The organism is Paenibacillus sp. GCM10027630 (genome assembly GCF_042676305.1).
In the GTDB taxonomy this organism is placed as follows: domain Bacteria; phylum Bacillota; class Bacilli; order Paenibacillales; family NBRC-103111; genus Paenibacillus_S.
Window position 1 is genome coordinate 1 of the sequence record NZ_JBHTGY010000002.1, and the last position, 115,343, is coordinate 115,343.

Here is a 115,343-nt window from a genome sequence, read left to right on the forward strand (position 1 = left end):
TGTCCCTACATAGAAACGAGTGACAAGAAAGAAATGTCCAATGACACAAATGTGCCTACGTAACGTATCGAAGAAAAGCTTGAGGAATCAAGCTTTTTATTTTTTTTGTGTCATTTGAAAACAGCAGCAGCGATTAATTAACGACTATATATAGAAAAAATTCAAGCATATCAAGGCCTTTCTTGTCGGGTGACAAGAACTTGATCTCAATTGTCAAATTTCAATGACAAGAACTTTATCCCATTCCCGAAATTGACAAGAACATTATCTCATTCCCGACAGCGGTTACATACCGTGGGTATTTATACGGGCCAAATTATTGCAATCAATCAAATCAGGAGTTACCATGTCCAAGGAGGCTAACGGGGAATTCCTCCATACTCCGACGACGATTTTCCCTTCCCAGAGGTTCGAAGAATAATCCTTCTAGCTCTTTTTTTCCCGAGTCTTGAGTAGTGAGCACGAGTCCGATATCTAATTTGTTCTGTCTGATCTGAGCAATTTCCTCGGAGTTGTTTTCATCCATAATAAAATGAATGCTTGGGTAATCCTTTTTTAAGCTGGAGACCGTTCGTACCAGAGTGGACATGGCACCAGGAATTGCTGCGATCCGCAAAGTGCCGCCTGATATTTCGGACTGTTGTTTTGCCTCATCTTTAATTTCTTGCAAAATTCGTTCGATCTGCAATACCTTCTTGATAATGATTCTACGGCTGCTAACAAGGACTTCGTCTTGGCTACCTCAACGATATAGTGCAGCTGATCCAAGTTCTGTCGGATGACAAGAACATAGTCAGAATAAAGTCCGCGTAAATCGCGGGCTTTTTAATTAATCGGATCAAGTTCTTGTCAATCGGCAATGTCAAGAACTTGATCCGATTGCCGATTTGTGACAAGAACATTATCCGATTGCCAACAAGAATAAAAGGGCGCGTTAACGGGCAGTTTACGACAATAACTAAGTGGTAACATGTTCATAAATCGGGTATTGAATGCATATCTCTTTGGATCTCATCCAATATTCATGTTATTTTAATCTCAAATTAATTAATAAATGGATAATTAAGGTATGTTCTTGGAGATGGATGTGGATATTAAGTGACTATCCGTTTAAGACTAACCTTACTTTATTCAGGTATTTTGGCATTCACATTATTGATATTCGGTGTAGCCTTATACTTTTTCTTACAATTTTATATGTTTAATGATTTAAAGAAATCACTTAGGGATCAAACCGATCAGATTCAAAAATATGTAGCATATCAACTGGAGCTTTCTCCTAAAGGGTGGAATTTGTTTAATCGACTTGATGATTTTGATACCGTTAGCTCAGGCATGTTTATACAAATTACAAACTTCACAAGTGGCTATAAGACAAAATCCGCAAATCTACGGAATGTAGATCTTCCTTTTTCATCTGAGGTTTTACAAGATAAAAGAGAGGGGGATTATTCCACTGTTAGTATTCATAACTCGCCTTTTTTAATTTACAGTGATCTACTAAGATTAAATGGAGAGTTAGTTGGTGTTTTACAAGTTGCCTATAATGTTGGCGTTATTGGAAGTTTTCTTTCGAGTTTGCGATGGATACTTTGTATCTTATCAGTAATTGTGGTATCTCTAGCGACGTATTTGGGGTGGCTCTTCTCCCGAAAAGCCCTAAAACCCATATATTCATTAATAAATGCAACAAAGAACATCAAAAATAGTGAGGATTTCGGAACTCGAATAAATCATAAAGGGCCGGTAGATGAAATTGGTCTTCTTAGTGAAACTATGAATAATATGCTTGAACGTATTCAATCAATCTACGGTGAGTTAGATCAATCTTCAACGACGCAGCGGAGATTTGTAGCTGATGCATCACATGAACTTAGAACTCCACTTACAACCATTAATGGGAATGCTGAATTTCTCAATAAAGTGTGGGGATCCTTAAGTCAAAAACTTAATCATCTACCTGAAAAAGAGGAGATTGAAATTTCTTTAGAAGCTCTAAATGACATTACAGATGAATCAAAGAGAATGGGGAGACTTGTAAACGATCTTCTGTCACTGGCTAGAGCTGATGCAGGTCTTCAAATCAAAAGAGAAGTTTATGAATTAAAACCTATCATTGAAACTGTGGTAAGAAAAGCTGAGTTAATTCCAAAATCAGTTGAGTGGAAAGCAGAAAAATTAGAGCTATTGCGGGATATTTGTATCTTAGGAGATAGGGATTACTTGCAACAGTTATTATTCATTTTTATTGATAATGCCTTTAAGTTCACTGCTGAAGGCTATGTAAAATTGATAGTTGAAAGATTAGGTAATAAAATTGGATTAATGATCAAAGATACCGGCATTGGAATGGACAATAATGAAATATTTCATATTTTCGATAGATTTTATCGAGCAGACTCTTCTAGAGGAAAAACCCCAGGCACCGGGTTAGGACTATCTATTGCAAAATGGATTTTAGAAGAGCATAAAGGAACCGTTGAGGTGACTAGTTGTAAAGGCAGGGGATCTGCATTTATGATTTGGCTGCCAATCTACATAAATCCAAATGTACAAAAACACCTGGATTTGTAAGTTATTGGACTAACGGAGAACGAGAGCTTAATAACAGCAGGCTGCCGATTAACCGACAGCCAGTTGAAGTAACTGGCAGTTATCTGCAATAGTGGCTTGTGGTAAAATAAGGAATGTATCTTTGCTAACGGAGGTTTATGAAACCACGGAGGGCTTTATGAAAAAGATAATGCTTATAGGTTCTGGCGGTTCAGGAAAGTCATCATTAGCTCGTCAGTTAGGCAATATTTTAGGAATTAAAGTTTACCACCTAGACGCAATATTTTGGAAACCAGGGTGGGTAGGCACGCCCAAAGAAGAACAACGAAAGGTTCAAGAGGAACTTATAAGTCGTGAGAGTTGGATTATCGATGGTAATTACGGAGGTACAATTGATATTAGATTGCAATCTGCGGATACGATAATTTTTATCGACCTTTCTAAATGGTTGTGTCTGTACCGTGTGTTGAAGAGAAGAATTCAGTACCATAAGAAAAATAGGATAGACATGGCAGAAGGTTGTGAAGAAAGACTCGATCTCCAATTTTTGAAGTGGGTGTGGGAATATCCTGAAAAACAGAAGCCTAAGATATTAGAAAAACTTCATAAACTTTCACAAGAAAAGGAAATTATCATTCTGGGCTCCCCCATGGCGGTTAGGCAGTTTTTAGAGAAAATGAAATCATTAATATTAACGCAGAACTAATAGTTCAATCACAACACGACGGCAGCCGACACACGATCGGCTGCCGTTGTCCGTTGAAGTAAAGGGCAGTTAGGCGTGGTCGCGGTCAGCTTTTGTTGAAATATACGATTGGTCTAATTGTTAAAAATAAAAAAAGGGAAAAGGATACTTCATCATCCCTCTCGAAATCATAAGGCATGCTCAAAATAAATATAATGTGCTTGGCGAATTAAGCTAACGGGACACGATAGTACAGGAGTTGCTTGTAGAGGCTTCTTTCTTATGTTCGTTGAAGTAATGAGTAGTTATCCTTGGTAAAATCGAGGTAATTTGATTTACATTTACAGGTGGGGGGAATTATGAAACATATATGCCCTGTTTGCGGATATGATGAGTTACAACAAGCACCATATGATGCAAATGGTAATGAATCGTTTGAAATTTGTGACTGTTGCGGTTTTGAATTTGGATTTGATGATATCCACGATGGTCACAGTTTTGAGAGTTACAGAAATAAATGGATGAGCGCTGGAGCGACGTGGCTTAATAAACAATCAAAACCTGAGGTTTGGGATTTAAATCAACAGCTGAAGAAAATCGAAAGAATACAGCCGATGTATTTCCCATTTTGGAAAAAGAGAAGTACCCCGAAGTGGATTGAAGCTGGAAAGATATTCGCATCAAATTCAACCGATAAAGTACCTTGTCCAGAGTGTAGTTATCATTTTCTTATGGTTCAGGATGTTCCCATTAAGTATGCAAACAAGATTGAAAGAATTATTTCATGCCCATCATGCTTCGCGAAGAACATTATTTTAATGCCATCCAACAGTTGACCGATCAACTAACGGGAAACGATAGTGGAGGAGCTTGCCTCGCGGCAGCTCCTCTTTTTGTTTAATAAAGTAACGGGCAGGATACTTTCATCATTTATCGAATACCTAAAATACGAATCTAATTGTTAAATTTGAACCCAAAAATTATTTCAAACCATTAAAAGGGATTGTGAGGTTATTCATACATGGGAGCATGGGGAATTGGAAATTTCGAAAATGATACAGTACAAGATTGGATAATTGAACTTGTAGAAGCTCAAGATATTAATTTACTTTCGGAATCTATTGAAATGGTTTTAGAAGACAATTACTTAGATGCAGATGTAGCATGTATTGCCTTAGGAGCAGTAGAAATACTGGCAGCGTTACAAAATAGACCAGGGAAAGAAATATATGAAGATGAACTTCAAGAATGGATAGTACAACATAAAGGGCAAGGGACAAACCTATTAGAGAAATCCCACAAAGCTTTAGAAAAGATACTTGCGGAATCTGAACTTAAAGAATTATGGGAGGAAACAGAAGAATACGGGAACTGGGTAACCACAATAAAGGAATTGCAAAGAAGAATAATTATTTAAGGGGAGTACTTAAGATGCAGTAAAAATCTCCTTTGTTTATTCCGCTAACGGAAGCGATAGTTAAATGGTGACACAAAGGCAGCCGACCAAATCGTTAGGCTGCCTTCTCCACGCAAACGGGCAGATATTAGGTATAGATAAAGACTTAATGATTCAGTTCGGACACAGGGGAACACGGTGTTTATTCTATTGGGTTTTGTGGATGAAATAAGGCAATATATCCAATGGGAAGATATTAAACCCTATTTTTTAATCGGAATCATGTTGAAAATGGTTTGGACTCATAAGCGGAATGGCAGGAGTTATTTCCTGAGTATGGATGATGATATCGAACAAGTCGGCGAGTGAACCCTTCATGAAAAAGGTGGAGTCTTTCTCCGGGTTGTAAGATGGTCCAATAACGCGCGTCTTGATTGGAGAATGGAGCCAGGCAAGAACAGGGCCTGATTGCTCTGCATGCAGATCGAGAAAGAAAAAATCAGGATTAGCCTGACCTAGTATGGATTCTGCAAATTCTGGTGATGGAGTTGGGACATGATCAGTCCCTAATCCGTGGTGAAACGTTAAGCCAATAGATGTGTAAGCCAATCCGAGATAATCTCTCAAGTAACTCCCAGCGCTATGCCCCGCTTTGAGCTGATTACCGCTAGCTGTGTGCGCGATTCCTCCCCAATAGACAATCGTATCTCCGGTATGTTCATGCCACCATGTGATATTCCTTGCACCTTGTTGGTCAAGGTTATCTTGGGAGTGATCTTCGTAGAATCCGGTGATGAATCGGGCATAATGTAGAGCGAGTGCGCAGCCATCATGGTCTGGAAGAACTGCTACAAGCTGGTATGCAAGGCGTGCATGATTAATGAAATCTTGTATGTCCCTAAGGTTATGAATTAAATGTGTATGGCCGGATCCGTGAAGTAATTCGCCTTGAGAAGGTTACGAATATCAAGATGGATTTGATTAACGATATTCCGGTGAAACCGATCTACTAATTCCATCATTCAAGTCAAACAACCTCTTAACGCCATGCAGCAGAAGGCTTTGGGAGGTTTTTTCTGTCCTAAGTTTTGCACAACAAACGAGCTGGATTCCTATTGGCGATATCCTTCGGAAATATCGTTCCGCCAATAGACAATGGTGTGGATGAGACGTTACAATGGACTAACAACCAAAGAAGGACCAACACGAAAGACTGCCATTGCGTATGGAGGCATCTATGCTTAATTTGGACATAAGTAAGCCGGATGAGCTGGCGAAAGTAGCTCACGCTTTGTCTTCCGAGGTTCGGATCAGCATCCTTCAATTGCTGAATACGAGAAACATGAACATTATTGAGATCGCGGAATCGATCCATATCCCGGTATCGACGGCCGCCTCTCATATTCGCATCTTGGAGAAGGCCGGTCTGATTTTGACCGAATTACAGCCCGGCATCCGGGGGGTTATGAAAGTATGCAGCAGAAGCTTTCATGACGTCCATATTAACTTGAATCCCGGCACTTTTTTGCTGAGCGGTAAGCATACCTACGAAATTGACATGCCGGTAGGGCAGTTTGTCGATTGCGAGGTGTACCCGACATGCGGTATGGCCAATGCCTTACAAATGATCATTCCTGAGGATAGCCCCTCCAGTTTTTTTCATCCTAACCGGGCAACGGCACAGCTGATCTGGTTCCGCAAAGGATATGTTCAGTACAAATTTCCGCTTGGAGTATCCAACAAGTCCGGGATAGAATCGCTGCAATTCAGCCTGGAGCTTTGCTCGGAAGCTCCAAGCTATGATAACGACTGGCCGTCGGATATTACGGTATGGGTCAATGACATGGAAATCGGAACGTGGACGTGTCCCGGGGATTTCGGAGACCGGAGAGGACAATTGAATCCGGCCTGGTGGTCTGAGCACAGCACGCAGTTCGGAATGCTAAAAACGTGGAAAATCGATAAATCCAAGTCATCTATCGACGATGTCTCTATTTCGACTATTAACGTCGCGGATTTGAAGCTGTCGCAGGGCGATTTTATTACGTTCAAGATAGGGGTAAAATCGAATGCAGTCCACAAGGGCGGCATTAACTTGTTTGGCAAACAGTTCGGAGACTTTGAGCAGGATATCAAAATGAAAGTTTCCTACATAGAGTGAATACGGATGTTTTCAAGAGATTACCGCGGGTAGTCTTTTTTTTGCGTGGCGATACAAGTTGTCCATTCATTACAAAAATGTGGTATCAAATGATCCAACGACAGATGAAAATAAGCGGAAAACATCCGCATGGCTTCCCCGATTTTCTACTGATCGAAATAAGAATAGATGGCATTCTCTGACCTATCGTTACATAAATATTGTAATGAAACAAAGATCTTGTTTCGGTAGCGAATGGAAAACTATGATAAAGGGGAGTGTAATCTTTGAAGAAAGGGCTTTCATTTTTATTGTCGCTGATTCTTGTCATTAGTTTGCTTGCAGCTTGTACATCCGGCACAAAAACCGCGGAAGGGGACAATAAGCCGCCTTCCGCGAACGAAAAGGTTGAGCTGGTGTTCTGGTCCTTATTCAGCGGGGGCGACGGAGATTTTATGCAGCAGATGATCGATTCCTTTAACAAAGATAATCCGAACATCCAGATCAAAAATGTGAAGCTGGAATGGGGAGAATATTACACCAAGTTGATTACCGGCGTATCGTCCGGCAACGGGCCGGATATCGGCGTTTCCCATACGTCCAAACTTCCGGAGCTGATTAAACAAGGCGTCGTTAGCGAACTGGATCCGGTAGCCAAGGTAACGAACCTGGATTGGAGTACGTTTAATCAGAACATTTTGAGCGCTACCATGCTGAACGGCAAGCATTATGCCATTCCTATCGATACGCACCCCTTCATCTTTTTTTATAACAAAACGATGCTGAAGCAAGCAGGCTTGCTGGATGACAAAGGCAAACCGATCATGACCCAATCTGCGCAAGGCTTTGTCGATTTCGCGGTGAAGCTGAAGTCCAGCTTGCAAAACAACCAGATGGCATTCGCCTTCCCAAGCAAAGGAGACGATCCATATCGCCTCTGGTGGGCGCTTTATCATCAGCTCGGCGGGAAGGACGTTGTGGCCGATGATTTGAAAACGCCCTCGATCGACATGGCAAAGGCGGTTCAAGCTGCCAATTATATTAAAGATTTGTACCACAAGCAGCAAGTCATCCCGCTGAATCTTGAAAATTTCACGAAATCGTTCCAGGCGGGTAATGCGGGATTTTTCATGTCGGGAGTATGGAACACCGGCACGATGGAGCAGACGAACGGACTGGAATTCGGCGTCATGCCGATCCCTAAATTTTTCGACAAGCAGGCTACGTGGGGAGATTCCCATACGCTGATCCTCCCGATTCAGAAGAAACCGGATCAAAATAGACAAACAGCGGCACTCGCCTTTATGAACTATATTGCCGATCACGGTCATGTATGGGCTAAGGCCGGACATATCCCGGCGAAAGCCAAAATCGTCGACGATGCGGAGTTCAAGAAGCTGCCTTATCGAAGCGATTATGTTTCCGTGGCCGATACCGTTACTTTCAACAAACCGTCGGCCTATAACTGGGCGTTGAAAACCGTTATCATCCGCAACCTGGATACGATCTGGAATAACAGCGTTCCGACTGAAGACGCCTTTAAGAAAATGTTGGAGGAAATGAAGGCGGTCATTAAGTAATCGACTGACGAAATCTTACGTCCGGAAGCTCGGAGGCTTCCTTCGGGCTTCTTTTGGATCTTGAGAGAGGTGCGCGATGAAGAGCAAGAAACTGATAGGGGATATAAAGGCTGTTCCGTTTCTTCTTCCTTTTTTTGTCGTCTATGCATTGTTTACGGTCTATCCCATGTTGAAAGGCTTGCAGATGAGCCTCTATCAATGGACGCTGATTAGACAGATGGATTATATAGGATTTGCCAACTATTCGGCTATGTTCAAAGACCGGCAGTTTTGGGAGGCATTATGGAACACCACCTTGTTCGTGTTGTTATCGACTCCAGGGATGGTTGTACTGGCTTTAGTTTTGGCGCTTTTCGCCAACATGAGAACGAGGTTCCGGACATTTCTCCGCAGCAGCTTCTTTTTGCCTAGCATTTTATCGGTCTCCGTTATTTCTTTCTTGGCCATCTTTATGCTGCAGCCTTACACGGGCTTTGTGAATTCTCTGCTTCATTTGATGGGGAGCAAGGCGGAGCCGTTTTGGCTGGCAGACAGAAATCTCGCGTGGGTATCCATTATAGGCGTAACGTTATGGTGGACGGTCGGGTTCAATATGATTTTGTACCTGGCTTCCTTGCAGGATATCCCGGATTATTTGTACGAGGCGGGAAAAATAGACGGAGCGACGGACGGTCAGTTGTTCTGGAATGTGACGCTGCCTCTCCTTGCGCCGATCACCCGGGTCATTTTACTTCTGCAAATCATTGCCTCCTACAAGGTGTTCTCACAAATTTGGCTCATTACCAAAGGGGGGCCCGGCACGAAAACAAGGCCTATCATCCAATACATATATGAAACCGGCTTTAAAAATAACGATTTGGGCTATGCAGCTACGATGTCTTACGCGTTGTTTGTCATATTGCTCGTGCTCTCCTTTATCCAACTCAAGCTAAAGCCAAAGGAGGAGGTTTAGGTGAAATCGGTCTCTTTGCTACAGTGGATCTTGCTAGTGGCTGCCTTAAGCCTTGCCGTATGCTTTCTAATCCCGGTTATTTGGATGCTGTTCGTCTCCGTTAAGACGGAGGGTACGCCGATCAAAACATTAATAGATTGGTTTCTTCCGCCTTATACCTTCGACAATTACGCCAACGTGCTTGCCAAAACGCCGATACTCCGGTGGATGGGCAACAGCTTGTTTATCGCGCTGATCAAAACGGTACTGACCGTTCTATTCACTTCTTTGGCCGCTTTCGCGATATCGAAATTGGATTTTCATTACAAACATACGATCTTTTTGTTTTTTATCGCCGGCTTGATGATCCCCGGAGAAGCGACGATCATTCCGTTATATGCCGTAGTGAAAGAGATGAACTTGCTGGACAGCTACCTTGGCATTATTTTACCGGGAATCGCTGCGCCGCTCGGGGTTATTATTCTAAAAAGCTTCTTCGACGGCGTCCCCAAAGAGTTGGTGGAAAGCGCAGAAATGGACGGGTGCGGATCCTTCAAAATTTACAGTCATATCGCCCTGCCTCTGGCCAAACCGGCGCTGTCTTCCATTGCCATCTTCACCTTCATCGGTTCGTGGAACAATTTCCTGTGGCCTTATTTGTCCATCACAAGCGAGGAGCTATATACACTGCCTGTCGGTATTCCTACGCTGCTATCGAATTATACAGTGGATTATGTAACCCCCATGACGGTTAACGCTATCACTTCCATCCCAGTCATCATTACGTTCATGCTGTTTGAGAAACAAATTGTCAAAGGGATCAGCTTCAGCGGAATTAAAGGATAAGTGGAGGCGTTGTTGACATGAGTAAAGAGAACAAGGCCGTACGGCAGGAATACCCGAGACCGCAGTTTGTCCGAGCGGATTGGATGAATTTGAACGGGGAGTGGGATTTCCGTTTTGACGACGGCAACCTGGGCGAGCAGCAGCAATGGTTTAACGGGGCTACGATGGATCGTACTATTATCGTTCCTTTCAGCTATGAGAGCAAAGCAAGCGGTATTGGGGAAGAGGCGCATCATAGCAACGTATGGTATCAGAAGAAAGTAACGCTTCCCGAGAGGTATAAGGACAAGAGAGCGGTCCTCCATTTTCAGGCGGCGGATTACCGGACTAAAGTATGGGTTAACGGCAGGTTTATCGGCCGGCACGAAGGCGGATATGCCGCCTTTTCGTTCGACGTTACGCAGGCGCTCGATGATTATGCAAACGAGCAGACGATCGTGGTAAAAATCGAAGATAGCCTGAGCTGCTTCCAGCCGAGGGGCAAGCAAAGATGGAAGGATGAAAACTACGGCTGCTGGTATACTCAAACGACCGGCATTTGGCAGACCGTATGGCTGGAATTCGTTAACGTCACGAGCATTGGGGATGTGAGAATAACGCCGGACATCGATACCCGCTCGGTCCACTTCCAATATAGAATTAACGGTTCAGCAGGGCCCCGTCTTCGCGTCGAAACCGCTATAACGTTCCAGGGGAAGCCCGTGAAGCATGTATCCGCCGTCGTCGACCGAGAAACGGTCAGCTTGAGCCTCGACATAACGAGCGACATTCACGAGTGGAGGGTGATGCTGTGGCAGCCGGGTCAGCCGAACCTGTATGACGTGGAGTTCGTTTTGTACGACGGCGACAAGCCGGTCGATCGGGTTACCTCGTATTTCGGCATGCGGAAAATATCGATCGAGAACGGGTTCATCTATTTAAACAACCGGCCGTTGTATCAGCGATTGCTGCTCGATCAAGGTTATTGGCCTGAAAGCCTTCTGACGCCTCCGTCCGAAGAAGCGATCATAGAAGACATCGACAAGACCCTCGAGATGGGCTTCAATGGCGTGAGGAAGCATCAGAAAATCGAAGACCCGAGTTTTCTGTATTGGTGCGATCGGAAGGGGCTGCTCGTCTGGTCCGAGATGGCGGCTACCTATGAGTACTCCGATGAAGCGGTGCGCAGCTTTACACAGGAATGGGCGGATATCGTCTGCCAGCATTACAATCATCCGTGCATCGTCACGTGGGTCCCGTTCAATGAGTCGTGGGGAATTCCCCAAGTATTTACGGACCGGAAACAGCAGGCATTTACGGAGGCGATTTATCATTTGACGAAGTCGCTCGATGCGACAAGGCCGGTCGTAGTGAACGACGGATGGGAGCACACGGTTTCGGACATTCTCACTCTGCACGATTACGAGGAGTTTGGAGAGAAGTTCGCTTCCCGTTATCGGTACAAGGAGCCGATCGTACGCAACGAGCGCTCCTTCAGCAAGCATAAGCTGGCTTTTGCTGGGGGGTATGAATACAAGGGACAGCCGATTATCATCAGCGAGTACGGAGGCATTGCCTTCAAGGACGGAAAAGGCTGGGGTTACGGCAGTATGGTGCAGTCGGAGGAAGATTTTTTGCGGCGGTATCAAGAAATTACGCAAGCGATCAAAGACGTGCCTTATGTTTGCGGTTACTGCTACACGCAGACAACCGATGTGCAGCAGGAAATTAACGGTTTGCTCACGGAAGACCGGCAGCCGAAGATAGATTTGAAAAAAATCAGGGATATCAATTTGGCGTAAAATTCGTGGGGAGAAAGACTTGGTGCATCGGGCAGTTTAGTTGAATAAGTCATAAATTGAATAGTTTAAAGTTATAGAGCATTCTTTTTAATGAGGAATGCTTTTTTATCTTTGTCTAAAATAAAAGGATAATTCTATAACAACAATATGCTATACAATGTAGGGAGATTTGTGTCATTAATGTAGGCACATTTGTGTCATTAGAAGACAACCGATGTCGGGTGACAAGAACATAGTAACATTAAATGCCGCATAAATTGCGGTTTTTTTGTTTTATGTTATCAAGTTCTTGTCAAAATGAATTGACAAGAACTTGATAACATTCCCGATGGTTGACTAGAACTTTGTAACATTTCCGACGTAGTCACATTACTCATTGAACAGCGTTTTAATTGAGGTAACAAAGAACGTTAGCGCAATAACCAGAGAGCAACTCGCCACAAGGCAGTTGCTCCCTGCATTCGTTAAAGTAACGGGCAGTTTAGTTATAATTGTTCTCTATAAGCAATGCCTTGTAGTATTTTGTTAATATTAAGGGAGTACGTCCAATACTTACAGGCTAATATCTGTAAAAGCGAGGAATGAAACTTAGTGACTCAGGAAGAAGTGTTAAAAGGCGGTAATGTAAATCAAATAATTCGAATGTCGAACACGGTTCGTCGACCTATAGGTATTTGGAGTCCGAATATTCATGAACTACTAGTTCATTTGGAAAAGGAAAGTTTTGAAGGAGCACCAAGATTTCTTGGAATCGATGACTCTGGTCGCGAAATATTGACATTTATTTCTGGAGAAGTACCAGGGAACAATTATCCGAAACTTGAACCCTATATGTGGTCAGACGAAACTCTTGTGGGTTTGGCATGTCTAATGCGCAGCTTCCATGATGCGACTAACGCGTTTACTCCCACTTTGGAGGCTAGATGGCAACTTAGCTATGCTGAAAAGGCTGAACACGAAGTGATCTGTCATAATGACGCAGCATTATATAATGTTGTCTTTCAAAATGGTGCTCCCGTGGCACTAATTGATTTTGATATGGCAGGTCCAGGACCGCGTATATGGGACATTGCCTACACCCTTTACACATCGGTTCCGCTCGCGAGTTTCGCACCTGACCAATTTTCTGAAACAACGGTACCATATCAAAATGAAATACACGCCGCAGAGCGTGGTCGGCGAATTCATTTGTTTTTTGAATCTTATGGAATTCCTGTCCCAAATAATTTGCAGCAATGGATTCTACAACGTTTAATAGTACTGTGTGATACGTTGAGAAATGGTGCCGCCGCAGGGAATCCAGCCTTTAAAAAAATGGTTGATGAGGGGCACTTGGCGCACTATGAAAAAGAGGTTCTTTTTGTACAAGATCATTTCGATGAATGGATGTAGAATCGAATTTCCCGCTAATAACAAATTGAAATATGGAATTAATTAGTAATTTGATTATCCTGTTAAGGGTCTTTCCGATTACGCCCTTATCCATTATAGGTGGTGGCCTCATGACCGATTCTTTACTAATTATAATGTGGAGTATCATTATCATCTTTGCTTCTGCAGTATTCTTTAGGATTGTATTGAAGAGACAAAAACTTACCATTGATTTGTTGCGCCTTATAACAAAAGAGATGGGTCTGGAAAATCCAACAGATAACGAGCTACGAAAATTGATAACTCAGGGAAAGAAAAAGAGAGCAGTCAAGATTACTCAGGAATTGTATGGTTTCACTTTAAAAGAAGCAGAGGACCACGTTAATTCACTTTAATGAGGGAAGGCAATTAGTTGAGGGATACCTGACAGTTTAAACTAAGCATTCCTGTATAGCCTTAGAAATGGGCTTTGTCAAAAAAGGAGCGCCTCGGTATGATGGGTTTGTCGACGGGTAAAAACCCAACACCATCAAGGAGGCGCTCTTAATATGAAGTTTAAACCATCGGATGGACAAAATCAACGGATTGAACGAATTATGCTAACAGGGGTAGCGCCATGGCGCTACCCCTATAATCAATTATATATAAGGTTCCTACGAGGTAGATGGTGTAGATCGCTGTGTTAGCTCCTCGCCGCGTAATCTTGTTTGCGTTACCCCATATTGGCCATGAATCCTTATGCCATATCGTAATTGATTCTTCATAAATTATTATTTAGAATTAACCATTGATTTGTTATTATTGAGATAATAAAGTTTTTAGAAATAGGTGAACAAATATTGATACCCCCTGTAGATATACATAAATGGAAAAACATATGTATGCATGAATTTAAAATGGACCCGAATGATATTCCAGTTCCTCAAAATCGATTGACAAATACCGAACTAGTAGCTAAACGATCACATGTAGACCGGTTTATAACGGGTAGTAACTTTACTGATAGCCTACTTTGGGAAGTTAAACACATACCTTTCTTTCTAGCCATAAGTGACAGTATGGGATATCTTCTAAAAGTATTCAGCAACACAAACACATTCAGGCAATTCGGAATTGCAGAGGGTGTTCAGTTCAATGAAAAAGAAGTAGGGATTAATTCAATTTCTATGTCTGCACGTTTTCAAAAACCAGTCAAAATTACTGGAAATGAACATTTCCATTATTGTCTTCAGGACAAATCTTGTTTTTCAACACCATTGCATGTTTCAGAAAAACTAAATGGAACTTTGTCAATCATGACATCGACTGAACATTTAGGCGAAGATCTTGTACAATTCTTAATCGCTCTCGTTAAAAAGACTGAACAAAACAGAATCGTTCATGAGTTTTACGAATTATACTATCAAGACGTGTACCGCTATCTCTATCATCTCTCAAATGATAAAGAAATTGCAAAAGATTTAAGCCAACAAACATTTCTATTTATATCTAAAGGAATAACGTCTTTCAAGAATGAAAGTTCCCCTAAATCCTGGATTTACAGGATAGCTCATAATACTTTTATCTCATGGTATCGAAAAGAAAAGAAATTCGTAACTCTTAATATCGATCAACAGACATTTCAATTTATACAAATTGTACAAAATCAATTTCTAGAACCACAACAATTTATAGAAAAGCGGTCGCAGCTATATGAACTTATGAATTGTGTTTCACAGCTAAAACCTGAACATCAAAAAGTAATTTATTTGCGAGAAATAAAGCTTTTAACGTATAAGGAGATATCAGACATTACTGGATGGTCTATTGCAAATATAAAATCAATGTTGTTTCGAGCTAGAAATAAACTAAAGATATTACTTGAAAAAAGCCAAGTAACTTAACGTTTCCGGGATCATATTGTGCCGTTAATTTTCTATTATTGTCGCCGTGAGTTGCAGTTGCTCGAGCCGGCCGCCGCTGGTTGACAGTGGAAACACTATCCGGAAACAGCCTTTTCTGCAGTGTCTATTCTCATTTAGCGTTCTTGTATGTGATCTGGGTTATGTTATACTTTCGATATGAGGTATACTTTTTATTTCTAGATGAAATGGACGGTGAAATAAACAATATGAATCGAACCCAAGATCTGAGTAAGTTAATTAGGTTAACCGGTGATCGAGCCAAATTGGATGCAAAAGCAAATGGCACATATATTGTATATTGTCGGGTGACAAGAACATAGTAACATTAAATGCCGCATAAATTGCGGTTTTTTTGTTTTATGTTATCAAGTTCTTGTCAAAACGAATTGACAAGAACTTGATAACATTCCCGATGGTTGACTAGAACTTTGTAACATTTCCGACGTATTCACATTACTCATTGAACAGCGTTTTAATTGAGGTAACAAAGAACGTTAGTGCAATAATCAGAGCAACTCGCCACAAGGCAGTTGCTCCCTGGATTCGTTAAAGTAACGGGCAGATTAGTTATAGATTAAGCGCGGAGAGGACCCTACCACAAGTAACGGCAAGTTTTTGCTCCATGCGATTTCTTATAAAGTTTGGATCTTTCGGGCGACACGTTCCCCAAGCTCGGAGGATGCCTGGTATAGGTAGCCGAGCACGATGTTTTGCGTTTCGGGGGATATGCCAGCAAGATCGACAGCCAGGTTATCTACCAAGTGTTCTTGTTGCAATGGGGCAAGAACACGATAATACTGACCGGCTTGCGCGAAGTCGTCTTGCTTGGGCAACTCGGACCGCACAAGGTGACCTTCCACGAATCTCCCGTTGCCGCTGGTCACAAGGGAATCAGGCGTCCAGTTCTGCTGATGATTAATCGGAATCTTGCGAAAATCCGGACCAAGCCGCCGTCGCTGCGAATCCCAATAAATGTTTGCGCGCCCCTGTAGGATCTTATCGTCCGACAACTCTACACCATCCAGCAGGTTGGAAGGGGAGAAAGCCAGCTTTTCTACTTGCTCCATGTAATTATCCGGATTGCGGTTTAGTATCATTCTCCCGACCGGTAGCAAGGGATATTGCCGCTCATTCCATACCTTGGTATTATCCAAAGGATCATAAGGGAGAAAGGACTCGTTTTGGGGGTTCATCAGCTGCACGTAAAGCCCATATTCAACCGTTTTGCCCGCCTTCAGTGTATCGTATAAGTCCTTGCCAGCATAATCCGGATTCTCGCATGCGAGCCGGGCTGCTTCTCGGCGGTCAATATACTGCACACCAGCAAGAGGCATCCAATGATATTTCACGTAAGTGCGGACACCTTGCGCGTTTTTCCAGACGTAAGTATTGACGCTGTGGCCCGGGATGTGGCGAAGACTCTTGACAGTACCCGCGTCGGAGAAGAGCTGGACAAGAAAGCTTGTGGATTCCGGTGCTCGGGCGACGAAGCTCCAAAATCGTTCCGGATCGATGAGGTTGTTGACGGGTGACGGCAGGAAGGCGTTGATAAACTCAGGAAAGCGGACGGCGTCTCGGATAGAGAACACAGGGATATGATTACAGACAAGATCGAACACACCATAATCCGTATAGAACTTGGTGGCGAGTCCCCACACGTTACGGGAAGTATCCGGCGTGCCTTTATTGCCGACGGCTAAGGAGAATCTTACCGTGACGGGGACCTGATGACCCGGATTATGCAAGAAACAAAGCTGTGTGTAAGCCGTCATGGCATGTACGGTCTGAAAGTAGCCGAATGCTCCATAACCTTTGGCATGCACGGGCCTTTCCAACGATTTCGAATGGATGAACGCCTCCAGCTTTTCATGCAGCACGTTGTCCTGTTCCAATACAGGGCCTCGTTTGCCCACCGTCTGCGAATGAAAAGCAGCCGGAGTATCTCGTGACCATTTGTTAGGGCGAGTTCCATTGTTTTCGTTCATCTCTCAACCTCCCATACCGGCATGCGAATTGTTTAGATATATCAAAAAGTATGGTGAACTACATGCGAATATGACATTGCGGCTTCCGACGACCTTACCGTAGTTGGCGTGGCTGGACACACTCGGCGTCAAAAATGAGGATATGAAATTCCCCATCCTCCTTTTTGACGAATGGGGCGGAAATAAAACATTGCTATTGAAAAAATAATATAAGTGACGGGACACGATAGTACAACATCAGGCTGCCAGCATGAACGGCAGCCTGTTCAGCTAACAGGTATTTTAGCACAATATCGAATCATAGCACTAAAGAATATCACTTAGAAAGAGGCGACATCGGGATCAGCAGTATGAAATTGTTTTGGAAATAGGAATTCTGTGGTATAAGGTGAATATTGTCCATGCAATCGAAAAGCTTTTTCAATTTCAACTGCAGCACGACGTGCATCTTCTACGGTTCGCTTGCCAGTAACGATGTCGCTCATCAAGTTTAACGCCATAAAATTCGCCGCTTCTTGGTCGCATCTAGCTGTAGCTTCACCAGCTGTACGGTCCAGGTATAAGCTGCCATCAAACTGTGCTAAGTCATCAAAGCATTGAACAGGGACTTTATAATCAATGGTTTGTTCTAAATAATCAAGATGGGGAGTCGGGGAGTTATGAGGTACTGTATGAAGATGAACAGTCGTCCGCTTCCAAGGAGCATTGTTATACCACGTAATTTTTGTCATGCATGCATCATTTGGTAAACCATATTTATTGATTAACAAATAAACAGTATTTTTTTGTTCCTCAGGCCACTTCGCCAAAATTTGATCTAAAAACGGATGAGTAGGGGAATGCCGACGATGATATCCGCTCAATCCATTATACATTTTAAATAACCTCCCTCTAGCAGATGTAATATTATATACTGGTCATCTGTCCATAGTTACAAGAGAATTCTTATCTTAATAGACCGTTATGAATTGAAAGGAAAAGTTCGAAAAACTCAAAAGGAGTCAATCCATACCGATATTTCTGATGTCAAAGCACGAATTGTTGATTCAGCTAACGAAAAAATAGTTCCATCACGAGATGACGGCAGTCGGCACAAGATCGGCTGTCGTTAACTTTTGAAGTAACGGGGGTTTAGTTACAAATAAAGGAAAACCGTGTTGAATATTTTTATACATGGTTGGCCGTTAAACCATAAACAGTTTGAGTATCAGTTTGATGTTCTTCCCGCAAAGGGATACCGCTGTATAGGAATTGACTGGAGAGGTTTCGGTAATTCGGATAAGTCAATAAGTGGCTACAATTATGACAGATTGGCGGATGATATCCGCACTGTAGTTGGTGTACTTCAATTAAACAACTTCATACTCGTTGGTCACTCCACGGGCGGATCGATCGCAATTAGGTATATGTCCCGATACAATGGTTATGGAGTTTCTAGACTTGTTCTTGTAGACGCTGCCGCTCCTATAGGCTTTACAACAGACACTGCCAATAAATTTCTTAATGAAACATTAAACGACCGCCCTAAGATGATGCGTGAAGTAACAGACACCTTTTTCTTTCAGTATATATCAGCCCCATTCTCAGATAGTTGCAAATAAAGGAAAAAAGAATGGATATAGAGAAATATTAGAAGGATAACCAGTGTTTTCAGGGAGGGCTTTCATTGAAATACTTTTATGGACTTTTAGTGGTTTTGGGAGTTGTATTGCCGTATTCGCAATTTCTTCCTTGGATCATACAGAATGGCCTTGATATGTCTCAATTAGTAGAAGAAATCACTCAAACGCGCATTGGATCATTTGCATGGATGGATGTTTTAGTATCAGCAATTGTACTTATCGGGTTCATTCTCTTCGAAGGCAAAAGAAATGGTATGAGGTCTTTATGGTTGCCGATTGCCGGTACACTTGTAGTAGGTGTTTCATTAGGACTTCCTTTATTTTTATTACTCCGTGAAATACAAATAGAGAAGAAATTAAAAGGCTGAATCTAGCGAATTTATTAAGCAAACGGGACACGTTTGTTCAATAAGAAACCAAGACGAGGCTGCCGGCATGAATCGGCTGCCTCGTTGAAGTAACGGGCAGTTTAGTTGAAGAATGGAAATGGCTCTTTTATGTTTGTGCCAAGCAAGAATAACCCCTCCGAACGGATTGGAGGGGGTTGTGCTATCTAAATTCATCCGTTATTCTGACCAAGCAACCACTTGGGGGGACAGTTCGGACAAGTTGTATAGGGAATTACCATTGGGGATACTGATTTATAAGTTTGAAATAGCCTCCTGTGTCGTCCAAGTAGCACTGGCAAATGCTTTATAATTGGTAACGGCAGCTTGAAAATCCTCTTCACTAATTGTTGCGGTGGCATCGTATATAACAGCTGTTTCAAAACCAGTTTCGATTAGATGCCTCATATGTGACTCTACACAAACGTTGGAAAGCACCCCTGCAATAATTATCTTCTCTTTTCTATGTTGTCGTAATTGATATTCCAAGTCATTTGTTTGTGGGCTAGCAACCTTGTGAGGAGTTGCAATGACGGTTCTTCTATCAAATATATAAGGTTTGAAAGAATGAACAAAATCAGCTCCAAATGACGGTGGTGTGTACGCATTTGCCACTTGATACATTCTAAGACCTAATAGCATATTTTGTTCATTTCCTGTAAATTGCCAGCCATAATCATGAGGGTATAAATAATGGGGCGATATGAAAAGTTGGTATCCCTTATTCATGGCAGTTCTCATTAATAGTTCAAGGTTTTGTATAGTATTGTTTCGTTCAATAGTTCCTTTAGTCAGATGATAGCCTCTTCCCCCAGGACTCATAAAGTCATTTTGTGGGTCTGTGATTACAATAGCAGTATTATTGGGATGTGGTTTAAACGGCAAATTACTTACCTCCCTCGCAGCATAAGCTTGCGGAAATGTTTGCAACCTGTTCAGGGAAGATAGAGAAGTTGTTTTCTAAAAAAGTTCAGCATTGACACGACAGCCGCACCGAACAAGTACATAGTCATTAAAAACTTTATAGGCATCTATATGTATTTGTAGTTTGTTTGGTTCCCTTTGTTATAGAAATTAGTGTGCAACTTTGACGAATTGTTTCCAGAAGGTATGCTAACGGGTAACATGTGCGCAGGAGCTGCTCTAACGCGGCTCTTTATTGCTCATTGAAGTAACGGGCAGATTAGTTTAATACCGAAAGCAGGAAAGATTACCTGCTAATCGAACTATTTAAGTGGTAACAGCATTCATACGAACCAAGGAGATTCTCAAATGAGTTCAAATAATTCTACTGTGAACCATATACCTGGTAATGAAAATGAACATATTGAAGTTAGCCTTTATATGGCGATTGCAAAGAAGGCGACTTGAAATGATTGTCTGGAACACTGAATGGGTTAATGATTACGAGTCGCCATGGTCAATTTTTGAAAAGTTATGTTATGCAAACCATATAACGCAAACAGATATATTAAGGACACTCGGCAGCACAGAGGTACAACAAATTAAAAACACAGTAATAGGGGACAATAGGAGGGAACTAGTAGAATTAAGTGGATTTGATCATCAAAAGTTACATAATTACATGGGTTATGATATGGCAGCCCAGAACAGTGAAGACGTAAAACTCATTATAAAGCCAAATGAGACATACCAAAGCACCCATATTTTGATTCCAAAGACGATACGATGGTTTATACACCATCGAGAGTTGTTATGAAAGTATTTGATAGTTCAACCCAAGAGAACATGTTACTACGTGACTACATTGATAAGTATGTTGCCAGGTTTACAATTTAAAGGTATACACAAGGTGGGCAAAAACATCATTCATTTTTGAATGATGTTTTTTTTATTTATAAATGCGCGGATCTGATTTATAGACATATGTACATATGTATAAAATACGGATTTTGTGAATATGTATGATCTAATTGGACCGGCTCACACTTTAAAGTATACATAATTATTATTATGTTAATTTCTGATCTGCTTGATCTGCTCGCTCGCCAACGGTTATTTCGTGAATCTCGATTTCGTGAATTTCGGGATTTATCTTTCGCTTGACGAATGTCTGAGTAAGCATTAACCAATAACACCGTATCTTCCACTAAACGCTCCAAACGGAAATGAATATCATCATTAATAATTTCTTTTCTGAGGAAATCTTTTTCTTCGATAAATACGTACGTGGGTACGATATGAGCTTTCATGTAGGCCAGAATTGGTTTTAATTGCTGTTCTGCCATCAGATAATGCTTGGCTGTTCCGGCTGTAACAAACATACTTACTACTTTATCCCGAAAAGCGTTGACCGGTAATAAATCAAATATATTTTTTAATGTCGCAGGTATAGACGCTTGGAATGTTGGTGTACCTATAATGATGGCATCAGCAGCCATAATTGTTTCTGTTACAACCTTTGTGTCGCCCTCATATTCCGAATAATTACGTCCATCACTAAAAACTATTTTGTATTCGGCAAGGTCAAGTAATGCAATATCTGCATCTGGATATTTTTCTCGTGCTATTTGGAGTGTTTTATCCATCGCTGTTCTTGTTTTAGACCCTACGATCGAACCTGAGATTCCTACAATTTTCATCATAACCACTCCTTATTTTATTGCTGTATATTTTTTTATCGCTGGCATAATCTCTGTTGCAATCAGCTCAATATTTTTCGCAATCTTATCGAATGGGACGCCACCAAAATCGATTTGTGCCATAAAACGCTGTTGACCAAATAATTCGTATTGGTAGATTAATTTTTCAATAATTTGTTGTGGACTGCCAACCATTAAGGCATCACGATAATCTGTAGATTGTGCAAATTGTTGTTTTGGATAACCACCGCCACGTAATGCCTGCATACCAGAATTAGCATGCGGGTAGTACTCACGAAGTGCATCCTGTGAAGTTTCAGCTGTATAAAATAAACTCGTTGTTGCAATTGGTAAAGCTTTCGGATCAAAGCCATTACGCTCCGCTGCATCACGGTACGCATCAACCGAATGCTTAAAGTTAATTGAAGGACCACCAAGTGTTGTAAGCATCATCGGTATGCCTGCAGTTCCAGCTTTAATCGCACTAGCAGGTGGGCCGCCTACAGCACGCCAAATGGGCATATGACCATTTTGAGGTTGTGGAAGTATGGATGCATTTTTCAGCGGTGCACGGAATTGACCTTCCCACGTTACTTTATCCTCGTTATTTAATTTCATCAGGAGATCCATTTTTTCTTCAAATAATTCTTCATAATCATGCACATCATAACCAAGTAAGCTATACGCCCCTATACGTGAACCACGCCCAGCTACAATTTCAGCGCGACCTTTTGAAATTAAATCAAGTGTAGCGAAATCCTCATACACACGAATAGGATCCGATGTACTTAGCACTGTTGCTGAGCTGGCGATTTTGATGTTTTTTGTTACTTGTGCAACTGCCCCTAAAATAACGGTATGGGCTTGCGTTGTAAAGTGAGTTTGATGGCTTTCACCAATAGCAAATACATCGAGAGCAGCCTCATCAGCCAGCTTGCTTGCCTCAATCAATTCTTGTATACGCTGTTCGGCACTGATCATTGTGCCCGTATGTGGATTAGGTAAATGATCACCAATCGAATATAAACCGAACTCAATTCCTTTTTCTGGATGAATACGATATTTTTCCATGGTGTACTCTCTCCTTTTTAATCAAGTGGTATTAGCTTCCCTTCAATTTCTGCGCGTCGTTCTTCTAAGAATGGTGGCAAATCTAATGCTTTACCCAGCGCGTCAATCGTTGAATCTGTTGTGAAGCCAGGACCATCTGTCGCAATTTCAAATAAAATACCGTTTGATTCACGGAAATATAAGCTTTTGAAGTAAAAACGGTCCACAACCCCTGTTGATTGGAAGCCACGTGCTTTAACTACCTCATCCCAATAGCGCAGCTCGTCTTCACTTTTAACACGGATTGCCAAATGATGAATACTCCCTTTTCCAGGCTTCTCACTTGGTCCTTCTTCCTGTTTGATGACAATCTCTCCAAATGACTGTCCAGCAACTGACTGATAAATGGCTTCCGTATCGGAGCGAGACGCTTCTGTATAACCAAACATATCCTTTAATGTGTTTGCCAAGCGATCTAAGTTGCGCACTGTGATTTCGACTGTGCCCATTCCAAGAATACGATGCTGTTGCTCAACCACGGAATCTGCCCATCCTGACCAATTTTCCGGAACCACTTCGCCGTTATTGTTTAATAAAATCATTCGTAATCCTTCTGAATCTTCAAAATGCAAAGCATCTCGGTCCGCATATCTTGTAATCTCACCATGCTTCACATCTAATGATTCAAAGCGTTTTTTCCAAAAAACCAAGCTTTCATATGACGGAACAAGTAAACCAATTTGTGTAATTGCATTTGTGCCTCGAACTGTACTTCCTACCTTGGGCATTTCAAAAAACGATAACTCTGTTCCCGGACTGCCTGTTAAATCTCCATAAAAAAGGTGATACATCGCAGGATTATCTTGATTAACGGTCTTTTTAACTCTGCGTAGTCCTAATACTTTTTGATAAAAATGATTATTTTTTTGAGCATCTTTTGTAAGCATTGAAATATGATGGTGTCCAGAAATGGTATACATCGTATTTCCCCCTCTCGCTAACTTGACTAGTCAATTGATAATGTAAAAAAAATTACTCCATAGGTAATTCTTTTTTTTGGCTATGTTTGTGCACCCGTGTTATCAGAGAATATAATGTTTGCTGTTCTTCCTTATTTAATACATCTTCAAAAAAAGAGGATTGAAAAGCAAGTTGTTCAGGCATTGCTTGTTCTAAAATAGATTCTGCTTTTTCTGTAAGGCTAATCGTTTTTGTTTTCCAGATTTGTTTACGTACAATATAGCCCTCTTTTTCAAGACGATCAAGCATACGTGAAATACCACCTTGAGTAACGGTCACTTTTTCAGCTAACTGCATTTGAGTAAGCGGTTGAAAAGTGCGAATTTGTATGAGGGCGTCAAATTGAGCAGTCGTTAAATCGAAACGTTTTAAAAAGCTATTCGACATCTGATTACTTTGGTTAGTAAATCGCATTAAACGTAACCAGATTAATGAGCCTATAGTATTATTACGCATTTCGTTTTCTCCCCCTCACAGCTTTCACTTTACCACTCAATTGATGAAATTGCAAGCAGATTAGCTAATTACTAAAATATAGTCTCTTTAAAATTAATTGATATCTTGAAATACGCTCTTATATACTTAGTGTCACTTTAATTAAAGATTTCGATGTGCTTATTTATAGAAAATTGAGTATACCCTACACCTATTCAAGGGCACCTTATTAACAGGTACTATTTTAGCTTCAGTAATAATCTTGGCGTAGTTGATTAAAATAAATTGTGGTTACTATTAAGGAGGAAATCAAGATGTCTAAATTAAATATCGGAATCATCTTAGGAAGCACTCGCCAAGGGCGTGTAAGTCCACAAGTCGGAGAATGGGTAAAAAAAATCGCTGACAAACGTGGAGATGCTAATTATGAAATTGTAGATATCGCAGATTTCAAGCTTCCACTCTTTGGAGAAAGTGATGCTACAGAGCAAGCAACAAATTGGAATACAAAGCTAGCTAGCTTGGACGGGTTCGTATTTATCGTTCAAGAATATAACCATAGCATATCAGCGGCATTAAAAAATGCACTCGATTATGCTCGCGAAGCATGGAACAATAAAGCAGCCGGTATCGTAAGTTACGGTTCCGTGGGCGGCGCTCGTGCAGCTGAACATCTGCGTGGAATTTTGGGTGAATTGTCCGTAGCGGACGTTCGTGTACACCCGGCATTGTCACTATTCACTGATTTTGAGAACGGAACTGTGTTCAAACCAGCAGATCTGCATCTTACAAATGTTAATGGTATGCTTGATCAAGTACTCGCTTGGAGTGGTGCATTAAAAACTTTACGCTAATAACTTCCTCTCCCTCTTGAGCACTTTTGGCTTTTGGCTAAGGTGGTTTATCTTAAACTAACTATTCTGCCTTTACTTACAGCTCGGCTGCCGGGTTTCCCCCAACAGCCGAGTCTTTTGGTCATGTCCACATCGGCAGCAAAGTTTCTCCGCGGTCCGTTGCAGGCGCCGGCGTTACGGAAAGTGAAGAGATCTCATCACGCCATTCTGGAGTCATGTCCACATCGAGAGCAGCAAGCGAATACTCCAGCTGGTCTATACTTCTTGCTCCAATAATGGGTGCGGTTATAGCCGGATTCGACATAACCCAGGCCACGGCAAGCGTTGCTGGATGAATGCCATGTTGGGCGGCATAGGAATGAAGCCGGTCTGCGACGACAAAATTCATTGCATTCGTATACCTATCGGTATAACGCTTTTCTTCAACTAAACGCCCTTGCTCCGGTCGTTTATTCACGCCATACTTTCCTGTAAGAAGACCGGCTCCTAACGGACTGTACGAGATAATGCCCATTTGTTGGGAAGCGGCGAGCGGCAAAATTTCGACCTCCGCTTGACACTTAACCAAGTTGTACATCGGTTGGATCAATTCGAAGCGAGCCAGCTGTTCTTTTGCGGAAATCCCTAACGCCATAGCAAATTGCCAAGCGGCCCAATTACTCACCGCCGGATAGAGGATTTTGCCTTGTGATTGAAGATCATCAAGTGCACGAAGGGTTTCTTCCATAGGTGTAAGCTCGTCGAACATATGAACAAAGTAAAAATCGATTCAATCCGTCTTCAAGCTGCGCAAGCTGTTATCAACTTCAAGCATGATATGACGGCGGGAGAGCCCTTTCGCATTGATATCCGCCTCCATCGGATAATACAGCTTAGTCGCAAGCACCATCTCATCTCTGCAGTCTGCCAAGCATGTCCCTAATATTTCTTCAGCACGCCCTCCGCTATAAACGTTTGCCGTATCGAAAAAGTTAATACCCGCTTCTCGGCAACGCTTGAACATAACTTTCGAGGTTTCTTCATCCGCATTTCCGCCGAAGGACATCGTCCCAAAACATAAATTTGAGACTTGAATGCCCGTTTTCCCTACTGTACGATATTTCATCTTAGTTCCCTCCTATGTGGGAATGGTTTCAATTTGCTCCATACCGTTTTCTCACCCATTAATTGAAGTGTTTTGCAGTTTTTCTGTTATCAACGATCGTTTTACAAAGAAAATGAACGCTAACATGGAGAACATGACCATCACTGCACTGACCGTGAATAAGAACGAGTAGCTCGTATACTGCGAGACCCAACCTAGCAGGATCGCACCAAGTCCGATGCCAAGGTCGGTTGCAGTTGCTAAAGAAGCATTGGCAACTCCTTTACGATCCGGGTGAGCAAGACGAATTGTTGCCGATTGGATTGCCGGATGCGCGGAACCGAAACCGATCCCGTACAAGATCGCCGAAATAAGTACGCCTAACAATCCGGTCGAGAAACTCAAGCAAATTAAAGCCACTATCGTAATGATAAGAGCCGGAACGATGACAAATGCCTCGCCATACCGGTCTGCAACTTTCCCCGAAAGAGGACGGCTCAGCGCAAGCGTTGCGGCATAGGCTAGAAAAAACACACCGGAATTGACCTTGATAGATTCAGCGAATAGTGGAACAAAGGTAGTAATACCGCCATATGCGACGAACATGAAAAAGATTGATGATGAGATGGGCAGTACCGATTTCTCAAACAACTCGATTCTCCTTGTGCCCTCTTGCGGCTGGAAAGGCATTTTGGCTCCAAACGTCAGGGGCAGCGCTACAGCAGAAAGAACGACAGCGATTAGAAACAGAGCGTGGTACGATAAGTCCTGGATCACCCAGATTCCGACCATCGGGCCGAATGCCATAGCCAAGGTCATCGATGTGCTGAACCACCCCATGCCTTCTCCCCTGCGGGCAGACGGGATCATATCTGTTACGGCTGTGCTAATGGAAGTCGTAGAAACGGCCCAACTGATGCCGTGAATGATTCGCAGTCCCATTAAAACAACAATTCCGCCAATCCAGTTATATAAATACATCGCCAAGATGAAGAGCAGCAGCCCCCAAACGATAAAGGGCCTTCTGCCGTAACGGTCCAGTAACCCGCCAACTATCGGGCGAACCAAGACAGAAGTTAACATAAACGCGCCCATCGACAGGCCGACTTGCGTTTCGTTACCGCCCATCTGTTTGATAAACAGCGGCAGCGTCGGGTACAGCATATAAAATGCGTTGAATAGGAAAAGCGTCCCTACGGTCATAAGGATAAACGACTTCGTCCACAAGCGTTCCACGTTCATACCTCCTCAATTAAAAAAGCTACATTGTTTAATGCCCTTAAATAACTCAATATCGATTGAATAATCAACTACTGTCTATTATTATAAAAGGATCATGACGCATGCAATGGTTAATTGAACGCGTTTTGTTGATTTGTGAACAAAACAAACAAAATCGTTGATTATTGAAGAAAGTTGGTGACCCTCAGAATGCCCAAAGTAGATAGAAGGATTCTTAAATCCCAAGAAGCGATCAAAAAAGGTATTATTGAACTCATGTCTGAAAAAAATTTTGATGATATTACCATACAAGATATTTCCGAACGGGCAAATGTAAACAGAGGAACCATCTATCTTCATTACCAGGATAAATATGATTTGCTGGATAAGCTCATTGAAGAACATATAGACGTTCTTAGAGAATCGTGCAGAGAAGCATCTGAATTGGAGTATACCGAATCGACTCTGATTTGGACCGAATACTTTGAACGTCATTATTTATTTTTTTCAATGATGTTAGCAAGTAAAGGCGCTCCTTATTTTCGTGGTCGGTTTCTTAACTTTCTTACCGAAGAATTTACGAATGAGACCGATGTAACTAAAGGAAAAAATGAGGGGTTAAATGAAGCTCTTCTCGTGAGGTTTGTTGCATCTTCTTTCGTAGGGGTCGTGGAATGGTGGTTTACTAATGAAAAGCCTGTCCCCCATCATGTCTTGGCCGAACAACTGGGGACATTGCTAGAGAGGATTGTATAATCTACATGTTAGCGAAAGCCTCCCCGCTTCTCCCCTTCCGCTAAAGTCCGCAACAATCGAGTTCTTCCTACAAGGAAAAAATCAATCCAAGATGACGGCCAAGATCGCTGTATCTGTAGCTGAGTCCCTTTGCCACGAAGCGTTCCCGTATGGCGTTTATCATATTGACCAATTGTTTGAATTCAAAAGCATGCACGACTGGTTGCGGCTGGAAGCTTCTATGGAAATACGTATAGATGGCATGCAGATTAATATGGAAGCATAAAAAAAACACCCCCTAGATTTTCATCGGATTAACCTAGAGGTTTTTCCAATGCTTATTCTAAGGGGTGCGGAACATCAATGCATCGAATTCATCGGCGCATGCTTAACGATGACGCGGCGGATGAAGAATGCCATGACTAAACCTATGAGTGTCACTATCATCGCAAACATGAACACGTTCTGGGAGCCGAACATCATAGCTTTAGCCATCTCTACCGGTTCACTCGGCACCGGGGAGCTGTGCAAGTACTTCTCCATGCCGCTTGTAAGGATGCTGATAGCTATTGCCGTGCCAATCGCACCTGCGACTTGCTGCAGCGTGTTCATAACAGCCGTACCGTGCGGATACAACTCCGGCGGCAGCTGGTTAAGCCCATTCGTCTGCGCCGGCATCCAAACCATGGAGATACCAACCATGAGACCGATATGCAAAGCCACGATAAAAGCTACAGATGATGCAACGGTTATACTGGAGAAAAACCATAACATCGCCGCTACGATGACTAGGCCAGGGATTACGAGCCACTTTGGCCCATATTTATCGAACAAGCGTCCCATACGAGGCGACAAGATACCGTTCAAAGCGCTGCCCGGCAGCATCATGAGTCCAGTTGTAAATGCGGATAGTTTCATCCCGTTCTGCAAATACATAGGCAAAATAATCATACTCGACAAAATGATCATCATACACGACAGCACAAGAAGCAGCCCGACAATAAACATAGGGTACTTGAAGACGCGCAGGTTCATCATCGGGTCGCGCATTAACATCTGGCGCAGGATGAACAACACAAGCGCGATAAGGCCGATGACGATCGATGAGAGCACAATCACACTAGTCCAGCCTCCCTCACCTTCGCCAGCCTTACTGAAACCGAAAACCACGCCGCCGAAGCCGATTGTTGACAATATAATGGACAATGGATCAATGCGCGGTCTCGTGACCTCGGTGACGTTTTCCAAGTATTTCAATCCTACAAACAGCCCTATGACCAAAAATGGCAGAGACAGCCAGAAAATGTAGTGCCATGATAAATATTCGATTAGAAGACCCGCCACAGTTGGGCCGGTCGCCGGAGCGAACATGATGACTAGACCAACGAAGCCCATAGCCGCCCCGCGTTGTTCCGGTGGATAAACTACGAGAATCGTATTAAACATTAGCGGAATCAATAGACCCATGCCGGCTGCCTGCAGAACGCGAGCGACCATCAGCATTTCGAAATTGAGTGCAAGAGCTGCGATCAATGTCCCAACGATTGAGCTTGCAAGCGATACAATGAAAAGCTGTCTCGTTGTAAACCATTGCAGCAGCAAACCTGTCATCGGCATCAGAATACCTAGAGTCAGCAGAAACCCTGTCGTTAACCACTGTGCAGTCGCGGCCGTAATGTGGAACACGTCCATTAAATTACTAATTGCTATGTTGAGTGCCGTCTCGCTGAACATCCCAACGAAGCCGCAGATAAGCAGCGATGCCATAATGGCTCGCGTATTGTATTGCTTCATATGATTCCACTTCCTTCTCCTGAAAAAACTATTTTGTATGGTTCTCTATCTATTGGTCCTGCTATATAATACAACAGTGAGTGCACTTATCCAAGTCCAAAAATAAATTACATAAATTTACTACCTTGCATTTCAACAATAAAAGCTTTATCGAGAGCGACCCAATTACGAATTACCATAAAAAATATTTTGCAAAAATAGGATCCGACAAAATAAAAAAACCGCCATTCAGGCGGATATTAATCCTTGTATTTAAGGGCAAAATTACAATGTGAGGGTGATGTCTTCTCTTATCAGCTAAAAAAAGAGTTCGGATACTGAAGTTCTCCTTGGCAATGCTTTAATTGACCTTCAATTAGCTCACATACCATGAAAACTTCATCGGATACTTTAAATTGGGTTAATTCAATTCCATAATTCCTTGCTGGCTTAAATCCGAACTTCGGATAATAGGCTGGATGACCTATTAGCAATATAATACTATAATTTAATTGTTTAGTTCTTTTCATACCTTCCATCATCAATTGCGTTCCAACACCTTGTTTTTGGTAATCGGGGCTCACAGCGATCGGGGCAAGAACAATTACGTCGTATTCCTTTAATTGATCATTTACTTGATCAACTACTTTAGCTCTACTTAACAAAATATGACCAATAATTTGTTTATCTGCTTCTGCTACTATAGATAATTCAGGAATAAATTGTTCGGATAACCTAATCTGCTCAATTAGCTTGGATTCATTATCTCTATTTCCGAAAGCCTTATCATTTAATTCATAAACTTGGCTGTAGTCATCTTTGGTTTCTGTTCTAATTATCATTACTGTATAAGCCCTCCAATAAAAGAGTCTCCATCATGATCCATCTTTCCATTATAACAGTCACAGACAATAAGAAAAGCTATGGATCGCGAGACAAAATAGGCGAACCTCCCAGAAAATCAAAGTCAGGGCCAAAGCCTGTGATATTTCCACTGCCCATTCCTCCGATGGTATTGAATTCGCATATGTTTCCGATGACTGTCCCCCTGCCAAAATTCAGCTTCCTGCACGTTAACAGCATAAAGCGCCCAATTGGAAGCAACAATTTCTGGAGCATGTCTGATCCGTTCTCTCTGTATGATAAGTGATTTCTCCAGATCCTCCTCTTTCTCCATCTCCCTGCTCTGATACCCGCTTAGAGCCACAATGCGAGCCTCTAACGATCGCTGCCGAAAATCTGCCGCTCCAATCTCTTTCCCCATATCAATGGTTGTACCACGTATACGGATCTGCCTCCCCAGCTGAGGCCAGTAAAATGTCAAAGCAACATGGGGGTTACCTTTTAGTTGTTGCCCCTTCCGGCTCTTGGAGCTGGTAGCAAAGTAGAACGCATCGTCTACAACATCCTTTAGAATCAGTACTCGCGCATCCGGATAACCGTCTGCATCCACTGTAGAGAGAGTCATCGCGTGAGGCTCCTTCACCTCGTTCTCAATCGCCAGGTTTAGCCATTGCAAGAAAAGTTCCCCCGGATTTTCCGGCAAGCGGCTCGTATCAAAGGCCGGGAAAGGCCCGGTCAATGATTTTAAACCTCGTAGACTTTCATTCGGATTTTTCATATAAAGTGCCCCCTATCCACAATTTATCAATTAAGTGAGTCAGCTATTCACAATACCTAGGACAAAGCCGTCGTAACCTTTACTGCCGACTGTCTGAATGGCGGTAGCCGTAATCCTGGATTCTTCAGCCAACAGGTCATAAAAAGCCCTTATCCCTTTTACACTGAAATCCTGACTATGTTCATCAAGAATATCCCCATTACGAATGACATTATCCCCAATAATAACCGTCCCAGAATGAGAATAATGAAGTGCCCATTTTAGATAACCTGGATTATTAACCTTGTCAGCATCAATAAAAATCAAATCAAAGGATGCCACGTCCTCGGTCTCCATCTGAGCCAATAACTCTAATGCATTCCCTACCCGAATTTCTACAACACCATCCAACTGAGCCAGGGATACGTTATTTTGAGCCACTTGAGCATGATGCGGGTCAATTTCCAAAGTGATTAATTTTCCATCAGACGGCAGTGCCCTTGCCAACCAGATCGTACTATACCCGCCCAATGTACCGATCTCCAGAATTCGTTTGGCACCTTTCATTTGAGCAAGCAGGTTCAATAACTTCCCTTGACTCGGTGATACATCATGAAACGGAAGCCCTGCTTGCTGGTTTACAGACAGCACTTTTTCCAGAACAGAATCATGTTGAATCAGACGCTCTGTAATATATTGATCAACCTTTTCCCAAGTATTCATTTCATTCATTTACATCACATCTCCTCATTATTATTTAACTTCTGATTTCATTGTAAAACAGCTATAATCATAAATATAATATATATTTCCATCTGACTTATATAATAAATATATGAGTGAGCCGAAGGAGGACCTGTAATGAATTTGCATGCTTTGCGCTTATTCCATGTAGTGGCATCGACCGGAAGTGTGACTCGTGCCTCGGAATTGTTAAATATTAGTCAGCCTGCGATTACCGCTCAGATTAAGAAATTTGAAAAAGAATTGCTCCTCACATTAATTAAGCCTCAAGGAAGGGGAATAGCTTTATCCGATGCAGGTGAAGAAATTGCTTTGCTCGCCAAAAGACTATTCGCGGTAGAACAACAAATCGAACGTTTCGCCCAGGATTACCGAGAAGGCTCATATGGATGCATTCGAATAGCCGCAACCTATTTACCCGCTCATTTTCTTATACCTACCTGGATAGCAAAATTTAAACAACAATATGAAAAGGTTGAAATGATGATTACCACAACGAACTCAAGTGATGCACTAAAGCATCTGTTAAATCTAGATGTGGATATAGCCATTTATGGGGGAATACCTGAGGAATATCCGGATACGATCCAGACAGAAGATTTATTTCAAGACGAGTTATGGTTTGTTGTTGCACCTAATCATCGATATGCCAATCAGCAGGTTACTCTGACAGAAATGATGAGGGAGCCTTTTGTCATGCGGGAGGAGGGCAGCTCAACACGTGAGCGATTATTTTCTTTATGTCGTACATATAATTCACCGGCGCCCACAATCTCTCTACAATTCAATGGGCTGCATGAAGCTATCACAGCTGTTATTGCCGGATATGGAGCGAACTTCGTCTCTTCATTAGTTGTACGCGAATATGTTAAACGAGGAGAGTTATGTCGAGTTTATGTTCAAGGGATCCATCTAAAAAATACAATTACTATCTGTACTCGCAAACATGAACCTTTATCCGCTTCCACGATGAACTTGATACAGATGATCCGGCAAAATCCTTATAAAAGTAGTTAAGCCTCACAACTGCAGAAGCTTATACTTCTCCACCATTTAATTCGTACAGACCGTTCTGAAGAAAAAGGGTTGCAGAATCTGTACCTTTAATCGAAACCTTAGTATCGAATATGTCCGGCGACCGTCCGTCCGGGAACCACGGACGCTGCTTGTCTACAACGATCAACACCCCATCTGCGTCACCGAGAGGAGCGAATTGCTGCCCGTCTCCGCCCCACAAGCTAAGTTGGAAAGCGTCGATGAGTTTGCGGGCAGCTTCCGGGACATTCTCTACGGGAAGGCCGATCTCACTGATACGAAGCAGATGCTTCGGACCAAATGCATCGGATGTAGCATTGTCGAGTGTATGGTGCGCGATGAACTCGATCAAATTACCGTCTGGATCGTAGAAGTAAATTGCCGTTGCATTCCAGCTATCGAATGGAAACTCATTCAGTCCATCCTTGGAGAACAATAAGATGCCTCGTCCATTAAGCCATTGTTTAGCTTCTTCTAGCTTATTAGTCGGAATCGTAAAAGCGATATGATAAAATGGCTTCTCCGTGGAGGAATTCTTCCGGAAGGCAAGGATCGATTCCCCAGCTCGGAACGACAGTTGAGTCGGTTGATCCTCCAGAACATCCAATCCTATCAGGGAAGCATAAAATGTTTTCATCGCTTCAAATTGATGTGTACATAAGATTACTTCCGAAATTTTCATTATTTCACCTTCCTTATGTAAGAATGTAACTCTCACAGTATACCCATAATTCGTCAATCCGACCCTATTTGTGGTATTGTTAGCGGTTAAAAAAAACAAAAAACCGCGCACAGCGCGGATTCATACATGCAACTTCCAATCACTGGATCATCACCGTTTTAACCTCAAATCACTCTGAAGCAAATTCGAATTGGGCTGTTCAGATCACGTTTCTGTCATGATACCACCGTTGACGTGAAGTACCTGTCCTGTGACGAAGGAGGAATCGTTGGACGCTAAGTAAATGTAGGTCGGTGCAAGTTCGAACGGCTGCCCTGCACGTTTCATAGGCGTTTCCAGACCGAATGTTTTTACATATTCGGCTGAATAGCTGGATACTATGAGCGGGGTCCAAATCGGCCCTGGTGCTACGGCGTTAACCCGTATTCCCTTGCTGACCAACTGCAGCGATAGGGAACGAGTAAACGATACGATGGCACCTTTAGTCGAGGAATAGTCGACAAGTAAGGGTGCACCTGCATAAGCGGTTACGGATGCCGTCGATACAATGGAGCTTCCCGGATTCAGATAAGGAAGTGCGGCCTTCGTCATGTAGAAATGAGGGAAAATGTTAGTGCGGTAAGTATCCTCGAGCTGTTCATTGGAAATATCCATTATACTCGCCTGAGGGAACTGAACACCTTGGTTCAAAATAAGTACGTCAAGCTTTCCATAGTATTCCAGCGTCCTTCCTACCACTTCCTCGGAAAAAGCAGGTCTGCGCAAATCACCCTCGATCAGCAGGCAGCGGCGCCCGTAACATTCCACCATTTGTTTGGTAGCTTCAGCATCCTCGCGCTCATACAAATATACGATGGCCACGTCCGCGCCTTCCTTGGCGAAGCCGATTGCGACGGCGCGTCCGATGCCGCTATCACCACCGGTAATAATCGCTATTTTCCCCTCCAATTTACCGCTTCCCTTGTATTCTGGATTATCAGATATCGGAAGCGGGTTCATTAAGTACTCCAAGCCAGGCTGCACATCCTGGTGCTGCGGCGGAAATGTGATAGGTACTTGCTGGCAGCGTGTCTCATAACTGTAATACGGATACATTGGAATCACTGTGAGACCTCCATTGCTTTTATAGTCAAAATCAGGATATTCGCCTAGTTCCCGCTTGGTACCTGTCACGGCGTAAAAATTGAATGAACTAAGAGTATTGAAGTATTCCTATGAATTAATTGACCTCCATCTAAAAAAGCAGCGTAGTCTGGAATTAATAAATTCCTTGACTACCGCTGCTTATACTTAACTATTGTCTTTTACTTATTTCCACTTCTGCGCCTCAGGACCTCTCAGCTTAATTCCGCTTTTCTTTTGATAAAGCTCATTAGCTTCCTTCAATGCCTCATTACCACCCTTGGACCTCCACTCTTCAATTACTTTTGGCCAATCGGAGATTGGTTCTTTGCCATATACCATTTTGACCATGTGACTGAGTAGAACTGGAGGAGCAGTGTCAGATAATGGCGTGATATCAGGATTTTTTTGCATAGCCTGGAGAGCAGGATCGAACTCGAGACCGCCGCGCCCTTCATTAGGTAGAATAGTCTCGAAAGTTTTGAGCAAATCCTTGCCTTCCGGTGTGGCGCTCAAAATTTGCTTACGATAAGCATCATCCTTAACCATATGCAGGAATCCACTCAAATAACGCTGCTCGGAAACCTCTGCATCTGTTTTCGGATTAATTGGCAAGGTCAGGTCAAACCACTTGTCAGCCTCTTCGGTGACTTGCCATTCGAAGAACTTAAGGATGCCCGGGATTTTATCCTTTGCCACCTTGGAGTTAATGAAGTAGGCCCGGCCTCCGGACGAGTACAAATATCCGCCGCCTTTACCATCGGTACCTACAGGAGAAGGAATGATCTTAATCTTTCCATCGGGAACAATTTGCTTCAATTGAGTTTCCCACTGCAATAGCTCCTGCGCATTCATTTCCCACATACCGGCTTTGCCTGACAAAATGATATTTTTGAAATTCGTCGGATTAATCGTTACGAATTCTTTGTTGATCAAGCCTTCATCAAACAACGTTTTGTACGTTTGCAGCGCCTTTTGCATGTTCTCGTTGTCAAAAAACTTCGGCTGTACAGTTCCATTGACTACTTCAAACTGACTGAGGTACGGGTATACGTCATAAGCACCGAAGAAAATATCAGCGTATTTAAAATCCTGCCGCCCCATGAAAGGATGTTCCACGCCGATTTTTTTGAAGGCTCGCAGCATCTCGAGGTATTCTTCGACCGTCTTAGGATCCTTCGTAATGCCAGCTTTTTTCATCAGGTCTTCGCGTACCCAGGTTGCTCTGCGAGAAGGCTGTGAAATAAATTCCGGAATTGCATATATTTTGCCGTTAAGTGTTACTTCGTCCCAAGCCGCTTGCGGGATTGCCTTCAGCAAATTCGGCGCATGCTGTTTGATCAAATCGTTAAGCTCCAGGAATACCCCTGCTTGTACGGATCCGGCTAGTTCTTTGCCGCTTGTGCCTGCACCGGCTTGCACTACATCGGCAATGTCGCCGGTTGCGAAAATTTGTACCATCTTTTTCTCAAACTCTGCATGGGGGACAAGTTGTATGTCGAGATCTGTGTTAGTTTTTTTCTCAAGCTCTTTAACCCATTTGTCGTCATTCAGATTTGCAGACTTTTCTACATAATCATAATTGAGAGTTCGTAATGAGATGCTGAATTTGGTAGGTCCTTGCGGTGCCTTCGTTGATTCATTTCCAGCTTTTGCGGACTCAGCGGGCTTGCCGCTTTCACCATTAGAGCAGCCTATCGCACCGACGGTCATTGCAACTGCCAGTGTACATGTCATCCACTTCGACTTTTTCATAGTACTTCTCATCCCCTCTTAATTGTAAAATGATCGAAAGCGTTATAATATTAAAGCTTTCGCTAAAATCCACGTACGGCAACTATTCATAGACATTTCCGTAAAATACTACAAACATAATGTAAGCGCTGTCATTTAAGTTAGCTTAATTTTACCGTATGCCAACAATTCCCTACTATAGGATTTCTTTAGATACTATCGTGTTTTTTTTGGATTTTTATCTGTAACAACAAATAAAACCCATCTATTTGCATTTACAAATAGCGGGTTTTATTCACCGGGTCATATTACTCCTCCTAATAATGTCGGGCCAATTGCACTCCCATTAAAAGGGCTTCAATTACCTTAAATATGAGCAAGAATGTTGATTAACTTACCGAATGGGTCGCGGACATAGAATCGCCTAACGCCCCAAGGCTCATCAGCCGGCCCATATTCTATCGGAATTCCTGCGTTCATCACACGTTCAAGCGCAGAATCGACATCATCGACTTCAATCGACAAATCAGGAGTAGATGTTCCAGAGCCCCCCTGTGAGGCAAAACTAATTTGAATGCTCATCTCCTCACTCGATCCATAGGTTCTAATCCAACCATGATCCATCAATAAATCAAGGCCAAGTACATCGTGGTAAAAGCGTTTAGCTGCTGTTATATCCTGCGTATCAATATTGGCAACAATTCGTTTGACCTTCATTTTTACTGATCCACCACCTTCCAAAATGTATCCATTCCATTATTTATTATTTTGGCCTTCTTCGGGACTTGGTATAAAATCAGAGTTACATTTAATAAATCAACAGACGATCCCAAAGCATTTAGAAATACTAGACAAACAATGCCTGGATTCAGCCATCCAATAGCTCCTAAGATTATCGGTAGTATAATAGAAATTACTAGAAATGGAGCTAAGGATATTATAATAAACCGAAGTCTAGATATGATTTCCTCTGAAAATACAAAACCCCCAAAAAGTTGAATCCCTAACCCTGTACTAGCGGATTTCACAAAGTTTGGAATCAGAATCAGATGGATCAACTCATGTATTAGCAGCAGTAAAAAAATAGAAACGAGATATAAAATATTGAAAGTGAAGGTTATAGTACCTCCTTGAAGACCATAGTCCTCTAAGCTAACTGTAGAAAATATTCTGGTAATCATAATCGTAACCGCACCACCCAGAATCATAAAAGGAACAGATAAAAGAATAGCTTTCGGGAGGGATTTGGGTTCCTTTAATTTTACCCATTGCTGGAGAAGTAGTTTAGCTTGTTTATCTGGATCTGCTTTAGGCATATGAAAAGTGATCTTCACTTTCACTTACCTCCTATGAGAATGAATTTTATATTTTTTACGGGAATTTCTTGAAATGCTATCGATTATTCGCGACCTATACCAGAAACGCAAGGTATATTTTACCATATAAGCAACACATTAAGGTAGGCTTATTTGAGTGCATTTGCTTTAATCATTTTTGAACCGGCAGCTGCAGTTGGGCATTGATGTGAAAAACAGTTCATATCATATAAGCATGAGTTAATCTGTTTGAAAATGGCAGGTGGTCAAGTTAATGAGTGTATGGAGCGAGGCGAATGAAGAAGTTCGGCGGCTGACAGAAACGCTCACGGGCATGCAGAAGGATGATGGGTCTTGGCGATTCTGTTTTGATAATGGCACTTTGACAGACGCTTATTTCATCATCATTCTTCGAACCTTGGAGCTTCCTGATGAAACATTGATTCGGCAATTGCATAACCGAATTGCTTCCCAACAGCAGGAGAATGGCGCATGGAAGGTTTATACCGATGAGGAAGAGGGCAACTTGTCGGCAAGTGTAGACGCTTATTATGCGTTGTTGTATTCGGGTTACAGCAAAAAAACAGACGACATGATGAGAAAAGCAGCTCAATACATAAGATCCAAGGGCGGACTCAATCAGGCGAATACGATGCTGACCCAAGTCTTTTTGGCGGCTACCGGACAGCGTCCATGGCCATCCTCCTTGAATATCCCCCTTGAGTTTCTTCTTCTGCCTCCCACCTTTCCCATCAGTTTTTTTGATTTCTCAGGGTTTGCGCGAGTGCATCTTGTCCCTATCATGCTTATGGCGAATCGTCGGGTTGCATTAAGAACAAACGCTACTCCGGACCTATCGGACTTAAATGGGAGCGACAGAGCTATTCAAGTAGTTACAGCAGCAGCTCATCGTTCAACCTCTGACAACTTCCAAAGGCTGCTGGATGAGATTCAGAGCGGCATCAAGCAGCTTGCAAGCCTCCCTGGGCAATTTCACGAGAGTGCTGTCGTACGGGCGGAGCAGTTCATGCTTGATCGAATCGAGCCTGACGGTACGTTGTACAGCTATGCGACTAGCACAATGCTAATGATTATGGCGTTATTGGCGCTCGGCTACGACAAACGTCACCTAGTAATAAAAGCTGCGGTTCGCGGGCTCATATCCATGCTATGGATTTCACCAGGAGAGGTACTTCTTCAAAATTCCCCCTCCACAATATGGGATACTGCCTTACTGTCCGGTGTTTTGCAAAAAGCAGGAGTTTCGCCTGAACATACATCCATTAGAAAATCCGTCGCTTATCTGCTTGCCAAGCAGCAACACAAGATGGGAGATTGGAGTATACGTAATCCTAATCCTATTCCAGGTGGTTGGGGCTTCTCTGAGTCCAATACGATCAACCCGGATGTCGATGATTCTACTGCGGTGTTAAGAGCGATTCGGCAAACTGTACTGCGTGAGCCCGTATATCGGGATGCCTGGAACCGGGGACTCAATTGGGTGTTGTCTATGCAAAATAAGGACGGAGGTTGGGCCGCTTTTGAGAAAGATAACGACAATGAGCTGCTCACGCTTCTTCCCATAGAAGGCTCACGTGAGGCAGCGATTGACCCTTCTACAGCCGACCTTACAGGTAGGACATTGGAGTTTCTGGGTAATACGGCCGGTTTTAATAAAAGCCTTGCTTTCATGCGGAAAGGAACCGATTGGTTAATCAAGAACCAGGATGCGGATGGCTCATGGTATGGTCGTTGGGGTATTTGTTACCTTTATGGCACATGGGCTGCCTTAACGGGCATGATTGCAGCTGGGAATGATCCTCAGCATCCTACCGTGAACAAAGCTGTGCGTTGGCTTCTGAGCATTCAGAACGCTGATGGAGGCTGGGGAGAATCCTGCACCAGTGATCGCAAAAATCGATATGTGCCGCTTGGTGCAAGCACTCCTTCCCATACTGCGTGGGCAATGGATGCCCTTATCGCCGTAAACGCCAAGCCTGTACCTGCCATGGAGAGAGGCATCCAACAGCTAATGGCTCAATTGCATCAGGAGGACTGGACGACTCGGTACCCTACGGGTGCTGGACTTCCTGTAAGCTTTTACATCCACTACCATAGCTACCGATATATATGGCCTCTTTTAACGCTTAGCAATTATATCAGGAAATACAAATAATCAATGAAGAAGGATACCCATCAAGCGGTATCCTTTTTTTCAGTGTAATTATTTTCTTGCGATTAACATGAACCTTTGTGGACTTCACCTTATCACTATATTTATCTGATTTCAAAGTGGCTTGGTTTCAATTTTGCTTTTGTTTTTGCTTTTGTTTTTGTTTCTTCTCCTTTTATTTTTGCTCTTAGGCTTCGTTTCCTCTTCTTCATGCGTTTCTTGTTCCCCTACTTCTTCCTCCGTGTATGTCTTATTATCTTCCACTTCAGAATCGGAATCGGAATCATGTTCTTCGTTGTACGAACCGGATTTCAAGAAACGGTTGCGCAGTACCCGAGCTCCTTGTGTATCTTTTTCATCTTTTTTGTTCGGGCCTTCAATCCGGATATGATATTCCCCGTCTTTATTCGCGTAGTTGATATATTTATTCCGGTCCTCAGAACCGATCGATTGATCCTTATTTAAATTCGAAACGATATCATCTGTACTGTCAATCTTAATCCCCTGTGCGTCGGGTTTACCTCGCAGCTGTGCACGCATCAGTTTATGTAATTTGATTCTGACGACCTCTTTGCCGTAATCAGTTCGGTTCGGTGAAGCGTCCGGATTTGATGTTGAGATGGCATTGCTTAAGGGTTTGTTCGGTGAATCGTTATTCATCTGCTCCGAAGTCCTTACTGGAGCACTCCCCGCGCTGCGCAAACCCGTTTTATTTAGGAACGACTTGCGGGTCCCGTCAGGAAATTGATTTTTCATCATAAAGTTGTCACTTCGTTCGAGATATTTGGGATGCTTATGAATTTCCTCCTCCTGCTGTTTTGTTGTTTTAGGGTAAGTGGCTTTCGGTTCAGCTTCCAGTGCTTGAGCTTGCTTTGCAGGCCCGAATTTCGGCGCTCCATTAGGCTTTTGACCGACCTCGACATACCCTTTTGGAATAGGCCCGTCAATCCACTTGCCATTTTCATCAAAATAGCGCTGTATAGGCTGCTGACCTGCAGGTGCAGTAGAAATGGATATCTCTTGTACCTGCGTTCCGCTATCTCTGGATGTTTGATTGCCAAGTAAGGAAGTAACCGCTCGATTACCGATCATTTTCTGCAATTGCAGCACCTGTGATGGCAAAACCGGAGCAGTCGAGCGTGAAATCTTACCGTTTGATTCTGCATACTGGCTGATCGGCATGTTGCTTGCCCTTCCGCTCATAACTGATGCTTTTAGCGCTTGCGCCTGTTCTTGTTTCCTATTGGGAACATGCCTCATCATCTTCCACCTTTCTATAATGAATTGTAAGTTCACTAGCTTGCTATTGGATAGCGGTGAAATCCATAAATCAGCTTCATCCCTTATTTTACCATAAAAATCAGTGAGACATTACTTTTGCCATCCCCAACAAAAAGAACCCCCAACTAGGATGAGTTAGGGGTTTTAGGAGCAGCGCTTGAAATTTCACAGTGTAAAGCCATTCATGACGCGGTTCCACGCATTGTCCGATCCTTTCCAATCATAGCCTTGAGGGACATTAACACAGCATACATTGTCCAGCCCCCACTCCTCCTCATGAAGCTGACGAATAGGATGATTGTTTATGATCAGCAATCTGAATTTCCCGTACATTAATGTATTCAGCGCTCTCTTTAATTGCTGTGCTTCCTTCTCGCTCGTGTCGGTTCGTACAAATAGAACGGGCTTGTTTTGAATCGTGTGCCGAAAGCGATTGACACGCCGGTCGACCTTCTCCTTAAAAGCTGGGTATGCATCCCACCAACGCCCTAAATATAAGGGAAAATCATGAAAAGAAACAACGTCGTATGCGTTATCTCTGACAACGAAACACTCCCTCGTCCTGTCAATAAGTTCGAGATTGTTGTATTCCATTAAACCTCTAAACTGATGGTTCAGCAGCTGAACTAAGCCGGGTACGGATTGAGAAGTAAACCAGTCGATCGGACCGGCGGATTGACGCAACCCAATTCTGTTCAACTGATAGGCCACTTGGCAGGTGGATCCCAAGCTCATATAAATCTTATAACGGCCTACACAGTCATTCCACTTCATAACGCTCACTCCCGGCAAACAAATAGTTGAGCCTGTACAGATATTCACATGGCCCAGTGTTACTTTATTCCGGTGTGGCATATTAGGTGCGCTTAGAACGTAAAAAACTCCTTGATTATGAAGTAGCTCAATGGGAACTGCTTATGCTATCCCAATCTATTCATATTTCTAATAAAATCAGGCATTCTTCTCATCATCTTCTCTTGATCCAACTCAAAATCGTATTGTTTATATAATCCATGAGCATCTTTGGTTCCGAGTATTCCCGTTAAATCCTTTAGCTCTTCCGATTTAATTATGCTCTCTATTAATTTCTTTCCTATGCTTTGTCCTCTGTACGCTTCATCAATAAAAACATCACAAAGGTAATACATGGTTGCACCATCTGTAACTACACGTGCAAACCCGATCTGTCTATTATTTAAGTAAACTCCGTAACAAATGGAATTCTCTATAGATTTTCTAATTCGTTCCTCCGAACGTTTGTTTGCCCAATAACTTCTGGAAAGAAATGCAAATACGGTGTCTAAGTGCAATAATGATTTATCATTGCTTATTACCAGATCTTCTTTTTCATTATCCATTTATATCCGCACCTTTAGTTTTTAAAGGACATAATATCAAGTCTAGTTGAGAATTTCAATACTTTTATTTGAATTTTCAGCCAACTTGACGCTTAACTGTGTTTGCGAACCCAGTCTTCGTTCACACGCACATACCGCAGCCCTTTGCGTAAATACGTATAAGCAATATGGAGCTTGCCGTCACGTGATTGGATGATGGAGGGATAAGAGTAGCCGATTTCATTCTCTTTGTATTCGTCATCGGCTTCCTGCAGGTTAACCGAATAGGGCCATGTCTCTCCCTCATCCTCTGAAATAGACAAGGTGAGTGGTGTGCGTACAGCCTTGCGCCTTTCTTGACCGTCTTTGACGACCATACGGTACTGGCCTCTTTCAAGGCTGGCGTCATTGTAAATCAGTGCAAGGTGTCCGTTCGCCAGCTTCACGACCTGGGTCGATGAGTTGTTGTTCGGCAGCTCGCTAGGCTGCGGTTCCGACCAAGTGCGGCCATCGTCCTTGGAGACACTCGTATAAATCCGGTCTGCCAATCGGCTGCGGAACATCGCAAACAAACTGCCATCGCTCCTCTCAATAATGTTCATCTGTACCCCTTTTTCACTGGATGGAACTGTATGGTCGCTCCAGCTGCTTCCTTCATCGGTCGATACCTTAACTGCGCTGTACTCCCCATCGTCCTTGCAGTAATAAATCGGAAGCACCCAAACCCCTGCGCTTGTTATCACGATAGGATGTCTTAGAAAAATCCCTTGTTCGTCAAACCAGATTTCAGGCTCACTCCATGTATTTCCTCTGTCTTCGGAAATGCGCCGCACGACCCGCGAGGTTTGCTGATTATGCGGTTCATTCGACGTATGCATCAGCCACACTTGACCGTTAGGTGCCTGGAACAGAACCGGATTCTGCTCCGAACGCTCCAGGTCGCTGGACAGCTCATCTGGCCTGCTCCACTCCGAACTGCCAAGTGGCAGCCTGGACAGCACAATATTGGTGTCCGGATTCCCTTCTCCGCTGCCGGAAAACCAGACACACAGCAGCTCGCCGTTATCGAGCTCAAGTAAATTGGCGGCGTGGCTCGTTTCATAGAGATTGGGGAGAAAAGCATCCTCCCTACCAGGAGCTATTGTCGTAATTTTGCCGTTAAACCTATCCATTGCGGTCGCCTCTTTCCTGAATGCTCCGATTATTTTTGCCCTGCTTTGGAGTACGCTGCTTTATATTCTTCCATCATTTTATCTCCACCGTTTTTCTTCCACTTGTCTACCTCTGCTTGCCATCCCGCTTCATCGATCTTGCCCATAATGAATTTGGTCTGAGCATCCATAATTTGCAGCTCCAGCTCTTTGCCGCGTTCATTGTAAGTAGATGACAGCAAGGTTAGCGCAGGGTTAGCCACCACATATTTTTCATTTTCCCTGGATACCTGCTGGTTTTTGACGCTTAACGGGGCATCCTTTGTCGGCTTCACATTATAACCTTCACGATAAGGCAGATTGTCTCGGTAAGGCTTGACCTCCTTCTGATTGGCCTCACGGTCTAAGGGCTCCGTATACTCACCTTTATCCACGAAATGCCGCCCTTCAATACCGCGCATCAACAGCGTCGCCATAGGCGGGTCCATCAGCTTGTCTACAAAGGAAAGCACCTGCTTCAGCTCGGCTTCCGATTTAATTGATGATTTCGAAAAAGCCAGGAATCCGTTATTACCGCTTTCTCCCGGCACACGAATGCCGTTTGGTCCCTGTACAGAGGCTGCATCGACCACAGCGTCAGGAACATTTTTCACAAGCAGATCCTGCCAGTTCTGAGCGTTCCCTCCGGAAAATTTAATGCCAGCGCGTCCTGCATTGTATATTTTCTCGGTTTCCGTAGGATCGAGCACGGTAAAGTCCTGATTAATCAGCTTATCGGCATACATCCTTTTCATCAGCTTCATAGCTTCCATAAATTGAGGAGTCATGAATTCTGGTGTAAAGCTGCTATTTTCAACCTTCCATTTGTTCGGTCCGCCGATACTGACAGAAAAGCGGGTCAGCGTGGATTCCGCTCCATCATTATATTTTTTATCGAAAATCATGCCGTAGGTATCGTTCTTGCCGTTTTTATTCGGATCATTCAGTGTAAAGGCTTGGGCCAATTTGTACCAGTCATCCATCGTTTTGGGAAGTTGGAGCCCTAGTGCATCCGTCCAGTCCTTGCGGTAATGAATGACAGCGCGCCCCAAGTCGCGGAACAGGGGAATCCCGTACACTTTTCCATCAACCGCTATATTATCATAGTGCTGTTTGTTTTGAGCCGACAAATTTTTATAATCCTTCAAATACGGGCCAATTTCCCAAAAAACGCCGGATTGGATCGTGCTGATGATTGTCGGAACATATTTAACCCTGACGAGCTTCGGAAGCTCTCCTGCCGCTATCATTACATTGATTTTGTCATCATAGGCGGAGCCTGGAATCCATTGAATCGTAATTTTGGAATTAGTGTACTTCTCCATGGCCGTTTCCACATCATTGCCCTTGGCCGGGACCTCCCCTACCTGGGAAAGAACAATGGAAATATCGGCAGGCTTGCTGGTGTCCACATTACTGTCTGAAGCGGCTGGCGGTTTGGAAGCCTCTCCCCCACACCCGGCCAATGCCCCGGTTAGCACCAACACCGCACTATAGGAAGCCCATGCCTTCTGTTTATTCATCTGTAAGATCCCCCTAATTATTATAGTAATTTAAATAGTATTTTTACTTGCTGTTATTTTGTTACTTTTTTTACTTTGTTACTTTCTCAAAGCTGTAAACCATTCTGGTCAGAGCATCGCTTTCCAAAGCCAGCTGTCCATCCACATAAATCCGGTAGCCTGCCACTAGATCTATATTCGGGTCGTCACCCCTGTTATAGGTAATTGTCAGCTCATATCCAGCCGCACGAATGCCTTCCAACCGGAAATGAGACAATCCGATATCAATCGGGTCCAACACAAAACGGCTTTCTTCAACATTCAGACCTGCAATATGCTTGATAACCAGGTCGATATAATAGGAATGGTTGTAGTCAACCTCATCGCTCAAAGGCTCTCCGCTTTGGCTGCTGTAATGCTCCACCAGATAGGGAGCAGACAAATCCCGATTGCGGTAATGAAGCAGGGAATATTCACGGAACAGATGGCCGAAATCACGGTCCCACTTATGTCCGTTCCGTTTGCTCTCCAAAGCCATTGCATCCAGCACGATACTGTTTGTATAAGGCCATGTCGGCCCATCCCAAACGCATCCGTTGCGTCCTTTGAAATAATTACCTTGCCAGCTGCCCTCCGGTTGGTAAACAGGACAATCCGCAGATACTGAAGGAAATGGGCTCGGTGTACCGAACTCCTCTTCATTAAGTGCGTGCAGCAGCCCATCGGCATGCTCAGCATCCGTCAGCTGCGCCCAGTAGGGATAAAATCCGACTACGTTCTTAACCCATGCCTTCTCATCCGTTAAATGATGCAAATCATAAAAAAACTGCGTTCCCCCATCCCACATTTTATGAAGGATATCTTGATGAATTGTATCGGCCTGCTTTTCGAACTCTTCCGCTTCTGTGTCATTTGCCGCCCGGCACAATCGTGCCACGCCCAGGCAGTTCAAATAATGATAGACGGATCGGTCCACTCTTTTCAGTGGAGTAAACGTCGCCGGGTCTTTACAATCCTTCGGGAAATCATGAAAGTACCAGTAGCTTGGCTGATATTCTTTCCCTGTTCGATTATGCGTGTATTCGATCAGCAAGCTGTCAGCTGCGCTGCCCAGCTTGGTTGATTCTCCCCGGATTTGCTCTTTGAGTGAGGGCAGCATCTCCTTGAGCAGTTCTGGATCACGGTGCACCAAATAATCCTGATAAGCCGCCCAGCCCATAAAATTAGCGTATGAATGAAGCGTGCTGTTGACAAACAAGCATTTGTAAAAGCCTTCCTCATCCTGGCTCGCCTTCATGCTGCGCATAGCGCCTTGCGAGTAAACGGGATCGTTGTACCAGCGGGCTTCGAGTAAATGCATAGGAACAGTGAGAGGAATCATTTTGCTAAACTCCCACCCCTTCGGATCAAGCGGTCGTTTGCTCATTTTATGTGAACGTCCCTCGTAAAATAAGGGATGCTGTAGATTACCGTATCGTGGATTAGCCAGAGTGTGGCGCATCACGAACCAGCGGTACAGCCAGGTCGTATCCAGCAGAGGTTCGCTGCTCGCAAAAAGCGGCGCATGCTCGAACCAGCGCTGGTAGGTCTGCTGCTGCCCGGCGAGCAGCGCTGCACCGCTCTGAGCCGGGTTTAGAACCGAGTCGAGCCGCTGCTCCAGCTCGGACTGAGTGTCCGTCTCGAGCAATCCGAGCGCCACCGCCGTAATCAGCTCCGCGGATTCGCCCGGCTGCAGCGTCAGGCCCGTGAACAGCTCAGGCCTGCTGGTGCGAAGCGCCGCCTGCAGCGTGAAGCCATAGTGCGGGACGCTCAGGCTTCCGTTCAAGCCGTTGCCCATCGGTTCGCACCTGAACAGCACCGGCTCCGCAATCAGCCGAAGCACTATAGCTTGACCGCTTGTGTTGGTCCAAGTTTGGCAGGAGACCGCGCAATCCTCCCATGTTATATATTTGTATTCTTTGAGTTCTACTCTACTTGTGGCATACTCCATCGATAAATAGCTTGGATACCAGTTTATATTGGACGGCTCATAGCTTGTGACTGCATCGCATTCAACCGGAAATAGGGAAGGAATGTTCAGCTTATGTATAAAATCGATGGCCCCGCTAAAGCCAGGCTGCGGCCATAGGAAGTCAGCCCACAGCCTGGCTCCCGTAGAACCTAGCAAGCAGGATTTGGGCAGCGTTCGCAGGCTGCGCTTCCCCCCTCCCAGAGCTTGATCGATATTGAACTGTGTGCTTGGGCCATTTTTGATTTGCTTCACCAGGTCAAGCCTCCCTTCTCAAGATCACAATGTTTCAGACAAGCCTTGCACTTATGCGCAGGTTAAACCTTCAAAATCGTCCCTGCAATATGTCGGACACCCCCGCCGTTCATTTGAATCGGATCATCCTTGCTGTTGAAGTAGTAGGTGGCCAGAATCTCACCCTTAACCACTTCTGTGGCGCGAGGGTAACCGAGATCCCGGTTGCCGCCATCATCACGCAGCATAAGCTCAGGCCCCCAGGTACGGCCGCCGTCCTCACTAATTTTCGCACGGATACCATAGGCCGGAATCCGGTAGCCGTAGACAGCGAATATGCGCCCATCCTCCAGCAGCGTCAGATGCACCGTGTCTCCATGCTCGTTGATGCGCGAGCGCAGCTGCCACGTCAAGCCGCCGTCCTCGGAAGCATACACTTCACCCCAAGCTGCTTCCATCGAAGACTTGCATCGTACACCGACGATGATAGTTCCATCCTTCAGCATAATCGGCGAAGGGCAAATGACGCGATATTCGTTACTATCGGGCATATAGGAGAGTAATGTCCAACGGACACCACCGTCGAATGATCCGTATACAACCGGACGGTCATAATTATTATGCTGCGGCTTAGCGGTAAGAAACAGCAGGATTACGCCGTCAGGACGGACCAAATAAGAGGATCTTCCCTGGAATCTTGGAATATTGCAAAAAGGCAGCAGCACAGCAGGCCCCCAGGTTTGCCCAGCATCCTTCGACAGCTTCACCCAAGCCTTCGCGTCAGGGGCACCGGAGTTCGGCGTCGTCCAGCAGCAGAGCAGCGTATTCGGATCGCTGAAATCGTGGGGCTCGATAGTTGGCTCTTTACCGAACTGAAGCTGTTCGTTTACTTCCAAATTGTCGGCTACGGTCTCTGCCACTCCCCAAGTTCGGCCTCCATCTGTCGATCGTACTGCAGCAATTCGTCCGAAAAATTCCACACGGCGGTGCATCAAGTGCTTGGTATTCGTATAATCGCACGGCATATTCATAAAACCGACAAGGATATTGTTCTCTGAAATTTTCCACATTCCCGCATTAAAAGGCCATGAGCTGAATTCGTTATCGTTTCTATACAACACTACATGTTCCATATCCTTAGGCGTTATCCAATTTTGTCTATTCATTCGTCTCTCTCCTCATTTTTCATAATGTTTTCCCGTTGTTTTTGAATACTTCCCTTAGAATCTTACCCCTTCAATGAGCCTAAAAGCATCCCTTTGGTAAAATATTTTTGGGCAAACGGATACACGAACAATATAGGGAAAATAGCTAAAAAAATCGTGGCCGCCTCAATATTATCAGGCAAAATTTGATGTCCGTTAACCGTTAAATTTTCAAATGAGGTGCCTCCATCAGGCTTGATAATCAATCTGTACAATATCAACTGAATCGGATGCAGCGTACGGTCCTGCAAATAAATCAACGGTATCATAAATGCGTTCCATATATGTACGGCATAAAATACTCCGATAGTCGCTAGAACCGGCGTGGAGAGCGGAAAAAATATCCGTGTCAGCATCTGAAGCTCATTAGCTCCATCAATAAAGGCGGATTCCTCCAATTCACCGGGAATAGCGTCCAGGAACGAGCGGGTAATAATTAATAAAAAGGTGCTGATAGCCCCGGGCAAAATCATAATCCATCTGGAGTTGACCAAACCTAGCGTGTTATTTACAAGATAGCTCGGAATTAAGCCTGCTTCGAAAATCCAGGTAAACAGAAAAAGCAGCATAATGAAGTATCGGCCCTTCAGCCTTTTACGAGATAAAGCATAAGCGGTGACGAACGTCAGCAGCACAGCCACCAACGTTCCTGATACCGTATAAAAAATCGAATTGAACAAACCGAGGGAAATGCCTAATCTGGAGTTACCGAGCACATACTTGTAAGTCTCTACATTGAACCCAATTGGCCAAAAATAAACTTTGCCCGTTATAACCGCCAGTCCATCGCTTACCGATACCGCCAATATGTTCAAGAAGGGATACACGCAAATGATCGCCAGCAAAATCAGCAAACTATTATTGGTTGCTTCAAACATATCTATTTTTCGTTTCCGCAAAGATGTACCCTCCTAAAACAATCTCGATTCGGAATATTTTTTGGAAATTTTATTCGCGCTTACGACGAGCAGCATCGCCACAATGGACTGGAATAGGCCCACCGCCGCTCCGAAGCTGTAATTCGGAAAGCCCTGTGATGCGAAGGCTTGACGGTAAACGAAGCTTTGAATCACATCGGCCGTTTCATAGACACTCGGATTGTACATCAGCAGCACCTTATCCAGATCAACCGACAGGAAGGAACCAATATTAAGGATAAACATGGTTACGATAATATTCGACAACGATGGAAGTGTAATAAAAAACATCTTTTGCCACCGCGTTGCCCCATCGATCTCCGCTGCCTCGTATTGATGGGGATCAATGCCCGCAATGGCCGCCAAATAAATAATTGAGCCGTAGCCGAATGAATGCCAAACGTTCAAGCTGACATATAAGCTCCGAAACCAACCCGCTTCCGCCATAAAAAACACTGGCTCTATCCCTATCCCATCCAACAGCCGATTTACGAGACCTGTCTGTGGAGACAAAAACGTATACACAATACTGACAGTAACGGCCGAGGAAATGAAATAAGGGAAAAAGCTGAGCGACTGCGTGAACCGTTTGACCATCGCGCTGCGTACCTCATTTAAAAACAATGCAAAAATAATTGGAACAGGGAATCCGAAAAGAAGGTTGTATATGGCTAATAACAGTGTGTTTTTTAGCAGCACCAAAAAGTAAGGATCCTGGATAAACACCTTGAAATTTTCCAGTCCAACCCATGAGCTTCCTTTAATCCCCTGAAACGTGTTGTAGTCCTGGAACGCAATAACCAGCCCAAACAGCGGTGCCAGCTTAAAAATAAGAAGGTGCAGCAAGCCAGGCAGCAGCAGCAGATAAAGTAGCTTGGTATTCCACAGCTGCCTGATCCTGCGCTGACGAGCTGTATTAACAACAGTTTGGGTTCGTTTAATTTCCATAGGAATTACCTCTGATTATTATAATTTTCCAAAAAGATAAGAGCGTTTTCATCTTCAGATGACCATATTATTTCTTTATCATAGTGTCATAAGCTTTTTGGTCGATTTCTACAATTTTTGAATAACCGAGAGTATCCATTTCTTTCAAGAACGCATCCCATTCCGCGACAGGTCGTTTTCCGGTTACAAATTTAACCAGATTCGCTTTTAACGCTTCATTCACTTTGGCCACCAAATTGCTTCTCTCTTTCAATTCATCGGTAGAGTATTTGATGATCGGGAAGGTTTCGGCATATTTATTGAAATAGTCGTTAGCATAGGATTTGGTCAAGCTGTGATTAAATTCGTAGAAGGCTTCATTATTGACCGGAATCGGGAACGTCAGTCGATCCTGGAAGAAGGTCCACGCCGGAGTACCAAGCGGTTTAGTCGATTCTTCCTCGAATTTGATCGTAAATTCATTTTTCCCGTTCGGGTTTTTCTTGAACGTCGTACCTTCAACACCCCATCCAACCAGTGTTTGTCCCTTGTCAGAATATAGGTAATCAAGAAATTTAATAATGCTCGGAGCCTTATCGGCAGATTTTGCATTTATGACGAAGGCTCGGTCTACGCGGTACTCCGGAACGGTAGGGAATTTGGACTGCCCACCAGCATCGTTAAGGAACGGCGGCATCACTTTCATCGAGAAGTTGGGATCGGTTTTGGCTCCGCCATTTATCAAAAACCAAGACGGTCGAGTGTAAAAGTCGTGTCCGATTGCGACATTACCGTTGAGCACTTTAGTCTGCCATGCTTCCTCCGTGGACAAACCGCTGACCCATTCCGGATCAATCAATTTATCTTTGTAAATTTCGATGTACCAATCTATCATTTTCTTGAAGCCAGCCGCTTTAAGATCGTAACCTTGCCCTCCGTTGTAAACACCATGGACCTTGCCTTGACCGTCAATTAAATCATTAGCACTGAAAGCAGACTGAAATTTCACGAAATCTTCGCGGCCACCGAACGGATAAAAATTTTTATTGTCCTTGTACGTATCTTTCAATTTGCGAAGTACTTCAGTAAACTCCTGAATTGTTTTCGGATCCGTAGTAATTCCCGCTTTTTTGAACATATCGTCACGATAAAAGGTAGTGTTAGAGATTTTGGGATATTGGGGAATAATTGCATACATTTTGCCATTGCTGCTTGTAACGAGCTTCGCATAATCAGGATGTGCATCCAAGAATTTTTTGATGTTAGGGCCATATTGATCGATCAGCGGGCGCAGATCCACAAATGCTCCTTTAGAACCGTAAACTTCGGCTTGGCTGAGCTGCATAATTCCGGCATCGGAAAAGTCTCCCGACCCCACTTTAAGATCAATGTTTTTATAATAGGGGTCACCATCTCCGCCATTAATAAATTCAATATTGGCACCCGTTTCCTTTAACAATACTGGAATATGGTTCATATCCTTCATCCAATTCACGAATTTTCCAGGAAGCGTGTATGTAAATTTAGCCTGTGCCACTTGATCCACTGCTGGTTTGCTTGAATCCTTCGTTTCTCCCGGCTTATTTAAGTCCGAGCTGCAGCCCGTAACGCTTATCAAAGCCCCAGTTATCGCAACATACATGATCTTATGAGAACCGCTTTTCCAATTGTTATTCAAACGCATTTGTGTATTCCCCCTCCAATATTTTCAAATTAACTAACATTATTGTGTCATGCCGCATGAACAGGAAACGCTTTCATTTCCGAAAAAAATACGTTATTTATCCGTTCCTTTAACCCATGCTTCCGTAAAAACCACATGCTTTATACCCTCACGTCCACCATAAGCGAAAGCAGCGTGTAGTAACCCATCGTTGGTTTGTAAAATCCATGGATACTCATATTTGCGATTCAATGATTCATTGTTTTCTCCGCTGAACCCATCACCCGTTTCTATAATTCGTCGGTAAGGCCATGTTAGTCCTTCATCTTCAGAGAGTGCGACCGTGACAGGATATCTGACTTTGGGCCAAACCGTGAGATGCGGATCATCATTTGCGCTTGAATGGTTGTAAATAACGGCTAATCGATTGCTCTGTAGACGAATAGCTCGAATGGAAGCATTATTATTCGGTAACACGGTGCGCTCGGGCTCGGTCCATGTGCAGCCGAAATCGGAGGATTTGCTAATGTAAATCCGATCGGCTGCCCGGCTTCGGAACAATGCCAGCATGTTGGCACCCTCCCCGGATAGCAGCGAAGCGTGAACACGCCCCCGGCTGTTAGGCACCGGAATTTCCTTCCAAGTCTTTCCTTGGTCCATGGAGCGTTGAATGACACTGTAATCACTGCCATATTCAGTTTCACCATCTGCACGGCTGTACCACATGGGGAATAGCCAGCTTCCATCTTTGGCAACATGAATGGGAGCCCTGCAAAACGAGCCTTCGGATTCAAACATTGTCTTAGCCGCTCCCCAAGTCCAGCCCCCGTCCAATGATTCGCGGCAGCGGATAACTGCTGTTTCCTGGCGTGTAAAAGTCCGATTCGGATATAGCTTCTTGAACTCTTCACGACTCATCGAAGCTGCTTCTTGTGCCGTATACATGAGCAGCAGCTTGCCATCGGGCGCCAAGAACAGCACCGGATTTTGCTCCGATTTGGTATCATCATCGGATACTTTAACCGGTTCACTCCATTGAGTTTCTCCTGCTTTCAGCCTGGACATGACGATTTCTATGTCGCTTCGTCCTTCCTCCGTATGCCCGGCGAACCATACCGCAAGCAGATCCCCATTACCGAGTTCCGCCATGCTGGGCGCATGATTGACACGGTAGGCTGTAGGAATGTAAGCCTCAGCCCCGCCGTTATAACGGGATCGGAGTGTACCGTCTTTGTCCACCCCTTGATTCACAAGCATCATTCTCATTGTCACGAGTGCTCCTCCTCATTTGTATTTAAGTTACTTTCTTTAATGGAATGGTGGCAGCATCAGAAATCAGTAGTCCTTGCTTTTGGTAGCTATCCATTAAATGAGTAAGCTCAACTTGTTTCTCCGCGGTTAACGGACTAACCGGTAAGCGGCAAGGACCCGCAGGAAGTCCCGCCCAATTCATTGCCTCCTTTAAAACCGAAGGCAGTGTACCCCATTGAAATGCACTGCGGATTTCTCTCAATCCCCGCTGCATAGCTTCCGCTTCCTCAATCTTCCCTTGCTTCCAAAGATCATATATCGCAACGACCAATTCCGGAAAAAGATTGGCTGTAGCTGCAATTGCGCCTTTTCCGCCCGACATAAGTGTAGATAGAATTAACGAATCCGTGCCGGCCAATACGGAGAAACCTTCATCGCTCTCCATCAAATAGTTCAAAATAGTATCAAAGCTGCCGCTGCTATCCTTAATACCTACAATGTTAGGGATTCGTGCCAACTCACCAACCGTCTTTGGATGCAGCGCATTGCCCGTTCGTCCAGGAATGTTATATAAAAGAATCGGAAGAGAAGTCTCATTTGCCAATGCCCGATAATAATCAGCCAGTTCCTTCTGACTGAAAGCAAGGAAATAAGGCGTAATAACAGACAATGCATCTACACCGATACTTTCCATCTCGCGGGCAAGGCGAATCGTCTCCGCTGTGCTGATACAGCCTGCACCTACATAAACGGGAATTTGCCCCCTTGTCTCTTCCACGATGATGGTCGCGATTCTCTTCTTTTCTTCAAAGCTTAACGAGAAGAACTCGCCGTTTGTACCTAAACAAAATAATCCGTGAACACCCGCTTTGATGAAGCGCTTAACAAGCATGCGCAAAGCTTCTTCGTTGATTTCCTGTTGTTCATTAAACGGCGTAATCATCGCCGGTATAATGCCTTCGGCTTTAAACATCCAGCTGTTCACCTCCATTTTATATCGAATCGTTCATTGTTCCATGTTGTATGTTGTATACATCATTTAGTAAAAAAAAACTATTTCTGTGGCTAAAATAGCTTTCCTTCCTGTCCGTTTCGGACTTTAAACCGTACTACTATGACCTCACAAACCCACAATCTGGTATTAAATCGTTCCACCATTTTCGCGTATCCCTCTTAAGAGTCTCTCTTTAGAGTCTTCCAGATGCAATTGAATAACCTGCTTCATATCGCTGGTTTGTCCGCCTTTTAGCACGTCTACAATCTGTTGGTGCTGATCTTGTGCTACTTTGACCATTTCATCGGTAACAATAGATGATTTCATTGTAATATACCGATAATTCATCGTTCTTAAGTAAATATCAATATTGTTTTTATTTTGTCCAAGCTCCATAAATTCCAAATGAAACTCCAGATTAAAATCAGCCTTCAAATAATCGTCTATACGATTGGATTCAACCTTTTCGGCGGATAATCTTAAAATTTCCTCCATTCTAGATAGCCTATACTTGAGAGTATCCTTATTAACATCATTAAGTTTCTCGACTACCCAAAATTCCAGCATAAGCCGCGTATCCATAATATTCAGTACATCCTGCTCATTTATTGCAACAACGAATGTACCGACCTTGGAAATCGTTTTAACTAAACCTTCCATTTCAAGGCGATTTAGTGCATCCCTCACCGGAGTTCGGCTCACACCTAACTGGTCAGATAACTCTGGAATAGAAAGCTTATGGTTTGGATCAAATTTTCGGCGTATAATGCGTTCTTTTAAAAGTGTATAGGTTTTATCCCACAAATTGGATGTATCGATTTTCGGTAAACTCATTGGCATGCCACCTTTATTTCTCTTTGTTGTATACAACATATAACATATATTAGACGGTTAATATTTATAAGTCAATAACTTTATGGAAAAAATAACTACAAAATATTTTGGCCACAAACTAAAGCGCTCATTCACCCCAGTTTCTTTGCATTTTATAGCATGAATTAGGGGCACAGTGGACAAAAGATACTATATGCTGGCATGGCCTTCTTTCATATACCTATCCGCTTATTTCGTATCTATCGTTAAATAATCCTATGATTTCTCTTTGTTTTGGATCTAATCTTATCATCACTTCAGAAACGATATCCTTAGGTATTTCCTTATAATAGGCTTGTGCAATCCCACCGGTTATACAAGCTATCGTGTCACTATCGCCACCAATTGAAATAGCCTTCCTAATTGCATCCTCAAAATCAGTCGATTCCAGGAAAGCAATTATTGCCTGTGGAACTGATCCCTGACAAGTTGGGTCAAAGCTGTAGTCTGGTTTTATTTCATCTAATCGTTGATTTAAATTGTACTTGAACCTTCTTTGAATAAAATCTTTTATTTGTTGTTTTGACTTGTTATTCTTTGCTAAAAATACCGCACAAGCAACGGCTTGAGCCCCTATTACTCCATGTCTGTGATTATGAGTTACTATTGCCGATCTCTTAGACTCAATCAGCACTTCTTCTAAAGTATTGCATGCAAATCCTATTGGACTTACTCTCATTGCTGATCCATTCCCATAGCTCTTATATGGTTTGGCTTCCCTGTTATGGGCCCATTCTTCGAACTTCTGACCATACTGTCGTAAAAGATTCGCATACAGCTTCTTGCTCACATAATAATCAACCCATATGTTGCTATGTTGTTTCCTTTTTAGAACAGCATCCGCAATGGCTACCGTTAATACAGTATCATCTGTAAATCTTGTGAATCTGCTGAATAATTCGAATTCAGTAGATTTGTTGTTATGCCATTCAAATACAGAACCGATTACATCTCCGATGATGGCTCCTAGCATACTTCACTCCTCCGAATTTTTATTAAGATTAACGTTCTTGTATATGTAAACAACCTAGGATAAAAGTCGTGTAGTGATCGGGTGACTGTGTTACCAGCATTGCTGCTACCTTGATTTACTAAGAAGCACCTGTTATTTACCACCTATTATTTACTTAAAATAAGAAAATATCTTTAAAATCCATACAAAGGCCTTTATCACATCACGAGAGTGATCATAGAACCATGCTATAAATAATATTGAAAGAATTCCCACGATAATAGAAATTAATAGGTTCAATCTTTTACTTGCCAGGATATTTATTGAAATTATTACCAAAAATATAAGTACATTAATAAAAGTTTCTATCCAATAATTCATCGTTTCACTCTCTTCTCAACACCTAGATGTAGCCGCCTCCATTTATTACAATCAATTAATCTGATTCATAATATTCGATGCTTTTCTTTAGTATCCAATTGTTTTTTAATTCATTTTCATTACATAGACGCTGCGATTGCAGAATCTCCAAAATCCTCAGTATCAGCTGAAATGTATAGTAATAATGAAATAAAATCATTACTCTCAAGATTGATATTCCCTAGAAAATAATTTCGGCTTCTTTGAAATTTATTCGACTCGAAGCCATTGCCTGCTCCCAAAAACCTGCATTTATACAGCCTTTGGCCATTATATCCGAAGTCTTATTGAATTCATGCAAATGTGCATTTATTTTTTCATTCTTAGCTGAATCGGAGCGTTTTCCATGAAAATTGCTGTACTTTTGCAGGTTTGTTCTCTCTACTGCAATTCCGGCAGGAAAAAAACTGCGTTTTTGCAGGTTTTTGTGGTAGGGGAGGGTCCTGTACTGATTTTGAGGTTGAGGCTAATTATTACTTGATAATTATAAAATGAAGTTATTTGAAGTCTCCACATCTTTTAAAATCTTAATTAGGTTCCTTTAAAAACTCTCGTAACTCAACAAAACTATCAGTTTTCAAGATTACTTTATAATTCTTTGCATTCGGGTTGTATCTATCTAATTTTTTTCTATTTTCAGTTAAAACGTATTTCTTTTGATGTTCTTGATATTCAACCGACTACGTTCCTGGGTATGAAATAATCTTTACTCTATTTGTATTCAAAGTTTTTATTAACTTTTGTTCATTTTCCATCTCATTGCTAAAAACAATTAAATTATACATTTTAAATAATGCTGATATTGCTTAATTCCTGCAAAAAAAAGCACGGTAGCTATTAATGCAATGGCTGATACTAAATAAATAGTGTTTATGTTTTTGTTAGCTTTCATGGTTCACTTCCACTACAAGTTTCTATTTATTATTTTCGTCGATTTCATCTAATGCTGCAGCATTCGAATTATATTCAAAACTAACCCTTCCATAATCTTTTTATTCCCATAAATACTTCCTCATTGAATTCCATCCTGTATACATCGGGTTTTGAAGTCTGTAATAAAAATTCCAGATCGTACTGACTGTCAAAGTATCCCATCATTAGTGTCATAACAATCCCATGAGTTCCTATTACAACTTTCTGTCCTTTATACTTCTCTAGAATCTTTTTCAATGTAGTTATAGACCGATTCTGACAATTTGTAATAGATTCCCCTCCTGGCAAGGAAAAGTCTGAGTCAGAAAACATCTTCTTTACCGATGGATACAATTCTTTATCAGATAATATCTTATCATCACTTAAAAAAACCAATTCTCTCAGGTCTTCGAAAACTAATATTTCTTTCTTAAAGGACTCGGCTAAGTCCTCTATTGTTAATGTTGCCCTTCTATATGGACTTGAAACAAACATGTTTATTTCTTCATTTTTCAATAATTCAGTTATTTTACGGGCATCCGAACTACCCTTTTCAGTTAACCCACGTGTCCTCTCATTCCCTTCTGTTTTGGGTGATTCTCCGTGCCTGACCATATAAATAAAAGTTTTCATAATAACCCTTTCGCAATTCTAATGATTTATAGCTCTCAAACCTCATTGGCTTAAGCCGAGTTGTGGCTGGTCATTTGGATCGAGATCTTTTGTATAAGCACTTATCCATTCAAGGTTACAATGCTTATTTTAACAATACTGTTAATTAATTCTCGTTTTCTTCCCGTATATTACCTTGGAAATCTCATTTTCAAGTCCTTTTAAATTTTCATGAACCCATAGTTTTTCCAGTGCTAATCCACCACCCATTCCACCTGAAACAATATCACCTGGATTAAATATCTCAAAATACATTCCAGTCGAATCTGCTTCATCCCATTGGGCATTATCAATATCAATTAATAATCTACTTAAAGTACCTAGATCTGCCCTTATAATATGAACGGGGCACACTATATAAATTTGGCCGCCGTGGTCTCCTTCCATAACTAAATATGAGTTTTTGATTTCTTTAGCTTCTTCAAATGTCTTAATAAACTTGTGGTTTAAACTATGAGCTTCATTCATTATATGTCTAAGTGGACTATGAAATTGAGGGATTAGTTTCATGTCTTTTTCATCATTTTTATTTGTCATTAACGACTCCTCATGTGAAGTTATTTAAACAATTATCACGGAATTTCATAAAACGTTCTTGTATCTACGAACCCTCACCGACTTAATCCCAAAGGGCGCCGCGACACTGATAGATCGTGCAGAGTAAAAATCATCGTCAGACCAAGGGGTACGTTCCGCAGCGTGAATACGGTATTATCTGAAGTTCCCTTTTCATCAAAATCGCTTTCAATCATCTTTAATTTGGTCTGTCTGTCTTTGGATATTCTTTTTGAAATAGATATTCCCATTCGTTCATAAACCCCTCATCAAATTCCTTATTATAGTAATTGATATGCGCATTCCAAAACTCTTTTGATTTACAATAGTAAGTACCTAGAACAAAAAAGGGATAGTTATGTACCGAGCTTGCCATTATTCGTATCTTATCAAATTCATTGAGTTCAATCTTCTTTTTTAGTTCCTCAAGTATATATATTAATGGTTCTATGCTAATGTTGACTCGATCCATACTATAATTCCCCGTTCTAACATAAAACCTTCTTAACTCTGAAATAACTGTGTTTCTATAAGAATTTTCCGTAATCCCATATAGTTTATTAATAAGAAGATGGATTGTTCGATAATCAAATTTAATATCTTTATAAAGATAGTTTAAAAAAACTTCTATTATATCTCTATGAATTGGATTTTTCGGTTCCGATCTAATAAATATAAACATATAAAACAAAGCCACCATGAACTTTTTTACATATCTTCTCCGAAAAATCACCCTCACCTACTTTCTTTTAATGTTAACGTTTTAGTTCGCGTTTCTGACATCCATGAAGTTCCTATAAATAAAGATCTTCAAAAATCGTTCTTAAAATACTCCCTTAAACCATTCCATACGTCTTCTGTTACAAAATAAGTTTCCACTGCTTCCAACTCTTCTCCAGATTTATCTTTATATCTGATTATAGAATAAAAATTGTCACCAATTTGTTTATTTGTCCAGTCTAGAAAATAGACAAATTCACCAACTTTAAGTTCCTTTAAATGAGGTTTATCAAAGTTACTGTTTTCATCTATAGATGTTTTAGCTATAAATCCATCAATTACATAAATTAGATCTCCTTTTCGACATTCAGTTGAAACACTCACAAGTTACCTCCTTGTTTTAATAAAACGCCATTAATAATCTTACATCAAAAATTACACCTAACGTTCTTGTTCTTACGAAGCCGAGAGCGTTAAGGGACGAATGCCCGGCAGCGGCTGGGGTTTGCTTCGTAAAGTTTGTCTGATCCACTACCACGAATTGCCTCAGGCAGACCCAGGATGGCCCCTGCAAGATATTATAAGATGTCCCTACCTTCGAAGCTAAAACAAAAAAAGTGTTTATGAATGTAAGTAATTAATTGCCTTTAAATATAACTGTTCTTTCCGCTTTCTATCATGCTCTCCAGGTACGGGTTTCTTGAAAAAGTCTACACTTAGCTTACTAATTAATCGCTTATCAAGTGCATGCTCTAGTAAATCATATCCTCTAAGGCTTACCAGTGTTTCGATCTCCGTAGCATTTAAATCTTGGTGTGTTCTTAATTTATTTCGCATTGACCAAAAATATATTTGCCGTTCAACCTCTTTGTTATAGAATTCATTAAAAATCAAATTAACTTGTTCTTTCGTAACTTGGTCATTTTTTATAGCTCTTATGACTAGACTCTCGAGCGCACTAAAATTATCTTGTCTAAATTCCTGTATCAGTTTTAATAACATATCATCTGACCAGTCTAATTGCTGATAATACGACCATAAAATATGCTCTTTGACTGAATAAGATATGGTCAACTGTCCCATTTTTCTAGTAATATACTCTAGTGAACTAAATTCAAGTGTCCCATGAATTGACAATTGTTCACTGATGCTTAATGAATTTATTAATTTATCTATTAATTCAGTTTGATCTTCTAAAACAAGCTCTTGTATATGTTTAGATACCAACTGCATATGTGAGTTAATAATTAAACTTCCTTTCTTTTAATATGTTTTTATATTCTACGGGGATTTCTTATAACGTATTCACGAACCAGAGAGCCTCAAGGCATTGTAGCACTGGATCCGTAGTCGACTTCCTCGATTACGCTAGTCTTGTAATTACCTCGTCTTTAATCGATTTAGTTATTCCTGTCTGAAAATCCGTTTCTATTAAATATTCTTTTAAATCTCCCATTTCTTCTTCATCATCTATTATTATAAAATGATTTATTTCTTGTTGAGTGCCTTTACTGATTTTAATATATTCTTGTATTTCCCTACCTCGAATTGCGCCATCAAAAATTGGAGTCATTCCAATGACCTTATTAAGTCCATTAATTTCAAATATTGATTGCAACTGTTTTAAGGTCCTCCCTTCACGCCACGATGAACTTACAACAATATAAGCTTCTGTTCTATCCAATATTTCACGTAAATTTATAATGCACTCTGGATCGAATTCGTAGCCAAAGTATTTACTACTCTGTATCAAGTGCCTTGACGTAACCATTACACCATCGATATCTAAAAAGATGACTTTCATTTAGATCATCTCCCTCAACTATTAATGTTTTTAAAAGTTTACATCATTAAATATTTGTCAAAATACTTTATAATCTTGTACCCTGGATATTCATTCTTATAATAACAGTCCCAATATCTCATCACTCTTTGCCTATAAGTTATTTAATCTCATTAATTAGTTTTATTGGAAATGCTTCAATGCTACGTGAATACGTTGTTAGATAATGTTACCGAACACTTCGAAATACAATAAAGGTATTTTAATTAGCTTTCGTCATTACATAGAATACATCCGTGACATGATAAGTAAATACTATGTTTCTGACATTTGGGAAAACCGTAAGGTATTGTAGGATTATCATCACCCTCTTCGATTTCAGACCATCTTAAGTAATTGTTTATATTAATATTAGTTTCATCAAAAGCATCAATCATTAGCTTAAATTGTTCCAGGCGTTCAATAATCCAATCTTTACGTGGTTCGAAACTTAATCGTTCCCAACCTAACCCTTCGATTGCATTCGATATGGTTCTGATCATGAACTCTTTCTCTTTTTTAAAATTTTCATTTGTCCATGGTATATCTTCAATATTAAAACTAACTGTACCAATGCCTACTACAGATTGATCTTGTTGAGCTAACCATATTATTATTTCTTTTTCTCGATCTATTTCAGCTAGGATAGACCCACTAATCACCAACACTTCAAAAAATACAGAAGTCAAACCATTTGACATTTTTATCGAATCAACTATGTGTCTAAGGTTATTAGGCATTGATATTAAATTTCCCACAGATTTCTTGCCTCTTCTCTGGTTTTAATATTCGGTAATTTCATCCAACGTTTGTGTATTCACGAACTCGAGAGGCTCTAAGGAGCGTTAGTGACTGGGTCGAAGACTTAGCCTCGTAGTGGTTGTCTGACTGGCTCCTCTTCCCCGAAATGCCTCGAGCAGACCAAGAAGCGATAGCAATGCGGCCTAGATGCGGTGTTAGACGAAGTAATATTCATTTCTCCGATTCATCTAAACTGATCTTTTGTATTTCAAAATTATCTTTATGTCTAATGTATATAATCGCAATCGGAAAATTACTTGGCTCGCCCCTTCCACCTTCTAATATCCGCACTTCTCGCGCTCCAAAAACAAAGTAATCATACTCCATTAACTCATTAATTTGTTTAGTTAATTCAAAACCTTGTTTTATTCTTTCAACCGATTCAAACTCACTGAGTAAATCACCTATGATTCTCATTCGTTGATTCATCATGATCAAATTGATAACCCAGTGCCCCATCAATAATTGAAATAATATCCTTACCACTAATAAGTCTTGAAAGTACATCTGGGATATTCTCCTGTATCCTTCTAATTCTCATTGGTTCAAACTTAGTTGTTTGTTCATCAAGCCTTTTTGCGACCCATTTTTCATGATTATCTTTCATTTGCTTCAATATGTGCTCTGTATATGTCTCTTGCTGATCATCAATCATTTTATGATGTACTCTACATAACAGAATTAGATTGTCGTAAGAATCAATAATCTCTTTATCGAACTCAGAATTGTATCGTGGACCATTTGCTTGACCTGAAATAACATGACATTCTTCGCCAATGACAGATGGATCATTTTTAATAGTTGCTTCTACAACTAATTCAATTTTGCAAATCGTGCATCTATTCCCAGATCTTCCCCATAATATCTTTCGTGTCTTATCAGAGATTGACATGATCTACTCACTCCATAATAAATGAATATTATTTCGTCTAAGGTTGTTGTGTTCCCGATGTCTCACATCTTTACTTGAATTTGTAATTAAGCAATCAGGAAATTGATCTAAGACTGATTTTTTTTGACCCACTTCCTCGAAATGCCCCGAGCAGACCAAGGATTGAAAGGTCCTTAGCGTGAATACGGTGTTATACGCTGTTCGACTCTTCCTTGATTAAACTCGATACATGCTTGTAGATCTTTCCAAAAAGTCTTTCTCATAATCTAAATTATAAAAAATAAAAATATCTTCCGAGTTATATGGGAATCTTGCAACTACTCCACCTTGGTTAGTCATATACTCATAAGTTTTGAATGAAGACGTATAACCTACTTCCAAAGGAATTGAGATCGGATCGATGTTGACATATTGAATTCGGTTATTTAGATTATTAACATCTTCTTTTTGTAATGTAAGTTTTTCAATCCACTCAAAGTACCCATCATCTCCTGACTTTGATGGCAAAAACTCTGCTTTAAATGGGTGAATTAATTTAGAAAGTATTTCGTTATTGCTTATAATATCTACATCTTTATTTGGTTTGTTTCCTACCCAAATTTTTGCTCTGGCTATCTTCCCTGAAAAGAGCCCTGACCAAACGTGAAGAAAACAATATGCATCATAAACATCGATATCAAATTGCTTAGGTTTTTGAAAAATAGCATTAACCAGGTCCTGTGGATACTTACCGCTTCGTAAGTCCTTTAAAAAACTAAATAACACTGGTCCATTTTGGGGTTTACGAATTATCAGTTCATCTACAATTTCTATAATAATTTGTTCAATAATTGTTCTCGACATCTTTGATACCCCCAAAAATAAAAATAGGTCATTGTCGAATTGCGTATAACGTTGTTGTATCCACGAACCCTCACCACCTTAAGGGACGAAGTCCCGGCCGCGATGCGGTTAGGTGGTGCAGGGTTGTCTGCCTGTTTACACTTCCTTGAAATGCCTCGGGCAGACCGAGGGAGCGTTAGCGACCGCAGCGTGGATACGATGTTATGGGATATTACTGCCTTCTATGAACGACCAACAAAAATTATTTCTTGATTTACCCATTCTGAGTCTTTATATGCCTTTTCTATTCCATGTTCTTTAATTAGTTTTTTTGACAGATTTTTCTGTAATAAGTTCGTACTAAACCCCTTATCAAATGGGTTTGGAGTTATCTTAATTTCCTTGTTATTCATCCACTCGGCTACTAATCGACCATTACTTTGATTATTGAATAATTCTGAATCCTCAAATCCTGTTCTATATCTAGGATGCTCTTGTTCTTTACTAACTCCGGGACAGTTTAAACAAACATATAGAGAAATTACATCGCACAGTTGAAGCAATTTAAACTGCTTGAAAATGTCATTATGATTTGTTAAGTCTAGCTCAGTTATTATTCTTTGCTGTCTTTGTAATTCATTATTTGAAAAATCACTGCATTCCTCTATAGTGCTATTCTGAAAAATCCCAAAGGATGAATAATGTAAGCTACATAGTAATCCAGCGTACTTATTCATTCGCTCTATTTGATCCAATCCATATGTATAGTGTGTTAGTTTGGGCAATAGTGGATAATCAATAAATGAAAAAGGCACAGAATTACGATCATTCCATATCGGAGTCGCGTCAAGTCTAATCCATCCTAAGTCATGCTGATAAACAGCAAATATCAAATCATCAAAGAAAGGATCATTAATAAAATAGTTCTTAAAATTTCTCGCAACATCCCCTGATAATTGGGCATGATCATGTTGCCTAACCATTGTAATCTCATGTTCGGTTTCACGAATAATCATTTTCCTTCGGTTCCTTTACTTAAATATCTTTGCAGCAATTTCCCATAACGTCTTATTTGCGAACTTAGTAAAATAATCTTATTTTAGTTGTATTTATGAACTTCAGGAATATCACGATTAGCAATGATTTTGTGAAGGAATTGGGAAAATCAATTCAAAAGGATTTCCATAAGACTGAGATCTTTTATCCATGCATCTGAATAGCGTTTGGAGGTAGTTCGGCTTAGCAATGCCTCCTTGTCCTTGAGTGGAAATCGATCTTTGATAAAATCATCCCATCAAAACCCGCCCTCCCATTATACCAGTCAATGTAAATATTGGAAATTCAAAAAAGGGGCTGACAAAGTCTTATAAGACTCTGCAACCCCCGATACTTACAGCACTATTTAAGTTCAGAAATACAATTATCATGTCGTTGGTACGGACCACTCACTCTCTTTTGATCATAGAAAATAATGTTCTAACTCATAAGATAATTTGCTCCAAACGCCAACGAATTTCATCAGCCCTTTCTTCTCCGGCGACTTCTGTCACAATGCGAAATCCTTCCGATAGATTAGGCTTTCTGCGCACATTATGGGCATCTGTAGCAATAACATGCATATAATCATTCTCTATGAGCCAATGGCTGAAGCTCCTTGCTTCTTCGGAGTTTTTCCCCAGCAAGCTGTCAACCGACACCTGAGTAAGGCAGCCTTGATCGATAAGGTTGACGAGAAGCTGTGGATGATCACGGAAGAAAAAGTGCCTCTCGGGATGGGGAATAATCGGCCTGATTCCTCGTTTCAAGAACGATTCGACGATTTCCGGAGTTTCCTTGCAGTACCCCTCCCACACTTGTTCGAGCAGGATGAATTTACAAGCGGCTCCCAGATAGAAATAATTTTCGCTTAGCGTATGTTCTTTGATAAAATCAGCATTTTCCAGTCTCACCTCATGCCCAGCGTAAATCGTGACGTCGATGTTGTGAAGATGCAGCTGATTCTGAAGTTCGTCCACCTTATCCCGAACCCGTTGGCGATGTGTATAATGGTCCGCAGAAAAATGGGGTGTAGCAATGATATGGCGAATTCCATCATCATAAGCGATTTGAGCCATTTCAATTGATTCCATAATGTCTGGGGGACCATCGTCGATCCCAGGAAGAATATGGCAATGAATATCGATCATATGCTATTCATCATCCTTTCACAGATCCGAGCATGGCGCCTTGGACGAAATATTTTTGCACGAACGGGTACAAGAAGAGCACGGGGAGAATGGCGACGTACACCGTGGCATATTTGATATTCAGGCTCATTACAGCCAGTTCTTCCGCTCCCGTACTCGCAGTTTGCGAGGCCATATCCCCTGCGATAACTATGTTGCGGAGAATAATCTGCAGCGGATACAAGTTCTTCTCGTTCAAATAGATAAGCGCCGGGAAAAAGCTGTTCCAGTGGGCTACTGCATAGAATAGAAACATCGTGGCCATCACCGGCATGGAAAGTGGCAGCACCACCTGAAGGAGAATCCGGAATTCACCGGCTCCGTCTACCGTCGCTGATTCGTGCAGCGAATCCGGAATATTTTCGAAGAATGTTCGCATCAAGATCATATTAAATACATTAATAGCTGTCGGAATTAGAATAGCCCATACCGTATTCACCATACCGAGCGAATGAATCACCATATAACGGGGAATCAAACCGCTGTCGAAAAACATGGTGAAGATGACAAATAGCGATAACACCGCTCGTCCAAATAAATATCCCCTGGACAACGGGTAGGCGCACAATGCGGTCATGATCAGATTGATAACAACTCCGGCAGTCGTATAAAACAATGTATTGGCATAAGCGCGTAAAATAGATGCATCAGCCATAATGACATCATAAGCTTGCAAATTCAAGCCTTTGGGAAGAAAATAAACTTCCCCACGGTTAACGGCATCGCCGGCACTGATCGATACGATACCCATATAATACAGAGGGTACAAAGTAACTACGATCAGAAACAGCATGAACAGTACATTGCAGATATCGAATATGCGACCGCTATTGATTATGCGTCCGTGCATGATGTTCCCCCCTTTTTAGAACAGCCTTGTTCCGCTAATTTTCTTCGATATCATATTGGCAGAGATGACCATGCCGAAAGCAATTATGGATTGGAAAATTCCGACTGCAGCAGCGAAGCTGAAGTCGCTGTCAATCAAGCCTCGGCGATAAATGAACGTCTGAATGACGTCTGCCGTATCATAAGTGGGGCCGCTGTACAGCAATATAATTTTCTCAAAGCCGACCGACATCATTTTTCCGAGCATAAGGAGAAGCATAATCGTGACCACGGTAGAAATACCGGGCAATGTAATATGAATCATCTTATTCCAGCGATTAGCTCCATCCATCGTAGCGGCTTCATATAACTGAGGATCGATGGAGGTGAGCGCGGCTAAAAAGATGATGGAATTCCAACCCATATTTTGCCATATTTCTGAACCCACGAAGATGGTACGGAACCATTGGGGCAAGGCCATGAACGTCCTTGGCTCACTGCCTAGCCACTTGATCAAATTATTGATCAGACCGTCCGTCGACAAAAAATTGACCAGCATTCCAGCTACTACAACTGTGGACAAGAAATGCGGGATGTACGTCACTGTCTGAATGAAACGTTTGAACACCTGAAGGCGAAGCTCATTCAACAATAGAGCAAAAATAATTGAAGATGGGAAAAAGAATAATAACGAATAAAAATTAATGAGCAGCGTATTACTGACCACCTGCCAAAAATAGGAATCCGTCAAAAATTGCTTGAAATATTTAAATCCTACCCAGGGGCTGTCAAAAAATCCTCTTACAATAGAGTAATCCTGAAAGGCCATTAAATTCCCGATCATTGGAGCATAATGGAAAACTAAAAAATAAATAAGAGGAAGCGCAAAAATCACATACAGCGGTATACTTCTAACGAATTTTTTTCTGACACCTGCAGCCGATATCATATCAAGACCTTCCTTTCTTAAAAAAAGGGGAACTTAGAACACGGCCGGTTCCCCTCTTTCAGCTGTTTACTTGACTACACGCGCTAAAGCATCGTTATAAATTTTTTCAAGCTGGTCGGATCCGAGCTTCTTCAGCTCAGCCACGAAACCATCCCAATCCTTGTTGAGTGCGCCATCCACCATAATAAATTTATCCATGTTGCGAGTGAGGTAGGAATCAAGCTGAGACCGCAGCTGCTTCAACTTCTCGCGCTCGTCCTTAGTAAACGGAGGATCGCTTACAAAACGGATACTTTCCCCGTCTTTTTCCATTTTAACCGTTCTATCATCCCATTCTCTGGATTGTGGAGTTTGGAAAGGCTGGCCCAAGCGTGTATCTTCCAATACGGCAAAGCCGAGATAGCCTAAACCAAATAAAGAGGAAATCGTATAGCCTGGTGTTTTGTCATCCTTATACTTATTGAATAAAGCATCGGCCATTTTGTACTCGCCATTCGCTAGTGAATAATGCTCGCCCTGGAGACCGAAGCTGGTCAGATTCGAGCCCTCATCGGAGTAGAGCCAATCCATGAAAGCAACCACTTTTTCCGGATTTTTCACCTTGGGATTAATTACGTACGATTCGGACAGATGGCCTTTTGCGTAGATCAGATTCCGCTTTGTGCCGTTAGGCGAGGTCAGCGTTGGAAGCATGTCGAATTTCGATTTCGGATCTACTTTTTGCAGTGCAATATTGAATTGGTTCGCGAAACCGTTATTATCCTGGAAATAGAATGATTTCACGGAGCTTAGCTTCTCCTGCCAGATTTGAGAAGTGGCTGTTGCATAATCAGGATCAAGCAGCTTCTCCTTGTGCAGTTTGAACAACCATCCGATGGCATCCTTGAATTCAGGAGAATTCGGGCCAAATTTATATTTTTTCTCTTTGGGTTCGTAATACACTTTGGAGCCGTTGAACGTTGTGTAACCGCTTCCAAAGGCAAATGCAATAGGATTTATCAAGTTTTCAGTTCCGGTTAGCCCATTAGCCGCACGAGCCGTAAATGGATAGGAATCCGGGTATGCCGCTTTCATCTTTTTGAAAACCTCATACAGCTCGTCATAGCTAGTAGGTGCTTTGGCTCCGATCTTATCAAGGATATCTAAGCGAATCATAGATAACTGTCCGCCGGCGCCGGCGTAACTGGCAGCTAGAGGGAAACCATATAACTTATTGTCAATCCGATTCTTGTTAATATCCGGTTGTTGTTCAATAACTTTCTTTAAATTCGGCATCTTGTCAAGGTATGGGGTCAGATCGAGGAAAATTCCGGTATCCGCATAGTTCTGGATATCGTCCTGCTTCACCAGCATAATATCCGGTGTTGTGTTGGTAGCAATTAGCGTCTTCTTCTTATCGTCATAATTGCTTTGCGGGACGCTTTGCAAATTTAGCTTGACGTTTTGCCTCTTCTGGAATTCCTTGACAGCGAGCGAATCGTTAAGAATCGCCTGTGAAGGATGCTCGTATCTCATCCAAGATATTTCCAGCGGTGCGGCAGGTGCAGGGGCCGGTGTTGTCGCTCCTCCTGAAGCTGCCGGCGGCGTTGCTGTCGGCTTGGAGTTGGCATTATTCGCAGGCTGCGCTCCTCCGCTGCAGCCTGCTATCAATCCGGCAGGCAACAATATAGCGCACCCAGTCATGATGACCCTCGTCTTTAAACTTGTTTTTTTGTACATATAGAACCTCCCCAAATCATAAATTATCCCGCACCATTCACTCTAACGACTTCCATTTTATACGTATATAACCAATAGGGAGCATTATGCTCCGAAATTCCGTATTGATGCCGATGATTCACATTTCCACCATGAACTAAAAAGTCTACTTGGCTTCATCCTGCTTTCGACAGATGGCGTTACGGTAATCTACTGGAGTAATCCCTTCGTGCTTCTTGAATATTCGCAAAAATGTAGTGCGACTCAAAATGCCGATTTGTTCAGACACTTCACTGATTTTCAAATCCGTCTGAGCGAGCAGCTCCTTGGCTTTGGCCATCCGCACCAAGCTTATATAATCCGTAATGCTAGTCCCTGTCGTTTCTTTGAACAGTCGGGACACATATTTGGGGGACAAGCCGATTTCGTCTGCTATATTTTCCAAATAAATGTTATTACGGTAATTGTTTTCTATGTAGCTCGTAATGAGCGTAATAACCGTTCCTGCTTTCGGCTCACCCTTGACAGTTGTTTCGGCGATAATGCGCCTGTAGAAATCCAATAGCCGTTCAATACGTTCATCGAACTCATTTGGCGACATGTTCCTGCCCGCCAGAATGGCGTACTCATCTTCCGTAAGCAGCAAGTGAAGATTAAGCTGTCGCTCATGAATATATCGGATGCCGGTATTCAACAGTTCAGCAAGCAGCGTGCCAAGATAAGCATAAGAAACGCCGCGATTCATGTTGGACTGGACCAGACCTTCTACTTCCGTACGCAAGGTTTCGATATTTCCTGATTTGAAACCGTTCGCAATTTTACTTTCGTCCAGAAAAGAATAAAAATGTGTTTGTTCAATGGTGAAATTAGCGGCATCAGCGATCGTGACTTCAGAATGCCCTTTTCCATGAACGATTGCCGTGATAGCATCGCTGTAGGATTTGGCAATATCTCCTACTTTGGAGTAGATTTTTCCCAATCCGATTGTCAGCTCGCAATAGATCATATCGTATTCGAAGGTGCTCTTCATATTTTCCAATGCCAGATCAAGCAAAAGCCGGTCTTCTTCTCGCTTCAAATTCATGATGCATACATACAGGTTTGGATCTAATTCCAGCACATAGCAATTAACATGACGCTGCATGAGTCCCCATAATAGATTTTTCATCTTTTCCTGAATTAGCAGCCGGTCGGTTTCCAGAAGCTCGTGATAAAATCGCCCCTTGTAATCAAACATAAAACAGCAGCATGAGTAATAGGAACCTTCAAAACCAAGCTTATTTAAAATCCGGGTCGGAATTTCCTGCTGCACCCACGCTTGCCCCTTGATCAAATTGGTAAAAAATTGATCGTGCAGCTCGCTCGAATATTGATTCAGTGTGAGAGCCGCGTTTCGATTCTGTTCGACCAATTGATGAATCCGGCTTCGGATCATTTTTAATTCGTCACTGCTTCGGAATTCATTGTGAACCTCGATTTCCTTCTCCTCGCGGATCAGAATTTCCTTAATATTTTTGATCGGATTATAAAGATTGACACTGAACACAAATGAAAAAAGGATGCCAATGATTACGAGACTAACGCAAATCCAGAATACGACGTTCAAAATGCCGGATGATTCGCTGCCAAATGATGATACTGGGGTTATGGAGTAATAGTTCCAGCCGAAAGAGCCAGAAGGAGAATGTGCAATCAAGACTTCGGAACCGTTCAACTTCGTAAAGAGGAAGTCCTTATTCTCAGGGAACTGCGCATCAATATGCCGAACCGTATCCCCATCCCAATTACCGCTGTTTAGAATCACCTGTCCGCCGCTGTTCAGAATCAGATAAGTCGTTGAGGAGTAGAGCGAATTGTTGTTAAGTGAAGAAGCGATAGCAGGAACAGACAGGCTGGTCACTAATGTCGCCAGTTTGCCATTCACATATTGTGTGGAGACGCTCGGTATAACCTCCTGAGTATGCGGACCGTTGGATGGCCCCACTCGGGTCGGGGGAAGCAGCTCGAATAAGCTGCTTGTCTCGAGCTTTTTTTTCCAAAACTCCTGATCGTAGTCGTCCAAATGATAAAATTGTTCAAAAAACGTTTCAAAGCTGAAGAGCCCTTCGGTGGAGTACACACGTTTTGTATCGATGTATAGGAAAATTTTATCTATGAACGAACTGATTGTATTACGATTTTGAACAATGGCTTTGATAATCATCGGCAAGTTGACTTTCTCCTGATCGGTCAGTTGAGGGTAAGGCTTTAAATACTGTTCAATGATATCGCTAAGAAATAAATTATTGTTCGTGGATTGAGCCATCTCCAAATAAATGTCAACAGTTCGGGAGGAGGACTTCAAATTGGTGCCAAGCTTTTGGGACACATCTTTCTTGACGATCTGTTCCTCATTCAGATAAGAGGTCAGACCGATGATTATTATGGGAATTAACAAAGAGAGGAAGTACATGAGAATTTTCCGGAACAATTTATTTTTTATCACTGGCATACTTCCGAACCCCCTCTTCTTGTATAGACGGATGCGCACGTAATAGCATAGAATTACGATCGGAAAACGTTTACATTTTCACCTGCAAATTATTTTAAAATTGATACAATTCCAAACAATTGTGAAGACTTGACAAGGACTTACAACTCGAATGATTAACCTACCGTGACTATAACATACTCGAATTTGATGCGGAGTTAAAGGATTACATTGAAAAACTTTTAAAAATATCCTTTCCGTATAGTTGCACAATTTCATGTAAACGATTACACTTTTCTCGCAATAATTACCAAGAATACCTTTGATAGAACAAGGCCGTTAGGCCATAGTCCGCATATGCTGCTAGCTGATGTCATGCGGCTTTCTTGGCTGCCCATCTACTCTTTTTCCAGTTGCTTTAAATAATAAAGGATCCCCGCTCGATCCACGTTTGAAAATTGTAAAGGATTGCTGCGAATTAATTCTGATAGTTCTTTTATGGTAACCCATTTAATATCCGTTGTTTCGTCTCCGGACTTCAGAATCTCACCTTCAGCTCTGCATCTAAAATAATACCCTACTGAATCAATAGGTCCCTTTAATGTTTGATATGCACCAAATGGTTTAATGCATTCAACTTCAAATTCTGGATTTATTCCGGTTGTGTCAATTCTTGTGTCTTCTCCTTCAATTTCAGTTACTTCCAATCCGGTCTCTTCCTTTACTTCTCTTCTCAATGCTTGTATTAACGATTCAAATGGCTCGATTCTTCCTCCAGGCAATTCAATCTTTAATGGTTCATTGGGTTTATTTCTTGTTTGAATTACGATTTGTCTTTCATTATTAAAATCTCTTTCAATTATCGCTCTAGAGTTAACAAAAAACATAGGATCAATCCCCTCTTTACACATCATTTCAGTTTTCTTGCCGACCCAGGATCGCTTGTGAAAATGCAGTTCTTTCTTTCTTTCTATTATAACAACCATTGTAAATATTGGAAATTAAAAAGGATAAAAACGACACACTTGCCTTCCGCCTTTTAAGAGTAGCCTCATTTTAATCAGCTCATTGAATATGCACTATAATAAATATATAGTTAGATACAGGGTCCGCCGCTTTCACGGACAAGTACGTCGTCAGTGTGGCGGCGATCGCCGTTCGAACATGCTGAATAAGGAGTGATTGGAAACTATGATTGAACACATTCGCATGAACAATGTCCAGCGTTTTGCCGGATTCGGGGCGCTTTACGATGAAAATCGGCCTACTGCCCCACAAGAGGTGGTCAAGCTACTAACGACATACTTGAATCGCAAGCCACAAACGGTAGTTGATGTGGGCTGCGGCACCGGCCTTTCTTCCTTTCTATGGTTGGATGAAGCGGAGAGCATCATAGGCGTTGAGCCGAGCGACGATATGCGTTCGGTTGCCTTAGCCAAATGGGAGGCGATGAATAAGCCGAACAAACTGCAATTTGTCAAAGGCCTTTCCCATCAATTAGAAGTACCGTCAGCAACTGTGGACATCGTCACTTGCTCTCAATCGTTTCATTGGATGGAGCCTCAAAGTACGCTTCGCGAGTTTGCCCGTGTCCTTCGTCCAGGCGGTGTATTCGCAGCTTACGATTGTGACTGGCCGCCAGCGCTCGATTGGACAATTGAAGAGAATTACCGGAGAATCAATGAATTGGGTGATGCACGTGCGACGGAGCTAGCACAAGATGAGCAGCGAGCATTCAAATGGAACAAGGATGAGCATCTCCAGAACATTCGCAGCTCTGGCTTATTCCGATATACCAGGGAAATCGTCTTTCATCAATGGGAAATGTGCAATGCAGCGCGTTATGTGAATATCGCATTAAGCCAAGGTGGACTGCAAACTGCATTGAAGCTTGGAGCAGACGAACTGCATGCGGAAGTCGCAGCATTTCGTGAACTGGTGGCTCAAGTATTTGCAGGAGAAGAAAGGCCCATTTTATTTGGCTACAGAATGCGTCTAGGCATTGTGTAACTTACGTAACAGTGCAGCCACCGAGAGCGGATTTAGAAAAGCACCAATCCACAGACCGTGAAGGAGAATTCTGGAAGGAAGCCTCCCACAAATACCCGCTTCAAGGTATATAAATTAGTATGCTATCTTATCAGTTATATCTTCCCAAATGATAAACCAACGGCAGTCTTGAACATTAATTTATGTTCTAGGCTGCCGTTGTTGTTATTAGACTATTGGCTTTACTTATTCTGCCTTCACAAAATGGTCGCATTTTCAACGCTATTCATAGCTCACTATGTGATTAAAATCACATAATCTCTTAGCTTAATCTGCCAAGATAAGAGCATGAGAACGAAGCTCGTTGTCCCCCAATCATTTGAAGAAAGTGAGGATCTATCATTATGGATTTAATCATGCTTGCACGCACGCAATTCGCTTCAACGACCATTTTTCATTTTTTCTTTGTCCCAGTTTCAATTGGCCTCGCCCTCCTGATTGCTATTATGGAAACGATCTATGTAGTAAAAGGACGGGAAGAATACAAGCAAATGGCACAATTCTGGGGAAAGCTTTTTCTGATCAACTTTGCCATCGGGATTGTCACTGGCATTTTGCAAGAATTCCAATTCGGTATGAACTGGTCCAATTATTCCCGCTTTGTGGGTGATGTATTTGGAGCTCCACTCGCAATTGAAGCGCTGCTTGCCTTCTTTATGGAGTCTACCTTCATAGGACTATGGATTTTTGGCTGGGAGCGCCTCTCGCCTAAGCTTCATTTACTTTGTATCTGGTTGGTTACGCTCGGCACTTCCATGTCAGCATTCTGGATTCTGGCTGCCAATTCGTTTATGCAGCGCCCGGTCGGCTTTACGATAGCCAATGGACGTGCCGAGATGAATGACATTTTTGCACTATTAGGGAACGGACAGCTGTGGGTCGAGTTTCCTCACACCTTGCTTGGAGCTTTTGCAACAGGCGCCTTCCTTGTCACAGGAATCAGCGCGTGGAAGCTGCTAAAAGGCCAAGAGATGTCCTTCTTCCGCAAATCTTTTCAGATCGCTGCACTTGTGGGCTTGATCGCTTCCGTAGGTGTTGCCTTGTTCGGTCACCAGCAAGCTCAATATTTAGTCAAAACCCAACCGATGAAAATGGCCGCTAGCGAAGGCTTATGGGGAAAAAGCGGTGATCCCGCTCCTTGGACCGTAATTGCAAGCATTGATCCAATCAAGCAGAAAAACAGCGGTGAAATCAAAATCCCTTATTTGCTAAGCTATTTGTCGCATAGTCAATTTTCCGGTGAGGTAAAAGGAATGCTTGAACTGCAGGCTCAATACACCGAGCAATATGGGCCAGGTAACTATATTCCACCTGTCCGCACAACATTTTGGAGCTTCCGAATTATGGTGGCTGCAGGGTCGATTATGATACTAGTGGGGATGTATGCCATCTATTTGTGGGTACGCCACAAAATGACGAAGCCTACTAACTGGTTCATGCGAATAATGGTCGCTAGCATTTCACTGCCGTTCATTGCCAACACCGCTGGGTGGATTATGACCGAGATCGGACGTCAACCATGGACGGTCTTCGGACTCATGCGGACGGAAGACGGGATTTCGCCAAGCGTATCTGCTGGTCAGGTGCTCTTTTCCCTGCTATCGTTTACAGCCATATACTCAGTGATTGCCGTTATTATGGTGATGTTATTTATTCGTATCATTAAAAAGGGACCTTATGAGTCGACCAAGTCAACTCATGAATCAAGCGATCCATACGATAAGGAGGAGTATCATGCTATCTCTTAACGAACTTTGGTTTGTACTGGTTGCCGTATTATTCATAGGCTTCTTTTTCCTGGAAGGGTTTGACTTCGGAGTCGGCATGTCCACCTCCTTGCTTGCCCGCACAGACGGTGAACGCCGAGTGCTTATTAACTCTATCGGGCCTTTTTGGGACGGCAATGAGGTATGGCTGATTACTGCAGGTGGGGCGATGTTCGCCGCTTTTCCTCACTGGTATGCCACGATGTTCAGTGGCTATTATACACCTCTGGTTCTGGTGCTTCTCGCCTTAATTGGACGTGGAGTTGCATTCGAATTCAGAAGCAAGCTGGAGAATACCCGGTGGAGGAAAACTTGGGATGTCGTCATTTTTCTCGGCAGCCTTCTGCCTCCCCTGCTCCTTGGCGTTGCCTTTTCCGGCATGATAAAGGGGCTGCCCATCGGCAGTGATATGGAAATGAATGCAGGTTTTTTTGATATTGTGAATGGCTACACGCTACTTGGAGGGATTTGTGTCGTTGCTCTTTGTTTATTGCACGGGCTTATGTTCATTACCCTGCGCACTACGGATGAGCTGCAAATACGGTCACGTATTCTGGCAAAAAAACTGCTGCTCCCAACCGCCTTCTTGCTCATTATGTTTGCTTTTATGACTTACTGGATGACCGATCTCTTTGAGCAGCATAGTACATTGTTAACTTTAACTGCTGCGCTAGCCTCAGTAGCCTATCTACTTGCCAGCTTTTTTATAAACCGCAAGAAGGATGGATGGGCATTCGGCATGACTGGTGCTGTAATAGGCTTATCAGTCGCATCCGTTTTTATCGGTCTTTTCCCGCGAGTCATGATTAGCTCCATCGACAGTATGTTCAGCTTAACGATATATAATGCCGCATCTGGAGCTTATTCACTCAAAATTATGGCCATTGTTTCCTTGTCCCTTCTGCCCTTTGTACTAGGCTATCAAATATGGAGTTACTTCGTGTTTCATAAGCGCGTCCATGAAAAGGATCATCTGGAATACTGATGGATCGTACACTCCTGATGTTCAAGGGAATAAGGGCTGTCTTGAGCATCGTAACGGTATTCACACTGATTCAATGCTGCAGCATGATAGTAGCTGCCCAAGCTTTGGCCGACATTATCTCTGAATGCTTCGCTGGGGCTGCTATAGAAACCCAGACAAGCAAGCTGCTCTTATTCACCTTGGCGTTTGTAGTCCGCCATATGATGACGCTGCTTCAGCAGCGGACTTCGCATCGATTTGCAGCGATAACAAGCGAAACTATGAGACGCCGTCTGATGGATAAGCTGTTTCAGCTCGGACCAAGATTCACTAGTGCTCAAGGTACAGGAAGCCTCACAACACTTGTGCTTGAAGGCGTGACCCAATTTCGCAGCTATGTGGAGCTAGTCATTCCACGAATGATCGGAACAGCGGTTGTTCCTGCCGTGCTTCTTATTTATATTTTTTTGCAAGACACTCTTGTTGGCTTGATTCTTACTATAACAATGCCTATCTTGATCGTATTTATGATCTTGATCGGGCTTGCAGCGAAAAGTCAGGTGGAAAAGCAGCATGACTCCTACCGGCAGCTGTCTAACCATTTCGTAGATTCCCTTCGGGGAATCGAGACATTGAAGTTTCTCGGACAAAGCCGCAAACATGCCGCAACTATTGAGAAAGTAAGTGACCGGTTTAAATCGGCAACAATGCGGACGCTCAAAACGGCTTTCTTGTCTTCCTTCGCCCTTGACTTCATTGCGATGCTCTCTGTGGCATCGGTAGCGGTAAGCCTTGGGTTGCGACTCGTGAATGGTACTATATGGCTAGCCCCTGCCCTAACGGTGCTGATACTTGCACCCGAATACTTTCTTCCGATTCGCATGCTGGGCTCAGACTATCATGCTACACTGGATGGCAAAGAAAAAGGAGCAGCCATGATGGCGATCCTTCAACTGCCATCTCAGCCTTTGCCTTCCATCGATGGAAAAAAGGAGACCTCCTATGGCATATGGAATGAAGCCAGCCATCTGACACTATCGTCAGTTGGAGTGAAGCATGATGAGGCAGCGCCCTATTCTCTCGATGCGGTTTCCCTTAAATTAAGCGGCTATGGAAAAATTGCCATAATCGGTGAGACCGGTGCGGGTAAATCAACCTTGCTTGAAGTAATTGGCGGTTTATTGGAGCCTTCATCAGGACAATTAACTTGGGATGGCTGCAAGTTAACCGATAAGTTCAGGAATGAGGCTTGGCGAAAGGAAACCGTCTATATGCCGCAGCATCCTTATTTGTTCAGCGGTACCCTATTGGACAATATTAAATTTTACCGACCCGAAGCAACGTTGGAAGAGGTAAAGCAGGCTGTAATCAAAACAGGCTTGACTGGATGTATCGATAGCCTCCCAAATGGCTTGGAAGAGCTGATTGGTGGAGGGGGTAGGCCGCTAAGCGGCGGGCAAGCGCATCGTATCGCGCTCGCCAGAGCTATTCTAAGTCAAAGACCCGTCCTATTATTGGACGAACCGACTGCACATCTGGACATAGAAACGGAGTATGAGCTTAAAGAAGCGATGCTCCCTATTTTTGAAAACAAGCTCGTGCTGCTCGCTACCCATAGGCTGCACTGGATGCCCGATATGGATCAAATCTACGTCCTGGAACATGGAAAGCTTGCAGAAGCTGGTACTCACGAACAATTGCTTGCCCGTCAGGGCTTGTACTATCGAATGATGCTCTCGCAGCTTGAGGAGGTACTATGAAAGAACGATGGCTTCTCCCCTACTTACGCTCCTATTTGGGCTCATTTCTAATCATTATAGGATTAGGCGTAGTAACGCTGGCAGCGTCGGCTGCTCTAACCTTTACTTCAGGTTATCTTATATCGAAAGCGGCTCTCCGTCCTGAAAATATATTAATGGTTTATGTCCCAATTGTTGCTGTCCGCACCTTCGGCATCAGTAAAGCTGTGCTACACTATGTCGAGCGATTGGCAGGCCATTTTGCCGTATTGCGCATCTTATCATTGATGCGGGTAAGGCTGTTTCGGATACTTGAGCCGCATGCATTGAATTTCTTCTCCAAATTCCGCACCGGGGATCTTCTCGGAATATTAGCCGATGATATAGAGCAGCTTCAGCATCTGTACCTGCGCACTTTGTTCCCAAGTGCGGCAGCGCTCATTCTATATGGGGCAATCATTGCTGCACTTGGTACGATGGATGTAAGCTTTGCCTTGCTAATAGCTATCTATTTAGGGCTTATTGTATTTATACTGCCCGGAGTATCGCTGCTGATCATGAGACAACGACAGAACAAAATCCAGCATTTCCGAGGATTGCTGTACCAGAAATTAACGGATGCCATTCTTGGAATGGCCGATTGGACAGGAAGCGGCAGACAATTGGATTTTGTTAAAAGCTATGAAGCGGATCAACAAATCATTGAAGAAAATGAACAAGCCATTAAGCGGTGGGAGCGATGGAGAGCTTTTATAGGTCAATGTATCGCTGGGCTCACCCTGCTATCCGTCCTCTTTTGGGCATACAGCCAGGTTAAAGGCCAACTAGTTCCCGTCACATGGCTGGCTGCTTTGGTACTGGTTGTATTTCCTGTTACGGATATTTTCCTGTCTGTACTTTCAGCAGCAGATAAGTTACCTCAATATAAAAGATCACTTTCCCGTCTTCAAGCTATCGATGGATTGAAGACTCCCTCTTCTGAGGAAGATCATGACGCTTTGCCGCTAGATGATCCATCTCAGGTTCATTTGGAGAGCATTCATATTCAATTGAACAACGTGTTTTTCAAATATGATCAGACCGATTCATGGGTTGTGAAGAATCTGAGCCTTGACATTCCACAAGGTAAAAAAATAGCGGTTATCGGACGCAGCGGAGCAGGCAAATCGACCTTGTTCAAGCTCCTCTGCGGGGCATTACTGCCAAGTAAAGGAAGCTTAACCATCAACGGACAAGAAATAAACAGCTTCCACCAGCTGCTCGGGCGACATATCGCCGTTCTCAATCAAAATCCCTATTTATTCGATACAACCGTTGCCAATAATATTCGACTCAGTAACAAATCCGCTGATGAGCACGAGCTGCAAGAAGCAATTGCACAGGCCAGACTTACCCGCCTTCTACAAGAACTGCCTCTCGGCGAACAGACAATGATGCATGAAGCAGGCAGCCGCTTTTCCGGAGGCGAGCGTCAACGTGTAGCACTGGCACGCATATTATTGCAACAATGTCCTGTAGTATTGCTGGATGAGCCGACCCTCGGACTTGATCCCGTAACTGAAAAGAAACTGCTGTCCACCGTATTTCAAACGTTAGAGGGCAAGTCACTTATTTGGGTAACCCATCATCTGGTAGGGATTGAACGTATGGACGAAATTATTTTTATAGATGATGGGGAAGTTGTGATGCGCGGCACCCATCAGCAGCTTTATGAGCAAAGCTCCAGATACAGGAAGCTCTATGCTCTCGATAAACCATTTCTTGAAAATCTGAACCTGAGTCGGAGCTCGTCACAAGCTAAGGCTGAGCCCGCATTCATTGACCCGCATAATCAAATTCATGCACATAAATAAGAGGGCAAGTCGAATGCATTCATTCGATCCGCCCTCTTTCTCATTCATTCAGGAATACAAATATTTTCCTTTCAAAAACTCTTTTATCTCATTTTCGGTAAATTTGGGTATCCTTACTACAAAGGTTGTGCCCATTCCCGGTGTACTTTCGCATTCGAAGCTGAAGGAATCCCCGAAAAACAATTGGAATCTGCGGACTACATTGGTCAATCCATAACCATACTTCTCGTCCGTGTCATGCTTTAAATTCCGTATGTAATCCATCATATGCTCCGGCAAGCCGGCCCCGTCATCCGAAACATACAGTTCGATTCCATCCTCCACTTCCCTGCCTCCAATGACTATCGTGCCCTTCTTGGTAGGCATAATGCCGTGGAACAGGGCATTTTCTACGAGCGGCTGAAGCAGCATTTTAATCGAGTAATATCCCATGATGTCTTCTTCAGCTTCGAACAAAACATCGATATCGAGAGAGTAGACGAATTTACTCAGCTCCAGATAGTGACGGATAATTTCAAATTCCGCTGCGAGGCTTATAATAAGCTTACCTCTGTTTAGCATGTTCTTATAGAAGTCAATTAAATGATTAGTTACCTCGTATATTTCTGTTTGGTTCGATTTTCTGGCCAATGACGCAATCATCGCCAAAGTATTATAGTGCAGATGCGGATTAATCTGCTCCTGCAGCAGCTCAAATTTCGTATGGTTCAACACTATTTTCGATTTATATTCAACCTCGATCAGATTATGAATTTGTTCGATCATACTGTTGAAATTTTTATCAAGCTGACCGATTTCGTCATTTCCACGGATCACATCTTCAACGATAAGATGGCCCTGCTTAGCCCTGTTCGTTTTCTTGACCAGCACATCTATCCGTTTGGTCATATAGGCCGAGATGAACAAAGCAATAGAAATACAAAGGATTATAGAAATCAGGATTGATAAAATAATCGAATAGCTAATCCGATTTACCTTATCGGTGATATTATCCTTATGAGTGAAATAAGTAAGCTTCCAGCCCGTCATTTCCGATTTCATCGCTCCGGTAAGGTATCGACTGCCATCAATAACAGCTTCGGATACTCCCGAGTCTAACGGAATTTGCTTGACCCTTTCTCTCAAGCCGGTTGATTGAACCATCATAGATCCGTAACTGGTAATAACTCGATCCTCTTGGTCGGTATAGATCAGCTGGTAATCGGAATTTTCAATACTTTTGCCGATAATGTTCTGGATCCGTTCCACAGGAATGAGGAGCCTCATGACACCTAAGTCCTTAGAGGTTCCAAAATCGATTAATCTCCGATTCAGAGCAACATAATATTGATCGCTGAATTTAACCCGGCTTTGCCATATAAAATAAGTATCCGTCTCCAGCATCGTTTTATTCCAGCTTTCATCCTTAATATCATCATAGTTAAAAATCGTCTGTCCATCGGAGAAAAGGCTGTTGTTTTTAGTATAAAGCAGCAGCTGAATATTGCCGCCAAAATAATAAGAATTTTTCAAATAAGGACGTTTAACATCATTAATTATCTGTTTGACAATATCATTGATGTCTTTGTGCGCGTATACCAAATCATCGATATCCTCCTGATGTGTAGATAATTGCTTCTGCAGCTGCAGGTTAAAAAACACCATCTCGCTTTTGTTGAAGTAAATTTCCAGAAAGCTATCGATCGCATTTTGAAGCTGAACCATGCTTTGGGCCGCTGCATTCTTCTCCGAATTGGTCATGAAATCTCGTGAATGATAATAAGCCGTGAAACCAACCGAGAGTATACTCAAGGTAAATACCAATGAATAGGCCAACATCAGCTTATATTTAAGCTTCGTGTTGCCATGAATCTTCATGACGGCAGCAGCCAGTGTACGCCATAATTGAATCATGGCTCCAATTGCCTTCTGAAATCTTTGGGCGTTACGCCCATATATTTCTTGAACAGGCTGCTGAAGTAAGCGGTATGATTGTAGCCAAGCTTTTCCGCTATTTCATACAGCTTGAATTGATTGACAGCCAGCATGTCCTTGGCTCTCTCCATTTTGTATCGTGTGACATAATCGAAAATCGTTCCGCCAGTCTCCTGCTTAAAAATTTGATTGATATAATTCGGGCTGTAATAAAGCTCCTCTGATAACATTTCGAGTGTAATATTCATCTGATAATTCCGCTCTATATAACGTTTGATCTTCTCAACCATGACCTTGTTTTTATGAAACTCCCGTTCCCTGATACATTTATTTGCGGTAAGCAAGCATTCGCGGATCCATGTTATCGCATCGGAGACAGTCTCCAGCGTAAGCAAGGTTTCCCACGCCGCCGGCGAAGTAAGAATCGACTGACCGACAAAGCCATCGGGATTGGAGTGAACGATATTTTGCAAGCAGATCATCATAAAATAAAAAAAGCTTTTCAGCTCCTCGGGGGAACTGTTGTCAGGCAAGCTGAGATACAGCTTATGAATATAATCCGTTATTTCATCCGCAGTCCCCGTGTTCAGCAGAAAGCGCAGCTCTTTTTCGATCCCATTATAATCAAACAACGGTTTCTCCTTGCTGGAAGGAATGTCACTGCTGTACATGACCTTGCCTTTGCCAAGCAAATATTTGTAGCGCAATATATACAGGCATTGCTCATAAAGAAATTTGAGGCATAAAATATCTTTGGAATAACTGCTGACCATAATCGACAAGCTGATATCTGACTTCGAAAACTCCAGCAAAATGCTGTTTAATAGCGTATGTATTTGATTTAAGCGATCCTGAACAGAATCAACTGCGGGATAATAAAATATGATAGCGATATGCGCCTGCTGAAGAGAAACCGAAAGCTGATTGCGGCATGAGCCGAGAACATCCCGAATACGGTTTAAAACCATCATCTGAAAGAGATGCTTCTCTTCGATATTCATGGCCCGAGTTAGCTGCGTGAAACCATCGATCTCGATGAGTGAGGCAACGTACCAGCAGTCCTTCATATCCAATTCCAGCAGCTCCAGCCGCTCCGACACATTGGTGTCATCGCCGGACGTTCCATACATTAAGCTTATCAGCAAGCTATCGATTAAATACGGCTTGTTCTCGTAAAGCTGCCGTGCAAGGCTATCATAATCCTTTCGAAATTTCAAATCACTCGCTATCTTATCGGTAACCGCATTGACGCATTGCAGCAGCTCCTTAGCATCAACAGGCTTCAACAGGTAACCGTAGCCCCCTAAATACATAGCATCTTTCGCATATTCGAATTCATTGTACAAGCTTGAGAAAATAATTTTGATCTCCGGATATAGCTGCCTTACCGTACGCACCAGTTCGAATCCATCCATGACTGGCATTTCAATATCGCTAATAATGATATCCGGTTGAAGCGTTTTCATAAATTCCAAAGCTTCTTTACCGTTTCCGCATGCACCAATAACAGTAACCTGGCGAAATGCCGGATCGGTTTGTAGCATCAGCGTAAGATTCTCACGATCAACCTGAAAATCGTCTACGATCAGCACTTTGATCATTTGGCGGCCTCCCGTTACACGTTTTCTTCCATAAAGCGAATGTAACGGGATATCTTGAAGGAGATATCCCGTTAAGCTTGGATGGCGGAGTCTTATTTTTTTGGAGCGTTGGCTTTAAACCATTGTACCATATTTTTGGCAGCTTGTTCGTAGTTTGTCTCCTTCATATACTTTGTAATAATCATGTCCCAGTTCTTGTCGAACTCCTCTTTGTTCTTGGGAGTAAGCAGCTTGGCAACATCCAGCGTTGTAAATGTCCAATAAGTATTGGAGGCCAATTCAGCTTCTTTACTTCCGTCCCCGTATGAAGATGTTCCGGTAACATTGTATGCCCCTTTGCCTACCATTCCGCTATTCATCACATAGATATCATATTTGGGCGGATAGCTTCTCAGAGGACTTTTTGGATTGTAGTCTCTTGCCATATACCAACCAAGCCCGAAATAAGAAGCCTTACTGTAAAACTGCTTGGAGAACAGACCATAATAATCAGCTCCTTTGCCTCCCAGCTTGCCAGTGAGCATATCGTTTTCCACCTGCGGATCTACGAAAACCTTCTTGCCATCCTGCATTTTCCAAATGCCTGCGCTCTCAGGTCCCCAAGACATGAGATCCAATGCTTCATCACTAAGGGTCCAATCCAAATATTGCGTCAGCCGTTTAATATCCGGGAAATCCTTACGTACAAGCAGCCGCCAGAACGATCCCTCATAAATATCATAAAAACCTTTATCCGGATTTATCTTAGGCCACGGAATGACACGAAGCTCCATCGCGGGATCGATAGTCAATAGGGATTGTCTCACAGCGTCCAGATTCAATACCGCTACTATGACGCCAAGCTGTCCGGTTGCTGCTTTGGTCTGCAATTGATCGTCCTTCTGGATGATGAAGTCTTTATCCAGCAGCCCTTCCTGATAAATCCGGTTCAAATATTCATGATATTTTTTCGCATCCTTGGAGCCAAGAAAGCCATCTACAGTCCCATCTTTATCGAGTGTCCAATGACCGAAATCGAACATCGAGCCAAAATGGAATTGCGCCCAAATCGGGAACGAAAGCGGTATAAGCGGCTTTCCATTTGCTGTAATGTTCAGCTCTTTAATTTTTTTCAGCAGCTGGTAGAAATCTTCGGGTGTTCGAATAGGCGGTTCGATTGCAAAGTCCTCAAGTGTTGGCTTTTTCCCCTTATCAATTGTGTCTTTCTTGATCTCACTGATCGGCTTGAATTTATATCCGGCCTTGGCAAGCAAATCTTCTCGCACCTGCAGCGACGTTAATCTTTTACCGGAATTATAAGGATCATCAGCAAATTTCGGATCACTCGAGTTAGTATTTAAGACCGGAGCAGGAATCTGATAATTTTTCCCGTCATTCGTAAAGCGGCTCCAGTATTGCTGAGGAAACCACTTTTGCAGGTTAGGCATGTCTTTGATGTAATCCGTCAGATCGGCGAATTGTCCGGTACTGATAGCGTAATTGGCATTAGCTTTATCCATCATCATAATATCCGGCAAATTTTTAGTAGCAATCCATTGGTTCAATCTTTCTTTGAGCGGCTGGTCATTATTAACATACATTTCCGTAAATTCCATATTGAATTTGTTTTCGATAAAAGGTGTAACAGCATCATGCGATGCTACATCTATACGGGTTTGATAGCCTTGGCTGTAGAAACGGATCGGCAGCTTTCCTTGCTTCACATTCCCTTCTGCTGATTTCTCACCGCCAGGCTTACTCACATTCCCTCCGTTATCGCCACCCGAACATCCAGCAGCACTGAGCAAGCCTAATGAGGAAATAAGCAATAATTGAACTGCCTTCTTAAACATAGATACATCCCCCTTTTCCTAAAATGATAATATTAACCTTTGACAGCGCCGATCATAAATCCTTTTACAAAATATTTTTGCAGAAACGGATAAATCACAACGATGGGTACGGTCGATACGATTAGAGTGGCCATTTTCAATGATTCAGGAGATGTTTGGTTCGACTCCAAATCGATGGCGCCGACCAGTCCCTGTGATGCCAGCAGCTGCGCGGCAAGCGTTTCCTTAAGAATACGTTGGAGAATGAACGAAAGCGGCTGCAAGTTTTCATTACTGACATAGAGCATAGCGTCAAACCAGGAATTCCACTGAAACACTCCGTTGAACATCGCTATCGTCGCAGTAACCGGCATCGACAATGGGATGATGATTTTCCAAAACACCTTGAAATCACCCGCTCCGTCAATTGTAGCCGATTCCACCAGGCTGGCAGGCAGAGAGTCGAAAAATGTCCGCATAATGAGCATATTAAACGCCCAGAAGCCATGCGGCAAAATGTAAACAAGGAAATGATTGAACAACCCCAGCTTGTATATCAAAATATAGCTCGGAAGCAATCCTCCGCTGAAATACATAGGGATCAGCAGGAAAATAGCGATAAAACGGTTACCGGGAAGTGCCTGCTTGGAGATCGCATAGGCAGCGAGTGCAACGATTGTACCGGAGTATAACACCCCCCCTAAGGTCCGGCCTGCCGTTACTAGGAATGAGGTGAAAATTCGATGATTTTCAAACACCGTCGCATAATTTTCAAATGTAAATTGTATGGGAACCAGCGTAACCGGATGGCTCATCGACGCGTTGCTGCTGCTAAACGAATAGATGATGGCATACCAGAAAGGATACAGTGTTATGAAACAGATGATCAGCATCATCAAAGTAATGATAGTATCGGCAACCGTGAGTTTGGCCAGACGCGTCATGTTTAATCCACCCCTTTCTATGTGCCTTAGAAGGCGCCGTATCCGCTTATTTTTTTGCTAATGCGGTTGGACAACAGCAGAATGCCAAACGATAATATCGATAACACAAGGCCGACGGCGGTACCGTAAGATACCTCCGCATGGCGAATCCCGGCCAAATAAACATGATAGTCCAGGGTCAAGGACGCTTCGGCTACAAGAGCGTTGCCCATATTATAGACAGCATCGAAGCTGGCCCCTCCCCCGCCTCCACCGAAGATAGTCGCTACCTTGAAGATGAACATGAGACCAATGACGTTAGCAATCCCCGGGAGTGTGATATATAACAGCTTTTGGAACCGGCTTGCTCCATCTATGGTTGCAGCTTCGTATTGCTCCTGATCAATTCCAGTTAATGCAGCTAGAAAAATAATCGAGTTCCAGCCAAGCTCCTTCCATATGACGGTGGTCACGAAAACTCCCCAGAAATAATCGACTTCCCGCATAAAGGAAATCTTCTCAAAGCCCATCATTTGAAGCAGCAAATTCACGCTTCCGAAATCTTCTTCAAGCAGCTTATAGACGAGACCGGAAACGACAACCCAAGAGATAAAATGCGGTAAATAAGAGATCGTTTGCGTAACCCGCTTAAACTTCATATTTTTGATTTCATTGATCAGAAGTGCGAAAACGATGGGTAACGGAAACCCGATTACTATCAGCAAACCGTTAAGGGCTACTGTGTTTTTTAAACCAAGCATAAACTCTGGATTGGAAAACATGCTCTGAAAATGCTTCAAGCCTACAAACGGGCTGCTCAAGAAGCCTTGAACAGCGGTATAATCTTGAAATGCCATAATCAAACCTATCATTGGAATATAAGCGAAAATGACCGTTACAACGATGGCAGGCAGCAAGAATACATACATAAGCTTGTATTTTTTCATCCGGGTCAACAGCACCGGTCGATTAGATAATGATTTGACGGATGTGGATGCAGTCGTTGGCAGCCCCATTATGCCGCGCCTCCTTTCATAGCCGATACTAAGATTATAAAAGATTAGGAAACGCTTTCAAATGCAATGATATTACGAAAAATGCATCAATCTATCACAAATGTCATTCAGTTCATGGTTCTTTCACCTATTCAAATGCGATTTCCCCTACCATCACGCAAAAAGCCTTTGATTGGCTCAATGGAACTGACATTACCGGTGGTGATTCTCGGAGGAGAAATGGACGGGGCCGCCCAGCGAACAGCATTCGCAATCACTCTTAACACATCCTTGTTATAATAAGTCGGATATTCCTCATGTCCCGGCCTAAAGTAGAATACCTTCCCCTTTCCTCTCGTGTACACATTGCCGCTGCGCATAACCTCTCCACCTTCAAACCAGCTCATGAATATCAATTCGTCCGGCTCCGGAATATTCGAAGGGTCACCGTACATCTCCTCGTTCGGCAGTTCGATATATTCTCCAATGCCGTCTACAATGGGATGTCCCGGCTTAAGAACCCATAGCCTCTCTCGCTCGTGCGCTTCCCTCCATTTAGCCCCCCCGCTTGTGCCCATCAACCGTTTGAACAGCTTGGAGCCGGAAGCGGAATGCAGGAAAATAACTCCCATCCCGTTTATCACACGCCGATAAAGCTTATCTGTCAAATCATCCGGCACTTCTTCGTGTTTCATATGCGCCCACCAGATCAGGACGTCCGTCTGCTCAATCACAGTGTCCGGCAAACCATGATCCGGATCATACAAGGTCGCTGTAGTAATATCCAGCTCTGGCGCAAGCTCTAAATAATTAGCCAGAGCCCGGTGAATCCCTTCAGGGTATACCTCTTTCACGATGTCCAGATGCTGCTCATGGTAAAACTCATTCCATACAGTCACGCGGATTTTTGCTGGCATATTGGCTGTAGCTCCTCTCATTGAGGGGACGGTCTGCTCTGATTAAGGGCAGACCACCTTCCCTTTGCTTTATTTAATTTCATTAGTTAGTTCACGAATAGCTTAGACTCAATCCCCCTGTCTCTTGCTTGCTTCATGGGTTAATATGCTTGGTAGTACCCAGTATCCAACCTTACTAAACGTCCGGTTTTGGATGACTCCACAGCAGCTCCAACCATTGAAAAGCTGATCAGGTTGTCAGCAATATGAGTAGCAGGCTTCTTCCCTTCCCTAACCGCATGAACAAATTCATTGACGGTATAGGCGACTCCATTATATTCCAGCTCATGCAGTTCGAGCTCCTGGCGTTCTCCAGCTTCAGTCACACGGTATGCCTTGCCCTCTATAAACTCCAATGCCCCGTCGCTGCCCACCAACCGGAAGTTCCCCGTCCAAGTCGTATCCTTTCCTTTGTTAGCACTGCTCGCAAAATAGTTAACATGAACGCCGCCTTTAAATTTAATGATGGCTGAAGCCGATGAATTTCCCCCTCGCTCGTTCCAAGACGGACTGAAGCTGCTCGCAAATATCGATTCCGGTTGGGCATTCAGCAAATACCGCATTAAATCAAAATGATGAATGCTTAGTTCCGTAATTAACGGCTCTTCACGATTTTTTCTCCACTCCGCCTGAGGTCCCCTATGTCTGGAGCCATCCCGGTCGAATTGCCATTCCACAACCCCGAGCTTCCCGATAACGCCGGATTCCAGTGCATTTCGGATCGCCTTCATCTCAGGTGTCCACCTATAGTTCTGATTAACCGATACCACCTTGTCATATTCCCCAGCTATTCTAAACAGCTCAAGTCCTTCTTTATAGTTAGAAGCCATTGGCTTCTCCACGATAACATGCATGCCTGCCTCAAGCGCAGCTCTTGTTAAGCGGTGGCGTGTAGGAGGTGGCGTAATCAACAGCGCCAGATCAGCCTCCACTTCATCGAATGCATCTTCATATGATGTGTAAGTCGGCATATTCGCGTCGCCAAGTACTTTAATCGCTTCAATCAGATTTTCCTGTACCACATCGACTATAGCTACTATTTGAATAGATTTCACAGCTTTAATTCCTTCGAGCCATTCCTTGCCAAATCCACCCACCCCAACTTGAATCACTCTTGTACGTTCCATTTCAACTTCTCCTCCAATGCTCAATAATAGGCTTAATTTCTGTGAACCGACTTCCAGGGCGATTACGTTTCAGCAGTCGTTTCCTCCTTGCCTTCTCTTCGCTCCAATCTGCCGCGGATCGTTCGATCAGACGGGAGCAGCAAGCCAATCACACCAAACAACGGCATAAACGAGCAAGCGATAATAATAGTCGATAAGCTGGTAAGATCGATTAATCCTCCCACCACTACGGTTCCAATTGCCCCCATACCAAAAGCCAGTCCGGTAATGAGTCCTGAGACCATACCTACCTTGCCTGGCATCAGTTCCTGAACATAGACTACAGTAACTGAAAAACTGCTGTGATTAATAAGCCCCAGTATAATGAGTAGTGGATATGTCCATAGCTCCCCGGCATGCGGCAGCAAAATAGCAAACGGTGAAGCACCGAGCACCGACAGCAGAATGACATTTTTTCGACCTATTCGGTCCGACAGAGGTCCGCCAAAAAACGTGCCTAATATCCCTGCGCCCATATAAAGGAAGATATAGATCTGTGCATCCGGGATCGAAAGCTTGAAGCTCTCCATCAGGTAAAATACGAAGTAGGTTCCGATACTGGAGCCAAATAACGATCTGGCAAATGCGATCAGAATAATAACTACTATTGCTCCTATAACCTTTTTCTGGTATTTCATATCTTCCTGGCCTGCAGCTTTGTTCTTAGCCACGCGCGGGGATTGTATGAGATGCACCTTATACCAGCGTGCCACCCATGTCTGAAGCAGGGCTCCCAAAGCGGCAATCAATGTAAACCATATGGCGCCAAACTGCCCGAATGGATAAAAGATAAGAGCAGTCATGAGCGGAGCCATCGCACTTCCAGCATTCCCTCCAACCTGAAAGATCGACTGCGCCAGCCCTCTTCTGGAGCCCGCGGTCAGATAAGCGATCCGTGCCCCTTCAGGATGGAACACCGCGGAGGCGATCCCTACGAGAACAACGGCACCAAGAACGGTAATATAGCCTGGAGCGAAGGCTAGCCCCAGCATCCCGAGAAATGACAGCAGCATTCCAGCCGGAAGTATATACGGCGTTGGACGTGCATCTGCGTAAGCTCCAACGAATGGCTGCATGACTGAGGAGGAAAAGTAAAGGATAAACGTTATAATGCCAAGCTGTGTATAAGATAGATGCAAGGAGTCCCGCAATATGGGATAGGAAGCGGGAATTACAGCTTGTAAGGAATCATTGATCAGATGGGCGATGCTTATGGCAAACAGGACAGGAAAAACAGTTGATTTGGCTTTCCCTTCGCGTTCGGTCGACATGATTTCTGTTCTCCTTCCGAATTAAACGGCCAAGGGACTGTTGCAGTTTGATGCCCTTTAGTCGAGCCTATTCCCGCGACCGTCCCGCAAGTGACCGGCGATCGGTTCGATTGATTTGACATTGCCGCTAGTAATGGCAGGAGGTGCAGCCAGAGGTGCCGTCCATCTTACCCCGTTCTCAATGATCCTCATTACATTAGTGTTATAATAGGTTGGATATTCTTCATGACCCGGCCTGAAATAAAACAACCGGCCTTTCCCCCGCGTATAGGTGATCCCGCTGCGAGCAATCTCTCCACCTTCGAACCAGCTGGCAATCACCAATTCATCAGGCTCCGGAATATCCCAGAATTCACCGTACATTTCCTCTTCCGGCAGCTCGAAATATTCACCAACTCCGTCGACTATCGGATGTCCCGGCTTTAGAACCCACAGTCTTTCCTTCTCATGCGCCTCTCTCCACTTATGGCCCCCCACCGCTCCAAGCAGACGTTTGAACAATTTCGAACCTGAGGAAGAATGCAAGAATAAGGTTCCCATACCGGCAATAGCTCGTTTGTACAATTTGTCTACCAGCTCATCGGGAACCTCGTCATGCTTCATATGCGACCACCAGATCAATACGTCCGTCTGCTCGATGATCTCATCCGATAGACCGCATTCCGTATCGTAAAGTGTTGCGGTCCTCACTTCCATGTCCGTCTGCTTTTCCAAATGACCTCCTATCACACGATGAATACCATCGGGATATACCTCTTTAATGTTATCCTGGTACTGTTCATGCCAAAATTCATTCCACACCGTTACTTGAATTTTTTTCGCCATTAGGTTGTTGCTCCTTTCCGCTTACTCGCTTCTTGGTTTTTGTGTACACTAGTAATTGTAAAAAAATGTACAAAGCTTTAACATACAACGATCGAACAAAAAATGAACCGATATCACACTTCTGTATGCGGTTTATCTGTGTACTCACGCAAAAAAGCCCACCTTCTCAGGTGGACTAAAGTTTATCTCTTCCTTTTAGATTCCAAATAATCAACGAAATTGGGGTACATAAGGGACAACTCGACTCATAGCCTCTTGTTTCTGTTTATCACCGACATGGGTGTAGATTTGAGTTGTTTGTATACTTGAATGCCCCAGCAATTCTTGCAGCGTTCTTATATCTGTCCCCGCGATCACTTGTAGAGTTGCAAAAGTATGCCTCAGCTTATGACTGCTAAGTGATTTGCCTTGAACTTCTCTATATTTCTTTTTAAACTCTGAAAAGTTCGTTTCAGCAATCTTCTGTATCATCCGAATTGTAATGCGTCGACCAAACTGAGAAATGAAAAAGGCTTGCTCGGTATCTTTTTTCGGTTGAATACGTTCCTCCAATGCCAAATTTAGTATATAAACCAATTGCTCCGGAAGTGGGATTGTTCTCCATTTCCTCCCTTTGCCATTGACCTTTAAATCGTGAGTTGATTGATTGAAATCGGATAGGTTCAATTTGCTCAGCTCACTGACGCGCAGCCCGGCATAGCTCATAAGAAGAAACATTGCTACGTTTCGTATCTGGTATTTTCCAACAATCGATTCAATGAAATTAGATAACTGCGTTTCCTCTAAATAGGATGGGATCTGTTGTTTTTCAACCTTTGATTTTTTTATATGTAAAGAGGGATTGATTGAAACATACTTGTGCTCAACCAACGCATTAAAAAAGGTGCGAACAGATGATAAATAGCGATTTCTTGTAGAGTCTCCTGCTCCCCTTTGTCTTACTTGGGTAAGAAAGCGCATAATGTCGATAGACTCTATCTCTGTTATCGATTTGGGAGCAATTGCTTCTAAAAACTGCCGCGTATCCCCCAGATAGGCTTTTTGTGTTTGAGACGTAAATCCCTGATCCTTCATCCATATATCGAAAAATTGCATCAGTTCATCATCCAAGTAGTCTTGATTCATAATTTTGGGTCACCTTTTCTTTGCAATTAAGTAAACTTAGTGGTCATTTATTTTTAGAAAAATAGATTTAAAACGAAATTACGTGAAACAATGGTTTAGCGTAATTTTTATTCGAAAAAAAATGATTAATTTCTTGCTTTAAACCCTTATGTTTCTCGTTATTTAACTCCCGCTTCTAAAAATGGTTGATACATCATTAGAGCATGATTTTCGGTAATATATTGATCCTCAACCAATTCCTTATTTTCATTAAACACTCGTCGATAAATAAGATTATGTCTCATATAACCGCCCCAATATTCTTGCGTAATTTTATGATCTCTTTCGTAGATTTCATAACTATTCCGCGGCTGAGCAATCGTCTTCCATTCACCCACTAATTGATCCTCTGTTAAATAAATTTGTAATTGATAGGGCTGTTGGGTAGGATTATATATTCTTAAATCCAAATAATTATAGGCACAGGTTGCCCCGCTGCCGAATGGCTGACTTCTATTGGAATCGGGGAAAGCATCATAACTATGACGATGTCTTTCTGAAATTTCCAAGGGCGTATGCAAAGCCATCCAATAGATCAGATTAGATAATTGACATAATCCCCCTCCCACCCCATGCTTAAACCCACCGTAAAATAGAACCATTCCGTTCACATATCCCTTTTTACTCGTTGGACGACCAATTAGTTTCCAATAGGAGAAAGTTTCACCTGGATTAATAACTATTCCATTGATTTTTTGTGCGGCTATTTTGAGGTTTATGATCTTATTATGCTGTAGCCACATATCTACTTCTTTCAACTGTCTGAGTAATGGGGCCTGATGCTTCATTATCGTGAAGGGTAACGGATTTGCCTGTAACTCTTTTGCGAAATGAGTTTTCCCAAAATACCATTCGAGATATCTCTTACAGCTATAATAGATTGTGCCTAAGGTTAGTCTTAGCTTTGATCTTTTTATAGGCTTCAAAGGATCTCCCCCCTAAATTAACATCCTTCCAAGCTCTTCGTGCTGCTAGAAAGTCACAGTTTCTTTTACGGCAGCCCATTGTATTTGCGGATCTAGATCACTATCAACAGTCACAGTTCCAACAAAAATATCTTCTGTTTGCGGATTCTCTAAATAATGTTCGATAGTAAATTTAATAATCTTGGACGTATATAAGCTTAATAGTTCATTCTTATCTATCCAGAATAATTCTCCTTCATCAGAAGCAATATAGTTCTTATGCTTGGTATCTCCAAAATATACATACTGCTGTCTAATTTCTCCACTGTTACTCTCAATCAGTATATATTTAAGTCTAAAATTCTCAATATCACTCCGTTTAAATCCTGTTTCTTCTTCAATTTCTCTAAAGCTGGCCTTCATCGGAAAATTCAGCTCTTCATAGTCAAGATGTCCCCCAATACCGCCCCAAAATTCAAAATGAAACAGCTTGCTTCTAGCTTTTTTCATCATCAATACTTTGCTTTGATTACTTAAAAACGCGGTAGCCATCTGTCTTACTTCCATAACTATCTTCCTCTGCTTCACTTAGTTATTTGCTGTACCCTTCTTAAGTAGATTACGAAATTAGGTCCTTAAAAGTGTTGTAATATTCTTTTTTAAATCTTCAAACACAGGTCTTTGTACAATGCTTATATGGTCAATTTCAATTTCTTCTATGTTCATAAATTGTAATTTTAGCGATTCTTTATTAACATCATTAAATATTAGCGTAATACCGTCTTCGGCCACTCTACCTTCTAAATCAGCCTTGACATTAAAAATAAACATAACAAAAACAACTTCATTGCCATCCGGATAGCGATATTTCATTCTCGATCCACTATAAACCGTATAAAGTTCATGTTCACTTACCACTAAACCAGTTTCTTCGAGCACCTCACGTCTCATATTCTCTTCAACTGATTCACCAGCCTCCATTGCCCCTCCAGGAAGTCCCCAGTTGCCATAGTCCGATCTTTTTTGAAGTAAAATTCTGCCCTGCTTATCCCGGATGATGGCTCCACCTGTAACTAAAGTTCGCATTTTGAATAGTCCTCTCAGCTATTAAGAACCATAATATTCCTTTATTAATTCATTAAATACATCTATGGGTTTCAAATAGTCTATCGGTTTATATATGATTCTATTGTTTTCCTTGTTTAGTTCATGAAAGTCAGGGATAGCCCCTCGCGAGTATATGCTGTCCATTAACTTAACCGCCTCGACCATAGTCCCGAGTACACTTCGATTATTCGTATTAGATATTTTTATATCCGATATCTCTCCAATATACGAATCAATCCATTTTTCCTTAAAGCCTTCAACGAGCAAATAGTCCTTAAGTGCACTTGAAAATATATGTTTTATATCTTTGCTCTGATTACCTCTAATTTTCGATATGGTAACACTTAACCGAGACTTATCGTTCACGAATATAATGAATTTTTTTCTATTCATAATAAAATTATTGGCATGCCAGCTGTACATTTCATCCTGTTCAATATTTGGCAAGGCATCTACATTAGTGTCCATTTCTTTCATCAATGCTTTGGTAGGTCTTATAATCATTTAACTTGTTACCTCATTTCAATTCTTCGTAATGACTAGCTATCAAATCAGCCCATCACTCATTGTACCATACTGGTATTATGAAGCACGAGCTCATTTGTCAGGACTTACTGGGACAATATATGCCTTAAAATAAATAAAAAACCTGCCCCTAAGGGCAGGTTTCGGTTTAATTACAATTTTACAACGTTCTCAGCTTGCGGTCCGCGTTGGCCTTGAACTACGTTGAATTCTACACGTTGACCTTCGTCAAGTGATTTGAAGCCGTCGCCTTGAATTGCGGAGAAATGTACGAATACGTCATTTCCACCTTCTACTTCGATAAAGCCAAATCCTTTTTCTGCATTAAACCATTTCACTGTTCCTGTTTCCATTTTAAATGACCTCCAAAATTTTATTTAACATGTATTTTTCTAAACAAACAAAAATCACACATTGGAAAAAGTACCATTAGACAAATGATAACCTTTTTCAATATGTGAATTTAAGGTTTAACTTTGTTTGTATGGACATCATATCATAAGGACAAACCCAATGCAACCTTATTTCGATAAATTTTTCTGCTCTGGCTGAAAACCCACGAAGATACAGAATTTGAGCTATATATTTTATGAATATTACTTTATTGGAGCCATCTCGGCGCCCACCAATTCCATCTGCCCATTAATCTCATTAAAGATGGAACTAAAACCATTCGTATCACTGTAGCATCAATCAAGATCGCTGCTGCGATGCCAACCCCCAGCTGTTGCACTCCAATAACTTCCCCGAAAGCAAAAGGTCCAGTAACGGCAACCATAATTGCAGCTGCTGAGGTTATGATTCTGCTGGTTGAAACCAGTCCTACAAGCACCGCACGGTCATTATCTCCTGTATGCCTGTATACCTCGTAGATTCTTGACACAAGAAACACACCATAATCCATACTGACGCCAAACGCTAATCCGAAAATAAATACGGGAATCATTATTGCGATGCTAACCGGCTCCATTCCCAAGTTGCCTTCGACAAAAACCCACACCAGAAAACCGAACGATGCACCTAGGCTAAGAAGATTCATAAAAATAGTTTTAAACGCAATAAGAATTGATCTAAAAGCTGCAAACAATACGATAAAATTGGAAACTAATATAAAGAGGCACACATACTTAAGGTTGATAAATATTTCATCAAATACTTCCTGTTGGTACTTTGCTTCTCCACCCAACAGGAATTTAATGTCTGAAGATTCCCCTTCCCGTTCCCACTGCCGGACCCAGTCCATCGTATCCTTGGATGTAGACGTACCCTGCAGCGTCACATGTACGAGCATCCGGTTTCCTTTTATAAATGGTTGCAGTGCGGGTTCATATTTCTTTTTCATAATTGGATTTTGGAAAAGTGCATATCCCTGCTCAGGCAACATCTTCATGCTGGAAAAAACCGAATCTATCCGCTGAACACTCGAATCGTTTTCCAATTTTCTTATGATCGCGTAGGCTTTTAACCAGTCATCTTTAGTGAAGCTGATCGCCTTCCCTTGGATTACCATATAAACCTGTGAAGTTGAAATAGTTACAAAATGGGTTTGATAGCTTTCAGCAGCCATTCGGGAATCATAGCCAAGTGGCAAGGATGAAGCATCCGGAATAGCTAATTTCATCTTGCTTAACGGCAGCAAGCAGCTAATCAACAATAATGAAGCCAAGAGGCACATTCGAACAGGTCTTTTCATTACAAACAGTGCTATAGAGTACCAAATATTTGTTTTACGAAAATTCGGCACAGACTTACTTTCCGCTAGAATAGCTGGCCACAATATAAATAATAGCGCTGGGAGTAAAGTAAGGGTTAACAATACAGATACGAATAATACCGTCATAGCCCCCATAGCAACTGTAGTAAACATAGGAAGTGGAATAAGCAGGAGACCAAGCAAGCCTAGAAAAAGAGTAACCGCTGAAACTAAGACAGCCCTGCCAGCGGTCTTCATGGTTATGATTAATGCTTGATCAGCAGCATTTTTCTCTAATTCCTCACGAAACCGACTGACTATCATTAACGCAAAGTCGATGCTAAGAGCCAGCCCTACCATAGGAATAACATTTAACACAAAGTTAGACAGGTCGACTACGTCCCCCATCCAATACATCATTCCCATGGTGCCAATAACACCGGTCACTCCAATAATAATGGGAAGCATAGCGGAAACAATGCCTCCAAATGCAAACCAGAGAATGATGAAGGCCGCCGGTAATCCTATCATTTCGGCTTTTTTCAAATCATTCTGGCTAGCCTGGTTAACATCCGTCTGGATCACAGGTTTTCCGGTCATTTTCACCACAATATTTTTATTGTCCGGCAATCGCCTGCGAACTTCTTCTAGCACTGGCTTCATTTCATAGGGCTTATGTTCAAATGCAAGAACGGCATAGGCCAAGTCCCCGCTGAACATCCCCTTATTTTCCATCGGAGAAGTCACTCTGCTTAACCCTTCCATCCCTTGCAGCTGAAGCAAGCTTTGCTGAATGAACTGATGGAATGGCTCGGAAGACAGATGTCCTTTGTTTTCAAACATTAAAATAATAGGGTTTTCTGGAATATGAAAGTCTGAAGACAACATATGTTGAACCTTGATAAAGGCCCCATCCGGTGTTAAACCATGATCCTTTAGGACATCAGGCAGCTTAGAGGAATAAGCTCCGAAAAAAGTGAAGAACAAAACCCAAATGAGGATGATTGATTTCGGATATCGAAGGGAGAGGCTTGCAAGCTTATGATATCCCATGATTAAGCTCCTCTAATTTCAGATTTGCCGTCAATCTAATAATCAATTTCTTTCAGCCTAGTCGCTTGAACCATGCCTGAGGCCAGGTCCGGAGCGAGATTGGCTAATCCCGGAAGAAATCGGGGCATAATGGGTAAACCTAGCAGCCATTGAAGAAAACGTCCCCACCGTAAGGGACTTTTGAACTCCCGTTGAATAGACAAAGCGTATCGATGCTGCCACATGGCAAGTGACAGCTCCCCACGCAAATAGCTATCCGCTAGAGGTAGGCTTAAGCGGGCGGATCGCAGCGCCATCGACATTCCATCTCCGCAGAGCGGCGGTATCATAAGTGCTGCATCCCCTATTAGGGGAATCATATCCCATGGATTAGGCTTGCGGCTTAGCCCGACAGGAGCAACGGCTGCCTGAGTGCCCTCGACCGGAGTGGCTTGCCCCAGCTTTTGATAAAGCTTGGAGTTCCTTCGAGCGGCAGCGTCAATCAGCCCCAGGATCGTTTTTTCACTGTCCCGAAAAGCATTCTGTGTCAGTAGAGCGGCAACATTGACGAGTCCGCCTTCTATCGGGGAAATGCCCATATAACCTCCGGAAAAAAAATAGAGCTCTACAACCGGCTCCATTTCAATACCCATATAATGGGATTTAACTCCCATATATGTATTTTTCGCCGCACCAACAGGCCTATACCCTGGAAGTCCTGAACGATGATTGGAGCCCCATGCTGCAATAACAGCCCTTACTTTAACTTTATTTAGGGTCCCCTCTTGTTTGGTCTCAATCATGTAGCCATTGTCTTTGGGATACACGGCGGTGACCGTTGTTGACGTCTGTATATGCACGCCTGAGCTTAGCGCTGCTTTGTGAAGAGCTGGGTCAAGTGAGTACCGGCTCACGCCCAAAGCAAATCCGGTTAAAGGAATTTCTACAACATCTCCGTGGCTGAAAATTAATCGTATCCGATTGATATAACTTGGATTCAGCGCTTCAACAGATTCCAGCAAACCAAGAGTATTCAACGTTTTTTGGGATTCAGGGGAAAGAAATTCTCCACAAACCTTGTGACGGGGGAATCGCTGACGATCGATTAATACAGCATCCCATCCCCTGTCTGCTAAAGCTTTGGCCAAGCTGCTGCCGGCGATACCTGCACCAAGAACCGCTACATCCGGGATGCGACTCATTCTTTTCAACTCCATGTTTTGAATTATTCCTTATTGTTTTTTCCGAATGATGACTACATATCGAAATAACGGTCTCCAGGCATAACACATTCGCGTCAGGCCCAATGCTTTCCCGAGCCGCTTCCAGTCTGCCGATCGAAATCCTTTGGCCACAGACAGAGGTCCATCGTGTAAAATATACCGGTTATTTGAAATCAAGCGTGCAGTAATCCACACCGCTGCCCAAGCAATCCAATGGCGATGAATGTCATTGATTACAACACCGAGTTGAGACGTCTTTAACATCTTATCAACTACTGCAGGGAGTTCCTCGGTTGCAAAATGATGAACAAACTGCGTTCCCGTTATCACATCCGCATAAGCATCCGGCAGAGCAAACAAATTATGCTGCATCACGTGAATCCGAGGTTCGTTAAGAAAGAACTGCTTGGCCTCTTCGCAGGCCTCCTCAGTTATGTCGACTAATGTAATCTTTAAATCAATCCGATTCGCATCGGCCCACTGCAAGAGATAATGATTTACATCCCCGGACCCTGATCCGATATCCAGGATGGATAATCGTGACGGCTTGCCAGCCTCCGCCCATAATTGCCGGACACCATACGATGTTGGCCTGGCAGCACCGAAGATTCGATTAAGCCGTCGAAGATGCTGCAACGCTTCCCGAAGCTCCGGCCCTCCTATTGAAAAGTCATCCATCAATTCCAATTCAATCGCCCGGTGGCGCAGCCATCTAAACAATTGCGCCACTTAGAAGTTCCTTGTGAATGATGACGGAAGGAAGATAATTAATCTTGATCATCTCTGCCGTAAGCCCAGGTCCGAATGCCAGAGCTATTCCACTCGTCGGTCCGGATCCGACACGTGTCAGCTCTTGTCTCATCTCATGAAGCACGAACAAGATGGTGGCAGAGGATACATTTCCGTAATTGCGAAGAACGTTAAGGCTCGGTCGGACTTGCTCATCCGTGAGCTCGAACCTTTCCTGCAATATATCCACAATCCCTCTGCCTCCAGGATGAATAGCCCATAGGTCTGGGTTTCCCTCTCCACCGAACATTCGTTCTACTTCAACAGGAATCATCTTGCCTATCAATTTAGGAATGCTCGGGGACAAATAAAGATCAAAGCCGTAATCACCTAATTCCCATACCATTTCATTGGCAGAATCCGGCAGAAGAACGGTATGCTCTCTACCTAACTGAAAAATGGCTTTATGATTAGGTCCTGGAGTACCTACAATACAAGCTGAAGCTCCATCACCAAAGAACGAAGTGGCGAACAAGGATTCCCGTACACTGGAGGGTTGTATGTGAAGTGTGCATAGCTCTACACAAACAATTAAAACCTTAGCGGATGAATTCCCCGTCACAATCTGCCTCGACAGGCAAATGGCCTTCAACCCGGCAGCACAGCCGATAAAGTTAAGCGGAAGCCTGTTCACTGTAGCGGCTAGTCCTAACTGCGTGGCCAAGACTGTATCCATACCAGGAAGAAATTGCCCGGTACAGCTGACCGTAATCAAATGAGTAATCGCAGAAACGTCGACATCTCCATCCAATAAAGCTTTTTTCGCAGCCTCCAGCCCTAACGGTACAGACTCCCTTTTATAGGTTTCCATCCGATCTGCGGTTGTAGGAACATCATCTAGTGAGTTACGCGGAAAATAACGGCAATCTGAGGCCGATTGAAGTAAGTTAGGTTCACAAGTGTAGCGTGTCTCCACACCGCACTGCTTGAATATTCTCTTCGCCCAGCGTGCAGAATCAGGTGTTTCCTTTAAGGCTTCCGCCAGTCTTTGTGCAGTATCAGCTTGATCGATCCGATTAGCCGGCACAGCCGTACCCATTCCCAGCAGCGCAATGATTGGATCTGAATGCTCCATTTGGTTGTATCCATCCCCTCGCACAAATTCCTACTATCCATTTAACAGTCGGACATGTTATTAAACATATATATTCGTTTATTCTTTTCAATATGACGTTAAGACGTTAGTCGTTATTTATTAGAAATAAATAGCAAAAGGCAGCCCCATTGTAAGGAACTGCCCGATGATTGAATAACAATAAACCTCTAAGCTTCAATTGTTTTTAAAGGCCTTTTAGCTGGTCCTTCCAGCACTTCACCCTTGTATGAAAATCTTGAACCATGACATGGGCAATCCCATGTACGTTCTCCATGATTCCACTCAACTTCGCATCCCATATGAGTACATGTTGTGTCCACCATATGTAATTGACCTTGCTGATCCCGGTAAGCCCCTGCTCTGTTTCCATTCACTTTAACCACGGACCCTTCATCGTTTCCTAAGTCCTCAGGCAATTTGTGAATCATTTCAAGCTTCCCGGTTATGAAATGCTTGGCTACATCTGCATTTTGCACGATGAACGTTTTTATACTTGGATCTGCATGAAATCTGCCTGGGTTGAACAGTTCTTCATAGGGACTTTCTTTTCGTGTAACCATTTTTTCTATTAATAAAGCCGCCGCTGTACCTGTAGTCATGCCCCATTTCTTATATCCCGTGGCAACCAGAATATTAGGAGTATCTGCTGAGGTTCGCCCTATGTACGGCAGCTTGTCCAATGTAGTCAAATCTTGAGCTGACCACCGGTAAGCAATTTCTTTTAAACCAAAATGCTCTTCTCCAAAAAGCTTCAAAGCTTCATAATGCTTAATCGTGCAGATTCCTTGCCCCGTTTTATGATTCTCGCCTCCTATTAATACGAATTGTTCTCCATTGACCGTTGCAGATCTGAGGGATCGTTTGGGATCTTCCGCACTTATATACATGCCTCCAGGATAGTCTTTGTTTGTTCTAACACCTAGTACATACGATCTCTCGGCATACATCCTGGCAAAGTAGAAACTCCATCCATCTATAAAAGGAAAATGGGAGCATGAAACGACATGACCGCATGTGATTTTGTATCCATTGCTTGTTATGATAGCTGCCAGGTTCCCTTTCTCAACATTAATGGCTTCTGTATGTTCATATATTTGTCCGCCTTGTTTGATAATTTGATTGATTAAAAAAGTTAAATAGGCAACCGGGTTAAATCTGGCTTGATCGGGCATGACAACGGCGGCTTTGGTTTGAAAAGGAAGCGGCGTTTGATCTACATAAGAACCAGGTATTCCTAATGCCTCGTAAGCTTCGAATTCAGCGGTTATTTTGCTCACCTGTTCATCTGAATTTGTGTAAACATAAGCATCTTCCTCCGTAAAATCACATGAGATTTGATGCTCTTGTATGGTCTTCTTAATAAATTGCAATGCCTCTGCATTGGCTTCGTAATAATGTTTGGTTTGTTCCTTGCCAAAGTGAGAGATGAATTCATCATAGATGAGATCATGCTGTGCAGTGATTTTGGCCGTAGTATGTCCCGTGGTTCCTGTAAGCAGCTGCCCTGCTTCAATTAACGCCACTTTGAGTCCCTGTTTGGAAAGAAGGTAAGCGGTTGTAATACCGGAAATTCCCGCTCCAACAATCGCAACATCCACTTTGATATTCTGTGTAAGCTTTGGGAAGTTTGGGACATTTGTAGAAGCGAGCCAATAGGATTCTGGAAACTGTGGAAGGTTTAGTTGAGGTATGGATTGTTCTGCCATCGTAATATGATCCCCTTCTGCCATTTTTTCATAATATATCCATTCCTTGTTTTTTATATACGAATGGATGCAGAGCAGACCGACTACAGCCACGACTGCTGTATCCCAGAAGTGAAGGATAGCGGAAGTGTTTGTTCCTCTACTACCTGAAAAGCTCAAAAAACAGAGAAATAACGGAACCAGCTTTTCCGTTATCTCTCTGTTTTTGTGCATAATGCTCCTATTGGATCAACATAGCGGAATTCCGGCTTCCGCTATCACCTCAAATTGGAGGTGGAAGATGAAATAACGGAAATCTTTGTTCCGTTCAGATCCATCTGGGGCCTATTAGCTTCGCCGCAATCCGTATAAAATCCCCACAAGATCATGCAGTCTCTTGAAGATCTATGATCTTGGGCTCTTGCGCAAGTAAGTGTGGTGAGGCACGCCCATCTTCACCCCCATTTTATGTAAGATGAATCTTTCTCCACAAGATTCACCTAACATAAAATGGTAAAAAAGTTCATCTCCAAAGAATCACTGAATTATTTTACATAATATTATTTATGTTAACATAATTGCGAGATTCGATCCTCACCGAACAGGATTCCCTCCAAAACTGGCACTACCCACTTTTCTCAGTTTCAGAAGGAAGATTAAATGCATCGGATTTGGCTGCCTAACTCAAATCTTACAACTTATTACTTTGCAGCAGCTGGTTCCTTATCCATTCATTACGCACCAATCCATCGCCTTCCTTGTAAAGCTGATGATACAGCAATCCCCTGTACTCCTTAATTAATTCCGTACAACTTTCATCATAAATAAGGTTGGTCAGTTCGTATGGATCTTGGATCAAATTGTATAATTCATCCACATCCGTTGTGTTCCAAATATATTTCCAATTCTCCGTACGCAGCATTCTTTGGGTGAACAAGCCAAATTGTTGACCGTTATAGGTCGAAACTACTTGCGTCCTCCAATCAGAAGCGGACTCATCTTCCTTAAGGAGGGGAAGCAATGATCTGCCATGAAAGAAAGACGGCGCTGGCAGTTCCAGAACTTCCAATAAGGTTGGCGGGATATCCAACATATTATAGACGAACTGCTCACATCGATGTCCCCTCTTTGCTACTCCCGGGTATTTAATAATAAGCGGAACTTTGACTACATCATCATATAAAATATAATGTTTATCCATCATCCGGTGTGAACCGCACATATCGCCATGATCGGAAGTGAAGATGACTATCGTATTCTCCAATGCTTTAGTTTGTTCAAGAGCTTGCAGCACCTTTCCTATCGCATCGTCTACTTGACTGATCATACCATAGTACCGGGCAACAATCGGAGCCCAATCCTCCCAAGTAAAATCTTGAATTTGCCAATTATACAGCTGCTGCCGCTGGATATATGGTTTATTGTTGAAGGTTTCGTTAAATCCTCCCCATTGCGGGATATCCTCAGGACTGTACATGTCTGCAAATTTCCCTGAGGGTCTGCATGGAAGATGAGGCTCGGTAAAATGAAGCTGCACATACCAGGGATCTTCAGATTTAACCAACTCCCGAATAGAAGCGCATGCCTGATCAGCGAGCCAATGGGTTTTGGAATGCTCTACTGGAATGGGATCACGTTCACCGAAGTAACCCGCATCGTATCGGACATTAGGATAGGATCGCGCTATCATTTCCTTATATCCATCATATCCAATATAGGTATCATATCCGTACTTTGTAGGAGGCAGCGTTGGATGTACATCCCATTTACCGAGGAAAACCTTTCTATAGGAGTGATTATTCAAATCCCTTGGCCAAGCATATTCCGTAGGCTCCAAAGCTGGAATGCTCAAACCACTGGTATAATTCCATAGTGCCCCGAAGGCTTCAGGGCGCCGTCCATTTATCAATGCCTGCCTGGAAGGACAACAAATCGGAATTGGAGTATAAGCATTCGAAAACCAAACACCCTCCGACGCTAAACGATCAATATTGGGTGTGTATACTGGATATTGCTTCCCCGCACCAACACAATCATAACGGAGCTGATCAAGCATAATAAACAAAATGTTTGGTTTATTCAACCTAACCCCTCTTTTCCTTCAACGCTGTCCAAAAATACAAACCGTGCAAGCCCATAACAGGGGGAGCTTCGATGCCCCATTTGTTGTCACAATTAACTGTCACCATGAACATCAACCACATTCCCACCGGACTGATGGGATCGTATAGCAGCTTCGATTACTTCCTGTGCAGCTAGTGCCTCCGCCCCTGAGCCTTCAACCTCTGAGGGAGGGACATTCTGCTTGAGCTGTTCGATGAACCGTTCGATCCGATTGCGAAACGTATCGTTGAAGCCCTGCATGCCTCGCATTATTGAGTTGCGCATAACCATCGTTTCGCTGCTTTTATGTGGATATAAGGTGATGCCTTCATACACGTTCTCTATCACGAAACGTCCTTCCGTACCAGCTGCCTCGCACCACTCGATCGGATGCAGCATGGACATGTCATAACTGCCTGTCAGATGTCCGACGGCTCCATTGGTAAATTCCAAATTAACACTGGCCGTAGACCATGTCTTGCGACCAGGAGCTTTATTCATAAAGGCTTGCACCCGCGCCACATCACCAAAAAAATAACGCATTACATCGATCGAATGAGGGTGAAGCGCTCTCATATGAAACCACTCGGTGAAATCAGCTTTGTTATCTATCGTAAGTCTCATATTGATAAACAACGGCTTGCCCAGTAGATTCCGATCGATCCATTCTTTACCCTTCTCTGCGGCCGGGGTAAACCGGTGGTTCAAATTACAACCAAAACGTACACCTTTTGCCTTTGCAGCTTTCACCATTATCCTGGCTTCTTCGATGCTGTTAGAGATCGGCTTCTCCACAAGCACATCCTTACCGGTTTCGATCGCGAGCATGACCGGCTCATAGTGGTGACTGCCTTTTTCTTCTCCTCCAGTTGCAACACAAACCATATCTATTTCCTCTTGATCCAATAAACTTCTGAGATCCGTATAAGCCTTTACCCCATAGATCAGGGAAGCTTCCCTGACACGTTCCTCCATCAAATCGCAGACGGCTACCAATTCAGTGTCTGGATGCTGGCTGTAATAGCGGCAATGAATTTTGCCTATATTATTGACTCCGACAACGGCTACCCGAATCATTCAAATCCCTCCTCGAACAATTAAATCTACACAAAATCTAACCGCACCACATTAAGCAGGTGCGGCGCAATAGCATCCGTTATAATTATTTAAGCTGTTTAGCCTGTAGGGACCTTGCAGTGAGTGAACTGCCGATATGTAAGGTATCATAAGCTTGTTGGGATGAAGTAAACGGCTCATCGCCTTTACCATGCCAACCAAGATTCGTATACATGGGATTGGTTCGCCCGGTTTGCTCCTCCCGTTTACGGATATACGCATCCATCCTCGAAGTAAGCAGCTCTACAATCTCGGTCTCTATTTCTGCCACATTGTTATTTTCTTGCGGATCCTCGATCAGATTATAAAGCTCCACCTCAGGTTTGAAATGGAAGTCAGGCTCCAGGGAGCGTATTAGCTTCCAATGAGGGGTACGCCAGCCATGCTTTCGCATCCACGTGCATTCAGTGATATAGAATTCGCTAATTCGATGTTCCGGGTTATCATTAATCATTGGAACAAGGCTTTGACCATCAGCGTCCAGCTGCACATCGAGCTCCAGCAATTCCAGAATTGTCGGCATAATATCGCTAATTACTGTCACATCTGAGATCCGTTTTCCGGCAGGGACTTTACCAGGAAACTTTATAATTAACGGCACGACAAGCGTACAATCGTAAAGACCGTGATGATCAAAATAGCAATCATGCTCATAAAGTGTTTCTCCGTGGTCCGATGTCACTACAATTAATGTATCCTCAGCTAATCCCAAAGTATGGACGGTTTGCAGCAGATTTTGAATACATGAGTCCATATAGGCGACTGCACCATCATATTGGGCGCTCACATACTCTTGATCGGTTACACCTTCGGGAATCCACGATTTTAGAAAATCGGCAAAAGGCTTGAAGTTGTAGACTGGATCCATGGAATGGTTGGCGGAATCATGCTCATCCCCTCCATAGAAGATGCGCTCATACGGCTTTGGCGGTAAGTAAGGCGAATGCGGATCCATATGACGCAGGAACAGGAAGAAAGGTTTATCATCATCAGCCAGCTTATGAAGCTCGGGTATAGTTACATCGTTCAAGTTTTCCGCTTTGGGACATTTGCCTTGTTCATTGGGCATCCAAGCTTCATACTCTAAGTAGTTGTCAAAACCTCGCGAGGACGGATTTCCAGTGAATCCAACGCATGTCGTGTTATATCCAATGTCGCTCAGTACCTCCGCTAACGTTTGGGCTCCAACTGCACCTTTATGCCGCAGCGCAACCACATCTGTACTGAAGCAATCTTTACCCGTAAGCATGCTTGCATAGGCCGGAGTAGTCGGAATACTTGGACTGAAGTGTTGTTCAAATAACACCCCTTCGCCAGCCAGCTTATCCAGATGTGGGGTCGTTAATTTACCGTACCCATAAGAACTCATTCGATCCCGGCGCAAGCTATCAATCCCGAAGAGAATCAGATTCGGCTTTCTTTTGGATGTAGAGGGCATTCCATTCATTCTCCTTTTGTAAGTATGATGTATTAAAATCGATGCATCTGCCGCGACTATCGAGCACCAAGCTGTTTCAAGCAAGCGTTCAAATAACCATATGTTTCAGCGGCTATAATCGAGATTTGGGCAAGCGTGTGCTCCGGCTTCGCTCCTATGACTTCGAGCACTACAGGCCCATCATAGTTGTTGTCCACCATCGCCTTGCAGTAAGCAAACAGATTGATGTTACCGCGTCCGCATGCTTGCAGCTCTATGGCACCAGGTCCCTGCTCCCGTCCTTTACAATCACGAATGTGGATATGCTTGACGCGGCTTATGACTGCTGGCAGCGCTTCCTCCGGATTCTCATTGGCACGGTATATGTGGCTTGGATCCATATCGATGCCGAAAGCGCTTGAGGAAACCTCAGAAATAGCACGCAAGGTTGTCGGTGTATCATGAATCGCTTGCCCGATATGAGCTTTCACACATAGCGTCACCCCTAATGCTGCCGCTTTTTCTGACAATCTTTGGAGCTGGTCAATGGATTGCTTAACATCCTCTTCAATTCCGGTTTTGCCTCCCGGACCAATATTGATAATGGGAATACCAATCTCCGCAGCTGCCTCCAAAGCGTTCAACAATCGCTGCTCGTCTTTTACGCTGCCGAATTCCATAGAGAGGAAGCTTAATCCATTCTCTTGAACAACATGCCTTAGCTCAGCAGCCTGCTCCTTCCACCGGGTAAGATCCAAATGCTCGCACATGCCTTGAATCGCAGAAATTTCCACCCCATCATAACCACTAAGTGCAATGTGACGAACGGCTGTTGCGAAATCAAATTCCTTATAAAGAACTGAATTGACACCGAGTTTTATCATAATGAAGCACACTCTCCCTATGGACGTCAGCCATTAATTTAATCTTAATGCCGACATTTATTTAATATCATTAACAATCTCTAAACTTTTGTTTTAATTAACCTCATTAAATATATAACAAATCGCATACAGGCATAATCCGGGTTTTATTTAACCTCATTAATTAGTATCAAATCCTCAATGAATCAAGTCTTCCCTGTCGAAAACTCGTTGTAAAAATCCATCTTCCGATTACATGGACAATGGATCACCATGGAAGGCTGGAAGCGGATGAGGTCTGACTACAATTCCACCTTGCTCGTACGATTCGATGACCGCAAATGTATACTCCAGCACAGCAAGTGCATCCCTGCCGGAAGCCCGGATATGCTCTCTCGGAACCCCATTTGTAATATCCTCCAGGAAAGCATGCAGCCTATTGTTAAATGTCGTATTAAATTCTGTAACCCCTGACTCCGTTACTTCCGGTTGTGGATGCGCTCCTATGACAGGAACTCCCTTTTGCGCTCTCCAATACGAAACCTTTTCCACACAATTCTCTATGCAAAAGGTTCCTTTCGTGCCTCCAACCTCCATACTCCACCAACCGCCTAACCCATAGGTAGCATCACCGCGTTGACTCAGCAAATAGCCTGCAGCACCACTCGCGAACTTAACATGAATACTGTTTATGGAGACCATAATGTCACTGGCGCTTTTTCGGAAGCCTGCCTGATTAGAGAAGGTTTGAATGTGGGTTATATCCCCGCAGAAATACCGCATAACACTGAATGGATGAGTCAAAAATGCTTTCATGTGGAAATAGGGCTGACCTTTATCCTTGGGTGACTTCGGAGCATTGTACGTATCTTCGCCGCCATTAAAGCCCATTTTATGTAGACAATACACGGTTTCACCGATATCGCCGGAATCCATGTACTGTCTGGCTTTTTCTGCGGGAGCTGTAAAATAATGATTCAGGTTGCAGCCCAGATATACATTTTTCTCAGCCGCGAACCTAACCAGCTCACGACCTTCCCGGATATCGTTAGCCAATGGTTTTTCGATTAACACATGCTTGCCAGCTTCAATCGCCTGCATCGCCGGCTCGAAGTGCCAGCTACCATTATCGATACCGCCTGTAGTGACATCTATGATCTCCAGATCTGGCTCATGCTGCAGCATATCCTTCAAGCTGTAATAGGCTCTTACTCCGTATTTATCCGCTGCTTTATCCGCCCTTTCCTTCACTACATCACAAACTGCCAGAACTTGTGCGAGCGGATCCTGTGAATAACATTCTGCATGGCGCATGCCTATTCCATTCATACCTACAATCCCTATTTTCAATGCCATCTCCACGTCCTCTAGCTTGCTTCCTAAGAAAATAGTACAAGCCGGGACTCCACCACCTTTCATTATCGTTTTACCCTGAAATATTTTCGGTCAGCTTACCTGCTTACAATGGTAAGCTGACATTCCAGACACTCTGGTCAACGCACCGACTTCTCATGCTGTGAGTACTCTCCCGCTCCTTCCAATGCGTCATACCTCTCACGCTGCGGATCGGCAATCCATGACTTCCAGGTTAAGCCAACCTTACCCAGAATCATTTCAATGCGCCGGCGAAACGGCAGCTGTGCTTCATTGATTTGAATCATCATCGGATCTGGCCGTCCATTCAGTTTGCTGGAAACGAAAGCATTAAGCTTTCCTTCCAATTCCTCAGCAATTTGAGGCAGCTTTTCCGCCAAATTGATTAGCTCCTCAGGATCCTGATGCAGATCATACAGCTCTAGGTCAGGTCGTTGAAAAGGTCCTGAATCATAATTTCTTATAAGCTTGTAACGATCCGTGCGGATGGCCCTTGCGGCCTGCCATGCACATTCACTCAAGAACACTTCGTCCAGAGTTCCTCCGGCTTCTCCACTTATGCAAGGCCATAGGCTTTGTCCATCCAGAATGTCCGGTATCCTAAGCGCTGACAGGTCTATCCCATCACGTGTTTCCGCCGCAACCGCTTCCAGAATAGTAGGCATCAAATCCGCATGCTGTACGAAGCCTTTAACTCTCTTTGCTGACGGAATGTGCCCAGGCCATCGCATTATTACAGGAACATGTACCGTTTGCTCATACAATCCGCAATGATCCCAATAAATATCATGCTCGGTTAAGCTTTCTCCATGATCGCCAAACAGGATTAAAAGTGTTTCCTCTTTAATGCCAATATTCGTCAAATAATCATCAAGCTCATGAATTAAATCATCCAAATATCGAATTTCGGCATCATAAAGCGCGCTTACATAATTCGCATCAGTGACAGGACCTAGCTGATTATAGTGATGATGTTTAAAAAAAGGGTAAGCCGGGTGCCCGTACGCCCGATTCATACTTGTATTTCCCGGTTTAAAAGGATCTTTCCCTTCTCCATAAAATGGCGGAATATATGAGGCAGGCGGCAGATAGGGAGTGTGGGCATCCCAATAATGAAGAAACAAGAAAAAGTCTTCATCCTTATGCTCCTGAATCCAAGGCAGTGCGAGATTATTAACCGTTCTGCCGTCAATCCACCGCTTCTTCCCGGAGCTGTTCATATAATAGCGATACCCTCGGGCAAACCATTCCTTCATGTTATACAAGTTGTCAACTGCGGCGGTTGTGAAGCCGGCAGCCTTAAGCATGGACGGGAGCCATTCTACCGACTTGGCAAGGTAAGTTAGATCCGAGCCATGCGATACAATCCCTGTCGTCAGACCGATATTTCCGGTAAAAATAGCCGAATGAGCAACCTCTGTCGGAATATCAGCCGCATAGGCGCGTTCCATGAGCACACCTTCGGAGGCGATCCGGTCGATATATGGACTCGTCGGTTTTCCATAGCCATAGCAGCCGAGCCGGTCCGCGCGCAGCGTATCGAGCGAAATCATGATGATTTTCATCAGCTGTCTCCCTCCAGTAGCCCCCTCTTACTGGTTAAACCAGCTGGATCAGCTACCCGCTCCATTTCCTGACTTGCTGCCACACAGCTTTGCACAGATCCAACATCCACATGCTGAGTATACCGGGTAATCCATTGCACAATCTGAAGCGCATTAGCATGAACGGATTGCCGGTCCGTATCAATCACAATGTCAGCTTGCTCCGGTTCCTCATAAGCATCTGAAATTCCGGTGAACATAGTGATTTCCTGCCGCCGCGCTTTGGCGTATAATCCTTTTACATCCCTCGCTTCGCACACATTAAGCGGACAATTCACATAAATTTCGACGTATCCCATAATGTGATTCCGAAGGTACTCCCGCATCTCCCGGTAAGGTGTAATGGCGGATACTAGAACAAGGACGCCGTGCTTGGACAGCAAATTCGCAACATAAGCAATTCGGCGAATATTTTCCAGACGATCCTCTCGGCTGAAGCCAAGACCTTTACAAATAGCCGAGCGGATTTCATCCCCATCCAGCAATTCTACCTGTTGACCTGCTTCTGTCAGCTGCTTGTAAATATGCTGAGCTGTTGTTGTCTTACCTGAGCCTGAGAGGCCGGTAAACCAAAGTACATTACCGCTTGAGCTTTCCATGTACTTTCCCCCTATAAGCTTTCAAATAGAAAGCTTTCTTCACACTCATAAGCTGAGTTTCGCAATGACCCTTTTGAAGTTTGCCATGGCTTAACACCTCTTATCTCTATATTAGTGCTGAACTGCCAGATTATCATTGTCCATTCAGCCATTCATATGGTCGATGCGGCCTTCATTGCTTGGTCGCTATCCTTTCACTGAGCCTGCCGTCATTCCAGCTACAATCTTCTTATTAAAGAAAATAAACAGGATAAGTGGCGGGAGCGAAATCAACACGACATCAGCAAATAATAAATTCCATGAAGTGAGGTACATGCTCATGAAATTATACAAAGTCAACTGAACCGTGGCATTCTCGGAGCCTGGCAAGAAATAGAGCGGATTGACAAAATCATTGAATATATTGACTGCCTGAATGATGATGATAGTCGAGGAAACAGGTTTAAGTAACGGAAAAATAATATGGGTATACAGCTTAAACCCTCCACATCCATCCATAAAGGCGCTTTCATCGATATCACGTGGAATAGTTGCTGTAAATGCCTTGTACAGGATGGCGCAAAATGGGAAATGCAGTGCAATTTCAACCAGCGTAAGCCCTGTCAAAGTTTTGAACAAGCCTACTGAATTGAGCACCCATATAGTAGGTACAACAGCTGGAGGAATCATCAAGCCTGCAAGCACCAGAAAATTGAGTGTCGAAGCGGCCCTTCCCCTCTCTCTTCGCTGCAGCACAAAGCCAGCCAAAGAGCTCACTATAACCAATCCAGTAACCGACAGCACAGTCAGCAATGTACTGTTATAAAAGGCGCGTATCAGCATATTGTCCGTAGCAAGCAGTACCGTTTTATAATTTTCAATAATATGGAATGTGTCCGGCCAGTACATGTTCATGTCAGCCGCTTTTGTACTCGATTTGAAGGAGTTCACAATAACAAAATAAAATGGCACCCAGAAAATCAATGTTGAAAAAAGGATCATAATCAAGCTGATTATTGATTTTTGTACCTTATTGTTCATAGGTCAACCTCTCTTCTGTTCAAAAACATATATAAAGGAAATGCTAATAACGAGATGGCAATGAATAAAATGACATTACCTGCTGTGGCAAGACCATAGAAACCGGCTTGGTACTGTTTATAAATGATCGAAGCGATGAGGTCGGTGGAGAAGCCTGGCCCCCCTCTGGTCATAGCCCAAATCAGGTCAAAGGTTCTCAGACCGCCTATGAATGCCAGAATAATGACGGAGTTCATAGCGGGCCTGCTGAGAGGAAGCGTAATATGCCAAAAAGCCCTGAACGCATTTCCTCCATCGATTTTCAACGCTTCGTAATAATGCTGGGGAATCGATAAGATGCCCGCAATATAGATGACCGTAGCGATTCCAACTCCTTTCCAGACATCAACAAAGGCTACAGAAAACAAAGCCAATTTGGTATTTCCGAGCCAATCCGGACCTTCAATGCCAATTGCAGCAAGGGCCGTATTGATGACACCTTGAGTAGGATGCATCATGGTGCTGAACGCAATCCCAACGGCAATCGTGCTCAATAAAGTTGGAAAAAACACCATGGAACGGAAATAATCCTTGAACCAAATTTTAGAAGTAAGGAGTGTAGCGATCAGAAGTGCAAGAACTACCTTCAATGCGCAGGTTACCACAGCAAATATAATTGTGTTTTTGAAGCCGATTTTTAACGATGATTCCTCAAAAAACATCCTGTAATTGTCAAATCCGATGTATTGCCATTTCGTAAGCGTCCATCTGGTCATACTGAAAAAGAACGACATAATGGTCGGAAGCAAATAAAATACGAAATATATAATGCCGGCGGGCAGCAAAAATAAATACGTGTACATTCGCTTTTGTGCTACTCTCATCATGATCTCCTCCGGTTCAAACTGATCCTGTTCAATTTAAAAAATCAGCCCTGCAAGGTTCTTGCAGGGCCTGTGATTATATTCATAAGTAAAAATCTTACCAACCTGCCAGATTAAGCTGCTGTGCCTGCTTCCTAACGTCCTTGTCGTAATCTGCGGCACCATCCGCAGGAGATTTCTGACCCGTTCCTACCTCAATTAATATGCTCTCCAGGTTCGGCCCCTTTACAGGAGAAACAAATTCAAGGGCAGGAGCTGTTTTGCCATTATCGAAGTAAGGCTGCATATCTTTAACTCCCTCATAGGCATCATCAGGAACCTTAATCCCTTTGACTACATAAGGCCCGTTAGCTTTGCTCTTGGACATATAGGCCTTCTGGCCTTCCGGGGACAGCAAAAAGTCAATAAATTTCTTGGCAGCATCTATATTCTTACTCTTCTTATTGATGTAATAAGAGTTAGGCATCCATACCGTAAATCCGTTAACAGAAGCATTATCGCTAGGTGTCGGGAACACCCCAATATCTTTTACTTTATCCGGATAGTTCTGCGCCAACGCATCGATCGCACTAGTCAGCATTGGGTATTGAACTCCAGTTCCTTCAGCTAGCATCTTCAGAGCGGTATCATAGGTTGTAGCGAGAAAATCTTTATTATAGTAATTCTTTTTAAACACCTCACTCGTCATTTCAAAGCCTCGCAGCGCCGCTGGTGTAGTGGCATATTTGGCTTTATTCGCGGTATAATCCTGAACAAAGTTCGGTACTTGAGCCTGAACGTTATAATGGTTGCCAAGCACGAAGAGCTGAGAGGTCCATGTTGTCTTATACGATCCAATGATCGCTGTTTTG

Annotated in this window: 102 protein-coding genes and 3 pseudogenes (1 of these 105 running past the window's edge); 24 read left to right on the forward strand and 81 right to left on the reverse strand. The window is 43.0% G+C overall.

The window, feature by feature from the left end; translation table 11 throughout:
• Positions 1 to 334 precede the first annotated feature (334 nt).
• A complete protein-coding gene (locus ACFQ0C_RS01475; protein ID WP_379363276.1) occupies positions 335 to 670 on the reverse strand; it encodes a LysR substrate-binding domain-containing protein in 336 nt (111 codons plus the stop codon).
• Positions 671 to 1,098: 428 nt separating this feature from the next.
• Between ACFQ0C_RS01475 and ACFQ0C_RS01480 the strand changes: the two genes are divergently transcribed.
• The 4 genes from ACFQ0C_RS01480 (at position 1,099) to ACFQ0C_RS01495 (ending at position 4,655) form a co-directional block, all read left to right on the forward strand.
• Positions 1,099 to 2,574: a sensor histidine kinase gene (locus ACFQ0C_RS01480; RefSeq protein WP_379363278.1), complete on the forward strand. Its 1,476-nt coding sequence runs from the start codon at positions 1,099 to 1,101 to the stop codon at positions 2,572 to 2,574.
• Between the two features lie 157 nt (positions 2,575 to 2,731).
• Complete coding sequence (locus ACFQ0C_RS01485; RefSeq protein ID WP_379363280.1) at positions 2,732 to 3,259, forward strand: DNA topology modulation protein; 528 nt, start codon at positions 2,732 to 2,734, stop codon at positions 3,257 to 3,259.
• Positions 3,260 to 3,597: 338 nt separating this feature from the next.
• Complete coding sequence (locus ACFQ0C_RS01490) at positions 3,598 to 4,074, forward strand: hypothetical protein (RefSeq protein ID WP_379363282.1); 477 nt, start codon at positions 3,598 to 3,600, stop codon at positions 4,072 to 4,074.
• Between the two features lie 185 nt (positions 4,075 to 4,259).
• Positions 4,260 to 4,655: a DUF4259 domain-containing protein gene (locus ACFQ0C_RS01495; RefSeq protein ID WP_379363284.1), complete on the forward strand. Its 396-nt coding sequence runs from the start codon at positions 4,260 to 4,262 to the stop codon at positions 4,653 to 4,655.
• A gap of 249 nt (positions 4,656 to 4,904) precedes the next feature.
• Here the strand turns inward: ACFQ0C_RS01495 and ACFQ0C_RS01500 are convergent, their stop codons facing one another.
• Entirely contained in the window at positions 4,905 to 5,546 is a 642-nt protein-coding gene (locus ACFQ0C_RS01500) for an erythromycin esterase family protein (RefSeq protein WP_379363636.1), read from the reverse strand.
• A gap of 325 nt (positions 5,547 to 5,871) precedes the next feature.
• Here ACFQ0C_RS01500 and ACFQ0C_RS01505 point away from each other — a divergent pair, with 325 nt between their 5' ends.
• The 8 genes from ACFQ0C_RS01505 to ACFQ0C_RS01540 all read left to right on the forward strand — a co-directional run bounded on the left by ACFQ0C_RS01505 (position 5,872) and on the right by ACFQ0C_RS01540 (position 15,166).
• Positions 5,872 to 6,795: an ArsR/SmtB family transcription factor gene (locus tag ACFQ0C_RS01505; protein ID WP_379363286.1), complete on the forward strand. Its 924-nt coding sequence runs from the start codon at positions 5,872 to 5,874 to the stop codon at positions 6,793 to 6,795.
• A gap of 266 nt (positions 6,796 to 7,061) precedes the next feature.
• Positions 7,062 to 8,354, forward strand: a complete 1,293-nt coding sequence (locus ACFQ0C_RS01510) for an ABC transporter substrate-binding protein (RefSeq protein WP_379363288.1) — start codon at positions 7,062 to 7,064, stop codon at positions 8,352 to 8,354.
• 76 nt (positions 8,355 to 8,430) lie between these two features.
• Positions 8,431 to 9,306, forward strand: a complete 876-nt coding sequence (locus tag ACFQ0C_RS01515; protein ID WP_379363290.1) for a carbohydrate ABC transporter permease — start codon at positions 8,431 to 8,433, stop codon at positions 9,304 to 9,306.
• Positions 9,307 to 10,131, forward strand: coding sequence for a carbohydrate ABC transporter permease (locus tag ACFQ0C_RS01520; protein ID WP_379363292.1), 825 nt, complete (start codon positions 9,307 to 9,309; stop codon positions 10,129 to 10,131).
• Between the two features lie 17 nt (positions 10,132 to 10,148).
• Positions 10,149 to 11,912 (forward strand): glycoside hydrolase family 2 protein, encoded by a 1,764-nt coding sequence (locus ACFQ0C_RS01525; protein WP_379363294.1) that lies wholly within the window; start codon positions 10,149 to 10,151, stop codon positions 11,910 to 11,912.
• Between the two features lie 591 nt (positions 11,913 to 12,503).
• Positions 12,504 to 13,304, forward strand: a complete 801-nt coding sequence (locus ACFQ0C_RS01530; protein ID WP_379363296.1) for a phosphotransferase — start codon at positions 12,504 to 12,506, stop codon at positions 13,302 to 13,304.
• Positions 13,305 to 13,414: 110 nt separating this feature from the next.
• A complete protein-coding gene (locus ACFQ0C_RS01535) occupies positions 13,415 to 13,678 on the forward strand; it encodes a hypothetical protein (RefSeq protein ID WP_379363298.1) in 264 nt (87 codons plus the stop codon).
• Between the two features lie 486 nt (positions 13,679 to 14,164).
• On the forward strand, positions 14,165 to 15,166 hold the full coding sequence (locus tag ACFQ0C_RS01540) for a sigma-70 family RNA polymerase sigma factor (protein WP_379363300.1): 1,002 nt from the start codon (positions 14,165 to 14,167) through the stop codon (positions 15,164 to 15,166).
• Positions 15,167 to 15,819: 653 nt separating this feature from the next.
• Here the strand turns inward: ACFQ0C_RS01540 and ACFQ0C_RS01545 are convergent.
• The gene (locus ACFQ0C_RS01545) at positions 15,820 to 17,172 is read right to left on the reverse strand and encodes a catalase (protein ID WP_379363302.1); all 1,353 of its coding nucleotides are present in this window, start codon (positions 17,170 to 17,172) and stop codon (positions 15,820 to 15,822) included.
• 320 nt (positions 17,173 to 17,492) lie between these two features.
• On the reverse strand, positions 17,493 to 18,047 hold the full coding sequence (locus tag ACFQ0C_RS01550) for a hypothetical protein (protein ID WP_379363304.1): 555 nt from the start codon (positions 18,045 to 18,047) through the stop codon (positions 17,493 to 17,495).
• 288 nt (positions 18,048 to 18,335) lie between these two features.
• Here ACFQ0C_RS01550 and ACFQ0C_RS01555 point away from each other — a divergent pair.
• Together ACFQ0C_RS01555 and ACFQ0C_RS01560 are read left to right on the forward strand one after the other, a co-directional pair.
• A pseudogene (locus tag ACFQ0C_RS01555) lies at positions 18,336 to 18,761 on the forward strand (alpha/beta fold hydrolase); the annotation flags it as partial.
• Positions 18,762 to 18,838: 77 nt separating this feature from the next.
• Positions 18,839 to 19,162: a DUF2834 domain-containing protein gene (locus tag ACFQ0C_RS01560; protein ID WP_379363306.1), complete on the forward strand. Its 324-nt coding sequence runs from the start codon at positions 18,839 to 18,841 to the stop codon at positions 19,160 to 19,162.
• Between the two features lie 273 nt (positions 19,163 to 19,435).
• Here ACFQ0C_RS01560 and ACFQ0C_RS01565 read toward each other — a convergent pair whose 3' ends face one another.
• The 5 genes and pseudogenes from ACFQ0C_RS01565 to ACFQ0C_RS01585 all read right to left on the reverse strand — a co-directional run bounded on the left by ACFQ0C_RS01565 (position 19,436) and on the right by ACFQ0C_RS01585 (position 24,309).
• Positions 19,436 to 20,065 carry a cysteine hydrolase family protein gene (locus ACFQ0C_RS01565; RefSeq protein WP_379363308.1) on the reverse strand — a complete coding sequence of 210 codons (630 nt, stop codon included), beginning with the start codon at positions 20,063 to 20,065 and terminating at the stop codon, positions 19,436 to 19,438.
• 1,169 nt (positions 20,066 to 21,234) lie between these two features.
• Positions 21,235 to 21,783: pseudogene (locus ACFQ0C_RS01570) on the reverse strand (NADPH-dependent FMN reductase); the annotation flags it as partial.
• A gap of 12 nt (positions 21,784 to 21,795) precedes the next feature.
• Positions 21,796 to 22,854, reverse strand: a complete 1,059-nt coding sequence (locus ACFQ0C_RS01575) for an LLM class flavin-dependent oxidoreductase (protein WP_379363310.1) — start codon at positions 22,852 to 22,854, stop codon at positions 21,796 to 21,798.
• A 17-nt stretch (positions 22,855 to 22,871) separates the two neighbouring features.
• Positions 22,872 to 23,813, reverse strand: a complete 942-nt coding sequence (locus ACFQ0C_RS01580; protein ID WP_379363312.1) for a ring-cleaving dioxygenase — start codon at positions 23,811 to 23,813, stop codon at positions 22,872 to 22,874.
• A gap of 52 nt (positions 23,814 to 23,865) precedes the next feature.
• On the reverse strand, positions 23,866 to 24,309 hold the full coding sequence (locus tag ACFQ0C_RS01585) for a MarR family winged helix-turn-helix transcriptional regulator (RefSeq protein WP_379363314.1): 444 nt from the start codon (positions 24,307 to 24,309) through the stop codon (positions 23,866 to 23,868).
• Between the two features lie 293 nt (positions 24,310 to 24,602).
• Here ACFQ0C_RS01585 and ACFQ0C_RS01590 point away from each other — a divergent pair, with 293 nt between their 5' ends.
• Positions 24,603 to 25,142, forward strand: coding sequence for an NADPH-dependent FMN reductase (locus ACFQ0C_RS01590; RefSeq protein ID WP_379363316.1), 540 nt, complete (start codon positions 24,603 to 24,605; stop codon positions 25,140 to 25,142).
• A 121-nt stretch (positions 25,143 to 25,263) separates the two neighbouring features.
• Here ACFQ0C_RS01590 and ACFQ0C_RS01595 read toward each other — a convergent pair.
• Both ACFQ0C_RS01595 and ACFQ0C_RS01600 read right to left on the reverse strand, forming a co-directional pair.
• A pseudogene (locus ACFQ0C_RS01595) lies at positions 25,264 to 26,247 on the reverse strand (aldo/keto reductase).
• Positions 26,248 to 26,298: 51 nt separating this feature from the next.
• Positions 26,299 to 27,462, reverse strand: coding sequence for an MFS transporter (locus ACFQ0C_RS01600; RefSeq protein WP_379363318.1), 1,164 nt, complete (start codon positions 27,460 to 27,462; stop codon positions 26,299 to 26,301).
• Between the two features lie 195 nt (positions 27,463 to 27,657).
• Here ACFQ0C_RS01600 and ACFQ0C_RS01605 point away from each other — a divergent pair, with 195 nt between their 5' ends.
• Both ACFQ0C_RS01605 and ACFQ0C_RS01610 read left to right on the forward strand, forming a co-directional pair.
• Entirely contained in the window at positions 27,658 to 28,203 is a 546-nt protein-coding gene (locus tag ACFQ0C_RS01605; RefSeq protein WP_379363320.1) for a TetR/AcrR family transcriptional regulator, read from the forward strand.
• A 91-nt stretch (positions 28,204 to 28,294) separates the two neighbouring features.
• Positions 28,295 to 28,468 carry a hypothetical protein gene (locus ACFQ0C_RS01610; RefSeq protein ID WP_379363322.1) on the forward strand — a complete coding sequence of 58 codons (174 nt, stop codon included), beginning with the start codon at positions 28,295 to 28,297 and terminating at the stop codon, positions 28,466 to 28,468.
• A gap of 74 nt (positions 28,469 to 28,542) precedes the next feature.
• Here the strand turns inward: ACFQ0C_RS01610 and ACFQ0C_RS01615 are convergent, their stop codons facing one another.
• From ACFQ0C_RS01615 to ACFQ0C_RS01630, 4 genes are all read right to left on the reverse strand, one after another.
• Complete coding sequence (locus ACFQ0C_RS01615) at positions 28,543 to 29,976, reverse strand: DHA2 family efflux MFS transporter permease subunit (RefSeq protein ID WP_258212226.1); 1,434 nt, start codon at positions 29,974 to 29,976, stop codon at positions 28,543 to 28,545.
• A 293-nt stretch (positions 29,977 to 30,269) separates the two neighbouring features.
• Positions 30,270 to 30,797: a GNAT family N-acetyltransferase gene (locus ACFQ0C_RS01620; RefSeq protein WP_379363325.1), complete on the reverse strand. Its 528-nt coding sequence runs from the start codon at positions 30,795 to 30,797 to the stop codon at positions 30,270 to 30,272.
• A gap of 125 nt (positions 30,798 to 30,922) precedes the next feature.
• Complete coding sequence (locus ACFQ0C_RS01625) at positions 30,923 to 31,576, reverse strand: pyridoxine/pyridoxamine 5'-phosphate oxidase (RefSeq protein ID WP_379363327.1); 654 nt, start codon at positions 31,574 to 31,576, stop codon at positions 30,923 to 30,925.
• 39 nt (positions 31,577 to 31,615) lie between these two features.
• Complete coding sequence (locus ACFQ0C_RS01630) at positions 31,616 to 32,287, reverse strand: O-methyltransferase (protein ID WP_379363329.1); 672 nt, start codon at positions 32,285 to 32,287, stop codon at positions 31,616 to 31,618.
• A gap of 129 nt (positions 32,288 to 32,416) precedes the next feature.
• Here ACFQ0C_RS01630 and ACFQ0C_RS01635 point away from each other — a divergent pair, with 129 nt between their 5' ends.
• Positions 32,417 to 33,316, forward strand: coding sequence for a LysR substrate-binding domain-containing protein (locus ACFQ0C_RS01635; protein ID WP_379363331.1), 900 nt, complete (start codon positions 32,417 to 32,419; stop codon positions 33,314 to 33,316).
• Positions 33,317 to 33,335: 19 nt separating this feature from the next.
• On the opposite strand, the gene ACFQ0C_RS01640 is transcribed toward ACFQ0C_RS01635, so the two are convergent.
• The 5 genes from ACFQ0C_RS01640 to ACFQ0C_RS01660 all read right to left on the reverse strand — a co-directional run bounded on the left by ACFQ0C_RS01640 (position 33,336) and on the right by ACFQ0C_RS01660 (position 38,206).
• Complete coding sequence (locus ACFQ0C_RS01640; protein ID WP_379363333.1) at positions 33,336 to 34,016, reverse strand: VOC family protein; 681 nt, start codon at positions 34,014 to 34,016, stop codon at positions 33,336 to 33,338.
• A 204-nt stretch (positions 34,017 to 34,220) separates the two neighbouring features.
• The gene (locus tag ACFQ0C_RS01645; protein ID WP_379363335.1) at positions 34,221 to 35,120 is read right to left on the reverse strand and encodes an SDR family oxidoreductase; all 900 of its coding nucleotides are present in this window, start codon (positions 35,118 to 35,120) and stop codon (positions 34,221 to 34,223) included.
• Positions 35,121 to 35,324: 204 nt separating this feature from the next.
• Positions 35,325 to 36,893, reverse strand: coding sequence for an extracellular solute-binding protein (locus tag ACFQ0C_RS01650; protein WP_379363337.1), 1,569 nt, complete (start codon positions 36,891 to 36,893; stop codon positions 35,325 to 35,327).
• A 345-nt stretch (positions 36,894 to 37,238) separates the two neighbouring features.
• A complete protein-coding gene (locus ACFQ0C_RS01655; RefSeq protein ID WP_379363339.1) occupies positions 37,239 to 37,589 on the reverse strand; it encodes a VOC family protein in 351 nt (116 codons plus the stop codon).
• Positions 37,590 to 37,591: 2 nt separating this feature from the next.
• Entirely contained in the window at positions 37,592 to 38,206 is a 615-nt protein-coding gene (locus tag ACFQ0C_RS01660) for a DUF3267 domain-containing protein (protein WP_379363341.1), read from the reverse strand.
• A 256-nt stretch (positions 38,207 to 38,462) separates the two neighbouring features.
• On the opposite strand from ACFQ0C_RS01660, the gene shc reads away from it, so the two are divergent.
• The gene (gene shc / locus ACFQ0C_RS01665; protein WP_379363343.1) at positions 38,463 to 40,364 is read left to right on the forward strand and encodes a squalene--hopene cyclase; all 1,902 of its coding nucleotides are present in this window, start codon (positions 38,463 to 38,465) and stop codon (positions 40,362 to 40,364) included.
• A 111-nt stretch (positions 40,365 to 40,475) separates the two neighbouring features.
• Here the strand turns inward: shc and ACFQ0C_RS01670 are convergent, their stop codons facing one another.
• From ACFQ0C_RS01670 to ACFQ0C_RS01820, 31 genes are all read right to left on the reverse strand, one after another.
• Entirely contained in the window at positions 40,476 to 41,624 is a 1,149-nt protein-coding gene (locus ACFQ0C_RS01670) for a hypothetical protein (RefSeq protein WP_379363345.1), read from the reverse strand.
• 183 nt (positions 41,625 to 41,807) lie between these two features.
• Positions 41,808 to 42,416, reverse strand: a complete 609-nt coding sequence (locus tag ACFQ0C_RS01675; RefSeq protein ID WP_379363347.1) for a DUF1796 family putative cysteine peptidase — start codon at positions 42,414 to 42,416, stop codon at positions 41,808 to 41,810.
• A gap of 146 nt (positions 42,417 to 42,562) precedes the next feature.
• A complete protein-coding gene (locus tag ACFQ0C_RS01680; protein ID WP_379363349.1) occupies positions 42,563 to 43,000 on the reverse strand; it encodes a GNAT family N-acetyltransferase in 438 nt (145 codons plus the stop codon).
• 92 nt (positions 43,001 to 43,092) lie between these two features.
• On the reverse strand, positions 43,093 to 44,151 hold the full coding sequence (locus ACFQ0C_RS01685; protein WP_379363351.1) for a sialidase family protein: 1,059 nt from the start codon (positions 44,149 to 44,151) through the stop codon (positions 43,093 to 43,095).
• Between the two features lie 29 nt (positions 44,152 to 44,180).
• Positions 44,181 to 45,692, reverse strand: a complete 1,512-nt coding sequence (locus tag ACFQ0C_RS01690) for an extracellular solute-binding protein (RefSeq protein WP_379363353.1) — start codon at positions 45,690 to 45,692, stop codon at positions 44,181 to 44,183.
• Between the two features lie 70 nt (positions 45,693 to 45,762).
• Complete coding sequence (locus tag ACFQ0C_RS01695) at positions 45,763 to 47,934, reverse strand: MGH1-like glycoside hydrolase domain-containing protein (RefSeq protein ID WP_379363355.1); 2,172 nt, start codon at positions 47,932 to 47,934, stop codon at positions 45,763 to 45,765.
• 62 nt (positions 47,935 to 47,996) lie between these two features.
• Positions 47,997 to 49,079 carry a sialidase family protein gene (locus ACFQ0C_RS01700; RefSeq protein ID WP_379363357.1) on the reverse strand — a complete coding sequence of 361 codons (1,083 nt, stop codon included), beginning with the start codon at positions 49,077 to 49,079 and terminating at the stop codon, positions 47,997 to 47,999.
• Between the two features lie 62 nt (positions 49,080 to 49,141).
• Complete coding sequence (locus tag ACFQ0C_RS01705) at positions 49,142 to 50,017, reverse strand: carbohydrate ABC transporter permease (RefSeq protein WP_379363359.1); 876 nt, start codon at positions 50,015 to 50,017, stop codon at positions 49,142 to 49,144.
• A 12-nt stretch (positions 50,018 to 50,029) separates the two neighbouring features.
• Entirely contained in the window at positions 50,030 to 50,983 is a 954-nt protein-coding gene (locus tag ACFQ0C_RS01710) for an ABC transporter permease (RefSeq protein WP_379363361.1), read from the reverse strand.
• 67 nt (positions 50,984 to 51,050) lie between these two features.
• Positions 51,051 to 52,646 (reverse strand): type 2 periplasmic-binding domain-containing protein, encoded by a 1,596-nt coding sequence (locus ACFQ0C_RS01715; protein ID WP_379363363.1) that lies wholly within the window; start codon positions 52,644 to 52,646, stop codon positions 51,051 to 51,053.
• 93 nt (positions 52,647 to 52,739) lie between these two features.
• The gene (locus tag ACFQ0C_RS01720; RefSeq protein ID WP_379363638.1) at positions 52,740 to 53,891 is read right to left on the reverse strand and encodes a sialidase family protein; all 1,152 of its coding nucleotides are present in this window, start codon (positions 53,889 to 53,891) and stop codon (positions 52,740 to 52,742) included.
• A gap of 28 nt (positions 53,892 to 53,919) precedes the next feature.
• Positions 53,920 to 54,849: a 4-hydroxy-tetrahydrodipicolinate synthase gene (dapA, locus tag ACFQ0C_RS01725; RefSeq protein WP_379363365.1), complete on the reverse strand. Its 930-nt coding sequence runs from the start codon at positions 54,847 to 54,849 to the stop codon at positions 53,920 to 53,922.
• A 168-nt stretch (positions 54,850 to 55,017) separates the two neighbouring features.
• Positions 55,018 to 55,704, reverse strand: coding sequence for a GntR family transcriptional regulator (locus tag ACFQ0C_RS01730; RefSeq protein ID WP_379363367.1), 687 nt, complete (start codon positions 55,702 to 55,704; stop codon positions 55,018 to 55,020).
• A 220-nt stretch (positions 55,705 to 55,924) separates the two neighbouring features.
• Positions 55,925 to 56,716, reverse strand: a complete 792-nt coding sequence (locus ACFQ0C_RS01735) for an ADP-ribosylglycohydrolase family protein (protein ID WP_379363369.1) — start codon at positions 56,714 to 56,716, stop codon at positions 55,925 to 55,927.
• A gap of 1,371 nt (positions 56,717 to 58,087) precedes the next feature.
• Positions 58,088 to 58,660, reverse strand: a complete 573-nt coding sequence (locus tag ACFQ0C_RS01740) for a histidine phosphatase family protein (RefSeq protein WP_379363371.1) — start codon at positions 58,658 to 58,660, stop codon at positions 58,088 to 58,090.
• A gap of 141 nt (positions 58,661 to 58,801) precedes the next feature.
• Entirely contained in the window at positions 58,802 to 59,236 is a 435-nt protein-coding gene (locus ACFQ0C_RS01745; protein WP_379363373.1) for a hypothetical protein, read from the reverse strand.
• 217 nt (positions 59,237 to 59,453) lie between these two features.
• Positions 59,454 to 59,726 (reverse strand): hypothetical protein, encoded by a 273-nt coding sequence (locus tag ACFQ0C_RS01750; RefSeq protein ID WP_379363375.1) that lies wholly within the window; start codon positions 59,724 to 59,726, stop codon positions 59,454 to 59,456.
• 338 nt (positions 59,727 to 60,064) lie between these two features.
• Positions 60,065 to 60,358, reverse strand: coding sequence for a hypothetical protein (locus tag ACFQ0C_RS01755; protein ID WP_379363377.1), 294 nt, complete (start codon positions 60,356 to 60,358; stop codon positions 60,065 to 60,067).
• A gap of 237 nt (positions 60,359 to 60,595) precedes the next feature.
• Entirely contained in the window at positions 60,596 to 61,207 is a 612-nt protein-coding gene (locus ACFQ0C_RS01760) for a hypothetical protein (protein ID WP_379363379.1), read from the reverse strand.
• 130 nt (positions 61,208 to 61,337) lie between these two features.
• Entirely contained in the window at positions 61,338 to 61,778 is a 441-nt protein-coding gene (locus tag ACFQ0C_RS01765) for an HAD domain-containing protein (protein ID WP_379363381.1), read from the reverse strand.
• Positions 61,779 to 62,023: 245 nt separating this feature from the next.
• The gene (locus ACFQ0C_RS01770; protein WP_379363383.1) at positions 62,024 to 62,554 is read right to left on the reverse strand and encodes a hypothetical protein; all 531 of its coding nucleotides are present in this window, start codon (positions 62,552 to 62,554) and stop codon (positions 62,024 to 62,026) included.
• Positions 62,555 to 62,768: 214 nt separating this feature from the next.
• Entirely contained in the window at positions 62,769 to 63,014 is a 246-nt protein-coding gene (locus ACFQ0C_RS01775; protein WP_379363385.1) for a hypothetical protein, read from the reverse strand.
• Positions 62,998 to 63,489 carry an HNH endonuclease gene (locus tag ACFQ0C_RS01780; protein WP_379363387.1) on the reverse strand — a complete coding sequence of 164 codons (492 nt, stop codon included), beginning with the start codon at positions 63,487 to 63,489 and terminating at the stop codon, positions 62,998 to 63,000. The genes ACFQ0C_RS01775 and ACFQ0C_RS01780 overlap by 17 nt, the downstream gene beginning before the upstream one ends.
• 216 nt (positions 63,490 to 63,705) lie before the next feature.
• Entirely contained in the window at positions 63,706 to 64,332 is a 627-nt protein-coding gene (locus ACFQ0C_RS01785) for a hypothetical protein (RefSeq protein ID WP_379363389.1), read from the reverse strand.
• Between the two features lie 221 nt (positions 64,333 to 64,553).
• A complete protein-coding gene (locus ACFQ0C_RS01790; RefSeq protein WP_379363391.1) occupies positions 64,554 to 65,327 on the reverse strand; it encodes a DUF3891 family protein in 774 nt (257 codons plus the stop codon).
• Between the two features lie 465 nt (positions 65,328 to 65,792).
• Positions 65,793 to 66,497, reverse strand: coding sequence for a tyrosine-protein phosphatase (locus ACFQ0C_RS01795; RefSeq protein WP_379363393.1), 705 nt, complete (start codon positions 66,495 to 66,497; stop codon positions 65,793 to 65,795).
• Between the two features lie 10 nt (positions 66,498 to 66,507).
• Complete coding sequence (locus ACFQ0C_RS01800) at positions 66,508 to 67,386, reverse strand: carbohydrate ABC transporter permease (protein WP_379363395.1); 879 nt, start codon at positions 67,384 to 67,386, stop codon at positions 66,508 to 66,510.
• Positions 67,387 to 67,401: 15 nt separating this feature from the next.
• A complete protein-coding gene (locus ACFQ0C_RS01805; RefSeq protein WP_379363397.1) occupies positions 67,402 to 68,313 on the reverse strand; it encodes an ABC transporter permease in 912 nt (303 codons plus the stop codon).
• Positions 68,314 to 68,379: 66 nt separating this feature from the next.
• Positions 68,380 to 70,032: an extracellular solute-binding protein gene (locus ACFQ0C_RS01810; protein ID WP_379363399.1), complete on the reverse strand. Its 1,653-nt coding sequence runs from the start codon at positions 70,030 to 70,032 to the stop codon at positions 68,380 to 68,382.
• Positions 70,033 to 70,177: 145 nt separating this feature from the next.
• Entirely contained in the window at positions 70,178 to 72,502 is a 2,325-nt protein-coding gene (locus ACFQ0C_RS01815; protein ID WP_379363401.1) for a helix-turn-helix domain-containing protein, read from the reverse strand.
• A 377-nt stretch (positions 72,503 to 72,879) separates the two neighbouring features.
• Positions 72,880 to 73,368 (reverse strand): NUDIX hydrolase, encoded by a 489-nt coding sequence (locus tag ACFQ0C_RS01820; RefSeq protein WP_379363403.1) that lies wholly within the window; start codon positions 73,366 to 73,368, stop codon positions 72,880 to 72,882.
• Positions 73,369 to 73,672: 304 nt separating this feature from the next.
• On the opposite strand from ACFQ0C_RS01820, the gene ACFQ0C_RS01825 reads away from it, so the two are divergent.
• The 5 genes from ACFQ0C_RS01825 to cydC all read left to right on the forward strand — a co-directional run bounded on the left by ACFQ0C_RS01825 (position 73,673) and on the right by cydC (position 80,852).
• A complete protein-coding gene (locus ACFQ0C_RS01825) occupies positions 73,673 to 74,491 on the forward strand; it encodes a class I SAM-dependent methyltransferase (protein WP_379363405.1) in 819 nt (272 codons plus the stop codon).
• A gap of 383 nt (positions 74,492 to 74,874) precedes the next feature.
• Positions 74,875 to 76,278, forward strand: coding sequence for a cytochrome ubiquinol oxidase subunit I (locus tag ACFQ0C_RS01830; protein ID WP_379363407.1), 1,404 nt, complete (start codon positions 74,875 to 74,877; stop codon positions 76,276 to 76,278).
• Positions 76,265 to 77,281, forward strand: coding sequence for a cytochrome d ubiquinol oxidase subunit II (cydB, locus tag ACFQ0C_RS01835; protein ID WP_379363409.1), 1,017 nt, complete (start codon positions 76,265 to 76,267; stop codon positions 77,279 to 77,281). Before ACFQ0C_RS01830 ends, cydB begins: the two co-directional genes overlap by 14 nt.
• Positions 77,281 to 79,020 (forward strand): thiol reductant ABC exporter subunit CydD, encoded by a 1,740-nt coding sequence (cydD, locus tag ACFQ0C_RS01840; protein ID WP_379363411.1) that lies wholly within the window; start codon positions 77,281 to 77,283, stop codon positions 79,018 to 79,020. The genes cydB and cydD overlap by 1 nt, the downstream gene beginning before the upstream one ends.
• On the forward strand, positions 79,017 to 80,852 hold the full coding sequence (gene cydC / locus ACFQ0C_RS01845) for a thiol reductant ABC exporter subunit CydC (RefSeq protein ID WP_379363413.1): 1,836 nt from the start codon (positions 79,017 to 79,019) through the stop codon (positions 80,850 to 80,852). Before cydD ends, cydC begins: the two co-directional genes overlap by 4 nt.
• A 48-nt stretch (positions 80,853 to 80,900) precedes the next feature.
• On the opposite strand, the gene ACFQ0C_RS01850 is transcribed toward cydC, so the two are convergent.
• From ACFQ0C_RS01850 to ACFQ0C_RS01995, 30 genes are all read right to left on the reverse strand, one after another.
• Entirely contained in the window at positions 80,901 to 82,745 is a 1,845-nt protein-coding gene (locus tag ACFQ0C_RS01850) for a sensor histidine kinase (RefSeq protein WP_379363415.1), read from the reverse strand.
• A complete protein-coding gene (locus tag ACFQ0C_RS01855) occupies positions 82,742 to 84,367 on the reverse strand; it encodes a response regulator transcription factor (RefSeq protein WP_379363417.1) in 1,626 nt (541 codons plus the stop codon). The genes ACFQ0C_RS01850 and ACFQ0C_RS01855 overlap by 4 nt, the downstream gene beginning before the upstream one ends.
• A 92-nt stretch (positions 84,368 to 84,459) precedes the next feature.
• Positions 84,460 to 86,199: a type 2 periplasmic-binding domain-containing protein gene (locus ACFQ0C_RS01860; protein WP_379363419.1), complete on the reverse strand. Its 1,740-nt coding sequence runs from the start codon at positions 86,197 to 86,199 to the stop codon at positions 84,460 to 84,462.
• A gap of 32 nt (positions 86,200 to 86,231) precedes the next feature.
• Positions 86,232 to 87,122, reverse strand: a complete 891-nt coding sequence (locus tag ACFQ0C_RS01865) for a carbohydrate ABC transporter permease (RefSeq protein ID WP_379363421.1) — start codon at positions 87,120 to 87,122, stop codon at positions 86,232 to 86,234.
• Between the two features lie 26 nt (positions 87,123 to 87,148).
• Entirely contained in the window at positions 87,149 to 88,117 is a 969-nt protein-coding gene (locus ACFQ0C_RS01870) for an ABC transporter permease (protein ID WP_379363423.1), read from the reverse strand.
• A gap of 131 nt (positions 88,118 to 88,248) precedes the next feature.
• Positions 88,249 to 89,013, reverse strand: coding sequence for a ThuA domain-containing protein (locus ACFQ0C_RS01875; protein WP_379363425.1), 765 nt, complete (start codon positions 89,011 to 89,013; stop codon positions 88,249 to 88,251).
• A gap of 140 nt (positions 89,014 to 89,153) precedes the next feature.
• Positions 89,154 to 90,179: a Gfo/Idh/MocA family protein gene (locus tag ACFQ0C_RS01880; protein WP_379363427.1), complete on the reverse strand. Its 1,026-nt coding sequence runs from the start codon at positions 90,177 to 90,179 to the stop codon at positions 89,154 to 89,156.
• Between the two features lie 62 nt (positions 90,180 to 90,241).
• A complete protein-coding gene (locus tag ACFQ0C_RS01885; protein WP_379363429.1) occupies positions 90,242 to 91,489 on the reverse strand; it encodes an MFS transporter in 1,248 nt (415 codons plus the stop codon).
• Between the two features lie 57 nt (positions 91,490 to 91,546).
• On the reverse strand, positions 91,547 to 92,314 hold the full coding sequence (locus ACFQ0C_RS01890; protein ID WP_379363431.1) for a ThuA domain-containing protein: 768 nt from the start codon (positions 92,312 to 92,314) through the stop codon (positions 91,547 to 91,549).
• A gap of 210 nt (positions 92,315 to 92,524) precedes the next feature.
• Positions 92,525 to 93,439 (reverse strand): tyrosine-type recombinase/integrase, encoded by a 915-nt coding sequence (locus tag ACFQ0C_RS01895; protein WP_379363433.1) that lies wholly within the window; start codon positions 93,437 to 93,439, stop codon positions 92,525 to 92,527.
• 158 nt (positions 93,440 to 93,597) lie between these two features.
• Positions 93,598 to 94,404 carry a VanW family protein gene (locus ACFQ0C_RS01900; RefSeq protein WP_379363435.1) on the reverse strand — a complete coding sequence of 269 codons (807 nt, stop codon included), beginning with the start codon at positions 94,402 to 94,404 and terminating at the stop codon, positions 93,598 to 93,600.
• Between the two features lie 45 nt (positions 94,405 to 94,449).
• Complete coding sequence (locus ACFQ0C_RS01905) at positions 94,450 to 94,950, reverse strand: NUDIX domain-containing protein (protein ID WP_379363437.1); 501 nt, start codon at positions 94,948 to 94,950, stop codon at positions 94,450 to 94,452.
• A 60-nt stretch (positions 94,951 to 95,010) separates the two neighbouring features.
• Positions 95,011 to 95,469, reverse strand: coding sequence for an NUDIX domain-containing protein (locus ACFQ0C_RS01910; RefSeq protein ID WP_379363439.1), 459 nt, complete (start codon positions 95,467 to 95,469; stop codon positions 95,011 to 95,013).
• Between the two features lie 21 nt (positions 95,470 to 95,490).
• Positions 95,491 to 95,994 (reverse strand): DUF6933 domain-containing protein, encoded by a 504-nt coding sequence (locus ACFQ0C_RS01915; RefSeq protein WP_379363441.1) that lies wholly within the window; start codon positions 95,992 to 95,994, stop codon positions 95,491 to 95,493.
• Between the two features lie 173 nt (positions 95,995 to 96,167).
• Positions 96,168 to 96,368 carry a cold-shock protein gene (locus ACFQ0C_RS01920; protein ID WP_171651489.1) on the reverse strand — a complete coding sequence of 67 codons (201 nt, stop codon included), beginning with the start codon at positions 96,366 to 96,368 and terminating at the stop codon, positions 96,168 to 96,170.
• Between the two features lie 248 nt (positions 96,369 to 96,616).
• The gene (locus ACFQ0C_RS01925) at positions 96,617 to 98,761 is read right to left on the reverse strand and encodes an MMPL family transporter (RefSeq protein WP_379363444.1); all 2,145 of its coding nucleotides are present in this window, start codon (positions 98,759 to 98,761) and stop codon (positions 96,617 to 96,619) included.
• A 35-nt stretch (positions 98,762 to 98,796) separates the two neighbouring features.
• On the reverse strand, positions 98,797 to 99,942 hold the full coding sequence (locus ACFQ0C_RS01930; protein ID WP_379363446.1) for an NAD(P)/FAD-dependent oxidoreductase: 1,146 nt from the start codon (positions 99,940 to 99,942) through the stop codon (positions 98,797 to 98,799).
• Between the two features lie 30 nt (positions 99,943 to 99,972).
• Positions 99,973 to 100,683 carry a methyltransferase domain-containing protein gene (locus ACFQ0C_RS01935; protein ID WP_379363640.1) on the reverse strand — a complete coding sequence of 237 codons (711 nt, stop codon included), beginning with the start codon at positions 100,681 to 100,683 and terminating at the stop codon, positions 99,973 to 99,975.
• A complete protein-coding gene (locus tag ACFQ0C_RS01940; protein ID WP_379363448.1) occupies positions 100,676 to 101,827 on the reverse strand; it encodes a type III polyketide synthase in 1,152 nt (383 codons plus the stop codon). Before ACFQ0C_RS01940 ends, ACFQ0C_RS01935 begins: the two co-directional genes overlap by 8 nt.
• 188 nt (positions 101,828 to 102,015) lie before the next feature.
• The gene (locus ACFQ0C_RS01945; protein ID WP_379363642.1) at positions 102,016 to 103,554 is read right to left on the reverse strand and encodes an FAD-dependent oxidoreductase; all 1,539 of its coding nucleotides are present in this window, start codon (positions 103,552 to 103,554) and stop codon (positions 102,016 to 102,018) included.
• A 670-nt stretch (positions 103,555 to 104,224) separates the two neighbouring features.
• Positions 104,225 to 105,616: a sulfatase family protein gene (locus ACFQ0C_RS01950; RefSeq protein ID WP_379363450.1), complete on the reverse strand. Its 1,392-nt coding sequence runs from the start codon at positions 105,614 to 105,616 to the stop codon at positions 104,225 to 104,227.
• A 92-nt stretch (positions 105,617 to 105,708) separates the two neighbouring features.
• Entirely contained in the window at positions 105,709 to 106,713 is a 1,005-nt protein-coding gene (locus ACFQ0C_RS01955) for a Gfo/Idh/MocA family protein (protein ID WP_379363452.1), read from the reverse strand.
• 85 nt (positions 106,714 to 106,798) lie between these two features.
• Positions 106,799 to 108,190: a sulfatase family protein gene (locus ACFQ0C_RS01960; protein WP_379363454.1), complete on the reverse strand. Its 1,392-nt coding sequence runs from the start codon at positions 108,188 to 108,190 to the stop codon at positions 106,799 to 106,801.
• Positions 108,191 to 108,246: 56 nt separating this feature from the next.
• Positions 108,247 to 109,053, reverse strand: coding sequence for a sugar phosphate isomerase/epimerase family protein (locus ACFQ0C_RS01965; RefSeq protein WP_379363456.1), 807 nt, complete (start codon positions 109,051 to 109,053; stop codon positions 108,247 to 108,249).
• 231 nt (positions 109,054 to 109,284) lie between these two features.
• On the reverse strand, positions 109,285 to 110,388 hold the full coding sequence (locus ACFQ0C_RS01970) for a Gfo/Idh/MocA family protein (RefSeq protein ID WP_379363458.1): 1,104 nt from the start codon (positions 110,386 to 110,388) through the stop codon (positions 109,285 to 109,287).
• Between the two features lie 137 nt (positions 110,389 to 110,525).
• The gene (locus tag ACFQ0C_RS01975) at positions 110,526 to 111,971 is read right to left on the reverse strand and encodes a sulfatase family protein (protein WP_379363460.1); all 1,446 of its coding nucleotides are present in this window, start codon (positions 111,969 to 111,971) and stop codon (positions 110,526 to 110,528) included.
• Complete coding sequence (cysC, locus tag ACFQ0C_RS01980; RefSeq protein ID WP_379363462.1) at positions 111,971 to 112,609, reverse strand: adenylyl-sulfate kinase; 639 nt, start codon at positions 112,607 to 112,609, stop codon at positions 111,971 to 111,973. Before cysC ends, ACFQ0C_RS01975 begins: the two co-directional genes overlap by 1 nt.
• Positions 112,610 to 112,795: 186 nt before the next feature.
• Positions 112,796 to 113,629 (reverse strand): carbohydrate ABC transporter permease, encoded by an 834-nt coding sequence (locus ACFQ0C_RS01985; RefSeq protein ID WP_258212281.1) that lies wholly within the window; start codon positions 113,627 to 113,629, stop codon positions 112,796 to 112,798.
• Positions 113,626 to 114,492: a carbohydrate ABC transporter permease gene (locus ACFQ0C_RS01990; RefSeq protein ID WP_258212491.1), complete on the reverse strand. Its 867-nt coding sequence runs from the start codon at positions 114,490 to 114,492 to the stop codon at positions 113,626 to 113,628. Before ACFQ0C_RS01990 ends, ACFQ0C_RS01985 begins: the two co-directional genes overlap by 4 nt.
• A gap of 97 nt (positions 114,493 to 114,589) precedes the next feature.
• Positions 114,590 to 115,343 carry the 3' portion of an ABC transporter substrate-binding protein gene (locus ACFQ0C_RS01995; protein ID WP_379363465.1) on the reverse strand. It continues 620 nt past the right edge of the window, so only the last 754 of its 1,374 coding nucleotides appear in the window; its start codon lies off the right edge, out of view; its stop codon occupies positions 114,590 to 114,592.

Bases quoted from the DNA above. Each gene is read 5' to 3' on its own strand.
- ACFQ0C_RS01915 (WP_379363441.1), bottom strand. From the start codon at position 95,994: ATGATTATAAGACCTACCAAAGCATTGATGAAAGAAATGGACACTAAT.
- ACFQ0C_RS01830 (WP_379363407.1), top strand. From the start codon at position 74,875: ATGGATTTAATCATGCTTGCACGCACGCAATTCGCTTCAACGACCATT.
- ACFQ0C_RS01825 (WP_379363405.1), top strand. From the start codon at position 73,673: ATGATTGAACACATTCGCATGAACAATGTCCAGCGTTTTGCCGGATTC.
- shc (WP_379363343.1), top strand. From the start codon at position 38,463: ATGAGTGTATGGAGCGAGGCGAATGAAGAAGTTCGGCGGCTGACAGAA.
- ACFQ0C_RS01630 (WP_379363329.1), bottom strand. From the start codon at position 32,287: ATGAATGAAATGAATACTTGGGAAAAGGTTGATCAATATATTACAGAG.
- cydD (WP_379363411.1), top strand. From the start codon at position 77,281: ATGGATCGTACACTCCTGATGTTCAAGGGAATAAGGGCTGTCTTGAGC.
- ACFQ0C_RS01535 (WP_379363298.1), top strand. From the start codon at position 13,415: ATGACCGATTCTTTACTAATTATAATGTGGAGTATCATTATCATCTTT.
- ACFQ0C_RS01985 (WP_258212281.1), bottom strand. From the start codon at position 113,629: ATGAACAATAAGGTACAAAAATCAATAATCAGCTTGATTATGATCCTT.
- ACFQ0C_RS01965 (WP_379363456.1), bottom strand. From the start codon at position 109,053: ATGATAAAACTCGGTGTCAATTCAGTTCTTTATAAGGAATTTGATTTC.
- ACFQ0C_RS01495 (WP_379363284.1), top strand. From the start codon at position 4,260: ATGGGAGCATGGGGAATTGGAAATTTCGAAAATGATACAGTACAAGAT.
- ACFQ0C_RS01650 (WP_379363337.1), bottom strand. From the start codon at position 36,893: ATGAAAAAGTCGAAGTGGATGACATGTACACTGGCAGTTGCAATGACC.
- ACFQ0C_RS01505 (WP_379363286.1), top strand. From the start codon at position 5,872: ATGCTTAATTTGGACATAAGTAAGCCGGATGAGCTGGCGAAAGTAGCT.
- ACFQ0C_RS01615 (WP_258212226.1), bottom strand. From the start codon at position 29,976: ATGAAGCAATACAATACGCGAGCCATTATGGCATCGCTGCTTATCTGC.
- ACFQ0C_RS01605 (WP_379363320.1), top strand. From the start codon at position 27,658: ATGCCCAAAGTAGATAGAAGGATTCTTAAATCCCAAGAAGCGATCAAA.
- ACFQ0C_RS01590 (WP_379363316.1), top strand. From the start codon at position 24,603: ATGTCTAAATTAAATATCGGAATCATCTTAGGAAGCACTCGCCAAGGG.
- ACFQ0C_RS01750 (WP_379363375.1), bottom strand. From the start codon at position 59,726: ATGGATCGAGTCAACATTAGCATAGAACCATTAATATATATACTTGAG.
- ACFQ0C_RS01625 (WP_379363327.1), bottom strand. From the start codon at position 31,576: ATGAAAAATCCGAATGAAAGTCTACGAGGTTTAAAATCATTGACCGGG.
- ACFQ0C_RS01885 (WP_379363429.1), bottom strand. From the start codon at position 91,489: ATGTCGACCGAACGCGAAGGGAAAGCCAAATCAACTGTTTTTCCTGTC.
- ACFQ0C_RS01800 (WP_379363395.1), bottom strand. From the start codon at position 67,386: ATGCACGGACGCATAATCAATAGCGGTCGCATATTCGATATCTGCAAT.
- ACFQ0C_RS01680 (WP_379363349.1), bottom strand. From the start codon at position 43,000: ATGGATAATGAAAAAGAAGATCTGGTAATAAGCAATGATAAATCATTA.
- ACFQ0C_RS01690 (WP_379363353.1), bottom strand. From the start codon at position 45,692: ATGAATAAACAGAAGGCATGGGCTTCCTATAGTGCGGTGTTGGTGCTA.
- cydC (WP_379363413.1), top strand. From the start codon at position 79,017: ATGAAAGAACGATGGCTTCTCCCCTACTTACGCTCCTATTTGGGCTCA.
- ACFQ0C_RS01780 (WP_379363387.1), bottom strand. From the start codon at position 63,489: ATGTCAATCTCTGATAAGACACGAAAGATATTATGGGGAAGATCTGGG.
- ACFQ0C_RS01550 (WP_379363304.1), bottom strand. From the start codon at position 18,047: ATGTATAATGGATTGAGCGGATATCATCGTCGGCATTCCCCTACTCAT.
- ACFQ0C_RS01745 (WP_379363373.1), bottom strand. From the start codon at position 59,236: ATGACAAATAAAAATGATGAAAAAGACATGAAACTAATCCCTCAATTT.
- ACFQ0C_RS01805 (WP_379363397.1), bottom strand. From the start codon at position 68,313: ATGATATCGGCTGCAGGTGTCAGAAAAAAATTCGTTAGAAGTATACCG.
- ACFQ0C_RS01850 (WP_379363415.1), bottom strand. From the start codon at position 82,745: ATGATTCAATTATGGCGTACACTGGCTGCTGCCGTCATGAAGATTCAT.
- ACFQ0C_RS01975 (WP_379363460.1), bottom strand. From the start codon at position 111,971: ATGAAAATCATCATGATTTCGCTCGATACGCTGCGCGCGGACCGGCTC.
- ACFQ0C_RS01820 (WP_379363403.1), bottom strand. From the start codon at position 73,368: ATGTTTTTTGTTAACTCTAGAGCGATAATTGAAAGAGATTTTAATAAT.
- cysC (WP_379363462.1), bottom strand. From the start codon at position 112,609: ATGGAAAGCTCAAGCGGTAATGTACTTTGGTTTACCGGCCTCTCAGGC.
- ACFQ0C_RS01905 (WP_379363437.1), bottom strand. From the start codon at position 94,950: ATGGAAGTAAGACAGATGGCTACCGCGTTTTTAAGTAATCAAAGCAAA.
- ACFQ0C_RS01655 (WP_379363339.1), bottom strand. From the start codon at position 37,589: ATGAAGGTCAAACGAATTGTTGCCAATATTGATACGCAGGATATAACA.
- cydB (WP_379363409.1), top strand. From the start codon at position 76,265: ATGCTATCTCTTAACGAACTTTGGTTTGTACTGGTTGCCGTATTATTC.
- ACFQ0C_RS01890 (WP_379363431.1), bottom strand. From the start codon at position 92,314: ATGGCGAAAAAAATTCAAGTAACGGTGTGGAATGAATTTTGGCATGAA.
- ACFQ0C_RS01720 (WP_379363638.1), bottom strand. From the start codon at position 53,891: ATGAGAATGATGCTTGTGAATCAAGGGGTGGACAAAGACGGTACACTC.
- ACFQ0C_RS01765 (WP_379363381.1), bottom strand. From the start codon at position 61,778: ATGAAAGTCATCTTTTTAGATATCGATGGTGTAATGGTTACGTCAAGG.
- ACFQ0C_RS01990 (WP_258212491.1), bottom strand. From the start codon at position 114,492: ATGAGAGTAGCACAAAAGCGAATGTACACGTATTTATTTTTGCTGCCC.
- ACFQ0C_RS01790 (WP_379363391.1), bottom strand. From the start codon at position 65,327: ATGATTATTCGTGAAACCGAACATGAGATTACAATGGTTAGGCAACAT.
- ACFQ0C_RS01945 (WP_379363642.1), bottom strand. From the start codon at position 103,554: ATGGCAGAACAATCCATACCTCAACTAAACCTTCCACAGTTTCCAGAA.
- ACFQ0C_RS01960 (WP_379363454.1), bottom strand. From the start codon at position 108,190: ATGCCCTCTACATCCAAAAGAAAGCCGAATCTGATTCTCTTCGGGATT.
- ACFQ0C_RS01620 (WP_379363325.1), bottom strand. From the start codon at position 30,797: ATGATAATTAGAACAGAAACCAAAGATGACTACAGCCAAGTTTATGAA.
- ACFQ0C_RS01485 (WP_379363280.1), top strand. From the start codon at position 2,732: ATGAAAAAGATAATGCTTATAGGTTCTGGCGGTTCAGGAAAGTCATCA.
- ACFQ0C_RS01735 (WP_379363369.1), bottom strand. From the start codon at position 56,716: ATGCTAGGAGCCATCATCGGAGATGTAATCGGTTCTGTATTTGAATGG.
- ACFQ0C_RS01795 (WP_379363393.1), bottom strand. From the start codon at position 66,497: ATGATCGATATTCATTGCCATATTCTTCCTGGGATCGACGATGGTCCC.
- ACFQ0C_RS01515 (WP_379363290.1), top strand. From the start codon at position 8,431: ATGAAGAGCAAGAAACTGATAGGGGATATAAAGGCTGTTCCGTTTCTT.
- ACFQ0C_RS01610 (WP_379363322.1), top strand. From the start codon at position 28,295: ATGACGGCCAAGATCGCTGTATCTGTAGCTGAGTCCCTTTGCCACGAA.
- ACFQ0C_RS01785 (WP_379363389.1), bottom strand. From the start codon at position 64,332: ATGTCGAGAACAATTATTGAACAAATTATTATAGAAATTGTAGATGAA.
- ACFQ0C_RS01860 (WP_379363419.1), bottom strand. From the start codon at position 86,199: ATGTTTAAGAAGGCAGTTCAATTATTGCTTATTTCCTCATTAGGCTTG.
- ACFQ0C_RS01685 (WP_379363351.1), bottom strand. From the start codon at position 44,151: ATGGATAGGTTTAACGGCAAAATTACGACAATAGCTCCTGGTAGGGAG.
- ACFQ0C_RS01760 (WP_379363379.1), bottom strand. From the start codon at position 61,207: ATGCAGTTGGTATCTAAACATATACAAGAGCTTGTTTTAGAAGATCAA.
- ACFQ0C_RS01730 (WP_379363367.1), bottom strand. From the start codon at position 55,704: ATGAGTTTACCGAAAATCGATACATCCAATTTGTGGGATAAAACCTAT.
- ACFQ0C_RS01585 (WP_379363314.1), bottom strand. From the start codon at position 24,309: ATGCGTAATAATACTATAGGCTCATTAATCTGGTTACGTTTAATGCGA.
- ACFQ0C_RS01540 (WP_379363300.1), top strand. From the start codon at position 14,165: ATGCATGAATTTAAAATGGACCCGAATGATATTCCAGTTCCTCAAAAT.
- ACFQ0C_RS01700 (WP_379363357.1), bottom strand. From the start codon at position 49,079: ATGAATAGACAAAATTGGATAACGCCTAAGGATATGGAACATGTAGTG.
- ACFQ0C_RS01675 (WP_379363347.1), bottom strand. From the start codon at position 42,416: ATGAAGTGGAATGACTGTGTAGGCCGTTATAAGATTTATATGAGCTTG.
- ACFQ0C_RS01870 (WP_379363423.1), bottom strand. From the start codon at position 88,117: ATGGGGCTGCCAACGACTGCATCCACATCCGTCAAATCATTATCTAAT.
- ACFQ0C_RS01640 (WP_379363333.1), bottom strand. From the start codon at position 34,016: ATGAAAATTTCGGAAGTAATCTTATGTACACATCAATTTGAAGCGATG.
- ACFQ0C_RS01580 (WP_379363312.1), bottom strand. From the start codon at position 23,813: ATGTATACCATTTCTGGACACCATCATATTTCAATGCTTACAAAAGAT.
- ACFQ0C_RS01525 (WP_379363294.1), top strand. From the start codon at position 10,149: ATGAGTAAAGAGAACAAGGCCGTACGGCAGGAATACCCGAGACCGCAG.
- ACFQ0C_RS01815 (WP_379363401.1), bottom strand. From the start codon at position 72,502: ATGCCAGTGATAAAAAATAAATTGTTCCGGAAAATTCTCATGTACTTC.
- ACFQ0C_RS01545 (WP_379363302.1), bottom strand. From the start codon at position 17,172: ATGAACGAAAACAATGGAACTCGCCCTAACAAATGGTCACGAGATACT.
- ACFQ0C_RS01810 (WP_379363399.1), bottom strand. From the start codon at position 70,032: ATGTACAAAAAAACAAGTTTAAAGACGAGGGTCATCATGACTGGGTGC.
- ACFQ0C_RS01855 (WP_379363417.1), bottom strand. From the start codon at position 84,367: ATGATCAAAGTGCTGATCGTAGACGATTTTCAGGTTGATCGTGAGAAT.
- ACFQ0C_RS01875 (WP_379363425.1), bottom strand. From the start codon at position 89,013: ATGCCAGCAAAAATCCGCGTGACTGTATGGAATGAGTTTTACCATGAG.
- ACFQ0C_RS01940 (WP_379363448.1), bottom strand. From the start codon at position 101,827: ATGGAGCATTCAGATCCAATCATTGCGCTGCTGGGAATGGGTACGGCT.
- ACFQ0C_RS01740 (WP_379363371.1), bottom strand. From the start codon at position 58,660: ATGAAAACTTTTATTTATATGGTCAGGCACGGAGAATCACCCAAAACA.
- ACFQ0C_RS01775 (WP_379363385.1), bottom strand. From the start codon at position 63,014: ATGAGAATCATAGGTGATTTACTCAGTGAGTTTGAATCGGTTGAAAGA.
- ACFQ0C_RS01910 (WP_379363439.1), bottom strand. From the start codon at position 95,469: ATGCGAACTTTAGTTACAGGTGGAGCCATCATCCGGGATAAGCAGGGC.
- ACFQ0C_RS01575 (WP_379363310.1), bottom strand. From the start codon at position 22,854: ATGGAAAAATATCGTATTCATCCAGAAAAAGGAATTGAGTTCGGTTTA.
- ACFQ0C_RS01955 (WP_379363452.1), bottom strand. From the start codon at position 106,713: ATGATTCGGGTAGCCGTTGTCGGAGTCAATAATATAGGCAAAATTCAT.
- ACFQ0C_RS01970 (WP_379363458.1), bottom strand. From the start codon at position 110,388: ATGGCATTGAAAATAGGGATTGTAGGTATGAATGGAATAGGCATGCGC.
- ACFQ0C_RS01710 (WP_379363361.1), bottom strand. From the start codon at position 50,983: ATGGAAATTAAACGAACCCAAACTGTTGTTAATACAGCTCGTCAGCGC.
- ACFQ0C_RS01715 (WP_379363363.1), bottom strand. From the start codon at position 52,646: ATGCGTTTGAATAACAATTGGAAAAGCGGTTCTCATAAGATCATGTAT.
- ACFQ0C_RS01635 (WP_379363331.1), top strand. From the start codon at position 32,417: ATGAATTTGCATGCTTTGCGCTTATTCCATGTAGTGGCATCGACCGGA.
- ACFQ0C_RS01925 (WP_379363444.1), bottom strand. From the start codon at position 98,761: ATGGGATATCATAAGCTTGCAAGCCTCTCCCTTCGATATCCGAAATCA.
- ACFQ0C_RS01930 (WP_379363446.1), bottom strand. From the start codon at position 99,942: ATGAGTCGCATCCCGGATGTAGCGGTTCTTGGTGCAGGTATCGCCGGC.
- ACFQ0C_RS01670 (WP_379363345.1), bottom strand. From the start codon at position 41,624: ATGATGAGGCATGTTCCCAATAGGAAACAAGAACAGGCGCAAGCGCTA.
- ACFQ0C_RS01865 (WP_379363421.1), bottom strand. From the start codon at position 87,122: ATGACGCGTCTGGCCAAACTCACGGTTGCCGATACTATCATTACTTTG.
- ACFQ0C_RS01490 (WP_379363282.1), top strand. From the start codon at position 3,598: ATGAAACATATATGCCCTGTTTGCGGATATGATGAGTTACAACAAGCA.
- ACFQ0C_RS01880 (WP_379363427.1), bottom strand. From the start codon at position 90,179: ATGGAACGTACAAGAGTGATTCAAGTTGGGGTGGGTGGATTTGGCAAG.
- ACFQ0C_RS01920 (WP_171651489.1), bottom strand. From the start codon at position 96,368: ATGGAAACAGGAACAGTGAAATGGTTTAATGCAGAAAAAGGATTTGGC.
- ACFQ0C_RS01895 (WP_379363433.1), bottom strand. From the start codon at position 93,439: ATGAATCAAGACTACTTGGATGATGAACTGATGCAATTTTTCGATATA.
- dapA (WP_379363365.1), bottom strand. From the start codon at position 54,849: ATGTTTAAAGCCGAAGGCATTATACCGGCGATGATTACGCCGTTTAAT.